Annotated in this window: 89 protein-coding genes and 1 tRNA gene; 47 read left to right on the plus strand and 43 right to left on the minus strand. The window is 62.0% G+C overall.

Annotated elements, in window-relative coordinates; translation table 11 throughout:
* Positions 1-44 precede the first annotated feature (44 nt).
* Both thpR and AB6O04_RS15275 read right to left on the minus strand, forming a co-directional pair.
* On the minus strand, positions 45-650 hold the full coding sequence (gene thpR, locus AB6O04_RS15270) for an RNA 2',3'-cyclic phosphodiesterase (protein WP_368564954.1): 606 nt from the start codon (positions 648-650) through the stop codon (positions 45-47).
* Positions 651-704: 54 nt separating this feature from the next.
* Complete coding sequence (locus AB6O04_RS15275; RefSeq protein ID WP_368564955.1) at positions 705-971, minus strand: DksA/TraR family C4-type zinc finger protein; 267 nt, start codon at positions 969-971, stop codon at positions 705-707.
* A 261-nt stretch (positions 972-1,232) separates the two neighbouring features.
* On the opposite strand from AB6O04_RS15275, the gene AB6O04_RS15280 reads away from it, so the two are divergent.
* Positions 1,233-1,892 carry a glutathione S-transferase family protein gene (locus AB6O04_RS15280; RefSeq protein ID WP_368564956.1) on the plus strand — a complete coding sequence of 220 codons (660 nt, stop codon included), beginning with the start codon at positions 1,233-1,235 and terminating at the stop codon, positions 1,890-1,892.
* A 404-nt stretch (positions 1,893-2,296) separates the two neighbouring features.
* On the opposite strand, the gene AB6O04_RS15285 is transcribed toward AB6O04_RS15280, so the two are convergent.
* The gene (locus AB6O04_RS15285; protein WP_368564957.1) at positions 2,297-3,178 is read right to left on the minus strand and encodes a GNAT family N-acetyltransferase; all 882 of its coding nucleotides are present in this window, start codon (positions 3,176-3,178) and stop codon (positions 2,297-2,299) included.
* Positions 3,179-3,444: 266 nt separating this feature from the next.
* Positions 3,445-4,368, minus strand: coding sequence for a M14 family metallocarboxypeptidase (locus tag AB6O04_RS15290; RefSeq protein WP_368565066.1), 924 nt, complete (start codon positions 4,366-4,368; stop codon positions 3,445-3,447).
* Positions 4,369-4,542: 174 nt separating this feature from the next.
* Between AB6O04_RS15290 and AB6O04_RS15295 the strand changes: the two genes are divergently transcribed.
* From AB6O04_RS15295 to AB6O04_RS15310, 4 genes are all read left to right on the plus strand, one after another.
* Positions 4,543-5,610, plus strand: a complete 1,068-nt coding sequence (locus tag AB6O04_RS15295; RefSeq protein ID WP_368564959.1) for an alpha/beta fold hydrolase — start codon at positions 4,543-4,545, stop codon at positions 5,608-5,610.
* Between the two features lie 231 nt (positions 5,611-5,841).
* Entirely contained in the window at positions 5,842-6,639 is a 798-nt protein-coding gene (mddA, locus tag AB6O04_RS15300) for a methanethiol S-methyltransferase (protein WP_368564961.1), read from the plus strand.
* A gap of 230 nt (positions 6,640-6,869) precedes the next feature.
* Positions 6,870-7,706 (plus strand): SAM-dependent methyltransferase, encoded by an 837-nt coding sequence (locus tag AB6O04_RS15305; protein ID WP_368564962.1) that lies wholly within the window; start codon positions 6,870-6,872, stop codon positions 7,704-7,706.
* 160 nt (positions 7,707-7,866) lie between these two features.
* Positions 7,867-8,472 (plus strand): DUF1579 domain-containing protein, encoded by a 606-nt coding sequence (locus AB6O04_RS15310; protein WP_368564963.1) that lies wholly within the window; start codon positions 7,867-7,869, stop codon positions 8,470-8,472.
* Positions 8,473-8,610: 138 nt separating this feature from the next.
* Here the strand turns inward: AB6O04_RS15310 and AB6O04_RS15315 are convergent, their stop codons facing one another.
* Positions 8,611-9,525, minus strand: a complete 915-nt coding sequence (locus AB6O04_RS15315; RefSeq protein WP_368564964.1) for a VOC family protein — start codon at positions 9,523-9,525, stop codon at positions 8,611-8,613.
* Between the two features lie 306 nt (positions 9,526-9,831).
* On the opposite strand from AB6O04_RS15315, the gene AB6O04_RS15320 reads away from it, so the two are divergent.
* Together AB6O04_RS15320 and AB6O04_RS15325 are read left to right on the plus strand one after the other, a co-directional pair.
* Positions 9,832-10,341, plus strand: a complete 510-nt coding sequence (locus tag AB6O04_RS15320; protein ID WP_368564965.1) for a lipocalin-like domain-containing protein — start codon at positions 9,832-9,834, stop codon at positions 10,339-10,341.
* A gap of 153 nt (positions 10,342-10,494) precedes the next feature.
* Complete coding sequence (locus AB6O04_RS15325) at positions 10,495-11,346, plus strand: alpha/beta fold hydrolase (protein WP_368564966.1); 852 nt, start codon at positions 10,495-10,497, stop codon at positions 11,344-11,346.
* 84 nt (positions 11,347-11,430) lie between these two features.
* On the opposite strand, the gene AB6O04_RS15330 is transcribed toward AB6O04_RS15325, so the two are convergent.
* Positions 11,431-12,486: a DUF5694 domain-containing protein gene (locus tag AB6O04_RS15330; protein ID WP_368564968.1), complete on the minus strand. Its 1,056-nt coding sequence runs from the start codon at positions 12,484-12,486 to the stop codon at positions 11,431-11,433.
* 316 nt (positions 12,487-12,802) lie between these two features.
* On the opposite strand from AB6O04_RS15330, the gene AB6O04_RS15335 reads away from it, so the two are divergent.
* The 3 genes from AB6O04_RS15335 (at position 12,803) to AB6O04_RS15345 (ending at position 14,670) form a co-directional block, all read left to right on the plus strand.
* A complete protein-coding gene (locus AB6O04_RS15335; protein WP_368564970.1) occupies positions 12,803-13,597 on the plus strand; it encodes a DUF1028 domain-containing protein in 795 nt (264 codons plus the stop codon).
* A 120-nt stretch (positions 13,598-13,717) separates the two neighbouring features.
* Complete coding sequence (locus tag AB6O04_RS15340; protein ID WP_368564971.1) at positions 13,718-14,092, plus strand: alpha/beta hydrolase family protein; 375 nt, start codon at positions 13,718-13,720, stop codon at positions 14,090-14,092.
* A 221-nt stretch (positions 14,093-14,313) separates the two neighbouring features.
* Positions 14,314-14,670, plus strand: coding sequence for a hypothetical protein (locus tag AB6O04_RS15345; protein ID WP_368564972.1), 357 nt, complete (start codon positions 14,314-14,316; stop codon positions 14,668-14,670).
* 308 nt (positions 14,671-14,978) lie between these two features.
* Here AB6O04_RS15345 and AB6O04_RS15350 read toward each other — a convergent pair whose 3' ends face one another.
* From AB6O04_RS15350 to AB6O04_RS15365, 4 genes are all read right to left on the minus strand, one after another.
* A complete protein-coding gene (locus AB6O04_RS15350) occupies positions 14,979-15,515 on the minus strand; it encodes a DUF2058 domain-containing protein (RefSeq protein WP_368564974.1) in 537 nt (178 codons plus the stop codon).
* 48 nt (positions 15,516-15,563) lie between these two features.
* Positions 15,564-19,178, minus strand: a complete 3,615-nt coding sequence (locus tag AB6O04_RS15355) for a methylmalonyl-CoA mutase family protein (RefSeq protein ID WP_368564976.1) — start codon at positions 19,176-19,178, stop codon at positions 15,564-15,566.
* Between the two features lie 105 nt (positions 19,179-19,283).
* Positions 19,284-20,159 carry an alpha/beta hydrolase gene (locus AB6O04_RS15360; protein WP_368564977.1) on the minus strand — a complete coding sequence of 292 codons (876 nt, stop codon included), beginning with the start codon at positions 20,157-20,159 and terminating at the stop codon, positions 19,284-19,286.
* A 72-nt stretch (positions 20,160-20,231) separates the two neighbouring features.
* Complete coding sequence (locus AB6O04_RS15365; protein ID WP_368564978.1) at positions 20,232-20,861, minus strand: TetR/AcrR family transcriptional regulator; 630 nt, start codon at positions 20,859-20,861, stop codon at positions 20,232-20,234.
* A gap of 334 nt (positions 20,862-21,195) precedes the next feature.
* Between AB6O04_RS15365 and AB6O04_RS15370 the strand changes: the two genes are divergently transcribed.
* The 3 genes from AB6O04_RS15370 to AB6O04_RS15380 all read left to right on the plus strand — a co-directional run bounded on the left by AB6O04_RS15370 (position 21,196) and on the right by AB6O04_RS15380 (position 24,283).
* Entirely contained in the window at positions 21,196-22,296 is a 1,101-nt protein-coding gene (locus AB6O04_RS15370; RefSeq protein ID WP_368564979.1) for a Glu/Leu/Phe/Val dehydrogenase dimerization domain-containing protein, read from the plus strand.
* Between the two features lie 96 nt (positions 22,297-22,392).
* On the plus strand, positions 22,393-23,124 hold the full coding sequence (locus AB6O04_RS15375; protein WP_368564981.1) for a carbonic anhydrase family protein: 732 nt from the start codon (positions 22,393-22,395) through the stop codon (positions 23,122-23,124).
* Between the two features lies 1 nt (position 23,125).
* Complete coding sequence (locus tag AB6O04_RS15380; protein WP_368564982.1) at positions 23,126-24,283, plus strand: isovaleryl-CoA dehydrogenase; 1,158 nt, start codon at positions 23,126-23,128, stop codon at positions 24,281-24,283.
* Between the two features lie 210 nt (positions 24,284-24,493).
* On the opposite strand, the gene AB6O04_RS15385 is transcribed toward AB6O04_RS15380, so the two are convergent.
* Positions 24,494-27,331, minus strand: a complete 2,838-nt coding sequence (locus tag AB6O04_RS15385) for a S8 family serine peptidase (protein WP_368564983.1) — start codon at positions 27,329-27,331, stop codon at positions 24,494-24,496.
* 182 nt (positions 27,332-27,513) lie between these two features.
* Between AB6O04_RS15385 and AB6O04_RS15390 the strand changes: the two genes are divergently transcribed.
* The 6 genes from AB6O04_RS15390 to AB6O04_RS15415 all read left to right on the plus strand — a co-directional run bounded on the left by AB6O04_RS15390 (position 27,514) and on the right by AB6O04_RS15415 (position 32,505).
* Positions 27,514-28,689 (plus strand): acetyl-CoA C-acyltransferase, encoded by a 1,176-nt coding sequence (locus AB6O04_RS15390; RefSeq protein ID WP_368564984.1) that lies wholly within the window; start codon positions 27,514-27,516, stop codon positions 28,687-28,689.
* Positions 28,690-28,885: 196 nt separating this feature from the next.
* The gene (locus AB6O04_RS15395) at positions 28,886-29,233 is read left to right on the plus strand and encodes a hypothetical protein (protein ID WP_368564985.1); all 348 of its coding nucleotides are present in this window, start codon (positions 28,886-28,888) and stop codon (positions 29,231-29,233) included.
* A gap of 158 nt (positions 29,234-29,391) precedes the next feature.
* Complete coding sequence (locus tag AB6O04_RS15400; RefSeq protein ID WP_368564986.1) at positions 29,392-29,712, plus strand: hypothetical protein; 321 nt, start codon at positions 29,392-29,394, stop codon at positions 29,710-29,712.
* Positions 29,713-29,837: 125 nt separating this feature from the next.
* Positions 29,838-31,445 (plus strand): carboxyl transferase domain-containing protein, encoded by a 1,608-nt coding sequence (locus tag AB6O04_RS15405; protein WP_368565067.1) that lies wholly within the window; start codon positions 29,838-29,840, stop codon positions 31,443-31,445.
* 164 nt (positions 31,446-31,609) lie between these two features.
* The gene (locus tag AB6O04_RS15410; protein ID WP_368564987.1) at positions 31,610-32,140 is read left to right on the plus strand and encodes a polymer-forming cytoskeletal protein; all 531 of its coding nucleotides are present in this window, start codon (positions 31,610-31,612) and stop codon (positions 32,138-32,140) included.
* The gene (locus AB6O04_RS15415) at positions 32,137-32,505 is read left to right on the plus strand and encodes a hypothetical protein (protein WP_368564988.1); all 369 of its coding nucleotides are present in this window, start codon (positions 32,137-32,139) and stop codon (positions 32,503-32,505) included. The genes AB6O04_RS15410 and AB6O04_RS15415 overlap by 4 nt, the downstream gene beginning before the upstream one ends.
* Before the next feature lie 29 nt (positions 32,506-32,534).
* Here AB6O04_RS15415 and AB6O04_RS15420 read toward each other — a convergent pair whose 3' ends face one another.
* Genes AB6O04_RS15420 through AB6O04_RS15430 form a run of 3 tightly spaced genes read right to left on the minus strand, consistent with a single transcriptional unit; the run spans position 32,535 to position 34,909 of the window.
* The gene (locus AB6O04_RS15420; protein WP_368564989.1) at positions 32,535-32,774 is read right to left on the minus strand and encodes a DUF6587 family protein; all 240 of its coding nucleotides are present in this window, start codon (positions 32,772-32,774) and stop codon (positions 32,535-32,537) included.
* Positions 32,775-32,777: 3 nt separating this feature from the next.
* On the minus strand, positions 32,778-34,652 hold the full coding sequence (locus tag AB6O04_RS15425) for a ferrous iron transporter B (RefSeq protein ID WP_368564990.1): 1,875 nt from the start codon (positions 34,650-34,652) through the stop codon (positions 32,778-32,780).
* Positions 34,649-34,909 (minus strand): ferrous iron transport protein A, encoded by a 261-nt coding sequence (locus AB6O04_RS15430; RefSeq protein WP_368564991.1) that lies wholly within the window; start codon positions 34,907-34,909, stop codon positions 34,649-34,651. Before AB6O04_RS15430 ends, AB6O04_RS15425 begins: the two co-directional genes overlap by 4 nt.
* A gap of 109 nt (positions 34,910-35,018) precedes the next feature.
* Here AB6O04_RS15430 and AB6O04_RS15435 point away from each other — a divergent pair, with 109 nt between their 5' ends.
* The 9 genes from AB6O04_RS15435 (at position 35,019) to yeiP (ending at position 44,333) form a co-directional block, all read left to right on the plus strand.
* A complete protein-coding gene (locus AB6O04_RS15435; RefSeq protein WP_368564992.1) occupies positions 35,019-35,819 on the plus strand; it encodes an enoyl-CoA hydratase-related protein in 801 nt (266 codons plus the stop codon).
* A 4-nt stretch (positions 35,820-35,823) separates the two neighbouring features.
* Positions 35,824-36,213, plus strand: a complete 390-nt coding sequence (locus AB6O04_RS15440; RefSeq protein ID WP_368564993.1) for a VOC family protein — start codon at positions 35,824-35,826, stop codon at positions 36,211-36,213.
* 25 nt (positions 36,214-36,238) lie between these two features.
* A complete protein-coding gene (locus AB6O04_RS15445; RefSeq protein WP_368564994.1) occupies positions 36,239-36,673 on the plus strand; it encodes a GxxExxY protein in 435 nt (144 codons plus the stop codon).
* A complete protein-coding gene (locus tag AB6O04_RS15450; RefSeq protein WP_368564995.1) occupies positions 36,666-38,657 on the plus strand; it encodes a biotin carboxylase N-terminal domain-containing protein in 1,992 nt (663 codons plus the stop codon). The genes AB6O04_RS15445 and AB6O04_RS15450 overlap by 8 nt, the downstream gene beginning before the upstream one ends.
* Positions 38,658-38,807: 150 nt before the next feature.
* The gene (locus AB6O04_RS15455; protein ID WP_368564996.1) at positions 38,808-39,701 is read left to right on the plus strand and encodes a hydroxymethylglutaryl-CoA lyase; all 894 of its coding nucleotides are present in this window, start codon (positions 38,808-38,810) and stop codon (positions 39,699-39,701) included.
* On the plus strand, positions 39,698-42,283 hold the full coding sequence (locus tag AB6O04_RS15460) for an EAL domain-containing protein (protein WP_368564997.1): 2,586 nt from the start codon (positions 39,698-39,700) through the stop codon (positions 42,281-42,283). The genes AB6O04_RS15455 and AB6O04_RS15460 overlap by 4 nt, the downstream gene beginning before the upstream one ends.
* Positions 42,284-42,495: 212 nt before the next feature.
* Positions 42,496-43,266, plus strand: coding sequence for an SDR family NAD(P)-dependent oxidoreductase (locus AB6O04_RS15465; RefSeq protein ID WP_368564999.1), 771 nt, complete (start codon positions 42,496-42,498; stop codon positions 43,264-43,266).
* 5 nt (positions 43,267-43,271) lie between these two features.
* The gene (gene arsN2 / locus AB6O04_RS15470) at positions 43,272-43,709 is read left to right on the plus strand and encodes an arsenic resistance N-acetyltransferase ArsN2 (protein WP_368565068.1); all 438 of its coding nucleotides are present in this window, start codon (positions 43,272-43,274) and stop codon (positions 43,707-43,709) included.
* A gap of 57 nt (positions 43,710-43,766) precedes the next feature.
* A complete protein-coding gene (gene yeiP / locus AB6O04_RS15475; RefSeq protein ID WP_368565001.1) occupies positions 43,767-44,333 on the plus strand; it encodes an elongation factor P-like protein YeiP in 567 nt (188 codons plus the stop codon).
* A gap of 324 nt (positions 44,334-44,657) precedes the next feature.
* Here the strand turns inward: yeiP and AB6O04_RS15480 are convergent, their stop codons facing one another.
* The 3 genes from AB6O04_RS15480 to AB6O04_RS15490 all read right to left on the minus strand — a co-directional run bounded on the left by AB6O04_RS15480 (position 44,658) and on the right by AB6O04_RS15490 (position 48,483).
* Positions 44,658-46,391 (minus strand): DUF4105 domain-containing protein, encoded by a 1,734-nt coding sequence (locus tag AB6O04_RS15480; RefSeq protein ID WP_368565069.1) that lies wholly within the window; start codon positions 46,389-46,391, stop codon positions 44,658-44,660.
* Between the two features lie 131 nt (positions 46,392-46,522).
* Positions 46,523-46,822 carry a DUF2388 domain-containing protein gene (locus AB6O04_RS15485; RefSeq protein WP_368565002.1) on the minus strand — a complete coding sequence of 100 codons (300 nt, stop codon included), beginning with the start codon at positions 46,820-46,822 and terminating at the stop codon, positions 46,523-46,525.
* Between the two features lie 275 nt (positions 46,823-47,097).
* The gene (locus AB6O04_RS15490) at positions 47,098-48,483 is read right to left on the minus strand and encodes an FAD-binding oxidoreductase (protein WP_368565003.1); all 1,386 of its coding nucleotides are present in this window, start codon (positions 48,481-48,483) and stop codon (positions 47,098-47,100) included.
* 192 nt (positions 48,484-48,675) lie between these two features.
* On the opposite strand from AB6O04_RS15490, the gene serA reads away from it, so the two are divergent.
* The 4 genes from serA to AB6O04_RS15510 all read left to right on the plus strand — a co-directional run bounded on the left by serA (position 48,676) and on the right by AB6O04_RS15510 (position 53,907).
* Entirely contained in the window at positions 48,676-49,917 is a 1,242-nt protein-coding gene (gene serA, locus AB6O04_RS15495; protein ID WP_368565004.1) for a phosphoglycerate dehydrogenase, read from the plus strand.
* 142 nt (positions 49,918-50,059) lie between these two features.
* Complete coding sequence (locus AB6O04_RS15500; protein WP_368565005.1) at positions 50,060-50,743, plus strand: HAD family hydrolase; 684 nt, start codon at positions 50,060-50,062, stop codon at positions 50,741-50,743.
* Between the two features lie 660 nt (positions 50,744-51,403).
* Positions 51,404-52,375 carry a hypothetical protein gene (locus tag AB6O04_RS15505; protein ID WP_368565006.1) on the plus strand — a complete coding sequence of 324 codons (972 nt, stop codon included), beginning with the start codon at positions 51,404-51,406 and terminating at the stop codon, positions 52,373-52,375.
* A gap of 152 nt (positions 52,376-52,527) precedes the next feature.
* On the plus strand, positions 52,528-53,907 hold the full coding sequence (locus AB6O04_RS15510; protein WP_368565007.1) for a sodium-dependent transporter: 1,380 nt from the start codon (positions 52,528-52,530) through the stop codon (positions 53,905-53,907).
* Between the two features lie 218 nt (positions 53,908-54,125).
* Here AB6O04_RS15510 and AB6O04_RS15515 read toward each other — a convergent pair whose 3' ends face one another.
* Positions 54,126-54,692 carry an NUDIX hydrolase gene (locus AB6O04_RS15515; protein ID WP_368565008.1) on the minus strand — a complete coding sequence of 189 codons (567 nt, stop codon included), beginning with the start codon at positions 54,690-54,692 and terminating at the stop codon, positions 54,126-54,128.
* Between the two features lie 174 nt (positions 54,693-54,866).
* On the opposite strand from AB6O04_RS15515, the gene AB6O04_RS15520 reads away from it, so the two are divergent.
* The 5 genes from AB6O04_RS15520 (at position 54,867) to mtnC (ending at position 59,908) form a co-directional block, all read left to right on the plus strand.
* Positions 54,867-56,354 (plus strand): amino acid permease, encoded by a 1,488-nt coding sequence (locus tag AB6O04_RS15520; protein ID WP_368565009.1) that lies wholly within the window; start codon positions 54,867-54,869, stop codon positions 56,352-56,354.
* 89 nt (positions 56,355-56,443) lie between these two features.
* On the plus strand, positions 56,444-57,877 hold the full coding sequence (locus tag AB6O04_RS15525) for an amino acid permease (protein WP_368565011.1): 1,434 nt from the start codon (positions 56,444-56,446) through the stop codon (positions 57,875-57,877).
* 36 nt (positions 57,878-57,913) lie between these two features.
* Complete coding sequence (locus AB6O04_RS15530; protein WP_368565013.1) at positions 57,914-58,555, plus strand: methylthioribulose 1-phosphate dehydratase; 642 nt, start codon at positions 57,914-57,916, stop codon at positions 58,553-58,555.
* Between the two features lie 88 nt (positions 58,556-58,643).
* Positions 58,644-59,201, plus strand: a complete 558-nt coding sequence (locus tag AB6O04_RS15535) for an acireductone dioxygenase (RefSeq protein ID WP_368565014.1) — start codon at positions 58,644-58,646, stop codon at positions 59,199-59,201.
* Entirely contained in the window at positions 59,201-59,908 is a 708-nt protein-coding gene (gene mtnC / locus AB6O04_RS15540) for an acireductone synthase (RefSeq protein WP_368565015.1), read from the plus strand. The genes AB6O04_RS15535 and mtnC overlap by 1 nt, the downstream gene beginning before the upstream one ends.
* Positions 59,909-60,497: 589 nt before the next feature.
* Here the strand turns inward: mtnC and AB6O04_RS15545 are convergent.
* The 11 genes from AB6O04_RS15545 to AB6O04_RS15595 all read right to left on the minus strand — a co-directional run bounded on the left by AB6O04_RS15545 (position 60,498) and on the right by AB6O04_RS15595 (position 70,932).
* Positions 60,498-61,076 (minus strand): YdeI family protein, encoded by a 579-nt coding sequence (locus AB6O04_RS15545; protein WP_368565016.1) that lies wholly within the window; start codon positions 61,074-61,076, stop codon positions 60,498-60,500.
* 2 nt (positions 61,077-61,078) lie between these two features.
* Positions 61,079-62,662: a calcineurin-like phosphoesterase C-terminal domain-containing protein gene (locus tag AB6O04_RS15550; RefSeq protein ID WP_368565018.1), complete on the minus strand. Its 1,584-nt coding sequence runs from the start codon at positions 62,660-62,662 to the stop codon at positions 61,079-61,081.
* Between the two features lie 186 nt (positions 62,663-62,848).
* Positions 62,849-63,460, minus strand: a complete 612-nt coding sequence (hisIE, locus tag AB6O04_RS15555) for a bifunctional phosphoribosyl-AMP cyclohydrolase/phosphoribosyl-ATP diphosphatase HisIE (protein ID WP_368565070.1) — start codon at positions 63,458-63,460, stop codon at positions 62,849-62,851.
* Positions 63,461-63,485: 25 nt separating this feature from the next.
* Positions 63,486-64,262, minus strand: coding sequence for an imidazole glycerol phosphate synthase subunit HisF (hisF, locus tag AB6O04_RS15560; protein ID WP_368565019.1), 777 nt, complete (start codon positions 64,260-64,262; stop codon positions 63,486-63,488).
* The gene (gene hisA / locus AB6O04_RS15565; protein WP_368565020.1) at positions 64,256-65,038 is read right to left on the minus strand and encodes a 1-(5-phosphoribosyl)-5-[(5-phosphoribosylamino)methylideneamino]imidazole-4-carboxamide isomerase; all 783 of its coding nucleotides are present in this window, start codon (positions 65,036-65,038) and stop codon (positions 64,256-64,258) included. Before hisA ends, hisF begins: the two co-directional genes overlap by 7 nt.
* Positions 65,035-65,637, minus strand: coding sequence for an imidazole glycerol phosphate synthase subunit HisH (gene hisH / locus AB6O04_RS15570; RefSeq protein WP_368565021.1), 603 nt, complete (start codon positions 65,635-65,637; stop codon positions 65,035-65,037). Before hisH ends, hisA begins: the two co-directional genes overlap by 4 nt.
* Positions 65,634-66,707, minus strand: a complete 1,074-nt coding sequence (gene hisB, locus AB6O04_RS15575) for a bifunctional histidinol-phosphatase/imidazoleglycerol-phosphate dehydratase HisB (protein ID WP_368565023.1) — start codon at positions 66,705-66,707, stop codon at positions 65,634-65,636. The genes hisH and hisB overlap by 4 nt, the downstream gene beginning before the upstream one ends.
* A gap of 565 nt (positions 66,708-67,272) precedes the next feature.
* Complete coding sequence (gene hisC / locus AB6O04_RS15580; RefSeq protein ID WP_368565024.1) at positions 67,273-68,370, minus strand: histidinol-phosphate transaminase; 1,098 nt, start codon at positions 68,368-68,370, stop codon at positions 67,273-67,275.
* On the minus strand, positions 68,367-69,668 hold the full coding sequence (gene hisD, locus AB6O04_RS15585) for a histidinol dehydrogenase (RefSeq protein ID WP_368565025.1): 1,302 nt from the start codon (positions 69,666-69,668) through the stop codon (positions 68,367-68,369). The genes hisC and hisD overlap by 4 nt, the downstream gene beginning before the upstream one ends.
* 8 nt (positions 69,669-69,676) lie before the next feature.
* Entirely contained in the window at positions 69,677-70,591 is a 915-nt protein-coding gene (gene hisG / locus AB6O04_RS15590; protein ID WP_368565026.1) for an ATP phosphoribosyltransferase, read from the minus strand.
* Between the two features lie 11 nt (positions 70,592-70,602).
* Positions 70,603-70,932, minus strand: a complete 330-nt coding sequence (locus AB6O04_RS15595) for a YerC/YecD family TrpR-related protein (protein ID WP_368565027.1) — start codon at positions 70,930-70,932, stop codon at positions 70,603-70,605.
* A gap of 167 nt (positions 70,933-71,099) precedes the next feature.
* Here AB6O04_RS15595 and AB6O04_RS15600 point away from each other — a divergent pair, with 167 nt between their 5' ends.
* A complete protein-coding gene (locus tag AB6O04_RS15600; protein ID WP_368565029.1) occupies positions 71,100-72,983 on the plus strand; it encodes a 7TM diverse intracellular signaling domain-containing protein in 1,884 nt (627 codons plus the stop codon).
* 111 nt (positions 72,984-73,094) lie between these two features.
* On the opposite strand, the gene hutH is transcribed toward AB6O04_RS15600, so the two are convergent.
* On the minus strand, positions 73,095-74,987 hold the full coding sequence (gene hutH, locus AB6O04_RS15605) for a histidine ammonia-lyase (protein WP_368565071.1): 1,893 nt from the start codon (positions 74,985-74,987) through the stop codon (positions 73,095-73,097).
* 102 nt (positions 74,988-75,089) lie between these two features.
* Positions 75,090-76,520, minus strand: coding sequence for a histidine--tRNA ligase (gene hisS / locus AB6O04_RS15610; RefSeq protein WP_368565031.1), 1,431 nt, complete (start codon positions 76,518-76,520; stop codon positions 75,090-75,092).
* 117 nt (positions 76,521-76,637) lie between these two features.
* Here hisS and AB6O04_RS15615 point away from each other — a divergent pair.
* The 6 genes from AB6O04_RS15615 (at position 76,638) to AB6O04_RS15640 (ending at position 84,071) form a co-directional block, all read left to right on the plus strand.
* Positions 76,638-76,714: transfer RNA gene (locus AB6O04_RS15615), tRNA-Pro, on the plus strand.
* Positions 76,715-77,014: 300 nt separating this feature from the next.
* The gene (pgaA, locus tag AB6O04_RS15620) at positions 77,015-79,069 is read left to right on the plus strand and encodes a poly-beta-1,6 N-acetyl-D-glucosamine export porin PgaA (protein WP_368565033.1); all 2,055 of its coding nucleotides are present in this window, start codon (positions 77,015-77,017) and stop codon (positions 79,067-79,069) included.
* 2 nt (positions 79,070-79,071) lie between these two features.
* Positions 79,072-80,943: a poly-beta-1,6-N-acetyl-D-glucosamine N-deacetylase PgaB gene (pgaB, locus tag AB6O04_RS15625; protein ID WP_368565035.1), complete on the plus strand. Its 1,872-nt coding sequence runs from the start codon at positions 79,072-79,074 to the stop codon at positions 80,941-80,943.
* Between the two features lie 7 nt (positions 80,944-80,950).
* On the plus strand, positions 80,951-82,213 hold the full coding sequence (gene pgaC, locus AB6O04_RS15630) for a poly-beta-1,6-N-acetyl-D-glucosamine synthase (RefSeq protein ID WP_368565037.1): 1,263 nt from the start codon (positions 80,951-80,953) through the stop codon (positions 82,211-82,213).
* Entirely contained in the window at positions 82,210-82,707 is a 498-nt protein-coding gene (gene pgaD / locus AB6O04_RS15635) for a poly-beta-1,6-N-acetyl-D-glucosamine biosynthesis protein PgaD (protein WP_368565038.1), read from the plus strand. Before pgaC ends, pgaD begins: the two co-directional genes overlap by 4 nt.
* 80 nt (positions 82,708-82,787) lie before the next feature.
* Entirely contained in the window at positions 82,788-84,071 is a 1,284-nt protein-coding gene (locus tag AB6O04_RS15640; protein ID WP_368565040.1) for a CynX/NimT family MFS transporter, read from the plus strand.
* Between the two features lie 328 nt (positions 84,072-84,399).
* On the opposite strand, the gene AB6O04_RS15645 is transcribed toward AB6O04_RS15640, so the two are convergent.
* The 11 genes from AB6O04_RS15645 to AB6O04_RS15695 all read right to left on the minus strand — a co-directional run bounded on the left by AB6O04_RS15645 (position 84,400) and on the right by AB6O04_RS15695 (position 96,064).
* Positions 84,400-85,728: a glutamate-5-semialdehyde dehydrogenase gene (locus AB6O04_RS15645; RefSeq protein WP_368565072.1), complete on the minus strand. Its 1,329-nt coding sequence runs from the start codon at positions 85,726-85,728 to the stop codon at positions 84,400-84,402.
* Positions 85,729-85,774: 46 nt separating this feature from the next.
* A complete protein-coding gene (gene proB / locus AB6O04_RS15650) occupies positions 85,775-86,926 on the minus strand; it encodes a glutamate 5-kinase (protein ID WP_368565042.1) in 1,152 nt (383 codons plus the stop codon).
* Positions 86,927-86,934: 8 nt separating this feature from the next.
* Complete coding sequence (locus tag AB6O04_RS15655) at positions 86,935-87,189, minus strand: YciI family protein (protein WP_368565045.1); 255 nt, start codon at positions 87,187-87,189, stop codon at positions 86,935-86,937.
* 135 nt (positions 87,190-87,324) lie between these two features.
* On the minus strand, positions 87,325-88,623 hold the full coding sequence (gene argH, locus AB6O04_RS15660; RefSeq protein WP_368565047.1) for an argininosuccinate lyase: 1,299 nt from the start codon (positions 88,621-88,623) through the stop codon (positions 87,325-87,327).
* Positions 88,624-88,693: 70 nt separating this feature from the next.
* Complete coding sequence (gene argC / locus AB6O04_RS15665; protein ID WP_368565050.1) at positions 88,694-89,644, minus strand: N-acetyl-gamma-glutamyl-phosphate reductase; 951 nt, start codon at positions 89,642-89,644, stop codon at positions 88,694-88,696.
* The gene (locus tag AB6O04_RS15670; RefSeq protein ID WP_368565051.1) at positions 89,641-90,282 is read right to left on the minus strand and encodes a GNAT family N-acetyltransferase; all 642 of its coding nucleotides are present in this window, start codon (positions 90,280-90,282) and stop codon (positions 89,641-89,643) included. The genes argC and AB6O04_RS15670 overlap by 4 nt, the downstream gene beginning before the upstream one ends.
* Positions 90,283-90,285: 3 nt before the next feature.
* Positions 90,286-91,617 (minus strand): acetylglutamate kinase, encoded by a 1,332-nt coding sequence (locus AB6O04_RS15675; protein WP_368565052.1) that lies wholly within the window; start codon positions 91,615-91,617, stop codon positions 90,286-90,288.
* A 96-nt stretch (positions 91,618-91,713) separates the two neighbouring features.
* On the minus strand, positions 91,714-92,820 hold the full coding sequence (locus AB6O04_RS15680) for an acetylornithine deacetylase (RefSeq protein ID WP_368565053.1): 1,107 nt from the start codon (positions 92,818-92,820) through the stop codon (positions 91,714-91,716).
* A gap of 80 nt (positions 92,821-92,900) precedes the next feature.
* Complete coding sequence (locus AB6O04_RS15685; protein WP_368565055.1) at positions 92,901-94,166, minus strand: argininosuccinate synthase; 1,266 nt, start codon at positions 94,164-94,166, stop codon at positions 92,901-92,903.
* Between the two features lie 121 nt (positions 94,167-94,287).
* A complete protein-coding gene (locus tag AB6O04_RS15690; RefSeq protein ID WP_368565057.1) occupies positions 94,288-95,289 on the minus strand; it encodes an N-acetylornithine carbamoyltransferase in 1,002 nt (333 codons plus the stop codon).
* A gap of 292 nt (positions 95,290-95,581) precedes the next feature.
* On the minus strand, positions 95,582-96,064 hold the full coding sequence (locus AB6O04_RS15695) for a hypothetical protein (protein ID WP_368565058.1): 483 nt from the start codon (positions 96,062-96,064) through the stop codon (positions 95,582-95,584).
* Positions 96,065-96,215: 151 nt separating this feature from the next.
* Here AB6O04_RS15695 and cysS point away from each other — a divergent pair, with 151 nt between their 5' ends.
* The 3 genes from cysS (at position 96,216) to AB6O04_RS15710 (ending at position 99,478) form a co-directional block, all read left to right on the plus strand.
* Complete coding sequence (gene cysS / locus AB6O04_RS15700; RefSeq protein WP_368565061.1) at positions 96,216-97,589, plus strand: cysteine--tRNA ligase; 1,374 nt, start codon at positions 96,216-96,218, stop codon at positions 97,587-97,589.
* A gap of 114 nt (positions 97,590-97,703) precedes the next feature.
* On the plus strand, positions 97,704-98,144 hold the full coding sequence (locus AB6O04_RS15705; protein WP_368565063.1) for a SufE family protein: 441 nt from the start codon (positions 97,704-97,706) through the stop codon (positions 98,142-98,144).
* A 98-nt stretch (positions 98,145-98,242) separates the two neighbouring features.
* The gene (locus AB6O04_RS15710) at positions 98,243-99,478 is read left to right on the plus strand and encodes an MFS transporter (RefSeq protein ID WP_368565075.1); all 1,236 of its coding nucleotides are present in this window, start codon (positions 98,243-98,245) and stop codon (positions 99,476-99,478) included.
* A 222-nt stretch (positions 99,479-99,700) separates the two neighbouring features.
* Here the strand turns inward: AB6O04_RS15710 and dksA are convergent, their stop codons facing one another.
* On the minus strand, positions 99,701-100,771 hold the full coding sequence (dksA, locus tag AB6O04_RS15715) for an RNA polymerase-binding protein DksA (protein WP_368565065.1): 1,071 nt from the start codon (positions 100,769-100,771) through the stop codon (positions 99,701-99,703).
* Positions 100,772-100,929: the final 158 nt, after the last annotated feature.

The raw sequence follows: 100,929 nt of genomic DNA on the forward strand, positions 1-100,929 counted from the left end.
GATGGGGCTTTACCATTAAGGCCCCATCGCGACTCACGCCGCTCCTACATGATTGGCCAGCGGCCGAGAACTTCGTAGTCCGGCTGGCCTTGAATACTGTGGATCAGCCGGAATTCGGTGGGTCGCAAGGTGATGGAGCCGACCTGCCCCAATGCAGGCTCGGGATCCACGTAGGCCAACGTAAGGTGCGGGATGAAAGTGCGACCGATATGGCGGTGGAAGCCGGCGCGGATCAGCCGCTCTTGCAGGGCCTGCCAGAAAGCCTCCATTGCCGGCGAAACGTGCGACGCGGCCAGAGTCAATGCAGGCCGGCGCGGACTGCCCAGGGCACGCAGATGATCCAGCGTGATGGCGAATGGCTCAGCGGCCGGCAGCATTTGTACTGCTTGGATGGCGTCGCGGACCTGGTCATCTCGCCGCTGATCGCTTTCGCCCAGATAGTGCAGCGTCAGATGGTAGCGGTCCGGCCGGATCCAGCGGGCACCGGGGTATGCCGAGTGCAACGCGGTCGCAAGCGACCCGATGCGCTCGCATTCTGCGTCGTCCGGGAACAACGCGAAGAACAGCTTGTGGGTAGCGGCGGGTGCAGGAGCAAACAGGTTTCCCTGTGGGGAGGTCATGACAGGCCGTGTGTGGAAAGAGAAAAACATGATGCCATCGTGGTGACACGTGGCGCGAACCTCCTGCGTGACCGTGCGCTTGCTCTAACGCAACTGGCTGTCTTTGCTGCCCCGCCGGTTGTAGCCACCGGTTTCATGCGCCTCTTGGTCATGGACCTCTTGGCATGCCACACACAAGCGCACGCCCGGAACTGCCTTGCGCCGGGCTTCGGGAATAGACGCATCGCACTCTTCGCAATGAGTGAGTCCCGGCCCCTGCGGCAGTTGCTTGCGCGCACGCTCGATGCCGTCTTTCACGGTCGCGTCGATCTGGTCCTGTACCGCACCATCACCTGCCCAGCCGGTTGCCATGGCCGCCTCCGAAATGCTCTTTGAAGTCCGGGAAAGCTTGCTCCCGTCGGAATGAATTCATGTGAAAGCGCCAACTCCACGCGTCGTACGGCCATCGCGCCAAAGTCGTCATTCAATGTCGATCCGGCTTGCCCTTGTTCGTCGTGTAGAAGGAAGACGAGCTTTCGCCCTATCGCCCTGCACCGCCAAGCCTTCCCAGAACAACGTCCTATGAAACTCATCTCATAGCCCGGAACAAAGCGCACAAGAGAACCACGCCGAATGAATCTGAAGCTTTACGCCCATCCTTTCTCGTCTTACTGCCAAAAAGCGCTGATCGCGCTCTATGAAAACGACACTCCCTTTGAATGGCGCTTGCTGGAGGGTGACGATAGCCCTGTCGTCCGGGAATTCACGGCGCTCTGGCCGCTGAAACGCTTTCCGGTGCTGGTGGATGGCGACCGCACGATCATGGAGGCCAGCATCATTATCGAGTACCTGGACCTGCACCACCCGGGGGCGATGCGGCTGGTTCCGGAAGATCCGCGGGCGGCGGTGGAAGTGCGGATGCTCGATCGGTTCTTCGACAACTACATCTCCACCCCGCAACAGAAGTGCGTATTCGACCGCATCCGCGACGAGCCCGATCGGGACGACTATGGCGTGGTTGAAGCGCGCTCCATGCTGGACACGTCCTATGCTTGGCTGGACAAGACCATGGCAGACCGGCAATGGGCCGCTGGCGATGACTTCACCCTGGCCGACTGTGCTGCCGCGCCCGCGCTGTTCTATGCCGACTGGACGCATCCTATCGGCGACCGGTTCCCGAACGTGCTTGCGTACCGTCAACGCCTGCTGGCCCGTCCTTCGTTCGCGCGTGCGGTGGATGAAGCGCGGCCTTACAGGCCTTATTTCCCGCTGGGCGCACCGGACCGCGATTGAGAGCCGTGGCGCTCTGCGCCATGCCGCTTGGAAACTGATCGCTGCTTCTGTAGGAGCAGCGTCCCGCCGCGAGCTCTTCCGTAGATCGCGATAGAGGCAAACGGGCGATTGAAACCTGCTATTCACCATCGGGACGCGCTGCGGCGCGTTCTTGATCATGCGCACCCAAGGGCTATCGGGGCGCGGAGCGGCGTCCCGCCGCGAGCTCTTCCCATCCAATCGCGATAGAAGCGAGAGCGATTAAACCCTGCTGTCTCACCGTCCGGACGCGCCGCGGCGCGTTCTTGATCACGCGCACCCAGGGGCTACCGGGGCGCGGAGCGGCGTCCCACCGCGAGCTCTTCCCGTCAGAGCACGACGAAAGCAAAAGCTCGCGCCGGGACGGCGCTCCTACAGAAGCAGGATCACAGATGCTTTTCGAACCAATGATCTGCGTAAGGGTTGTCGTTATACGGCGGTATCTCGCGATAGCCGTTGCGTGCGTATAGCGCGCGTGCCTCGGTTAGGCTGCGGTTGGTGTCCAGCCGCAGCGTATGCAGGTCCATTGACACAGCCTGCGCTTCCAACGTATCCAGCAAGCGTTGGGCAATACCCAGTCCGCGCGCAGACGGCGCTACCCACATGCGTTTGATCTCACCCACACCGGCGCCGGTGACTTTCAGTCCGCCGCAGCCCATCGCCTCGCCGTCGAGCCGGGCAATGACGAACGTTCCGCGTGGCGGCACCAGTTCGCCGGGATCAGCTGACACACTGCGCGCGGCATCGAAGCCATCTTCGAAGCGCGTGTTGAGTTCGCTCAGGTAGGCATCGATGCAGGCACGTGCCTCGACCCCACCGGGATCGGCGACGGCGATCTCCACCGCCGACGCCCGCAACAACCGTTCCACTTCGGCCATCGCCGCAATCAGGCGCTCGCGCTGTGCCGCACCCAGCGGCACCAGCAGCGAAGTCGCCAACGTTTGCGAACGCGTATCCAGCGCGTCCACTTCGCGCTGGCCCTTGCGGGTCAGCGTCACCCGCCGCACGCGGGCATCGTCGGCCGAAGGCTGCACCGCTACCAATCCCTGCGCCTCCAGCGCCCGCAGCAGCCGGCTCAGGTAACCCGAATCCAACGACAGCCGCGCACGCAGGTCGCGCACATCTGCACCTTCGTGGCCAATCTCGAACAACAAGCGCGACTCGGCCAACGGCCGCCCGCGGCCCAAATAGTCATCGGTCAGCACGCCGATGCGCCGGGTCACTGCCCGGTTGAATCTGCGGACCTGTTGGATCTGATTTTCGTCCATTCGCTGACTTTAGTCAGATAAATGGGAGGCGTCAATATCGGCAGATGGTCCGCAGAGTCATTGGTGGGTGAGCCACTTGAGGAAGCGACGTGAGTCGCGACGTTGATTTATCCGGTCGCGACTCATTTCAGCTCCCATAGAAATGCATCCGGGCGGTCACCATACCGGTCACTTCGATCGGCAAAAAAATCCACCGAAACACCTAAGAAAACCCGACCCTTCTTGCCATGCGCCGATGGCGGGCTTGAGCCCGCCCTACGCTTGCCCTACCCCTGCGCCCGCACGTAATCGATCGCGGCGCACACCGCCGCCACTTGCGCTGCATTGCACTGCTCAGGCGTGGCTTTCGGGCTGTCGGGATACACTTCGGTGGTGGTGGTGTAGCGGGCATCGGTAACGCCGGCACACAGGCCTAACCGCTTGAGCGGATAGCGGATGATGCCCGGCGCGACCACCGGGGAACCGATGATTTCACCGTTGCGGTCAGCCGGGGCGATGTGGGTGACTTTCTCCACCGCCGCGATCACCGCCTGCTGGAACTCGGGCTGCGGATTCTCGCTGTCGTCGACCAGGTAGAAACCATCCGGGATTTCACCCGGCTCATACGGCTTGCCATCGCGTGCGGCCAGCGCCGGGCGGAACTCGCTTTCGTCGCTGTCGGTGGTTTCGTGCAGGTCGATATGCATCACCACCTGGTCGCGCACCGGCGCCACCAGCCGGATCAATGCCGCTGATTCCTGGGCCGGGCTGTGTTCGCGGAAAGAGCGATTGGGGTCAATGGCGTGCGGATTCCAGCGATGAATACGCTCGTACGCCCATGGGCTGACGCAAGGTGCCACCAGCAGATTGGCCTTGCCGGCGTAGTCGGCCGCACGCTGCTCCAGAAACTGCAACGCGCCATGCACGCCGCTGGTTTCGTAGCCATGCACGCCACCGGTCACCAGCATGACGGGCAGCGCGTCGTCCCAGTCGCGGCTACGCACGGCGAACAGCGGATACGTACCATCTGGCTCGTAATCCAGTTCGCCGTACTGCACCACGTCGAAACGTTCGCGCAGGCGGTCGATCACCGTCAGCACGTCGTTCCCATACCGACGCTGCACCGTCTGCCGCGCGCGCCATTCGGCTTTTTCCGTGTCGCCCCAGGGCTGGCCAGGTGTGCCGATGGGGTAAAAAGCATCCGTCGTCATCTGTTGCTCGCTTTGCAGTGCGGGTGAAAGGCGACGCACTTTAGCATCGAGGCCCACGCCGGACCCAAGCGCCCTCATCTGCCCTGACCGCCTGCACCCCGCTATTGCGTTGACTCAGACACTGGCGATCCGCCAACGCGCTATCCTGTGTTGAGTCCGCTGACCGGACGTGTGATGAAACAGCGCATCCACTACGTTGTCACCGACGACCAGGTCCGCCTTGCGTGGGCCGAGATGGGACGCGGGCTGCCACTGGTCAAAGCCGCGACGTGGCTCACCCACCTGCAATACGATCTTGAGAGCCCGGTCTGGGCGCATTGGCTCCGTTTCTTCGGCGAGCACTTCCACTACCTACGTTATGACGAGCGCGGCTGCGGCATGTCGGATTGGAACGTGGGCGACCTAGCCTTGGCGCGCTGGGTGGAGGATCTGGAGAACGTCGTTGACGATGCCGGCCTCGACCGTCCGTTCGCGCTGCTCGGCATCAGCCAGGGCGCTGCCACGGCGATCCGCTACGCCGTGCGCCACCCGCGGCGCGTATCGCACCTGATTTTGTATGGCGGCTACGCCGTCGGCGGCCATAAGAGCGACAACCCCGAGCGACGTGCGCTGTACAAGGCGGTGATGGAAGTGGTGGGACTGGGATGGGGTAGCGACAATCCGGCCTTTCGTCAGTTGTTCACCTCGCGATTCGCGCCGCAGGGCACACCGGCGCAAATCGATTGGTTCAACGAGCTCTGCCGGCGCACGACCTCGGCCAAGAATGCCTGCGCGCTGTTGCAAGCGCGCGGCGGCATCGACGTGCGCGATGACTTGGCGCGCGTGCGCGTGCCTACGCTGGTGCTGCATTGCAGTCACGATCAAATTGCGCCGTTGTCGCAAGGCAAGCTGCTAGCCAGCCAGATTCCCGGCGCGACGTTCGTGCAATTGGACTCGCCCAATCATGTGCTGCTGGAACAAGAACCGGCCTGGCGCGAGTTCCAGGAGGCGGTGCTGGAGTTCACGGGACAATCGTTCACCGGCGTCGCCGCAGATGCCGCGCTGATGGCCGCACTAACTGCGCGCGAGCGCACCACGCTGGCGCTGTTATGCGAAGGCCGCAGCAATGCGCAGATCGCCTGGCACTTGGGCATTGCCGAAAAGACCGTACGCAACCACATTTCCCATCTTTATCGGAAACTGGGCGTGCGCAGCCGGGCAGAAGCCATCGTGATGGCGTACAAGCATCCGCCGCTGGGCTGAGCGCCCGCATCCGGGACATTTGTCCCGATAGGGAGTCGAAGGCTTGTACAAGCCGGGACAAGGTTCCCATGGTCGCGACCCCGAGCGGCGCTCAAACTCACCGACTAGCCACTCCTGTAGCTCGCCGCACGCCAGCCGCATCCCCCACGTGCATGGTGGCCGCATCAAGACCGTCCCGTCCCTCTGGGCGTAAAGGACAGAGATGGTCCGATACCCTCATGGAGATCCACGATGTCCCGCTTATTTGCCCTGTTGTACGGCACCGCATGCTATGCGGTGTTTCTGGTTACTTTCCTGTATGCCATCCCGTTCGTCGCCGGCTTCGGCGTACCCAAGCACATCGACAACGGCAACCCTACTGCTCTGCCGCTAGCAGTAGGCATCAACCTGGTCCTGTTGACGTTGTTCGCACTGCAGCACAGCGTCATGGCACGGCCCGCGTTCAAGCGCTGGTGGACGCGCTACGTGCCCGCGGTGGTCGAGCGCAGCACCTTCGTATTGGCAACCAGCCTGGTCCTGGCGCTGTTGTTCTGGCAATGGCGGCCCTTGCCGTTGCTTATCTGGAACGTCGAAGGCGAGGCTGCGCGCTGGATCCTGTACGGGTTGTCCGCGGTGGGCTGGTTGCTGGTGCTGGCCAGTACCTTCTTGATCAATCACTTCGACTTGTTCGGCCTGCGCCAGGTGTGGCGTCACGCACGCGGACAAGGCCCGGCTCCCGAAGCCCCCTTCGTTGTTCGCGCGCTCTATCGCATTGTGCGCCATCCGATCATGCTGGGTTTTCTGATCGCATTCTGGGCCACGCCCACGATGAGCCTGGGCCACCTGCTGTTCGCAGCAGTGACCACCGGCTACATCCTGGTCGCTGTGAAATTCCTGGAGGAACGCGATCTGGTTGCGCACTACGGCGAAACCTACCGCGCCTATCAACGTCAGGTACCGATGCTGTTGCCATGGCGCAAGCGCCAGGACGAGGCGAGCGGTCCTGCGGTCTCGTCGACAACGCTCCGGCCAGACCATCGCGCGCCCTGACAGCTGTCCGCTTCTCGTAGAGCCGAGCTTGCTCGGCTGCTCTTTGCGGAGATGGAATCAGATCGAATTGAAGAGCAGCGGAGCAAGCTCCGCTCTACCTAATCCTCACCCGCATCTGGTCCGCGGAAAGCGTTGGGTTGGTGGAGCCAACCCAACCTACAGACGCGTTAGGCGTCAAACTATCCTGGAATCGAAGCCGGCCACCGTCGGCGCCCAGGAGATCGTACGCAATGCCTCACTACTCCGGCCCCCTGCTCACCCGCGACCTAGCCGATGCGCTACAGGCCGCGCGCGTCGGGGGTACATGGACAGGCTCCCTGGACCTGGGGCGCTCCAGCGACGACGCGCTGTTGCAGACAGACAGCTGGCAGTGGCGCGGCGAGCACTATCCGTATCCGGAAAAGCTGAAAGACCGCACGCTGTATTACTGGGACGGGGACGAATTCGCGCCCATATCCCGTTATTCCGGTTCGCTGATCAAGCTGGTGCCGACCGAATGGGGCGCGCCTACGTTCGAGATCGACGGCATCAAGATGCTGCCCACCTCAAAGGAATCGCCGCTGGAGGATGCGCGGCGCAAAGTCGCGCTGGTCGAGCCACGCGGCAAGGTGGTGCTGGATACCTGCGGCGGATTGGGTTACTTCGCCGCGTGTTGCCTGGAGGCCGGCGCGGCGCGCATCCATTCGTTCGAAAAGAATGAGGACGTGTTGTGGTTACGTAAGCTCAATCCATGGTCGCCCGACCCGGAGGCGCCCGAAAACGGTGGCCGGCTGCAGCTCAACCACGCCGACATCTCGCAGGCCATTGCGCAGGTCGCCGACGCTTCGGTGGATGTCCTGCTCCACGACCCGCCGCGCTTCGGCATTGCCGGTGAACTCTACTCGCAAGTGTTCTACGATCAACTGGCGCGCGTGCTGCGCAAAGGCGGCCGCCTGTTCCACTACACCGGCACCCCGAACAAACTCACCAGTGGACGCGACGTGCCACGCGAGGTGGCGAAGCGGCTGGAGAAGGCGGGGTTCAAGGTGCAGCTCGCGCTGGACGGCGTATTGGCGTCGCGGCGTTGAGTCCTGGGCTTTTTTACCTCCCCCTTTTTTGAGGGGGACTGAGGGGGATTTGCTCTTGCCGTTCAAAACGCTCCAAAGCCCCACCTTCACACCGTCTATGCGCAAGCCGGCGCACATAGCTCCTCACGTAACCAACTCACTGCCCTGGGAGGGGTCCACCATGATTCGCAAGCACACCATGTCGATAACGGCCATTACCCTGCTGCTCGCCAGCCCGCTGGCCGCACAGGAAGCCACCACGCCCCAGATGACGCCTGAGATGCAGGCCATGATGGAAGCGTTCCAGAAAGCCGGCACGCCCGGCGCGGAACACCAGAAACTGGCGTCGCTGGCCGGCACCTACGACCTGACGATCAAGGGTTGGCACACACCCGGCGGTGAACCGACCACCGACACCGGCACCGCCACACGCAAGATGGTCCTCGGCAATCGCGTCATGGTGGAGGACGTGACCTCGCAGATGATGGGTCAGCCATTCAATGGCCACGGCATGCACGGGTACGACAACACCACCGGCAAGTACTGGGCGACCTGGAACGACAACATGAGCACCGGTCTGATGGTCAGCGAGGGTACCTGCGACGCCAAGCTCACCTGCACCTACACCGGCAGCCATCACGACCCGGTCACCAAGAAACCGCAGACCACGCGCATGACCACGCGTTGGACCGACGCCAACACCGAACTATTCGAGATGTACGGACCCGGGCCGGATGGCAAGGAAACCAAGATGATGGAGATCACCTACAAGAAGCGTGGGCAATAACGCTTGTATCAAGCGACAACAAATCCGTCGTCATCCCGGCGCAGGCCGGGACCCAGTGCCTTGAACCCGTAAAAGCGAAAGTCGCTGGGTCCCGGCCTGCGCCGGGATGACGAAATCTATCGGTGAACTGAAAGACCTCTACCCACCCCGCCCCGCCTTTTCAATCGCCGCAACATCAAGCTTCTTCATATCCAAGAACGCCTGCGTCACCCGGTCAACAACCGCCTGATCGCCGGACGTCATCAATTCATCCAAAACAATCGGCGATATCTGCCACGACACGCCATAACGATCCTTGCACCAGCCGCACTGTTCGGATTCCGGCACGCTGGATAGCTGCGCCCAATAGCGATCGATTTCCACCTGATCGCGGCAGTGCACCAGGAACGAGACGGCCTCGTTGAAACCGAAGCCATGCTCGCGCGCACTGTCCATGGCGGCGAACCAGGTGTCGTCCAGCCGGAAGTCCGAGTACATCACCGTGCCTGCTTTATCCGGCGCCATGCCTTCGGGATAGCGCACCAACTGTCCGGCCTGGGAACCGTCGAACACCGACCGATAGAACGCTCCGGCTTCCTCGGCCTTGCCGCAAACCTCGCCGGTGAACAACAGCGACGGCACGATCGCCGGCCGCGGCTCACCGGCGGGATCGGCCAGGATCAACTGCCAGGACAAGCCATAGCGGTCCTGTAGCCAGCCATAGCGCTTGCTGAAGGGGTACGCGTCCAGCGGCATCAGTACCTGTCCACCGTCGACCAGCGTCGCCCAGGTCCGCTCCAGACGCGCGGCCGCGTCCGGTTCCCGCGACGGATCGAAGTTGACGATGAAAGATACCGACGGATTGAACTTGAATACCGGCCCCGCGCTGATGGCCATGAACGGCTGCCCATGCAGCGTGAACGACGCGACATCGCAATCCCCCGACGGCGTATCGCGGATCGTGACAATGGAGTCGACCTTGGAATCTGGAAAAACCGAGCAGTAAAACTCGGCGGCCTCCCTGGCCTGGGTGTCGAACCACAGGTGCGGAGTGATGGGCTTGGCGAGCGACATACGGAACTCCTAGGTTGGGATTACCTGACTACGACGAACTGGCGTACCGCAAATCGACAACCTATCGTCTGGAATGGTCATTAACCAGCTGGGAGACCGAAGTCTCGCGCGTCTGGGGCGTAGCCCCGACCTGCCCATCGTAGGTCGGCCCCACGCGGCCGACGGGCTTGAGAAGCAAATTCGGGAAAATCTAGTCCCTATTCCGGCACAGGAAGCAATCACGATATGCAGATTTCCAACGGAACATAGCTCATCAGCACACGTCGTCCTTCACAATCGGACGCTGCCAAACAAATGGAGCCGCATGTGAAAACTGGAATCTTCGTTTCCCTCGTTACAACCTTACTGATCGGTTATTCGGCCATCGCGCCAGCCAACGCCAGCGATGCTGAAACGCTAGCGTCCCGACTTGTGGGTACATGGCAAGTCATGGAAGTAGTGGACACCGATCCCGCTGGCAAAGTCAGCCATCCCTATGGAGAGCATCCCAAGGGATACATCGTGTACGACCCGACAGGCCACCTGCACGTTCAACTCATGCGCACACCTGCCACGCCTCCTTTTGACGCGGGCGACGACGCCAAGGGCACCGAACAGGAAGTCCGCGCCGCCTACGATGGCTACGTCGCTTACTTCGGCACCTACCAGGTCATCGAAGCACAAAGCAAAGTGATCCATCGCGTGGAGGGCAGCCTGATGCCCAGCTACACCGGCACCGACCAACCCAGGCCCATCAAGATCGTCGGGGACGAGTTGATCATCGAGGGCACCGTACCGGAAGGACATTTCCTGCGACGTTTCCGCCGCGTGAAATAACACCCGCGGCGGGCTGTAGGGCGGGTCAAGCCCGCCACGCACGAAGGCCAAGCCAAGCGTTCGCCGCCAAAACCAAGCAATCGCCGGCTTGACGCATCGGTCACAGCAGCAATGCTTCCATCCAGCATCCACGCTCGTCGAAGATGAATGCTGATGTTGTACGCGGAAATTGGCGGCGCAACGATCGCCGCGCGCACAGCCGGCGATAGTTCCAAGCCCGCCCTGGTCTTGCTGCACGGGTGGCCACAATCGAGCCGCGCGTTCGACAACGTCCTGCCTGAACTCGGCAACGATCACTTCGTACTTGCGTTTGATCTGCCCGGCATCGGCGCTTCGCAGGGCGCACCGCCATCAGCCGAAAAGACCGTACTCGCCGGCCTGCTACTGGATGCGGCAGAGAAACTCGGCGCCAGAAACATTCTGTTCGCCGGCTACGACGTAGGCGGCATGATTGCCTACGCGGCCGCGCGCGATCACGCGAACAGGATCTCAGGCGCCATGGTGATGAACACGGTGATTCCCGGCATTCCACCCTGGGCCGAAACCCTCGCCGATCCACGCATCTTCCATTTCGCACTGCACGCACTTCCCGAACTCCCGGAACTGCTGATCACCGGCCACCAACGCCAATATTTCGACTTCTTCTACGACATCATGGCCGGCGACAAGAGCGTCCTGACGGAAGAAGCCCGCAACGAATACGCGCGAGCTTACGAGCGCCCGGAAGCACTTACCGCCGGTTTCGACTGGTACCGCGCCATGGCTAACGACGCCACCCACAATGCACGACACAAACGTATCGACTTGCCTATTCTTTACGTACGCGGCGATGCAGACGGACGGAAGCAGGATGAGTATGTGCCTGGCGTACGAGACAAAGGCGCAACCCACATCGAAGGCCGCGTCATTCCTGGTGGCGAATACGTTGCGGAAGAAGCACCGGAGCAACTGATCGCGGCGATCAGGGAGTTTCGCAGAGCATTGGCCCACCGAAATAAGCACTGAGACTACAAAGCGCCTATTTCCGGAAAATAGGCGTCAGGTCGTAGCGCCGGCTTGAGAGTGTGTCACGCAGGTTTGCAGGGCGAACTACTTCAGCACCTGCTCAGCGTCGACAATCTCCACACCCTGCAACTGCCCCAGCCAGCTGTCGAGCCACGGCTTATGCGAGACACCGACGATCGACAGCACGCGTGCGCTCGGGCGTTCGCGGAAGGTTTCGCGGATGTTGGCGATCATCCGTAGGTTACGGGTTTCCCAACCGCCTACCCACATCTGGGGATAGCCTTCTCTCGACACCCAACGCATGGCGGTGCCCGCGTTGAGGTCGGCGAGCATCGCCAAGTTGGCAGGACGATTGATATCGCGGTATAGCCCTAGCATGTCGTGGTTCTTCGTCATGGCTTCCTGCCGCTTCTCCGCCGCCGCCAATTCCGCTTTGCCCGTGTCCCAAGCCGCCCGCAGCGCCTTGCCGAATGCCGCTTCGTCGGCGACCCGAACGTTGTCGCCGGTGTGGTTGTCGACGGCATGCACCCGCTGCAAGCCGAGGCGCGCAGCCAGTTGCGCACCGATCTGGTAGCTCTCGTTGTTGCGGGTCGCAAGCTTCTGCAGCATCGCCACCAGTTCATCGTTCAATCCGTCGCCGGTACGCCGTTCGGCCGCCGGCAACTGCAGCCATTGCACCAGTGCAGATGCGCGGTCGTTGGCCGCCAGGAATCGCGACGCAAGCAGGCGCCGCTGGTTCGGTGTGGGTTGTGCAGGCCATGTTTCGAGCAAGTTCTTCACAGCTGCGATGGCGGCAGGTACGTCCAGCCCGGTCGCGGCTTTGGCCGCATCGGTGTTTGGGCAGAAATCCAGTCCGTAAACGGCAGGATGGCGGGCGGCCAGATCGCACTCCTCGCCTGACATTGACTCGATGGTGATGATGTCCGGCTTGAACGCCGCCAGCCGGTCGAGCACGGGGTTGAGCGATTCGGCCCTGAAGGTTTCCGGCATACCGCTCAGGTGAACCGAACCCAGCACCAGCACACGGGCGGGCGGCCCGGCCATGTCCTTGTCGAGTACCGTCAGATCCACCTGCGCCTGCGCCACGGCCGGAGCCGCCAGCGCCAACATCCAGCCCCATTTTGCCCACCGCATGCTCATGCGTGATTTCCTGTAATGCGCCAACCGGACGCGCCGATATTCTTGCGGCACGGATCCACATGTACATGTGGCATTCGGCAGGGTGCTATTCGCAATGCATGTACATGAAGAACGCCACCTCGACCAGCGCGTCGCACTATGCAAGCGATTAAGATCCGCCCTGTGGCGTCGGAGCAGCGACTAGTCCTCAGGGCAATGGAGTAATCTCGCCTTCAACCTAACTGCTCCACTCGGCATCCAAACAATAGCGCCTCCCTCCGCATCTTTAGTGCGCATCGTCACCCGGGCGCAATTTCCACCTCAAGCGGGCACGCCAATGAATCGGAATCGTCTTCTCGCTCTTCGCTGCCTCATCGTCATTTTTGTTGCTGCCGCCCACACCGCCCCTGCTCACGCGACCTGGTCCATCGCGACCGTCAATCCACGTACCGGTACCATTGGCGTTGCAGCGGCTTCATGCTCTGGCGGCGTCTACGGCATCCAGACGGTGGTCCCAGGAAAGGGCGTGGTCATCGTCCAGGCCGCCAGCAACAACGACGCCCGCGAGGCTGCAGTCGCCATGTTGCGCAAAGGCGTGCCGCTGGACACGATTCTCGCGAAGATTACCGCCCCCAATTCCGACTACCAGCCGCAGCGCCAACAATACGCACTGCTATCCAGCGGAACGGACCCGCGCCCACGCACCTACACCGGCGCCAAAGTGCCCAGCGCAAAAGCCACCGCCGGCACCGATCACATCAGCGTGCAGGCCAACACCCTGGCATCAGAAGACGCCGTTGCGAAAATCGCCGCAACGCTGGGCAAAGCCGATTGGCCGGACGACCTGGCCATGGCCCGCGCCATCATGCGCGCCATGGACGCAGGCGCCAAAGCCGGCGGCGACCGCCGCTGCGGCAAGGCCAATAGCAATACCGCCTTTATCGGCCTTTACCGCAAGACCGATCCGCAGGACAAACCTTGGGTGGAGTTGGCCATCAATGGACTACCGCCTGGTACTGAAAGCGGTATGACTCATCTTGGCGGTCTGTTTCAACAGTGGTTGGGCACTGGGACAGGCCAAACGAATACGCGAAGATTCGTAGTGCCCACTGTTATGAAGCCGATCAAATGACGCCGCGGGCTCCGTTGGCTCCATCAATTCAGCACTCCGTCGAGATGAGGTGCTTGGCTGAAGGAGCGAATCGAATTCGGCTCTACGGCAGTCCCAACCAGCGGTTGGCCGCTCGACGACGTGCTGCGTCGGGTCGGCCGGCCACTCTTCGACCAATACGAGCTGATCTGGAACTACGACTCGGTAGGTGCCCTGCGCCGGGTAAACGTGCCGCTGTTGTGGGTGCTCGCCGAAGACGACCGCGAGGCACCGATCGAACGCACCCGCGATGCGTTATTGGGACTGATCGACGACGGCCGACCGATCGAGCTGTACATGTTTCCCGATACCGACCACGGCATGTTCGAGTACGAAACCCTGCCCGACGGTTCGCGTCGCGGTACGCGGATCACGGACGGCTACCTGCGCCTGCTTGTGGACTGGATCCGCGGCACGCCTCAGCGCTCTTACGGGCGCGGTGTCCGGCTCGGCGACGAGACGCCGGCATCGCATTAGCGATGCCGCAGGATCCATGGGAATACCGCGCCAGGACCCATGTCGAAGGATCAATCACGTCGCGCCATGGCAGATCATGCGCGGCAGCGTCTCGATACGGTGCCTACGGCTTATCTCGTTCCACGGGGTCCTGTTGCCATCACACGATCTCAACCCTATTCAGACATGGCGCTCACAAGTGACGGCCTAGTCTGAAGCCGGTTTCGAGCGAGGCCACACCCATGCTCCTGCAGACCGCCACGATTCTGTTAGCGATTACCGCCCTGGGTGGATTGCTCATGGCGGGGATTCGCTTTACCGCCAAACATAATCCGCCGGCCTGGCTGGCGATGTTGCATGGGTTGTTGGCGGCATCTGGTTTGACGCTGCTGGCTTATGCGATCTGTACCCAGCCCGTGCCGGCGATGGCCAAATTGGCGTTGCTGCTGTTTCTGTTGGCGGCCGGCGGTGGCGCGGTGATGAGCCTGGCGTACAAGTGGAAGAATCGCCTGTTGCCGGCCTGGTTGGTTGTGGTCCATGCGACCGCTGCGGTTGTTGCATTTGCGTTATTGGCGTTGGCCGCGTTTGGGGCGACGTAGACGATACGTAGGATGTGGTGAGCAACGCGAACCGCATCGGTCGTGCACCTCCAGAACAGAAAACATTCCTGTTGCCATAAAGACGCGAGCGATGCGGTGCGCCTTCGGCTTACCACATCCTACTTGAGCAAGTAGCCCGGGTAAGGCTAAAGGCCGGGCACCCGGAGCACGTGGGGTCGCTGCAGTTGTTCACCATCCGGTCGCGCTGCGGCGCGCTCTGCATTGCGGGCGCTGAGCGGCTATCGGGGCGCGATGCGCTTCGCTTATCCGGGCTACGTGGGTGTCGTAAACCGGGGGCTACGAGAGCATTACCAGATCAAATCGTCCGGCACTTTGAACTGGCTGTAGTAGTCGTCGTCTTCGCCGCTGCTATCTGCGCTGGGTTTGCCATGGTCGAGCACGATCATCGCAGCGTCGCGGGCGTAGACCTTGTCCGCGGCGGCGCGTGGAATCACTGCATAGCCTGGGTCGTGGCGAACGATGACCAGGGCGCCGCTTGCCAATTGCGTGCGTACGGATTCGTTGACCAGCAGGTTCTTGATCTTGCCGTCGTCGGTGAAGCCGTAGGCGATCTCGCCTTCGCGCTTGAGCTGGTTCTGCTCCACGATCTGGCGCGCCTGGGCACGTTGTTCGTGCAGGCGCGCTTGCGCGTTGCGCTCGGCGGCCAGAGCACGGTCGCGTTCTACTTTCTCCAGACGTACGCGTTCGGCTTCAGCTTGCTCGGCGCTTGGCGCCGGAGCCGCCTTGCCGTGGCGCTGCTTGGCTTGCTCGCGCACCACCTCGGCGACCTTGGACTTCTTGACCAGGCCGGCCTTGAGCAGTTGTTCTTGCAGGGGATTACGCATGGAATTGGACCTATCGCCGTTGGAAGCAAATGCCTGTCACTTACCGGCTTACATATTCCGCCGGTACTCTCCACCCACGTCATACAGCGCATGGCTGATCTGGCCCAGGCTGTGGGTCTTCACCGCTTCGATCAGCGCCTCGAACACATTGCAGCGCTCGCGGGCGGTGCGTTGCAGGTAGCCCAGGCCGTGGCCGTCGTGAACCTCGGGAGAGGCGTGTTCTTCCAGCGCGATGCTGTGGGCATGCGACGTTTCGCCGGCTGGGGCCAATGAATTGCGATTGTGCTGCCAGATCTCGACGTTTGCGATCTGCTGGGCTTTTTCTTCTTCGGTCGAACGGATCAGTTCGATCTCGGTGATCACCTCGCCACCATGCTCGCGCGGCAGGAAGGTGTTGACGCCCACCAGCGGCAGACTGCCGTCATGCTTCTTGTGTTCGTAGTAGAGGCTTTCTTCCTGGATCTTGCCGCGCTGGTACATGGTGTCCATGGCGCCCAGCACGCCGCCGCGTTCGCTGATGGCTTCGAATTCCTTGTAGACGGCTTCTTCGACGATGTCGGTCAGTTGATCGACGACGAAGCTGCCCTGCCAGGGGTTCTCGTTGAAGTTGAGGCCCAGCTCCTTGTTGATGATCATCTGGATGGCAACCGCGCGGCGCACGCTTTCTTCGGTGGGCGTGGTGATCGCTTCGTCATAGGCGTTGGTGTGCAGGCTGTTGCAGTTGTCGAACAAGGCGTACAGCGCCTGTAGCGTGGTACGGATGTCGTTGAACTGGATTTCCTGCGCGTGCAGCGAACGGCCGGACGTCTGGATGTGGTACTTCATCATCTGGCTGCGTTCGTTGGCGCCGTAGCGCTCGCGCATGGCGCGCGCCCAGATGCGGCGAGCGACGCGGCCTATGACGGTGTATTCCGGGTCCATGCCGTTGCTGAAGAAGAACGACAGGTTGGGCGCGAAGTCGTCGATCTTCATGCCGCGTGCCAGGTAGTACTCCACGATGGTGAAGCCATTGGACAGCGTGAAGGCCAGCTGCGAAATCGGGTTCGCGCCGGCTTCGGCGATGTGGTAACCGCTGATCGACACCGAGTAAAAATTGCGTACGCCGTTATCGACGAAGAACTGCTGGATGTCGCCCATCATGCGCAGTGCAAACTCGGTGCTGAAGATGCAGGTGTTCTGCGCCTGGTCTTCTTTCAGGATGTCCGCTTGCACGGTGCCGCGCACGGTCTTCAGCGTGTCGGCCTTGATGCGGGCATAGGTTTCCGCATCGACCAGTTGGTCGCCGGTGACACCCAGCAAACCCAGGCCCAGGCCGTCGTTGGTCGGCGGCAACTCGCCGGCGTACTGCGGACGTGCGCGTCCTTCGAACAATGCGTCGATTTTCTTCTGCGCTTCGGCCCAACGCGTGTCGTCGGCTTTCAGGTATTTTTCCACCTGTTGGTCGATGGCGGTATTCATGAACATCGCCAGGATCATCGGCGCCGGACCGTTGATGGTCATCGACACCGATGTGGTGGGCGCGCACAGGTCGAAGCCGGAGTACAGCTTCTTCATGTCATCCAGCGTGGGCACGTTGACACCGGAGTTGCCGATCTTGCCGTAGATATCCGGACGCGGCGCGGGGTCTTCGCCGTACAAGGTGACGCTGTCGAACGCGGTGGACAAGCGTGCGGCAGGCTGACCGACACTCAGATAATGAAAGCGCCGGTTGGTGCGTTCCGGCGTGCCTTCGCCGGCGAACATGCGGATGGGATCCTCGCCGGTGCGGCGATACGGATAGACGCCGCCGGTGTACGGGTAGCTGCCGGGCAGATTTTCTTTCTGCAGGAACACCAGCAGCTCGCCCCAGCCTTTGTACGGCGGCGGCGCGATCTTGGGGATCTTCTGGTGGCTGAGCGAGGTCGTGTAGTTGTCGATGCGGATGGTCTTGCCGCGCACCGCGTATTCGTTGAAGTCGTCGGTGACGGCTTTGAGGCGGGTTGGCCACTCGCGCAAAAGCTTCAGCGCTTCGGAGCTTAGCGATTGGACCGCGTCGTTGTAGCGTTGGCGCAGGGTCAGTAGGGAGCGGTCGACTTGATGTGCCCCTTCCCCCGCAAGCGAGGGAAGGGTTGCTTCCGACGGATACAACTCCAGCGCTGCAGGCAACGCCGGATCGCCCAGATCATGCAATGACTGCCAATAGCTTTGCGCGCGGCTGGCGGTTTCAGCTTCGGTTTCGATGCGGCGATTGATGCCGCGGCCCTGCTCTGCAATCTCGGCCAGGTAGCGCACACGTGCGCCAGGAATCAGTACCGTCGCGCGTGGCTCTTTCAATTCCGTATCAATGTCGGGCTTGAAGTCGCACCGAACGCTGCCGGCCTCCCTCACTCCCTTTTCCCCGTTCCCTGTTCCCAGCTTTTCCCGCAACAGCCGGCACAGATTGGCGAACATCCAACTCACGCCAGGATCGTTGAACTGGCTAGCGATGGTGGGATACACCGGCACTTGTTCGTCCGGCGTCTGGAACGCCACACGATTGCGTTTCCATTGCTTGCGTACATCGCGCAGTGCGTCTTCGGCGCCGCGCCTGTCGTACTTGTTCAATACCACCAGTTCGGCGAAGTCGAGCATGTCGATCTTTTCCAGCTGGCTGGCCGCGCCGTAGTCGCTGGTCATCACGTACATGGGGAAATCGACTAGATCCACGATTTCCGAATCGCTTTGGCCGATGCCGGCGGTTTCCACGATGACCAGATCGAAGCCAAGCGACTTCAAGAATGCAATGCAGTCCTTCAATACTGCATTGGTGGCCACGTGCTGCCGGCGCGTCGCCATGGAACGCATGTAGACGCGCTCGCTGCGCAGCGAGTTCATGCGGATGCGGTCGCCCAGCAATGCACCACCGGTGCGGCGACGCGTGGGGTCGACGGAAATCACCGCCATGCGCATCTGCGGAAAGCTGGCCAAGAAGCGATTCAGCAGTTCATCGGTGACGCTGGATTTGCCCGCGCCGCCGGTACCGGTGATGCCAATGACAGGCGTAGAGCGGGAACGGGGAACGGGGAACGGGGAATGTGGGCCTTGCGACCACTGCCGGCGCAGCTTCTCCAGCTTGGCTTCGTTGAAGCTGCCATCTTCGATAGCGCTCAGCATCTGTCCGATGGCGAACTCGTCCTTGATATCCGGGACGGTAGCGGTCTCCCGTTCCCCGTTCCCCGTTCCCTGCTCCCGCGCTCCTTCAGCACGCGCCACCACATCCTCGATCATCTCCACCAGACCCATCTTCATCCCGTCATTCGGGTGATAGATGCGCTCCACGCCGTAGGCCTGCAGTTCGGCGATTTCTTCCGGGGTGATGGTGCCGCCGCCGCCGCCGAACACGCGGATATGGCCGGCGCCGCGTTCTTTCAGCATGTCGACCATGTACTTGAAGTATTCGACATGGCCGCCCTGATAGCTGGATAACGCAATCGCATCGGCATCTTCTTGCAGTGCAGCACGCACGACATCCTCGACGCTGCGGTTGTGGCCCAGGTGAATCACTTCCGCGCCCTGCCCCTGGATCAGGCGGCGCATGATGTTGATCGCCGCGTCATGCCCGTCGAACAGGCTGGCCGCGGTGACGAAACGCAGCGGCGTGCTATCGGCCTGTGCTGCAGGAATATTTGATGCCGGTGTGCTCATGCGCCCTCACTCGCATTACTGCTAAGAGGGGAATTGTAGCCCGCCGTGCATGCGCGCCCGGTAAAGCCTTATCCGGCGCGACCCTACGCCGCCGTTCGGAGCCGATCAGGCAAAGCCGTAAGGCAGATTGGGCGAAGACACCACGCGGCTGCCGATTGTCTCGCCTTGCAGGAATCTCAACGCGTCTCCGATCACTGCGGGGTCGTTGGCAATGCGGTGATGCCCCAGGCCTTCGGTGGTCAGCAGCCGTGCGTGCGGACAAAAACGCGCATAACGCTCGCCCTCCGCCCATGGCACTTCGTTGTCTTCGATGTCGTGCACCACCAGCAATGGCCGGCCGACGTGCGGCGCATTGACGTGCGCTTGCAGACCGTCCACCGAGATACCGGTCATTGATTCGTATTCTTCGAAAATGCGGCCGGACAGATGCGATGACAGCCCGATGAATTTACCGAACCGCTGCCCGGCCGCCATGGGATCAGCGGCCGGTGCGATCAGCACCACGCGCTGGGTTTGCAGCCCCCGCGCCGAGGCGATCATCGTGGCCGCGCCACCTAGCGAATGCCCGATCACCGCCGCCAGCGGGCCGAAATGCGCACCGACTCGGCTGACGCCATCCGCGAACATCGGCAAGGTCGCACGGTAACCGCTACTCCGGCCGTGCGCAGATTGATCGAAAGCGATCACGGCATAGCCGGCGCGGCGCAGCGCTTCCACCCACGGCAGGAAACGCAATCCGAAACTCGACCATCCGTGCGCCAGCAGTACGGCCGGTTCGGTCTGCGGATCGCCCCAAACGTAGGTGACCATGCGTTCGCGGCCGAACGGCAGTTCGACGATCCGTGCGCCCGCCGTGTCGCATTGGCGCGCCCGTTCGCGGCTGCTTGGCATCGGCGTGCCAAAAAGACGAAACGCCCTTCCTAATGTGGTGTCAGGCATCAACCAGCCACCCACGGCGAAACGCAGGCGCAGCAGCATCATTGAAATTGATTTACGAACGTTCGTTCTATTTTTAGGCGCAGCGATAACGGCCATGGCAGTGCTCCTACCGGGTCAATGGGGTTGTTGTTGAGGGGAGGTTGCTTGCGGGGAATAGGCCTTCAGCACGCGCTCGAACGAGCGGCGCGCCAGCGTCTGCGCCTGCTGAGGATCGTACAGGCGTGCGTGGTGCAGGCCTTCGGTGATGGAGAACAGTTCGAACGACATCAATTCCGGATCGGTGTCGGCGGCCAGCTCCCCGGATTCGACACACATGCGGATAGCCTTGGCCAGCTGCATCCGCCACTCGGACAACCAAGCCACGACGCGGTCGCGAAGTACGCCGGGGCGGCCGTCGTATTCGCCCGCCGCGCCCAGCATGATGCAGCCGTCCGGGTTATCACGCACCCAGTCGAACCAGGCAAACATGATGGCGCGCAGGCGCGGTAACCCCCGGGGCTGGCGCAAGGCAGGCATCACCACGGTTTCGCCGAAGCGTTCCGCGGTCCAGTCGAGAACAGTGAGCTGCAAGTCCTCGCGCGAACCGAAATGGGCGAAGACCCCGCTTTTCGACATGCCGGCGGCCGTGGCCAACTCGCCGATCGACAAGCCTTCCAGCCCGTGGCGACAGGCGATGGCGTAGGCCCGCTCGATAATCATCTCGCGAGTGGCGGCGCCCTTGTGGGTGGCTCTGAGCAAGTTCATGGCGCAATAAATAGAACGATCGTTCGTATTTTTCAAGCGCCATCCGACGAGCGGTCGTCCGCCAGCCGCCAACTTGCGGTTCGTGGAACGGAGCTTGCTACACACCGGGGAGGCCCTATCGCGGACCGGCCAAGACCTATTCATCACCAACATTCGTCCGACATCAGCGCAGGCAATATGGACAGTCACTACTCGCAATTGAATTAAACTAGCCCCGCGCGACGAACCCGCCCGCAACACGGCAACGTCGCTTTTTTCTTTTCTGTCAATTCGTTAGGCACAGTTCCTGGCAACTTGCGTCAAAAGCGACGCGGCGCAAATCGGAGCCATCCCCATGATTTTCGAAACACTCGATACCTCCGGCCACGAACAGGTCGTGTTTTGCCACAACCCCGATGCGGGCCTAAAGGCGATCGTCGCGATCCACAACACCACACTGGGCCCAGCCCTGGGCGGCGTGCGCATGCGCCCCTATGCAAAAAGCGAAGACGCCCTGACCGACGCGCTGCGGCTCAGCCGCACCATGACCTATAAGAATGCGTTGGCCGGCCTCAATGTGGGTGGCGGCAAAGCGGTGATCATCGGCGACAGCACCCAGGACAAGACCGAGGTGCTCTTCCGCGCCTTCGGGCGCTACGTCGACTCGCTGGGCGGTCGCTACATCACCGCCGAAGACGTGGGCACCGACGTCAACGACATGGAAAACGTTTACCGCGAGACCGAGTACGTGGTTGGCGTGCATCAGGTGCACGGCGGCTCCGGTGATCCGGCCCCCTTCACCGCATACGGTGCGCTGCAAGGCTTGATGGCGACCTTGAACAAGAAGTTCGGCAACGAAGAGGTGGGTAAGTACAGCTACGCCGTGCAGGGCCTGGGCCACATCGGCATGGAGTTCGTGAAGCTGTTGAAGGAACGCGGCGCCAAGCTCTTCGTCAGCGACCTCAACGCTACCCTGGTGGAACGCGCGGTGGAAGAATACGGCGCCGAAGCAGTCAAGCCGGACGAAATCTATGATCTGCCGGTGGACGTGTTTTCGCCTTGTGCCATGGAATATGCGATCAATGGCGAAACCCTGCCCCGCCTGAAAGCCAAGGTGATCTGCGGCACGGCCAACAACCAGATGTCGCACGTGAGCGGCACGGAAGCAGCCAAACGCGGCATCCTGTACGCGCCCGACTACGCCGTGAACGCGGGCGGCGTCATCAATGTGTCGCTGGAGATCGACGGCTACAACCGCGAGCGCGCCATGCGCATGATGCGCACCATCTATCACACGGTCAGCAAGATCTTCGAATTGTCCGACCGCGAAAACCTCGCCCCGCAGTATGCAGCCGACCGTCTGGCCGAAGAGCGCATCGCCGCGATCGGCAAGCTCAAGCTGCCGATGGGCCGCACCGCGCCGCGCTTCCAGGACCGCATCCGCGGCAGACATTAACGATCACTACGACGGCGCATTCTTGCGCCGTTTTGCTATTCGCCATTGGCGCTTGCGCCGGGCAGCCCATCCTCCCCCCGAAAAAAGAGAGTCCGCATGCGCATCGCCGCTGCTACTGCAATTGCAATTGCCATTGGCCTGGCCGTGAGCCTGAGTTCCGTCGTCCACGCCAATGAAGAAAAACTCGATTACGACCATCAGGAGAAATGGCAGAGCGCGCTGGACCGGGCGCAGTCGCCGATCGATATCGTTACCGCACAGACGGTGCGCGCCGAGGACAACGAGCCGCTGGGACTGCAGCTGTGGCACACCCAGGCGCCAATCGAAAAGGCGGAAGACAACGGGCACGCCGTACAGGTCAACACCCACGCCACCGAGGCGATGATCCGCGGCCGCCACTTTACCCTGGCCCAGTTCCATTTTCATGCCGAGAGTGAGCACACCCTCGATGCCAAGCACTACCCGCTGGAAGGGCATTTCGTGTTCAAGGCCCAGGATGGACGGCTCGCCGTGATCGGCGTCATGTACCAGGTCGGCGACGGAAATCCGGCCGCACAGGCGGTCATCGACGATCTGGAAGCAAAGGACGGCAAGCTGCCGCAACCCAGCATCGATATCGCTTCCCTGCTGCCGAATCAGCGCGACTACTATCATTACCTGGGTTCGCTGACCACGCCGCCGCTGACCGAAAACGTGGAGTGGTACGTGCTGCCGACGCCGGTGACGATGTCGGAGAAGCAGATGACCACCTTCCTGAGCCACTATCCTCATAACAACCGTAAAATCCAACCGCTCAACGGGCGAGCGGTGGTCCACCATCAAGGCTGATATGCGTAGTTTTTCTCTAGGCGACGACATTGATGCGCTGCGCGAAGCGGTCCGCCGCTTCGCCGACGCCGAGATAGCGCCGCGCGCGGCACAGATCGACCACAACAACGCGTTCCCCCAGGACTTGTGGCTCAAGCTAGGCGAAATGGGCCTGCTGGGCATCACCGTTGCCGAGGAATACGGCGGCAGCGGGATGAGCTACCTGGCGCACCTGGTGGCAATGGAGGAGATCTCCCGCGCGTCCGGTTCGGTTGGTTTGAGCTACGGCGCTCATTCCAACCTGTGCGTCTCCAACCTGTTCCTTAACGGCAACGATGCGCAGCGCGGCAAGTACTTGCCCAAGCTGTGTACCGGCGAATGGAAAGGCGCGCTGGCAATGAGCGAACCGGGTGCCGGTTCGGACGTGGTCGGCTCGATGAGCTGCCGCGCCGAACTGCGCGGTGATGTGTGGGTCGCTAACGGCAACAAGATGTGGATCACCAACGGCCCGGAAGCCGACGTGCTGCTGGTCTATATGCGTACCGCGGGCAAGGATGCCGGCTCCAAATGCATGACCGCTTTCATCGTCGAAAAAGGCATGAAAGGCTTTTCCACCGCGCAGAAACTGGACAAGCTGGGCATGCGCGGCAGCAACACCTGCGAGTTGGTGTTCGAGAATTGCGAGATTCCCGCCGAGAATGTGCTTGGTGAAGTGAACCAGGGCGTACGCGTGTTGATGAGCGGCTTGAACACCGAGCGGCTGGTGCTGACCGGCGGTCCCATCGGACTCATGCAGGCAGCACTGGATGCCGTGCTGCCGTATGTACGCGAACGCCGTCAGTTCGATGCCGCTATTGGCACCTTCAGTCTGATGCAGGGCAAGATCGCCGATATGTATACGGCGCTGCAGTCCAGCCGCGCCTTCGCCTACCAGGTCGCCCGCGACTACGATGCCGGCCGCACCTCACGCGCCGCCGCCGCCGGCTGCCTGCTGCACGCTTCGGAAGCGGCCGTGCAGGTAACCCTGGAAGCGATTCAGGCGCTGGGTGGCAACGGTTACATCAACGAATACCCCACCGGGCGGCTGCTGCGGGATGCGAAACTTTATGCCATCGGCGCCGGCACCAACGAGATACGCCGGATGCTGATCGGACGGGAATTGTTCGACGGTCGGGATTGATCGCTTCTCGTTTCTCGTAGAGCGGAGCTGCGCCTCGCAATAGCACCGAGTCAGTAGCAATAGGGCCGTCGCAACGGCAGGCGACAACGAACAAACGCAATACGCCCCTCGTAGAGCGGAGCTTGCTCCGCTGCTCTACCGCTTTCGTTGGCAATAAAGCAAAAGCAGCGGAGCAAGCTCCGCTCTACGAGAAGCGAGAAGTCAGTGTCGTTAGAACTCGAAGGCGACTTTCGCCGACATCATTCGCGCTTGCTTGCGCGGCCCGAAGCTCTGGTCGTAGCCGAAACTCATCATGACGGCATCGGACACGTGCGCATCGAAGCCGATGCCGAAAACGCCGCCCGACACCTCAGGCGAAGCACCCACCAAGGGCGCCCACGCTTCCACGCCGACGAAGCTGGCCTCTATACCTAACCCTCGCGCGGTCAGAGTCTCCTGCCATTCGGCATAGCCATGCAGAGCGAAGCCCCTGCCGTGGCCGTACTTCCACCCATGCTCCGCACGCAGCCCACCTATCGCCAGCGTGCGTTCGCCCACGCTGGCATCGGTCTTGAGGCCGAAGCCGCTCGCGCCGGTTTCGACGAAACCATCGCGGTCGACGCGCGCGTATTCCGTGCCCACGTACGGCGTTAATGCTGTGGCACTGGAGCCAAATCGGTAGCCTGTCTCCAGGCTCATGGATAGAAAATCACCCGCGTATTCGCTGGCGACACCGTGACTGGCCTGACCCAGCAACAGTTCGCGGCGCAGCTGTCGGTCATAGCGTCCAAATCCCAGCTGTCCAAGCGCGTAAGCGTTGCCGCGTACGCTGCCCATATAAAACTGCCCTTGTGCTTGCCGGTCTTGGCCGCGATCGCGGCTGGAACCAACGCTGGTGTGCGACTGAATTTCACCGAACGCAACGCCGACCACACCGTACTGGCTCAAGCGCAGGTCGCTGCCCAGCATCCAGCCGTCCATCTGGAAATCATTGGCGCCGTAACTGCCACGCCCTGCTTCGCCCAGACGTTGGTACCAGTCGCCACGTTGTGTGGGTTGATCGACCAGTTGATCGAACCGCGACGACAAGGCTCGCCGATTCATGCCAATGGCGTCGAACGTCATCGCATCCGCCGCGGCGTGGAGTTCGCCGGAGAGGCTTGCCAATGATGCCTTGGCCTCCGCCTGCGTCGGACTGCGCTGGAGTTCACCGGCCATCTCGATAAAACCGGCCGCTACCGGTTCGGGACGATTCTCGCCACGTTGTTGCGCGTCGATCTGCAGAAAGGCGTTCTCCACCCGGGAAGCGGACGCCAGCGACGCCGCACTTATGTTTCCGAAGGCAGTCGCGGCCGCGGAAACATCGAGGCGAGTGATATTGAGCAGCACCTGGTTGCTGTTGTACTCAAGACTGCCATCGAGGAACACGCCCGGTCCTTGAGTCAACGCATCGAAACGGCCGGAAACACCGCCCATCGCATTGATCAGCAACTCGCGGTTGGAATACACGTATCCGCTGACGAGTCCGCTGATCTGCAACTGGCCGCCTGAGATGAGAGCAACACCGTCGACATACAGCTTCGACCCAACCTGCATGCTCAATGTCGCACCGGTGGACTGCATGAAGTCGCCGGTAATCCATTGGATCGCGCTCCCCGTAATAGCGACCTCTCCGTGATTTTCCAGATCTTCATGTACACCCGCATTGAACAGGTGCAGTGAGCCCTGGGTGCCGACAAAAGCGCCTGCCGGCAGGTTGAAACGGGTTGCAAGCGTTCCGCCTTCGATACGGGTCTGACCACGGTAGCTCAAAATCCCGGACAACTCCAACCGGCCACTGCCGCGCTTGATCAGCCCGCCATCACCCCTGATCTCATTCGACCAGGCCGAGGTGATGCCATCGAAAGACACGGTCACATCGCCCCAGTCGAACCGCGATGGGCCAGACACAGCCTTGCCGACGTTGAGCAAACCATAACCGAACACCGGATCCACTCCGGGATCGCCATAGTCCGTCGCCGTGCCCAGCAGCGTCTGCCTTACCAGATCGTTGTTGAAATATGGAAACGCTTCCCATACCAGCGCCGCCGCACCGGACACCTGCGGTGCGGCCAAGGAAGTGCCGCTCCAGTTCCAATAACTGGGATTGGTCGGTGAATCGTTGGTACCGGTTACCGTCACCGTCCCCGGTGCCGCCAGGCAGTAGTTCATCGCTACGCCACAGGCATTGGAATAGCTGGCAAGTTGAGTGGGGTTGTCGGTGTCCACTGCCGCCACCGCCAACCAGCCGCGCTCCAGGTCGGCTGCCGGCAAACTGCCGCCGCTACCCAATTGGCTGGGCAACGCCGCCATGCTGCTGGGATTGGGGCGCGACTCATTGCCGGTGGCGAACACCACCAGGCCTCCATTGCCGACGATGAAGGGACGGTATTCGTCTGCAATGGGCGCGGTCGCCGCAGGATTCGTCCAATACAGGCCGCCCCACGAATTGTTCATGATCTTGGCGCCGCGATCGATCAAGTCCTGGTGGATAGGTGCCAAGCCCAATGCGCCGTTGACTTCATTACCCTGCCCCGACCCGTCATCGGTTGGCCGGGTATCGGAAATGATGCGCGCGGAAATGATCGATGCTCCGGGCGCTATGCCTCCAGGCCAGTTGCCGAATGGTTTCCCCGCCATGATCTGCGACACGGCCGTGCCATGGCCCACCACATCGTCCACGGTCAAATTGTTGGGCGGCGATGCAATGTAGGTCAGGTTGTGCAACACCCTGCCCTGCAAGGCGGGATGATTGCGGTTGACGCCGCTATCCACCACCCCGATCCGGATGTTCTGACCAGTGAGCCCAGCCGCGTGCGCCGGGGCCGTGTTCGTCACCACCAAGTGTTTACTGAAGGCAGGATCAGGTGTGCCGACGACCGGTGGCGTAGCTGGCGGGGGACTTGGAGGCGGCGAGGCTGGCGGGGGATCGGCGCGGACCGTACCGCCTCCGCCTCCACCGCCACAGGCTGCCAACGACAAAGACATCGCCAGTAGTGCCGCTTTCGACGCGACACCGGTCTTCCCCATCCATCCTTCCATTGCGACTCCCCAGTCCAATCGTCTTACATCGACATGACGCCCCGGCTCGCAATCTAGCTCACCGGCGCGCTACATGCATCCTCGATGCACGCCCCTGTATCGAATGGCCGATTTGCCGCCCTTCGGCGGCGAGCGGATAATCGCAGGTCTACTCTTCGAAAGGTGCCCCCATGTCCGATATCGTCATCGCCGCCGCCAAGCGCACCGCCATCGGCTCCTTCCTTGGCCAGTTCACTGGCGTTCCCTCGCCCACGCTAGGCGCCGCCGCGATCCGCGCGGCGCTGGAACAGGCCGGCGTGCCCGCCGCGGATGTCTCTGAAGTGATCATGGGCTGCGTGTTGCCGGCCAATCTGGGCCAGGCGCCGGCCCGACAGGCATCGCTTGCTGCCGGCCTTCCCACCAGCGTGGGCTGCACCACCGTCAACAAGGTCTGCGGTTCGGGAATGAAGGCCATCATGTTGGGACACGATTTGATCAAGGCCGGCTCGGCCAGCATCGTGGTCGCCGGCGGCATGGAGTCGATGACCAATGCTCCGCACATGATCCCCAACTCTCGCACCGGTAACCGGTACGGCAACTTCCAGACAATCGACCACATGGCATGGGACGGCCTGACCAATCCTTACGATGGTCAAGCCATGGGTGTATTCGGTGAAGCCACGGCGGAAAAGTTCGGTTTCACCCGTGAGGACCAGGATGCATTCGCCATCGAATCGGTCAGACGCGCGCAGGCCGCGCAGCAGTCCGGCGCTTTCAATGACGAGATCGTTCCAGTGAAAGTAGCGACGCGCAAAGGCGAAGCGGAGTTCGCCACCGATGAACAACCCGGCAAGTCCGACATCGCCAAAGTTCCGACGCTCAAGCCCGCTTTCAAAAAGGACGGCACGGTGACGGCCGCCAGCTCTTCCAGCATCTCTGATGGCGCTGCGGCGACTGTGCTGCTTAGCGCCGAAGAAGCGGCCAAGCGCGGCATCCGACCGTTGGCGAAGATCGTCGGCCACAGCACTTTTTCGCAACAACCGGAGTGGTTCACCACCGCACCGGTAAGCGCCATCGACAAGCTGCTCAAGCAGGTGGGATGGTCGGTGGATGAGGTGGATCTTTTCGAAATCAACGAAGCTTTCGCGGTCGTCGCCATGGCGCCTATCAAGGAGCTGGGTATTCCCCACGCCAAGGTCAACGTCAATGGCGGCGCGTGTGCACTGGGGCATCCGATCGGAGCCTCCGGCGCGCGCTTGGTGGTCACCTTGATCAACGCCTTGCGCACGCGTGGCGGCAAGCGCGGCGTGGCCAGTCTTTGCATTGGCGGCGGCGAAGCAACGGCTATTGCTGTTGAGCTAGTTTGATTCGCTTCAGGAGCGCCGGAAACACCGAAACCGTTCAAGCCATTGTGTTTGCGCGACATTTCGCACCGAAGTGGAAAACCACTTAACAGCTAATTGACAAACGTAACGCTCGACCGCTTGACAGCGGTCACGGGCTTGTCATCATGTTGCAGGCGCGCAATTGCGCGTTGCCTAAACAACGACGAGGAAACCGACCATGACTATTAATAAGGCTCTGATCGCACTGGCTCTGGGTTTGGCCCTGGCTGCGTGCTCGAACCAGGACCAGGCTGCCGACGCTGCCGCCGACGCCAACGCCGCTTCGACCGAAGCCCAGGCTGCTGCTGACGCCGCCGCTGCTTCTGGCGAAACCACTGCCGACGCTGCACAGCAGGCTGCCGATGCCGCCGCCACCGCTGCTGACGCTGCCGGTACCGCTGCCGCCGACGCTGCCGCTGCCGGCACCTCCGAAGCTGCTGACGCTGCTGCCGACGCTGCCTCTTCGGCCGCCGACACTGCCGAAGCCTCCAAGGATGCTGCTCAGGAAGGCGAAGAGAAGAAGTAATCTGCTGCTGTCTAGCGGATTTAGCGTTAAACTTGAAAAAGCCGCCGGTTCACTGGCGGCTTTTTCTGTACCTGGGACCAGTCCCGGCCCCGCCTTCATTGGCTAAGCCGCCTGCCGGTCGCAGTCAACCTCTACTAATAACTAATGCTGGGGATCCCATGAAAATCAAGTTCTACGTCCTGTTGGCCGCCGCTGTCCTGGCCCTGAGCGCCTGCACCAAGCCGGAAGCCGAGCAGGCTGCCGACGCGACTGCCGCCGCCGCTGACGAAGCCGCTGCTGCGACCGAAACCGCCGTTGCTGCTGCCGCCGACGCGACCGAAGCTGCCGCTGATGCGACCGCCGCCGCTACCGACGCTACCGTCGCTGCCGCTGCCGATGCGACCGCCGTTGCTGCCGACGCGACTGCCGACGCTGCCCAGGCTACTGCCGACAAGGCTGCCGAAGTTGCCGACAAGGCCGAAGAAGCTGCCAAGCAGTAATCGACTTACCTTCGGGTAAATCGAACAAGGCCCGCGCAAGCGGGCTTTGTTTTTTGTAGTGGCAAAAAGTTTGGCGCCGGCACGCCTTTGTGTTGTGATGCGCCCTTTCCATGCTTGGCCGCACTATGCCGTCGTTGATTTCGCAGCTGGACCCGCGCTCGCAGGAATTCCTGGATAACGTCGAGTACCACCGCGCACTGGTCGCGGAACTTGACCGCCGGTTGGCCAAAGCCGCCGATGGCGGCGGCGAAAAGGCACGGACCAAACATACCGAGCGCGGCAAACTATTGGCGCGCGACCGTATCACCGCTTTGCTCGACGCGGGATCCCCCTTTCTTGAAATCGCGCCGCTAGCCGCCGAGGACATGTACGACGGTGCGGCACCCGCAGCCGGCATGGTCTGCGGCATAGGCCGTGTCATGGGACAGGAAGTGGTGATCGTCGCGAACGACGCGACGGTCAAGGGCGGCACTTATTTCCCAATGACCGTCAAGAAACACCTGCGTGCGCAGGAAGTCGCGCGCGAAAACCGCTTGCCATGCGTCTATCTGGTCGATTCCGGCGGTGCCTTCCTGCCGCTGCAGGATGAAGTATTCCCCGATAAAGAACACTTCGGTCGCATCTTCTACAACCAAGCGCGGCTAAGCGCTGAGAACATTCCGCAGATCGCGGTCGTCATGGGCAGTTGCACCGCAGGCGGCGCCTACGTGCCGGCAATGTGCGACGAGAGCATCATCGTCAAGGAACAAGGCACCATCTTCCTGGGCGGTCCGCCATTGGTGAAAGCGGCCACGGGCGAAGTAGTCGACGCCGAGGCGTTGGGTGGCGCGGAAGTCCATACCAGCCTCTCCGGCGTGGCTGACCACCTGGCGGAAGACGACCGCCATGCGCTGGATATCGCGCGGAGTTTGGTAGCCAATCTCAACCGCCGAAAGATCCCCCCAGTCACCGTTCGCGAAGTACGCGAACCCTTATACCCGGCCGACGAGCTGTACGGCATCGTGCCGAAAGATACTCGCCGCCCCTTCGATATCCGCGAAGTGATCGCGCGGATCGCCGATGGCTCGGAGTTCGACGAGTTCAAGGCGCGCTATGGCAAGACCCTGGTCACCGGCTTCGCCCACCTTCATGGGTACCCGGTCGGCATCATCGCCAACAACGGCATCCTGTTCTCGGAAAGCGCGCTCAAAGGGGCGCATTTCATCGAACTGTGCAATCAGCGCGGCATCCCACTGGTGTTCTTGCAAAACATCACCGGTTTCATGGTCGGCAAGAAATACGAGAACGCCGGTATCGCCAAGGACGGGGCGAAGATGGTCACCGCCGTGGCCTGCTCTTCCGTGCCCAAGTTCACCGTGGTGATCGGCGGCAGTTTCGGTGCCGGCAATTACGCCATGTGTGGCCGTGCCTACGGCGCCAGATTCCTGTGGATGTGGCCGAATGCGCGAATCAGCGTGATGGGCGGCGAACAGGCGGCCAGTGTGTTGGCGACGGTGCGGCGCGACAGCCTGGAGGCAGGTGGCCGTTCGTGGACAGCCGAGGAAGAAGAAGCCTTCAAGGCGCCCATTCGTGAGCAGTACGAATCCCAAGGCAGCCCTTGGTACGCCACGGCGCGGCTGTGGGACGACGGCATCATCGATCCCGCCGACACCCGGCGCGTACTGGGCCTGGGCATTTCCGCATCGCTCAACGCGCCGATCGAACCGGCGCGGTTTGGGGTTTTTCGGATGTAGCCATCCTCTTCAGTCAGATGAAGAACTCTCCACAACACCGGCTGCAGGGTGAATCGGCCGTCATTGGTTCGGAAGTGGGTAGTGAATTTGGTGTGAGCGGTCACAGCCGTGTCATCGCCCGGCGCCCATAGTGGGGCGTTCTTATTGCCCGGAGTTGTCCCGCTATGTCTATTTGGAAAGATCAAGGCGCTACCAAGAAGGATGCAGCCACGCTGGTACCGGAGCCATCCTCTCCGGTTGAGCGGGAGGCACCAGTAGCCGCGAGCTTTTCGCCCACGGTGACGGCCCCGGCGGCGCGCGCCGCCGCCGAACGCGAGCCCAAGGAGTCGCTGATCGCAGCTGATCTGACCATCGAAGGCAAAATCGAAGGCGTTGGCCACATCCGCATCGCCGGCAAGTTCAAAGGCGACGTTAATGTGCAGGGCGACCTGACCATCGAGACCGGCGCCAAATTGAACGGCGGCGTACGCGCCAACAAAGTCACGATTGCCGGGGAGCTGGAAGGCAACATCGAATCGGCTTCGCGTGTGGAGCTGCTGGCGTCCGGCGTGCTGATCGGAGACGTGAAAGCCGAATCGCTGACCGTCGCTGCCGGGTCTCGGATGCGTGGACAGGCCGAATTCGGCTGGGACGACAGCAAGTCCACGGCCAAGCCCGCCAAGAACAACGGCGCGGAGCCTCTTCCAGGCGCATGAGCAGTCCGCGTCCGGGACAAGCCGGCGCAACCCGCATTTGCCCGCACTGCAAAACCACCATTCTGGAAAGTGCGCTGGTTTGCCCGGCCTGCAGACACCATCTGCGGTTCGAACCGGGTGCGGGTGCCGCAACAGCGCCCATCATCACGCCCTTGCGCGTGGAAGGCAGCATTCGCCACCCCGCCGATGGCGAGGCGTGGGAATACTGCGTTGTGCTATCGATTCGAAACGACCGCGGTGATGAAGTCGCCCGTCAAGTCGTCGGCGTAGGCGCCATGCAACCAAACGAGAAGCGCACTTTTACCCTGGCGGTGGAAGTTACTCCGGCTACTGGCAAGGGCGGAAAGAAAACGACCCGGCATTGAGCACAAGTCGGCCCCACGCGGCCGACGCGCTACTGTGTATCGCAGCCGCTACAACCGCCGCAGCCAACGCCACCCGCGCTTCCCGCGGGAGCGATACGGCGTCCTAGTGCACGCTGCCATGCGGGGCGGCTTTCGTGCAGCAGGCTCAATGCCAAGGCGACCCGCAACTTGCGCATGCTTCCCGGGAACTGTTTCTTCGCCACCACCCACGCGCTGACCAACACCGCCAAGGCGATGATCACGTATTGAAGGGCCAGCGATGCGCTCATGGCTCAGCCCGCTCCCAATCGCACGGCGACCTGATAGGTGATCAGCGACGCTGCATACGCCATGGCGAACAGATAAACCGTCGCGAAGCCCATCTGTTTCCACGAGTTGGTCTCGCGCTTGATCGTGGCCAAGGTGGAAATACACATCGGTGCGTAGATGTACCAGACCAGCAACGACAGTGCGGTGGCCAGCGACCAGCCATCGCTGATGATCGGCGATAGTGCTTGCGCCGCCGCTTCATCGTCGGCGGCGGACAACGCGTACACGGTCGCCAGCGAGGACACCGCCACTTCGCGTGCGGCCATGCCGGGAATCAACGCGATACAGATTTGCCAGTTGAAGCCCAGTGGCGCGAAGAACACTGCCATGGCGTGGCCGATGCGGCCAGCGAAACTGTAGTCGATCGCCGGCCCCACTGCATCCGCGGGAGCCGCAGGAAAGGACAACAGGAACCACAGCAGAATGGTCAACGCCAGGATGATGCCGCCGACGCGCTTGAGGAAGATCATCGCGCGTTCCCACAGGCCGATCAGCAGATCGCGCGGATGCGGCAGGCGATAGGAAGGCAGTTCCAGCAGCAAGGCATGTTCGCCCTTGTCGCTGCGCCAACGCTTCATCATCCAGGACACCAACAGAGCACTGAAAATGCCGGCGGCGTACAGACCGAACAGCACCAAACCCTGCTGATTGAAAATGCCCCACACCTGCTTCTGCGGTACGAACGCACCAATCAGCAACGCGTATACCGGCAACCGCGCGGAACACGTCATCAGCGGCGCCACCAGAATGGTGGCCAGACGATCGCGCGGGTCCTGGATGGAACGCGTCGCCATGATGCCGGGAATGGCACAGGCGAAACTGGACAACAGAGGAATGAAGGAGCGTCCCGACAGACCCGCCGATGCCATCATGCGGTCCAAGAGGAACGCCGCGCGCGGCAGATAGCCCGACTCCTCCAACGCCAGAATGAAAGCGAACAAAATCAGGATCTGCGGCAGGAATACGATCACTCCACCGACGCCGGCAATGATGCCCTTCACCAGCAGGCTATTGAGCGGCCCTTCCGGCAGCGTGGTGCCTACCCATTCACCCATGGCGCCGGTACCGGCTTTGATCAGGTCCATCATGGGCGTGGCCCAGGCATACACGGCCTGGAAGATCAGGAACATCACTACCGCCAACGCCACCAGGCCGAATACCGGGTGCAGCAGCCAACGGTCCAGTGCATCGTCGATCTTCGCCGTGCGCGTCGGCATGCTGACTGCCAGCGACAACAGCCGGCGCGTCTCTTCGTGGTAACGGTCGGCGTGGAGATCGGCTTGCTCGCCCAGCCGCACGTGCGGCGTATGCGGATGCGCCGCCATCCGGTCGATCTGCTCCACCAGCGCTTTGGCACCGTTGCGTTGCACGGCGACGGTTTCCACCACCGGCACGCCGAGTTCTTTTTCCAGCACGGCCAAGTCGATGCTTATTCCCCGGCGGCGAGCGGCGTCGGCCATGTTCACGGCGACGATCATCGGCTTGCCCAGCTCGCGCACTTCGAGCGCAAAGCGCAGATGCAAACGCAGATTGGTGGCGTCGACTACGCAGACCAAAACGTCGGGCGCCGGTTCTCCGGGCAGGAAACCACGGCATAGATCGCGCGTGATGGCCTCATCCAAGCTGGCCGCATGAAGACTGTAGGCGCCTGGCAGATCCAGCACGGCGTAGCTGCGGCCAGACGCGCTATGGAAACGTCCTTCCTTGCGTTCGACCGTCACACCAGCGTAGTTGGCGACTTTTTGCCGGCTGCCGGTGAGCTGATTGAACAGTGCTGTCTTGCCGCAATTGGGATTGCCGACCAGCGCCAGCCGCAGCGGTGCCGCTTGCGCATTCATGCGTGGTCTCCCTGGTCAGCGCCGTTGACGCGCAACCGCACGCGTGCGGCTTCGGCTCGGCGCAACGCGAAGCGAGTGAAGCCTACCTGCACCAGCAGCGGCTCCGCTCCCAATAACCCTTTGGCGACGATCTCCACTTGTTCTCCATTGACGAATCCCAACTCACGCAGGCGGCGGGCGATGTTGTCGTTGGGTCCATGATCTTCCACAGACTCCACGATGGCCGGGGTCCGCCGGGGCAATTCGGATAGCGTCACGTAATTAACTCTTAATGCGAACTATTCTCATTGTAGCATCGCCGCAGCGCACGAAAGGCTTCAGCGGGCTAGGGGCTATCATTCAGCCAATTCGCAAGGAACAGCTCGCATGGGGGAATCGCCTGAAAAACAATCGCTGGTACAGGACCGTCGGGGCAATGTCCTGCATGTCGGTCTGGACCGCCCGGAACTGCACAATGCCTTCGACGCCGATCTGATTCTGACGCTGACCGCCGCGCTGGAAAATGCAGGCACGGATCCGGCTATTCGGATCGTGGTGCTTGAGGGCGCCGGTACGTCTTTTTCGGCGGGTGCCGACATCAACTGGATGCGCGGCATGGCCTCTGCCAGCGAAGCGGAAAACCGCCAGGACGCGCTTGCCCTCGCCCGCCTGATGCGAACGCTCGATGAGCTGCCAAAACCTACGATCGCCCGAGTGCATGGCCCCGCTTTCGGAGGCGGCGTGGGACTGGTGGCTTGCTGCGACATCGCCATCGGCGTGCCGGAGGCGAAATTCGGGTTGACCGAAAGCAAGCTCGGCCTGTTGCCGGCGGTGATCTCGCCGTATGTCATCGCCGCTATCGGTCCCCGCCAGGCACGGCGTTGGTTCGCCAGCGCGGAAATCTTCGATGCGCAAACGGCGCTGCAGATCGGCCTGCTGCATCAGGTGGTGCCGATGGATCAACTGGATGGCGCGGTGAACCGGCAGATCGCCTTGTTGCTGAAAGCCGGACCGCTAGCCACCGCGAGCGCCAAACGGTTGGTGACCCGGGTCGCTGGCGAAAGTGATCGCGGTGTGCTGGACACCGACAACGCCCGCTTGATCGCACAACTGCGCACTTCCCCGGAAGGTCAGGAAGGACTCGCGGCCTTTCTCGAAAAGCGTCTGCCCGCCTGGGTAAAGGGGTAAAGAAATGATCGATCACATTGGTGTTTCTGTTTCCGATTACGCCCGGAGCAAAGCGTTCTACGAAGAAGCCCTGGCTCAGCTGGGCGCCGCACTGACAATGGAAGTAACGCCGGAAATGACTGGCGACGGCAGCAGCCATGCAGGCTTCGGGCGCAATGGCGAGCCAACCTTTTGGATCAGCCCGAGCGCGTCCGTTTCGCACAACCATGTCGCCCTGGTTGCGGAAAGCCGCGAGCAAGTCGACGCATTTCACCGCGTCGCATTGGTCGCCGGCGGCCGCGACAACGGCGCACCTGGTTTGCGGCCGCATTACCACCCCAACTACTACGCAGCGTTCGTGCTGGACCCGGATGGCCACAATATCGAAGCGGTGTGCCACGGCCCTGAAGCGTAAAAGTTTTTGACACGGATTAACAAGGATGTACACGGATAAGAAGCTGTTGATAGAAGAAGGACTGACTGAACGGGTCATTGGTGTGTTTTACGACGTGTACAACGAGCTCGGCGCAGGTTTCTTGGAAAGCGTTTATGAGAATGCATTTGCAATCGCTTTACGAGAAGTTGGCATCGATGTTCAACAACAGGTATCACTCCAAGTGGAATTCCGTGGGCTAAGCGTCGGAGCGTTCAAAGTCGATCTTCTTATCTCAAAGTGCCTGATCGTCGAACTGAAGGCTGTGGCTCAACTAAACCCCGCACATGAGGTACAGCTTGTGAATTATTTAAAGGCATCAGGGGTACAGGTGGAATTGTTGTTCAATTTCGGACCGCGGCCGCAGTTCAAGCGCCGCATATTCGGCCACGCTTCTAATCCGTGTCCATCCGCGTTGATCCGTGTCCAAAAAGATGTTTAGCAAAATCCTCATTGCCAATCGCGGCGAGATCGCCTGTCGGGTCATTCGCACCTGCCGCCGTCTGGGTATCCGCACGGTCGCGGTCTATTCGCAGGCCGATGCCGATGCGCAGCATGTGCGATTGGCCGATAGCGCTTATCCCATTGGCGGGCCGCGTCCGGCGGAGAGTTATCTGCGCGGCGATGCGATTATCGAGGTGGCGAAGAAAACCGGCGCACAAGCCATTCATCCCGGCTACGGCTTTCTTTCTGAAAACGCCGAGTTTGCCGAAGCCGTGGACGCCGCCGGCATCGTCTTCATCGGTCCTCAGGCCGCTTCCATGCGCAAGATGGGCAGCAAGGCCGGCGCCAAGGAACTGATGGCGGCCGCGGGCGTGCCGGTGGTGCCGGGTTATACCGGTGCCGATCAGTCACCGGAGTTACTGCTGCGCGAAGCGGTCGCGGTCGGGTTCCCGCTGATGATCAAGGCCGCACACGGTGGCGGCGGCAAAGGCATGCGCATCGTGCACGGGCCGGAGGAATTTCTGGCCCAGTTGGAAAGCTGCCAGCGCGAAGCCCGCAATGCCTTTGGGCGCGACCGCGTGTTGCTGGAACGCTACGTGCAATCACCCCGCCACATCGAAATCCAGGTGTTTGGCGACCGCCATGGCAACGTCATTCATCTCAACGAACGCGAATGCTCGGCGCAACGCCGCTACCAGAAGGTGCTGGAGGAATCCCCTTCGCCTTTCCTGACACCTGTGTTGCGTGACGCGATGGGAGAAGCGGCGGTCAACGCCGCGCGCGCCATCGACTATTTCAATGCGGGCACGGTGGAGTTCATTGTTGATCCGCAGGGCGCGTTCTACTTCATGGAGATCAACACCCGGTTGCAGGTGGAACACCCGGTGACGGAAATGACCACCGGGCTCGACCTGGTGGAATGGCAGTTGCACATCGCCTCGGGCGAACCGCTGCCGTTGGCGCAGAGCCAGGTGCCGCAATCGGGTCATGCGATCGAAGTACGCCTGTATGCGGAAGATCCTGAAGCTGGTTTCCTGCCGGGCTCCGGACGCCTGGAGACCTTGGCCCTGCCCGCGCCTTCCACGCACGTCCGTATCGATTCTGGCGTTATCGAGGGCGATACCGTCTCCATCTTCTACGACCCGATGATCGCCAAGCTGATCGTCTGGGAGGAGGACCGCCCACGCGCCCTCGCCCGCTTGCGCGAGGCCTTGGCGCATTGCCATATCGTAGGGCCGAAATCCAACATCGGTTTCCTGGAGCGGCTGGTCCGGCACCCGTCCATTGTCGGAGGCAGTATCGATACCGGTTATCTGGACCGGCATCTGGACGAGTTCATGCCGGCCGAAGCGACCGACGAGCACCTATTGCTGGCGGCGGCAGCCGTGGTCCTGTTGACCCAGGAAGCCGGTGCGCTGGCGAAAGCGACCGCTTCCGCCGATCCATATTCCCCCTGGGCTGTCGCCGATGGCTGGCGCCTGGGCCATGGCGGCCACCGGCCGCTCGCGTTTCTACACCGCGGCCAGGACCTGGCTTTGACCGCGCACGGCTCAGCCGGCGATTACCGGATCGAATATGGCGGGGCGAACCATGCTGTCCAAGGCGCACGGTTGACCGGCGGCGCCCTTAGCCTACGTATCAACGATGAGGCCAGGCGTTTCCAGGTGATCCACGACGGAACGCATCTGATCGTGCACGATGGAGAACAACGGCTGGCACTGGAAGCCGTGCCGGTATACCGCCGCATCGACACGGGTGACGCGGCAGGCGACGACCGTATCCGCGCGCCGATGCCGGGGCGTGTGGTCGTAGTGAAAGCCAAACCTGGTGACGTGGTCGGCGCAGGACAGGAGCTGCTGGTGATGGAAGCGATGAAGATGGAGCTGGCGCTAAAAGCACCGCGCGACGGCGTGGTGAAGGAACTGCGCGCCAGTGCTGGCGACTTCGTCGAGGCTGATGCCGTGCTGGCGTTGTTGGAATGAAAAACCTGCTACTGACTCACCGTTGTTGTCTTGGCTTTTGTTCGTACTGGAAGGCTGCCTGATGTCCGAACGTTCCTCATTGCTCGATGTCTTCGCGGCCACGGATAAACCGCTGGGTCTGCGCCGCGTCGCGGCCACCGGGCAGCGGCCATGACGGATTTCGTCCGCATCGTCGAAGTCGGGCCGCGCGATGGCCTGCAGAATGAGAAAGCCATCGTCGCCACTGCGGACAAGATCGAACTAATCGATCGGTTGTCGCAAGCCGGACTGCGCACTATCGAAGCCACCAGCTTCGTCAGCCCCAAATGGGTGCCGCAACTGGCCGATGCGGCGGAAGTGTTCTCCGCCATTGCGCAAAAACCCGGTGTCGCTTATCCGGTGCTGGTGCCCAACGAAAAAGGCTACGAACACGCACGCGAGGTGGGTGTGCGGGAAGTCGCGGTGTTCACTGCCGCGTCCGAAGCGTTCAACCAGAAGAACATCAACGCCAGTATCGACGAATCCATCGAGCGATTCCGTCCGGTGCTGGAACGCGCTCGCGCCGATGGCGTGAAAGTGCGTGGTTACGTTTCCACCGTCCTGGGCTGCCCTTACCAAGGCGCCGTGCCCGTGGCCGATGTCGTACGGGTGGCACTGCAACTGCACCGGCTTGGCTGCTATGAAATCTCGCTTGGCGATACTATCGGCGTCGGCACTCCCCACAAGGCCAGCGCCATGTTGAAAGCTGTCGCCGGCGAAGTTCCACTGTCCGCGCTTGCAGTGCATTTCCACGACACCTACGGGCAGGCGTTGGCCAATATCCTGGCCTGTCTGGAATACGGTGTGCGTGTGGTTGACGCCTCGGTTTCCGGCGCAGGCGGATGCCCGTACGCCAAGGGCGCCAGCGGCAACGTCGCCAGCGAGGACGTGGTGTACCTGCTGCATGGGCTGGGATTCGAAACCGGGGTCGATCTGGCCCGCCTGAGCGAAACCGGGCGCTGGCTGGCTGGCCGCCTGGGCCGGGAAACAGGCAGCAAGGTCGGCAAGGCGTTGGCCGCCGCATGAACCCTCTCGCGCCGTCCGACGAAACGGGTTCCACGTCGGCGGGCAGCGATACCGCGGCGATCCTGCTTGGGCTGGAACGCGCGAGCGCGGACACATCATTGAGCGAAGAAACCCGCGGATTGCTGGCGGCAGCACGAGAGGCATTGCTGTCGGCCAAACAGGACACCGAAACCGCACGCCAGCGCTACCGCAACTTGTTCGACGCGGTGCCGGATCCGGTCAGCATCATTGCCGAGGACGGCACCGTGCTGGACCTCAACCGCGCCGGCGTGCAGGCCTACCGCAGGTCGCGCGAGGAAATCGTCGGCCAGAACATCAGCCTGCTCAATCCCGACCTGCCACGCGATCATCTGGTGCCGGTCTGGGAAACGCTCAACCGCGGCGAAACCTACGTCATCGAAGTCACCAACATGCGTGGCGATGGCACCCGTTTTCCGGTGGAAGTGCATTCGGCCAACATCTCGTTCGACGGCCGCAAGAGCATCGTCGCCGTGGCCCGCGACATCAGCAGCCGCCGCGAAGCGGAAATGCGCTACCGCGAACTGATGGAAACGATCGATAAAGGCATCGTGGTGCAGAACCGCGACCTTGGCATCCAGTACTGCAACGGCGCGGCATTGCGCATCTTCGGCATCCGCGAGGACCAGCGTGTGTCGGATGAGCTGCGGCTGGACCGCTGGCGCATCGTCGATGGCAACGGCCGGGAAATTCCGCCTTCCGATCTGCCCGCGCAGCGCGCCCTGGATTCCGGCCATGTGGTGGAGAGCGTATTGCTGGGCATGTACCACCGGCAAAAAAAACAGCTGATGTGGCTGACCGTCACCGCCGTGCCGCAGTTCGCGCCCGGCGGCAACGAGCCTGCGCAGGTGACCTCCATCTTCAACGACGTCACCGAGCTCAAGCGCGACAGTGCCTTGTTCGACCGCGCCCAATCTCTGGCGCATATCGGCGGTTGGGAATGGGACATCGGCCGCGACCGCATGTACCTGACCGATGAAGCGCTGCGCATTCTGGGTGCGGCGCGTCCGCTGAAGACGCTGGACGCCATGCTGACATGCCTGCGGGAACCGGACCGCAAACGGCTGCGCTGTGCCATCGAGAAGATCGTCGAAGGCGGCAACGGCTTCGATCTGGAACTACAGGGCTCCCAGGCCGACGGCCACACCTTCTGGATCCGCGCGATCGGTGAAGCCGAACCCGGCGACCCGGTCACCTCGCGTATCACTGGCACGATGCAGGACATTTCGCAGGACAAGCAGGCCGAGGAAATGCTGCGCATCCAGGCGCGGACCGATCCGTTGACCGGCCTGATGAATCGCGACGCCGTGTTGAACGAACTCGGCGCCCGCCTGGACGATCCGGAGCTCGCCAAGGTCGCGGTGCTGTACATCGATCTGGACCGCTTCAAGATGGTCAATGATGTGCTGGGTCACAACGCGGGCGACGAACTGCTGGTGCAGGCGGCCAACCGCATCCGCGGCGCAGTGGGCACCGACGGCATGATCGCGCGCTTCGGCGGCGATGAATTCCTGGTGATCTGCGACGCCCGCACCGAACCTGGACAGCCGGAAGCCCTGGCCAATGCGGTCCTGCATGCGTTCGCCGACGCTTTCCGCTTCGGCAAGGATGAGTTCGCCATCACCGCGAGTATTGGCATCGCACGCTCGCCACGCGACGGCGTTCGGCCACAGCAACTGATCCAGAATGCCGATATTGCGATGTACGACAGCAAGCATCGCGCTCGCAATGGCTGGCAGCCCTTCACCCCTGAACTGGCGCAGCGGCAGCAGGACCGGTTGCAGATCGAAACGCAGCTGCGCCGCGCCGTGGATAACGAGGAATTCCGGCTGGTCTACCAACCCCAGGTCGATCTGCGCCTTGGCCGCATCGTCGCTGCGGAAGCGCTGATCCGCTGGCAGAACCATCAATTGGGCGAACTGCGCCCCGACCTTTTCATCAGCCATGCGGAAACCACCGGCGACATCGTGCGCATCGGCAGTTGGGTGCTGCAAGAAGCCTGCCGACAGGTGGCCGACTGGCGCGACCAAGGGCTCGGCATCGTGCGGGTGGCGGTCAACGTGTCGTACCGGCAGTTCGTCGGCGACGACCTGGCCGATAACGTGCGCAGGTTGCTGGCCGAATTCAACCTGCCGGGTGCGGCATTGGAGCTGGAATTCACCGAACGCGTGCTGATCGAGGATGCGCCCGCCACGTTGCGCACCTTCGCCCAGCTGCGCGAGCTGGGTATCGTGCTGACCATCGACGATTTCGGCGAGGGTTACAGTGCGCTGAACTATCTGCGCCGCCTGCCCATTCACGGTTTGAAGCTCAGCCAGCTGTTCACCGAAGGCGTGCCCAACAACCGTTCCGACGTAGCGGTCTGCCAAGCCGTCTCCGCCATTGCCCGCAGCCTGGGCCTGACCCTGGTCGCCGAAGGCGTTGAGTCGGAAGCCCAACGGCAATTCTTGTTGCAGTTGGGCGTGCCGGTAGGCCAAGGCTTCCTGTTCGCACCCGGCCTGTCGCCAGACGAATTCGCCCGCCGGCTTGCCGATATTCCGCTGGAGCGGGTTTCCAACGGCTGAAGCCATCAGATGGGTCGTTGCAGGAGCCCCGCCGCTTTTGTAGGAGCGGCGTCCCGCCGCGAGCCCTTCCCGTCAGATCGCGATAGAGGCGAACAGCTCGCGGCGGGACGCCGCTCCTACAAAAGGGGCACCAACAAAAGGGGCACCAATGGATGGGAACGCCTCCAAGCCATCGCGTAAAATGCCGGAATTCCCGCTAAACGGTTTCCCGCATGCATCTTCCCGATATCCGCGCCGTTGTGACCGGCGGCGTCTCCGGCCTGGGCTTGGCCGTCGCTCAGCATCTGGTTGCCCAGGGCGGCAAAGTGGCCTTATTCGACGTCAATGATGAAAAAGGCGCCGCGGCGGTGGCTGCACTGGGCCAGGACCACGCGCGCTACTACAAGACCGACGTGACCGATGAAGACGGCGTGTCCGCGAACATTGCCCACGCCCGGGAGTTCCTGGGCGGGCTGAATGCCGCCATCAATTGCGCGGGCATCCTCGGCGCCGGCCGCGTGCTGGGCAAGGATGCACCCATGCCGCTATCCACGTTCCGCACCACCGTGCTGGTCAATCTGGTTGGCAGCTTCAACGTGGCCAAGGCCGCCGCCGACGTGATGCAGCACAGTCCGGCCGGCGAAGACGGCGAGCGTGGCGTGATCATCAATACCGCCAGCGTCGCGGCATTCGAAGGACAGATCGGCCAAGCGGCGTACTCGGCTTCCAAGGGCGGCGTGGTCGGCATGACCCTGCCGATGGCGCGTGAGCTGTCGCGATTCGGCATCCGCGTGATGACGATCGCACCCGGCATTTTCTGGACGCCGATGGTCGACGGCATGCCCGAATCGGTGCAGCAATCGCTTAGCGCTTCCATTCCGTTCCCCTCGCGTCTAGGCAAGCCGGAGGAGTTCGCCGAAACCGTCGCTTTCATTCTGCGCAGCCGCTACCTCAACGGTGAAACCATCCGTCTGGATGGCGCCGTGCGCTTGGCGCCGAAGTGAACACCATGATGCAGGTGGCATTCGGCCCGGCGGCGTCAACGGCGGTCTTTGCCGGATTACTTGCCAGCAATGGTTTGCCGGTGAGCGATCTGGCCGACTTGCCGGCGCCTGATTGCCTGGTTGCGACGATCGAAGGGCATGTGGCGGGTGCGGTGGGTCTGCAGATATTCGGCCCATACGCACTGCTGCGTTCGCTGGTGGTCGCTGATGATCAGCGTGGTCATGGACTGGGTGGAGAATTGGTGGAACGCATCGAATCGCGCGCGCGCGAACGCAAAGTCGAACGAATGTTCCTGCTCACCACGACGGCGGAGGCCTTTTTCGCCCGGCTCGGCTATGCCAGCGCCGATCGCCAGTCAGCACCGGAAGCGATCCGAAGTACTCAGGAATTCTCGTCGCTGTGTCCCGCCAGTTCGGCGTTCATGCATAAAGACCTTCACTGACGGCGCGGCTATCCGTTGCTGTCTCCCATCCATTTTCTCCAACTTCCGAATACTTCAATGAAAGCCTACGACATCAAGAAAGGAAACGTCGTCGAACACAACGGCGGCGTGTACCAGGTCCGCGACATCGAACGCAGCTCACCGCAGGGCCGTGGCGGCAATGTGCGCTTCCGCTTCACCATGTACAGCGTGCCCGGCGGCAACAAGCTGGACGCCAGTTTCGATGGTGACGACGATCTGAAAGAAGTCGAACTGTTGCGCCGATTGGCGACTTATTCGTACAAGGATGGCGACGCGTTCGTGTTCCTGGATGACGAGGACTACACGCCGTACACCTTGGATGCCGACGTGGTCGGCGAAGCGGCCGGCTACATTACCGACGGCCTGACCGGCAGCTATGTGCAGGTCATTGACGACATGCCGGTGGCCTTGCAGCTTCCGCAGCACGTCACCTTGGAAGTGGTGGAAACACCGCCGGAGTTGAAGGGCGGCACCGCGACCAAGCGGCCCAAGCCGGCCAAGCTCAACACCGGCATCGAAATCATGGTGCCCGAGTACATCACCACCGGCGAACGTGTGCTGGTCAACACCACCACCGGCGAATTCGGCGGCCGCGCGGATTGATTTCCTCGCCGTTTGCGGCACCCGATTGACCGTAGGAGCGCCGTCCCGGCGCGAGCTTTTGCTTTCATGGCCGCCGAAGAAAGAGCTCGCGGCGGGACGCCGCTCCTACGGAATTCTCTTTCCGCATCACCTTGACTGCGCGCTGTAACCGGCCCGGTAGACGGTGCGCGTCGGGGACGTGGCCCCGATCTACATGCCAAAGCTGAAGGTAGGAGCGTCTCGGCACGAGCTCTTCCTGTCCGATCGCGATAAAGGCGGAAGAGCTCGCGGCGGGACGCCGCTCCTACGGGAACCCTTCCGTCATGGGGTAGGTCTAGCCAGCCATCAACGCAGCTGCATTCCGCCCTGCTCTTTGTGCAGGCGGCGCAAGCGTTCGCCTAACATCCCGATGTTGTTTTCTGTGCCCTCAAGCGCCGCGCTCTGCTCCGGGCTCAGCCAACGTCTTGCGCTTTCACGCAGCGATGCGCGTTGCTGTTTCAATTGCGTCGCATAACGGCCACTTGCCTGCAACAAAGCTTTTCGCTCTTCTGCCTGCGGCAGCCCATAGCCGCCTTCGGGCAGCAAAGTCGCAGGACGACTGAAATAGCCCTCCGTCTGCAAAAGGTCACGCAACGCTGCCACGCCGTCGAAAGCGTCAGTGCCGATCTGTTCACGGCTTCCCAGATAGCGCCGCTTGAGTTCGTCGCGCGCCAGCGATTCCTGTCGCTGCAATGCGGCTTCCTCCAATAGCAGCAATGCGGCGCTGGTGCGCAGACCCTGCCCCGGACTTGATCCGGGGTCAGCACGCTGCAGCCAGGGTGCACGCGTATCGGGCGGTAGCGCCAGCCAATCCTGAACCCGGCTTTGTGGCAGCTCCAGCGCGTTGCGCGCAACATCGAACATGGCCTGAAAATGTGCGCTTAGTGGTTCGAACCGATAACCAAGGCGCACCGCTTCGGTGGGATCGTCCAGCACCGTTTCGTCGGCGATATCTCGCTTCTGCAATTTCCTCAACAAAGCAGTCGGGGTGACGCTCGACAAGCGTTCACCGGCCAGGCGCGGCACGCCATCGTGCAGCAGCTTGAAGGTTTCCACTGCGCAGTTGTTACTGAGAAAGTAATAGCGTCCGTCATAGCTCCAATGAAGTTGCGCAGCGCGTTCCAGCAGGCCCGCGATTTCGGATTCGTCCAACCGCAACGGTATCGAGCGAAGACCACGCAACTCGACCTTGGTGTATTCGTCGATCACCTGCCCTAGCGGCAGCACGAACAATCGTGATGGATAGGAACCAGTCAATCCACGCCAGCTAGAGATTTGCACATCGTCGACGAAGGCGCGGAACGACAGCACGCGATGGTGCACAATATCCAGGCGGCAATCCGGGCCGCGCGGCCGGCCGGGCGCACAGATCACCAAGCGCAACATGCTGTGCCCCCAGCGGCTCATTGGCTGCTCGTTGCCTTCCGCCAACAGATAATCCACGGCATAGACGCGGTCGGCTTCAAGTTGCAGCAATGGTGTTCCGGTTTCGTCCGTACCGGCCTGCAGGAACACGAGCCCAGGCGCGCAAATACTCTTCGGCGGCGACCAGCCAAAATGCCCGGAGAAATAGCGAAACAGTGCCGGCCGCCGACAAGCGTAATCCGGGTCCAGCAGGAAATGCTCCAGATTCACCGCGACGAATTCGGTCGGCTTGGTCAGCTCGTAAAGATCCGGACTGCGGTCGCTGAAAGCGTTGCGCGAGCTGCGCAAGCCCAAGCGCAACGGCGCCACCTGCCAACCGGCTGCATCGAGCAGTCGCGGATCACGCGATAGCTGTCCTTGAGGGGTGCGATCGTAAAAATGGGCCAGCTCATGAATAACCGCCGCCAGCGCCGCGCGCGTGTCGGGATCATCGGCATCGGCGTCGATCGGACGCGCCATCCACGCATCCAGCAGTTTTCGATCCAGCAGTATCCTGGCCGTTTGTGCCCGCCCGTGGACCTGCGCGGGCAGATCATCGCGCCACGCCACGGCGATGCGCCGGTGCAGAGCGGCGACCCACACGGGCGGCAAGCGCTCCGTCGCTGCACCCAGCAACTGGCGCGTCGCATCCGTCTGCTCGGGCGTCAATGTTTCGGTTTCGGGCTGGAGATTCAGCGCGGCCTGCACGTTTGCCGTGCAGGCCAGCAGGCACAGAGCCAGCCACGTTCGCGGCCGGCGGAACGGACTCACAACGCCAGGATGGCCTGCGCGAGTTCCAGATCGCTGGCTTGGCGCGCCGCCTCGTCACGTTCGCGCAGCTGGCGCAGCGCGGCCTCCAGGCGAGCGCCGCGGATCCGGCCTTCGCTGGCGACGAAACTGGCGGCGTCGTCGCGCGCCTGCAGCACTACTTTGTCGTCTTCGGAGGTGCTGCCGGAAGACGCCGAGGAACCGGCCGACGAAGCACCGGCCGAAGTGCCGGCGAAGCTACCCGCCAGCGTGGGAAGAGAAAGCGCCAGCAACGCACCGGCAATCAAGAGTCGCGACATATTGTTTCCATTGTGGGCTATAGCGCCTGGGCTGTGGCGCGGTGTGGCAAGCCTACCGGCAAATGCATCTTCTCGCCTGAATATTCTCACTGTGAGGAAGAGTCAATCGAGGCCGCTTTAGTGCGGCTGCAGTTCCTCGCGACAATGGATTTAGAGGCCAGGGGTCAGGGATCAGGGGTCAGAGGCCAGGGAAAAACCAAGAGCGGATCCCGCTTTTCTTTTGCCTTTCCCCGGCCTCTGACCTCTGACCTCTGCTCCCCGCTCCCCGCTCCCCGCTAATCAAACACCTTGCCCGGGTTCATCAATCCATTCGGATCCAGTACCCGCTTGATGCCGCGCATCACCGCGATTTCCTCGGCGCTGCGGGTGCTTTCCAGATAGCCCTTCTTCACCAGGCCGATGCCGTGTTCAGCGGAAATGCTGCCCTGGTACTTGGCCAGCGACGCCGCCAGCAGCTTGGTGACCTGCTCGCATTGGCCGACGAAATCGGCATCGGACACGTCATCGGGCTTCAGCACGTTGATGTGCAGGTTGCCGTCGCCGATGTGGCCGAACCAGACCACGTCGAATTGCGGATACGCCTGCCCCAATAGTGCCTGGGTCTCTTCCAGGAACATGGGCATGACGGAGATCCGCACCGAGACATCGTTCTTGTAAGGCTTGTAGCGCGCCAGGCTTTCGGTAATACCCTCACGCAAACGCCACAGTTGCGCCGCTTGCGCGTCGCTCTGGCTGATGACTCCATCGCCTACCCAGCCGTTTTCCATGCAGGCCTCAAACGCTGCCATGGCGGCTGCCTCCTGGGCTTCATCGCCAATGGCGAATTCAGTCACCACGTAATACGGATAAACCTGGTCGAACGGCTGCTGCGCGCCATGCGCCAGCACGTGGTGCAGCGCGCGGTCGGTGAAGAACTCGAAAGCCTCCAGTTGCAGCCGCTCACGGAACGCGGCGAACACCTTCATCAGCACGTCGAACGACGGCAGCGCCAGCAACATGACGTTGGTCGGTGGCGGCGGATCGGTCAGGCGCAGCGTCGCTTCCACCACGACGCCCAAGGTGCCTTCCGAAGCGATGACCAGATGGCGCAGATCGTAGCCGCTGGAATTCTTGATCAGGCCGCGGTTGAGCTCCAGCAATTCGCCGGTGCCGGTGACCAACTTCAATCCCGCGATCCACTCGCGAGTATTGCCGTAGCGGATCACCCGGATACCGCCGGCATTGGTGGCGATGTTGCCGCCGATCGAACAGGAACCGCGGGCGGCGAAATCGACCGGATAGAACAAGCCGTGTTCGCGGGCAGCATTCTGCGCTGCTTCCAGCGGGATACCCGGCTGCACGGTCAACGTGCGGTCGATAGCATTGAAATCCAGCACACGGTTCATGCGTTCCAGGCTGAGTACCAGTTCGCCGTTGGCCGCCACGGCGCCGCCCGATAAGCCGGTACGCCCGCCGGATGGCACCAGCGCGATCCCGTGTTCGTTGGCCCAGCGCACCGCGATCTGCACTTCCTCTACCGACCCCGGCAAGGCGATGGCCAGCGGGGCAGGCGTCCAGCGACGGGTCCAGTCGCGCCCGTAGTGCTCGCAGTCGGCCGGGTCGGTCTTCAGGCGGAGGTCTGGGGCGGCTTGCCGCAAGGCCTCCAGGCGTGGGTCGGTCATCGTGGTTGGATCGCAATGGGGACGGCCAGCGTGCCAGCGTCGCCGCGGCCCGTCCAGAAGTCCGCGCAAAGTTGCCATGGAAACCATTTTCATACCGCGGTGAGCCACCTCCGCGCACTGCGGCAGCGCAGCAAAAACACTGGCCTTCTGGCATAGTGCAAGGCCGCCTTCCTTCCCCTCTTCTCCGCGCAAATGTCGACCAAGAAAACCTCCTATCCCAAGCAGGACATCCGTGTGTTGTTGTTGGAAGGAGTCAGCCAGACGGCAGTGGAAACCTTCCGCGCGGCCGGCTATTCGCAGATCGAATACCACGCCAAGTCGCTGCCGGAGGATGAGCTGAAACGGGCCATCGCCGAGGCCCACATCGTCGGCATCCGCTCACGCACGCATCTGACCGAAGACGTGCTTTCGCATGCGCGCCGGGTGATTGCGGTGGGCTGCTTCTGCATCGGCACCAACCAGGTCGATCTGGATACGGCGGAACTGGCCGGCATACCGGTCTTCAATGCGCCCTACTCCAACACCCGCAGCGTCGCCGAGCTTGTGATCGCCGAAGCCATCATGCTGATGCGCGGCATTCCGCAGAAAAGCGCCGAGTGCCACCGTGGCGGCTGGTCCAAGTCGGCCGCCGGTAGCCACGAAGCGCGCGGCAAGACCTTGGGCATCATCGGCTATGGCCATATCGGCACGCAGGTAGGCGTGCTGGCCGAAGGCATCGGCATGAACGTGATCTTCCACGACATCGAAACCAAGCTGTCGCTGGGCAACGCGCGTTCGGCAGCGGGCCTGGACGATCTGCTGGAACGTTCCGATGTGGTCACGTTGCACGTGCCTGAAACGCCAGCGACTCAGAACATGTTCGGTGCTGCGCAGATAGCGAAGATGAAACGCGGCGCGCATCTGATCAACGCCTCGCGTGGCACGGTGGTGGATATCGACGCATTGGCCGCGTCGCTGCAATCCGGCCACATCGGCGGTGCCGCCGTGGACGTTTTCCCGGTGGAGCCCAAGGGGAACGACGACGCTTTCGTCTCGCCGCTGCGCGGCATCGACAACGTCATCCTGACGCCGCACGTAGGCGGCAGCACGTTGGAAGCACAGGACAATATCGGCGTGGAAGTGGCGGCCAAGCTGGTGCGCTACAGCGACAATGGCTCGACGCTGTCGGCGGTGAACTTCCCGGAAGTCACCCTGCCCGGCCACGAAGGCAGTCGCCGCATTCTGCATATCCACCGCAACGTGCCCGGCGTGCTGTCGCAGGTCAACGACATCTTCCGCGCTCAGGGCGTGAACATCGACGGCCAGTTTCTGCGTACGGATGCAAAAGTCGGCTATGTGGTGATCGACGTCACCGCTTCGGAAGAACAGGCTGCCGAACTCAAGGACGCATTGGTGGCGATTCCTGGCACGCTGAGGACGCGAGTGCTGTATTGAGCATGCATTGAGATCGCGTGGGAGTGCGTCTGAATTCAAGCATCACCGGCATCTTCGCACTCGCTTCGCTGCTGATGCCGCACGCTTGCCGCGATAGTTGTTGAATCCAGCCGTGTACATGGCGCATATAAGGGAGACCCGAATGCCTCGCGCTTCCACCGCTTTTCTGTTCGACCTGGACGGTACGCTGGTCGACAGTGTTTATCAGCATGTGCTGGCCTGGAAGGAAGCGCTGGATCGCGAAGGCGTGGAGCTGTCGGTGTGGCGCATCCACCGCAAGATCGGCATGAGTGGCGGATTGTTCGCCAACATTTTGTTGCGCGAAACAGGAATGGATATCACCGAGGAACGGCTGCTACGTCTGCGCGACTGGCACGCCGAAGCGTACAACCGACATGCCTCGCAACGCGGCGTGCGACCGCTGCCCGGGGCGCGGGAACTGCTGGCATTCCTGACCGAGCAAGGCATTCCCTGGGCCATCGCCACCAGTGGGCGTATGGAAACCGCCGCGCATAACCTGGAAGCGCTGGGCGTAGACCCGGCGAAAGTGCCGGTAGTGACGCGCGATCAGGTGCGGCACGCCAAGCCGGATCCGGATCTGTTCCTGGCGGCCGCCGACCGATTGGGCGTGGATATTGAGCACTCGCTGGTGATCGGCGACAGCATCTGGGACATGCTGGCCGCACAGCGCGCCCGCGGATTGGGCGTGGGGTTGCTTTCCGGCGGCTATGGGCAGGAAGAGTTGGAACGCGCCGGCGCCTTTCGCGTCTACGAAGATCCGGCCGATCTGCTTCGCCGTATAGATGAGGTCGCTGCGCGCAGTTAGGCTGGTGCGGTGGTAGGAGCGGCCGTTGCTTCTTTTGTAGGAGCGGCGTCCCGCCGCGAGCTCTTCTCGTCAGATCGCTATAGAAGCGAAGAGCGATTGAAGCCTGCTGTTGGCCATATAGACGCGCTGCGGCGCGTTCTTGATCGTGCTCACTGCGTGGCTATCGGGGCGCGGAGCGGCGTCCCGCCGCGAGCTCTTCCGGCTAGATCACGACGGAAAGCGAAAAGCTCGCGCCGAGACGGCGCTCCTACAGGATCCTGGACGTTGCTTTTGTAGGAGCGGCCGTTGCTTCTTTTGTAGGAGCGGCGTCCCGCCGCGAGCTCTTCCGGCAGGCCGCGATAGAAGCAAAGAGCGACTGAAACCTGCTATTCGCCATCTAGACGTGCGGCGGCGCGTTCTTGCTCATGTTCACTACGTGGCTATCGGGGCGCGGAGCGGCGTCCCGCCGCGAGCTCTTCCTGTCAGATCGATCGTTATAGATGCGAAGAGCTCGCGCCGAGGATGGCGCTCCTACAAGTGACATGCGCCAGCAGGCCTTACCGCCTCCGCCTGCTGAAGCATCTTTCTCGGAAAGTCACGGAATTTTCGTGCTTTCCCGATGGACGGTGCCAAGGCGGCACCGCAGTCTCGGTAGTCCCCCCGACTACAGATGGCCATTGCATGTCGCTTCGATCACATTCTTTGTTCGCATTCAGCATCGCCGCTTTGCTGGCGCCGGCGCTTCCCGCCCTTGCCGATGCCGAAGGCGCCGCACCCGGCGATGATGTCCGCTTCACCGGCAGCTTGATGGCCGTTTCTCCGTCCCTGCCGCGCGGCATACTCAATATCGAACCGTATTTCATCTACAACCGAGCCAACGGCAGCTTCAACGAGCACGGTGACCGCGTCGACACAGCGGGCCGCGACAGTTGGGCGGTCGCGGTACCTATCAACTATGGCCTGACGGAAAAGCTCGAACTGGGCTTGGGTCTGAATGCCAGCAACGGCGGCCAAGGTTGGCAGGTTGGCGACACCAGCGCCCGCATCAAATACCAGATCGCAGGTCACGATGGCGGCCACAGCACACCGGCGGTGACGCTTGCCGCCACCCGTACTTTCACCACCGGACGCCACGATCAGCTCGAAAACGCGGGCAATGGTCGGCTGCATGACGCCAGTGGCAGCGGCGTGAGCAGCAACTCGTTGGCGGTCTACACTCAGAAATATTCGGTGCTCCCCAATGGCCGCACGCTGCGTACCCGCGTCAACCTGCGTTATGACCTGCCCAGCCATGGCAATGGTATCGACGGCGCCAGCGTCTACGGCACGGAAGCCGGCTTCCGCGGACGGGTCGATACCCGCTCCGGCTATGCGGGCCTGCTCGCGCTGGAATACAGCTTCAACTCGCGCTGGGCCGCCGCACTGGATCTCCAGTACAAGCACCAGAAAGGCCACCATCTGTACGGCACCGCCGCCGACCTGTCGCGGGTAGACGAACGCATGGGTTCTTCGTGGCAGTTCGGCGTGGCGCCGGCCGTGGAGTATCACCTCTCCGATCGCGTCGGAATGATCTTTGGCGTCTATCAGCCGCTGTCCGGCCGGAACAGTTCGGCGGGGGTATCGCCCCAGCTGGCAGTCAACATGATTTTCTGACCGCAGCGAGGGCGAAGGGGAGCGCATTCGGCGATCCCCTTCTTCGCATCGACGTTCCTTCGCCGGGTCCCTGCAAATGGCCCGCGAACCGATGTCGTACCACAGCTTGTGGTCCGATCTTTTAACTACCTCTTGAAGAAAATCTAACTCGTATGGACAAGACTTCGATCCACGGCATGTGGTCCTCACGCATGATGTTCGTTCTCGCTGCCGCTGGTTCGGCGGTGGGCCTTGGAAACATTTGGCGCTTCCCTTACTTGGCTTCCGACAACGGCGGCGGCGCGTTCGTGCTGGTGTATCTGGGCTGCATTGCGGTCGTCGGATTGCCGATCCTGATAGCCGAAGTGCTGATCGGCCGTCATGGCCGCATGAGTCCCATCAATACCCTGCGCAAAATCACAAGGGATCAAGGCAGCAGCCGCGGCTGGGTTGGCATCGGCTGGCTGGGTATTGCCGCCGGCATCCTGATCTTGAGCTTCTATAGCGTAGTGGGAGGCTGGACGCTGCATTACGCCTGGCTGTATCTCAAGCAGTTATTGGGTGGTGCGCCTCTGGGCGACCCGGCGCTGGTGTTTCAGTCGCTGCTGTCCAACCCATTGGAGCTGACTTTCTGGCACGCGGTGTTCATGCTGCTGACCACGGCAGTCGTCGCACTGGGTGTGGAGAAAGGCCTTGAGCGCGCTGTGCGCTACCTGATGCCAGCGTTGCTGGTGCTGCTGCTATTGCTGGTCGTCTATGGCTTCACCACCGGCCGCATGGCGGACGCCGCGACGTTCCTGTTTCGCCCGGACTTCTCGCGCATAAACGGCGGAGTATTGCTGAGCGCGATGGGCCAGGCCTTCTTCACCTTGAGCCTTGGCATGGCCACGATGATGACTTACGGGGCGTATCTGCCGCGCGACGGCATTTCCATTCCGCGCGTGGTGACCGTGGTTGCACTCACCGACACTTCGATCGCGTTGCTGGCCGGCTTGGCGATCTTCCCGATCGTCATCGCCTTCGGTCTGGATCCGGCAGGCGGCGGTCCTGGCCTGATCTTCAATTCACTACCGCTGGCATTCAAGGCAATGCCATTCGGCACGGTGTATGGCCTGCTGTTCTTCGGATTGCTGGCGATTGCCGCCTGGACCTCGTCGATTTCGCTGCTGGAGCCGGGAACCGCGTACTTGGCAGAGAAACGGGGGCTACAGCGGCGCAAAGGTTCCGCACTGCTGTTGGCCGGGATATCGTGGGTCATAGGACTGTTGTCGGTGCTGTCGCTCAACGTCTGGTCCGATGTCAAAGTCCCCGCGGGTATCAACGTGCTGGGTGGCAAGAACATCATGGATATTGTCGAGTTTCTTGCCAACGACTTGATGCTACCGCTGGGCGGTCTACTCATCGCTCTGTTCGCAGGCTGGGTGCTGAGTCGCACGGTGTTGCGCGAGCAGCTGTCCGAAATGCCGGAGTGGCTATTCAATACTCTGCGCTGGACATTGAGGATCGTGGCGCCGCTACTGGTGTTGGTGGTGTTGGTGCAGGTAGTGAGTTGAGTCCAGCGTAGCTGCTGTAGGAATGCTGTTGTAGGAGCGCTGTTGTAGGAATGCTGTGGTAGGAATGCTGTGGTAGGAGCGCCGTCCCGGCGCGAGCTCTTCGTGTCAGATCGCGATAGAAGCTAAGAGCTCGCGGCGGGACGCCGCTCCTACCGACGGGCGTACCCTCCTACCGACGGGACGCCGCTCCTACCGACGGGTCGCCGCTCCTACGGCGATCATGGGACGCCTGCACGCATCAACCACTTTCGCGCCATGCGGCTGAGCGATTCATCGGGCTCGTCGGCGATGGCTGCGATCTCGCGCCATGCAAGATCCAGCGATTCCTCGCTGATCACATAGTTCTCGTCTTCGCCGGCCCGCACCACGTAACGCACGTCGTAGTGCCAGTGACCCGGCACGTCGCGGCGTTCGGGAATCCAATGCCGGTCCAGATCGAAGATGACATCGGCCTCCACCGCCAAGCCTGGTAGTCCCGATTCCTCTTCGGCTTCCTTCAACGCGACCTGCCCCATGTCGGTGTCTCCGTCGGCATGGCCGCCCAGCTGCAGCCACCGCCCCAACTTGCGGTGGTGGGTCAACAGCGTCCGACGGCCGTCGGCGCTGACCAGCCAGACACCACCGGTGAAATGGCCTTCCAGCCGTTCCCGCACGAACGGATTGGCCGTATCTTCCAGCAATGCCAGAAAATCGGCCACGATGGCGGATTCCTGGGGCCAGCGCTGCTGATAATCTGATAGTTGTTCCGCCAGTACCTGGGATCTATTCGTCACGCGGGCTCTCATTCCATAGCTCGTTCCAAGCAGGGGATTATCGCCCGCCGATGCTGCAACCGCGCTTGTGCTCCCTGCCGTGCTTTGGCAAGGTACCGCCTTCCGTCAGCCGTCCAGGGCGGGTGACGTGCCTATTTCGATGCACCGGCCACCAGCCGGGCCATAGCCAGTAAGGGGATGTAGCGAATGTTAGAAGGTCTGTTCAGGGTCAAGCCCGTGGAAGCGTCACCGCACGTGGACGCCGGCGAACCAGTGGAAGGGTCCCTGACGGGCGAAGCGGACCTCAAACGGGTCCTGACGGCACGCCATCTTCTGCTGCTGGGCGTGGGCGCCATTATCGGCGCCGGCATTTTCGTGATGACCGGCCAGGCTGCCGCGAACCACGCTGGCCCAGCCATCATGCTGAGTTTTGTACTGGCGGGCGTTGCATGCGCTTTCGCGGGCCTTTGCTACGCTGAGTTTGCCGCGATGATTCCGGTTTCGGGCAGCGCCTATAGCTATACCTATGCCACGTTGGGCGAAGCGGTCGCCTGGTTCGTGGGCTGGAGCCTGGTGCTGGAATACTTGTTTGCCGCGTCCGCAGTAGCGGTCGGCTGGTCGGCCTATACGATCAGCCTGATGGAACATATCGCTCATTACATGGGTAGCGATTGGAAGTTCCCGGCGCTGCTGGCGTCCGCACCAGTGACATACGCCAACGGCAACATCACCGCGACCGGTGCATTGTTCAATCTGCCGGCCGTGCTGATCGTGAGTGCGGTAGGCGTGTTGTGCTACATCGGCATCCGTCAGTCCGCCACCGCCAACGCGGTCATCGTGACGATCAAGGTGGGCGTGATCCTGGCGCTGATCGGCTTCGGTTCCCAGTACGTCAATCCGGACAACTGGACGCCGTTCATCCCGCCCAACGAAGGCGGCGACCGCTTCGGCTGGCCCGGTGTATTCCGGGCCGCCTCCATCGTGTTCTTCGCCTATATCGGCTTCGATGCGGTTTCCACGACGGCGCAGGAAGCCAAGAATCCTCAGCGCGACATGCCGATCGGCATCCTCGGCTCTCTGGCCGTCTGCACCGTTTTGTACATCATCGTCGCCGCCGTACTGACCGGCATGATGCCGTACAACCTGCTGGGCACCGCAAAACCGGTCGCCACGGCGCTCGAGAATTATCCTGCGCTTGCCTGGCTGAAGCTTGCGGTGGAAATCGGCGCCGTGGCGGGCCTGACCTCGGTGATCCTGGTCATGCTGATGGGCCAGCCCCGCGTCTTCTTCGCCATGGCACGCGATGGCCTGATGCCGAAGTTCTTCGGTGCGGCCCATCCCAAATACCACACGCCGCACAAGGCAACCGTGGTCGTCGCCATCGTGGCCGCAATGCTGGCCGCGTTCTTTCCGCTGGGCATCCTGGGCGATTTGGTATCGATGGGTACCCTGTTGGCCTTCGCCACCGTCTGCACCGGTGTGCTGATCCTGCGCCGCACCCGTCCCGATCTGCCGCGGCCTTTCCGCGTTCCCTTCGCCCCGGTCACCTGCGTGCTGGGCACCCTGTCCTGCTTGGCGCTGGTGGGCTTCATGGGCTGGTACAACTGGGCACTGCTGGGTGCCTGGACGTTCGTCGGCTTCTTGATCTATTTCGGATACGGTTACCGTCACAGCAAGTTGCGACAGGCACCGTAACCGACTGAAACTCCAAGGCCGGCGGCAGATTCGCCGGCCTTTTTGTAATTCGACCTGGTGGCACGCGCCGCCTATTTTGGAAGTAGCCGATGTTCGGACAACTCTGGGCCACCAAGCACCCTCACGCCAGCCATACCGATGCGGCAGGCTTGAATCTCATTCGCACCCTGGGGCCCTGGGGCCTGACCGCACTTGGCATTGGCGCGGTGATTGGCGGCGGTATCTTCGTCATCACCGGGCAGGCAGCGGCGGACCACGCCGGGCCGGGCATCATGTTGTCGTTCGTACTGGCGGCCATTTGCTGCACGTTCTGCGCCTTGGCCTATGCCGAGTTCGCCGCAATGGTCCCCGTGTCGGGCAGCGCCTACACGTACACCTATGCCACCTTCGGCGAATTGGCCGCTTGGTTCATCGGCTGGATGCTGGTGCTGGAATACGGCGTGTCCGCTTCTGCCGTTGCGGTCAGCTGGACCGGCTACTTCCTCAGCCTACTGGACCACTTCGACATTCATCTTCCCAAAGCGCTGGTCAGCGCGCCGCTCGATGCCCAGCTCAACCCGACAGGTTCGATCGCCAACCTGCCCGCCGCGGCGATCGTGCTGCTGCTGACCTGGGTGTGCTACATCGGCATCCGCAAATCCTCCGCCATGAACATGGTGATGGTGATACTGAAGACCAGCCTGATCCTGCTGGTGATCTTCGCGGGTTGGAAGTATGTCGACCCCAGCAACTGGCAGCCTTTCATTCCGGAAAACCAGGGCCCGGGGAAATACGGTTTCGAAGGCGTGTTGCGCGGCGCGGCGCTGGTGTTCTTCGCCTATATCGGCTTCGAAGCGGTATCGGTTGCCGCCCAGGAATCGAACAAGCCGCAGCGCGACCTGCCGTTCGGCATGCTGCTATCGCTGGCGATCTGCACGGTGCTGTACATCGCCATGGCCGCGGTGATGACCGGCTTGGTGCCGTACACGCTGCTGGGCACCGACGAACCGGTGGTGACCGCGGTAGCGGCACATCCGCAACTGGGCTGGTTGAGGATTGTCGTGGAAATCGGCGCGTTGATCGGTTTGTCGTCGGTGGTGCTGGTGATGATCATCGGGCAGCCGCGCATTTTCATGATCATGGGCCGCGACGGGTTGCTGCCGCCAGTCTTCACCAAGATCCACCCCACCTACCGCACGCCGCACATCAACACCGTCATCACCGGCATCGGCATCGCGCTATTGGCGGCGCTGTTCCCGCTCGACGTGTTGGGCGAACTAACCTCGATGGGCACGCTGATCGCCTTCGCGGCGGTTTGCATGGGCGTGTTGATCCTGCGCCGCACACAACCCAACCTGGCGCGTCCGTTCCGCATTCCGTTTGCGTGGGGCATTTGCCTGGCGGGCGTTTTCAGTTGCATGGCACTGTTGTCGACCATGACGTTCCACAACTGGATGCTGATGGGCGTCTGGACCGGTGTCGGTTTCCTGATCTACTTCGGCTACGGCTTCCGGCATAGCCGCCTGCGCGGCGTGAAAAGCTGATCCGCCGGAGCTTTCGACGCGCGCTACAATGCGCGCATGAACGCATCCGCCTATGACGCCGGCCGCCTGCGGGACATGGCCGACCTATTGATTTCCAACGTCCGCGAGCTTTCGCAAGCGGGTTGGACACCGGCCACCAGCAGCAATTTTTCGCACCGGCTGGATGATCGTCACGCCGCAATCACCGTGTCCGGACGCGACAAGGGCCGACTGAACGAAGACGACATCATGGTGGTCGATTTCGATGGCCAGGCCGTCGGCAGCGATCATCGTCCTTCGGCGGAAACCCTGCTGCACACCCAGCTCTACCGCCGTTTTCCCGAGATCGGTTGCATACTGCACACCCATTCGCCGGTGCAGACCATCGCCTCGCGCTTGTTCGCCGGCGCGGGCCATATACGGCTGGAAGGCTATGAGTTGCTGAAGGCCTTTCATGGCAACACCACTCACGAATCCGAGATCGATGTGCCGGTGTTCGGCAACACGCAAGACATGCCCACGCTGGCGGCGCAAGTGGACGCGCTGCTGGATCAGCAGCCGCTGTGGGGCTATCTGATCGATGGGCATGGCCTATACGCCTGGGGTCGCGACATGGCCGAGGCGCGCCGCCATCTGGAAGCCTTCGAGTTCCTGTTCCACTGCGAGCTGGAGCTGCGCAAGCTGGGCTGCCGGCGCTGAACCGGACCACAGCGTTCCGGACCGGTCACTGGTCCGTCCTTGATCACCTGCTAACCTTTTCACATCCCCTTATCCGAGGCTTGTCGCCATGAGCCGTCTTCGCATCTTCAATGAGAACGATCCGGCCACACCGGAATTCGCCAGCTACGATCCCGACTTCATCGCCGCCGAGCTGCAGAAGATCGGCGTGACGTTCGAACGCTGGAAAGCCAACAAACCCATCACGCCCGGCGCATCGCCGGAGGAAGTGATGGAAGCCTATCGCGCCGACATCGACCGGCTGATCGCCGAGCGTGGTTTCAAGACCGTCGACGTGGTCAGCATTGCGCCGGACAACCCGCAGCGCGAAGCCATGCGCGCGAAGTTCCTGGACGAGCATTTCCATAAGGAAGACGAAGTGCGTTTCTTCGTCGCCGGATCCGGCCTGTTCACCCTGCACGTCGATGGCAAGGTGTACGAAGTCGAATGCGTGCAGGATGATCTGATCGCCGTGCCGGACAGCACCAAGCATTGGTTCGACATGGGTCCGGAGCCGAGCTTCGTAGCGATCCGTTTCTTCACCGAGCCGGACGGCTGGGTGGGTCATTTCACCGGCACCGAGATCGCGAAGAAATTTCCGCGCTATGAACCGGGCAGCAAGGCGTGATGCAACCCCGCGCCATCCTCACCGACATCGAAGGCACCACCAGCAGCATTTCCTTCGTCAAGGACGTGTTGTTTCCCTACGCGCGCCGCGCCCTGCCCGCTTTCGTGCGTCAGCACGGCAACGACCCGGAAGTGCGCCGCTGGCTGGACGTGGTGGCGACCGAACACGGCAGCATCTGCAGCGACGACGTGATCGTCGAAACATTGCAGGGCTGGATCGACCAGGACCGCAAGCACACAGCATTGAAGGCATTGCAAGGAATGATCTGGGGAGCCGGCTATCGCGAAGCCGACTTCACCGCGCATATCTATCCGGATGCCGCGCCGGCGCTGCAACAGTGGCACCAGCAGGGCTATCCGCTATACGTGTATTCGTCTGGTTCGGTACCCGCGCAGAAGCTTTTTTTCGGGCATAGCGACGCAGGCGACTTGACACCTCTGTTCTCCGGTTGGTTCGACACCGAAGTCGGTGGCAAACGCGAAGCCGACAGCTACCGTCGCATCGCTGACAGCATCGGCATGCCGCCCAAGGACATCCTGTTTCTGTCGGATGTGGTGGAGGAACTGGACGCGGCTCGCGAAGCCGGGATGCAGACGCGTTTGATCGACCGGCTACAGGACTACCAGGAGCCGCGAATTGGCGATGCTGCCAATGGGCATGTCCGGGTTTCTAGCTTTGCTGATATCCAGATTACTGCCAAGGATTGAGGATCGGACTGCGGGAAGCAGGAGCAGGAGCAGGAAGGCTTGCGCTTCTGCCTCCCCCTTGACCAGCCGTTCGGCTGTTAAAAACAAAAAAGGGGGATGACCCGCCATTCGGCGGTTGAAAAGCATTTGAGGGGGATTTGCTCTTGCTCTTAAAGCCAAAGCAACAGCAAATCCCCGTAGCCCCCTTTATAAAGGGGGCAAACGCCAAGTGCCCTTTCGCTTCATTCCGGCAGTTTACAACTGAGACTAATTCTCATTCCGGCAACCCGCGAGACATCCAACTAAACTTCGCGCCACGCAACTCGCCCGCTTTCGCCAGCCAGTTACGCGTTCCGCGCCAGCCAGCCATCGCCCGCCAGCTCGGATCTTGATACGCCTCCTCCGGGAGGCGTTTTCGTTTGTGTGTCGCTGCAAGACGGTCGCAAGTCAGCGATGTTCAATTGTAGGAGTGGTACCGGTATGCCGGTACCGGTGAGTCGCGATGGGCTTTCTCCGAGAAGGCCCATCGCGACTCACGTCGCTTCTATAAGAGCTGCCCCGCGTAATCTTCCATGTTGGCTGAGCAATTTTCGGGCCCACCGCCACACCATCAACCGTGGATCTTCTCGCCCCGCGCCAGCATCTCGACCAGTTTCTTCACTCGGTCGGCGCGTGTCTCCGGCTTCTTCGCAGTTTGTACGCGCCAGCACACCGCGTAGCGGTTGGTCTTGTTCAAGGTTTCGAAGAAGGCAGCGGCTTTTCTATTCTTCGCCAGTGCCGCGACCAACTCTGGCGGCGCTTCCATGGTGCTGAAGCTGTCATAAGCCGCTTGCCAGCGGCCATCTGCCTTGGCGGCCTCCACCTCGCGCAAGCCGGCGGGTTGCATGCGCCCGGCGGCGATCAACCCTTCGACCTTGGCGACGTTGATTTTGGACCACACACTACGCGGACGCCTTGGGGTGAAGCGCTGGGCGAAGCATTGCGCATCGAACGTCTTCTTCTGCCCATCGATCCAGCCATAGCAAAGCGCGACCTCCAGCGCTTCGGGGTAGCTGACGGAGACCATGTCCGAACCCTTTTTTACGATCTGCAGCCAGACGCCGTTGTCTGTCGTATGCGCCGCCAACCACTTCTCCCACGCGGCGGAATTCTTGAAGTGCTTGACCGGTAGATCGAACGTCTGGGGCATGACTACTCCGTCGCTGATTGCAACTTGTATGACGTGGCGGCTCGCAACTCGCCCCGCCAGCGGTCCTGTGCGCGCACCTCCACGCGGTGCTCGCCTGCTTCCAATTGCGTAGGCAACGAGCCCCGCCAGAGATGCGGCGACGGCTTGGCTTCCGGCGAACGGTCGTAGCCACGCAACGTCTCCGCCAGATCGTCGCGCATGTTTTCCACCACCAATGCCGGATCGGCTTGCAGAACCTTCGTCATCGGTTTCCAGTCGCCGTCGTCGATACGGTACTCCACTCGTGTGCTGTCATCACCCATGTAGACATTGGCGTAAACGCCCCAAGCCGGATACGCGCCCTGCCGCAAGACCTTGGGTGCATGCAGGCCAATCGCCGAGTCCGGACTGCGCGCCGGGTGCCATGACAATGCGTACACGCCGCCGTTGCTCACCCGCAGCCGTGCGTAGCCGTTCGGCGTGCCATCGGCCATGGTGGCATCCGGAACGCCCTCTTTGTCCTTCACGCCCGACCAGAAAGCACCGCACGCGGCGCCCACGTTGTACTCGTGCAGCGGACGTTCGCCCTGCCAGCCTGTGGAAGCGTCGTGGTACCAGTGGCGTTGCGTGTGGCTATGCCCACTGAGCACCAGCACATGAGGAAAGTCCCGCAGCACTGCAAACAAACGCTCGCGGTCGGGTCTACGGAAGGTTTCCACACCGCCTGTCGCCTCGAACAATGGGATATGCATGCCCACCACCAATAGGCGATCCTTGGGCACGGTAGGCAGATAGGCTTCGAGGAAGGCGAACTGATCGTCGCGAAACCCACCGATGTAGGCGGGTTTCTGCCCGGGCCGGTAGATCACGTTATCCAGGCCAATTAAGACCGCGCGCGCTTCTTCCCAGGCGAAAGTATCTGGTCCGTAGATGTTGCGGAAGCTCGATAGCGAATCCTCGTCGCGAGGCGCATCGAAATCCAGATCGTGATTGCCCGCGATATGCAGCCACGGTACCTGCAACCGCTTGGTCTGTGCATTCAGGGCCGGATACAGCGACAAATCGTCATCGACGATATCGCCCAAAGTCAGCCCCAGCTGCGCGTTGTGTTTACCGATCAGGGGTTCAATGATGTCGCGCCGGTAATAGCCGACATCGGCGCGATTTTTGGTCTGAGTGTCGGCGAACAGCAACACGTCAAAATCGTCCTGCCCCGAGGCTTCTTGTGGCAGCAAGCCGAAGTTCCTGCACATTGGCGAGGCCGCGGGGATGCCGCCGTACTTCAATGGCGGACCGGGCCGGCTCTGCACCTGGGTCCAGAAATCCGGCAGTCCGTCGCGTCGCTCGGGCAGGTCGTATCCGGCGGGCTTGATCACGAACACCGTGCGGCCATCGATGAGCGGCAATCGGTATTCGCCATTGGCATCGGTAAGGACGACAGCCACGCCGTCGGAAACCTTGATGTTTGGCAATGGCTTTTCGTCTGGGTCTCTCCGCCCATTGCCGTTGGTGTCTTCCCATACCTGTCCGGCGTTGCAGGGCGGCGGAAGGGCAATGGCGGGGCTGGCCAGTGACAACAGCAAAACGACAACGAGAAGACGGCGCACGGGCGACTCCGGGGAATACCGACGCCGATTATCGCCCGGAGCAGCCCTGCCAGCGCAAAGAGCCAGGTAGGAACACCGTCCCCGGTGGTAGGAGCGGCGTCCCGCCGCGAGCTCTTTCCAATAGATCGCGATGGAGCGAAGAGCTCGCGGCGGGACGCCGCTCCTACAAAAGGGCAATCACGTTGCCTACGTCCGATGGCGGTCCTGCAGCACTGCTACCGCATCTTGTAGCGACAAACCGCGAGCCCGTAGCAATACCGTCAGGTGGAACAACAGGTCGGCGCTTTCGCCTAACAGAGCCGCATCATTCTCGGCAACGGCGGCCAAAGCGGTTTCCACCCCCTCTTCGCCGACTTTTTGCGCAATACGGCGCACGCCACCTTCGAACAGGCGGGTGGTGTAGCTATCGGCAGGACGATCGCGCTCGCGCGTTGCTACCAAAGCATCGAGGTCGGACAAGAAATCCGCAGGCGCATCGGCGAAGCAACTGGCACGTTGAAGATGACAGGTAGGGCCTTGCGGATGCGCCTGGATCAACAAGGTGTCGCTATCGCAATCGGTTTCCAACGACACCAGACGCAGCACATGGCTGGAGCTTTCTCCCTTCTTCCATAGGCGCTGCTTGCTGCGGCTGTAGAAAGTGACCTCGCCGCTATCCAGGGTGGCCTCGAGTGCCGCACGATTCATGTAGCCGAGCATCAGCACGCGGTGATTACCGGCATCCTGCACTATGGCCGGCAACAGGCCGTCGCTCTTGTTCCAATCCAATCCGTCGGCGGAGAAATTCGCATTCGAGATCGCGGATGAAAGCAGCGGTATCGCATCAGTTCCCACGGCGCACCTCAATGTTCTGTTCCGCCAGGTCGCGCTTCAGATCGGCGATGGCGATTTTCCCGCTATGAAATACGCTGGCGGCCAACGCGGCGTCCACATCCGCTTCGCGAAAGACTTGTGCAAAGTGTTCCAGCTCGCCCGCGCCTCCGGAAGCGACCAAAGGCACTTGGCAGACCGCACGTACGGCGCTCAGTTGCTCGATATCGTAGCCGCGGCGCACGCCATCATTGTCCATGCAATTCAGCACGATCTCGCCAGCGCCCAGCCGTTGAGCTTCGACCACCCAATCCAGCGTGCGTATCGGCAGCGCACGGGTCTTGGCGGGATCGCCGGTGTATTGCCGCACACGCCACTGTCCATCGGCTTCACGAACGGAATCGACGCCGACCACCACGCACTGCACGCCGAAGGCATGCGCCAATTCGGAAATCAACTCCGGCCGCGCGAGCGCGGGCGTATTGATCGAAATCTTGTCCGCGCCGGCGTACAGCACCGCGCGCGCGGTTTCCACGCTGCGGATGCCACCGGCCACGCAGAAAGGAATATCCAGCAGGCTGGATACCCGTTCCACCCAGCTGTAATCCACCGAGCGCCCTTCCGGGCTGGCGCCAATGTCATAGAACACGAGCTCGTCGGCGCCTTCATCGCGATAGCGCAAGGCCAAGTCGACGATGTCGCCCATATCCACGTGATCGCGAAAACGCACACCCTTGACCACGCGGCCGTCGCGTACGTCCAGGCACGGAACGATGCGGCGACTCAGCATGCCAGCGCCTCCGGCAACGTGAAGCGGCCTTCCAGCAAGGCGCGGCCCAGCACGATGCCGGCACAGCCTACCGCTCTCGCCATTGCTACATCGCCGGCTTCGCGCACGCCACCGGAGGCTTGCACCAACAGACCAGGCGCGATGCGTGCCAGATGGCGATACAGATCGAAATTTGGACCGGAGAGCATGCCGTCGCGCGCGATGTCGGTGCTCAACAAGTGTTTCAAACCGCCTTCCGCAAACCGTTGGGCCAAATCGTCCAGCGTGTCGGCAGCGGTTTCGGTCCAGCCATGCACCGGCAAGCGCCAGACACCCTCTTCATCCTGCCGGGCGTCCAGCGCAACGGTAATGCGTTCGGCACCGAATTCGGCAATCCAATCCAGCACGGTTTGGGTATCACGCACTGCCAGCGACCCGATCACCACCCGCTGCGCGCCCGCTTCCAGGATATCGGCCACGTCCTGGCGCGAACGCACACCTCCACCGGTTTGCACCTTCAGTTCTGTGGTCGCACGGATTTCCCGCAGCAGTGGCGCCAACGTATACCCGCCTGCACGTGCCGCATCCAGGTCGACCAAGTGCAGCCACTGCGCACCTTGTTGCGCGTAGAGCTGCGCGACAGCGAGGGGCTCGCTGTCATAGCGTGTCTCGCGCGCATAGTCACCTTGCGCCAGTCTCACCACGCGTCCGTCACGTACGTCGATGGCAGGGTAAAGCTGAAAGTCCGTCTCCCCCTTCAGGAAGATCTGTGCCGCGTTGGCAACTATTCCGTTCATGCCAGGCCGGTCTCCAGGAAATTCTTCAGCAACGTGGCACCCACCGTCGCCGACCGTTCCGGATGGAATTGCGCACCCGCCACGTTGCGGCGCTGAACAATGGCCGCGAATGGCGATCCGTGCTGCGTCGTCGCCAGGCAGTCTTCCGTCACCGGTGCCGCATAGCTGTGCACGAAGTAGGCGTAGCCATCTTCGTCTATGCCATTCGTCAGCGATGCAGCACGCTGCCGGCGCAATGTATTCCATCCCATGTGCGGAACGCGCACACCCTTACCGGCCGGCAATTTGGCGACGCGGCCGGGAAGCAGTCCCAGGCAAGGCGTGTCGTCTTCCTCGGAATGTTCGAACAGCAACTGCATCCCCACGCAGACGCCCAGCAGAGGCTTGTCCAAACCACGCAGCGTGTCCACCAACCCCAACTCATGCAGCCGGCCCATCACCATGGCGGCGGTGCTGACGCCGGGGAGAATCACGCGGTCGGCACTTTGTATTGTCTGCGGATCGCCCGTTAACGTCGGTTCCACGCCGAGGCGGCGCAAGGCGTAGCGCACAGAGCCGAGATTGGCGCCACCGGCGTCGATCAAAGCCACCTGCATCATAGGGCTCCTTTGGTGGATGGCAGTTCTGCACCCTCGCGGCGGATAGCCTGCCGCAACGCGCGCGCCAGCGATTTGAAGCACGCTTCGACCTTGTGGTGATCGTTGTCGCCGCGCACGCTGAGGTTGAGATTCAAACCCGACGCATCGCAAACCGAACGGAAGAAGTGCGGGACCAGTTCGGTCGGCAGGTCGCCAACGCGTTCGCGCTTGAATTCGCCTTCGAACACGAAGTATGGCCGCCCACTGAAATCCAGCGCAGCGGTTGCCAGCGTTTCGTCCATCGGCAGAGTGAACCCGTAGCGGCCGATCCCGCGCTTGTCGCCCAACGCCTCGCGTAGTGCTTGCCCAAGCGCCAGTCCGGTGTCTTCGACGGTGTGGTGCTCGTCGATGTGCAGATCGCCGTCGGTCTTGATATTCAGCGCGAAACCGCCGTGCTTGCCGATCTGCTCCAGCATGTGGTCGAAAAACGGTAGGCCGGTGTGCACGACGGGATCGGCAATACGATCCAGGTCCACTTCAACACGGATCTTCGTTTCCTTGGTATCGCGTTGGACTACCGCGCGGCGTGGTGCATCGGCCAACTCGTGCGCAATGCCATTCCAGTCCCATTCGCCGCCGAACTGAGGCGTCTTTAATTGGAAAGCGCGGATGCGCAGGTTGTGGGCAAAAGCGATATCGGTTTCACGATCACCGACCATCGCCGAGCGCTTCCAGTCGATGCTGCGGTCCTGCAGATAGTGCAACACCATGCCGATCCCGGGTTTGCGAGTGGGCTTGTTCTCTTCCGGCCAGCTGCCGTCCACCAGCACTTCCCGGAAGCGAATACCCTGGCTTTCGAATATCTGCAACATCAGGTTATTGGGACCGTCGAACGTTGCCTGCGGATATTGGTCAGTGCCCAGGCCATCCTGATTGCTGACGATGACGAACTGGTAGCCCGCATCGCGCAGTTTCAGCAGTGCGGGTATGACGTCTTTGACGAAGCGGATCTTTTCGTACGCATCGATCTGGAAATCGGCTGGCTCTTCAATCAGAGTGCCGTCGCGGTCAATGAACAGGATGGGGGTCATGGGGTGTTTCTGCTGAGCAATGACCCGTCGAAAGCAGAAGCAAAAGCAATTCCCTCCTGCCCCCCTTTTTTGCTTTCAACAGCCGTATGGCTGGTCAAGGGGAGGATAGCTCGGGTGCTGCTAGCGACGACACTTTGCCTCCATCTTTGGGGGCGCTTCTTAGCAGCCGAACGGCTGAAAAAAATGGGGGCTGAGGACAATAGCACTTCCTTAAGCGAGCTTGGCGTCCGTGCTGTTGCTTTCGCTCTTGCTTTTGGTAGTTGGGTCCCCTTTAAGGCGCGGTGGCGCCGGTGGGTACAACCCCTTGGGGCGCCGCGCACGATGCGCGGCGTTTCCGGCAGGCACATGGATGTGCCTTCCGAAAATTCCCACCGGCGCCACGCACCCCGAAGGGGCGCGCCGCCAGGGGCGTGCTTTCTTTGGTTACTTTCTTTGCACGAGCAAAGAAAGTGACGCCCGCTGCAAGCGCGCCAGCCCTCCGTTCCAATAAACCAACCCGCGCTATCACCAAGCTCACTTAAGGAAGCGCCATCGGTGATTGAGTGGGCGGTGCTCTTTGCCCAGCTCATGCCGCCATCTCCAGTGCCCGCAATGCAGCGATCACGCGATCATTCTGTTCCGGCGAGCCAATAGTGATGCGCAATGCGTTGTCTAGTTGCGGCGCGGCGCGCTGATCACGAACCACCACGCCAGCGGTCAACAACGAACGGAAGGCCGCTTCGGCATCGCGGAAGCGCGCCAAAAGATAATTCCCTTGCGAGGGATATACACGCAACACTTCCGGCAAAGCCGCCAGCGCGGCCTGCAGGCGCGACCGTTCCGATCTGATCAGCTCAACGCGTTGGCGCGTTTGCTCCAACGCCGCGTCCGACAAGCCGGCCAGCGCGAGTTCGGCGCACGGCGTCGGCACCGGATATGGCGCCTGACAGCGGCGCAGCACATCGATCAATTCCGCGTCCGCGACAAGGCTACCGATACGTGCGGCGGCCAGTGCATGCGCCTTGGACAAGGTACGCAGGACGGCGATATTGGCATGGGAAGCCAGCAAAGTAGTCGCCGAAACGTTGTCCGAGAACTCGCCATACGCTTCATCCACCACCACCAGCGCCCTGCCCTCCAGCCGTTTGGCCAGCAATGCGATGTCCGCCAATGCGATGACTGAACCCGCGGGGTTGGATGGAGAACACAGAAAGACCAGTTTGGCACGGCCGGCGATGGCCGCTTCGCCAATGGCTTGAAGATCCGCCACGAATCCGGTTTCGCTATCGACCAGCGGTAATTCGGCGATACGCGCATCCTGCAGCCGCGCGCAGACGGCGTACATGCCAAACACCGGTGGCGTAACCACCACGGCGTCGCGTCCGGGAACGCAAAGCGCGCGCACCAGTAAATCGATGGCTTCGTCGCTGCCGCGGCCGATCAGCAGCTGATCCACCGTGCAGCCGTACAACTGCGCCAGCCGTTCGCGCAGCGCCTGCGGCTGCGGATCCGGGTAGCGGCGGCACGAAGCCTGCGCGTCTGCCGGATTGGCCCAGGCGGACTCGTTGGCGTTCAACCAGATATCGCCGCGCAGCGTTTCGCTGCGCGCGGATTTATAGCCGGCGAAACCGCGCAGGTCTTCCCGCACCAGGTCGAGTACCCGGCCATTGAGCATCGTGTTCATGCCGCCACCTTGCGAAGGCGCAGGGACACCGCATTGGCATGCGCATCCAACCCTTCGGCCTTCGCCAGGACCACCGCGCAAGCGCCGATCGCGGCGATGCCGGTACGGTCGGCCGATTGCACGCTGACGAAATTCTGGAAGCTGGTCACGCTGACGCCACTGTAGGCACGCGCCGCGCCGCTGGTGGGCAGTACGTGATTGGTGCCGCTGCAGTAGTCGCCCAGCGCTTCGGGCGTGTAATCGCCCAGGAAAACCGAGCCGGCGGCTTCCACCTTGTCCAACCAGGTCCGCGGTTCGCGCAAGGCGAGGATGAGGTGTTCCGGTGCGTAGGCATTGCTGATGGCGAAAGCGTCTTCCAACGCGTCAACCCGGATCAGCCGCGAAGAGGCCAACGCACCTCGTGCGATATCCGCGCGTGGCAGCTTGGCGAGTTGTGTTTCGATTTCCACCGCCACGTTATCGATGAGCTCGGCGGAGTCGGATATCAACAGCACTTGCGAATCCGGGCCGTGTTCGGCTTGCGAGAGCAGGTCCGCGGCCACGAAAGCCGCGTCGGCGCCGGCATCTGCAATCACCAGCACCTCGGAGGGACCGGCTGGCATGTCGATGGCGGCAGCGCCGCTTTGCGCGACCTGCTGCTTGGCTTCAGTGACGTAGCTATTGCCCGGCCCGAAGATCTTGTCGCACTTAGGTACCGACGCAGTGCCGTAGGCGAGCGCTGCGATGGCCTGTGCACCACCCAGCTTGAATACGCGGGTCACACCGGTCAGCTGCGCCGCGACCAATACCGCCGGGTCGGCGCTGCCATCCTTGCGTGGCGGCGTGCACAGCACCACTTCGCGACAGCCCGCCAGCCGAGCGGGCACGCCCAGCATCAAGGCGGTCGAAGGCAGCGGTGCACTGCCGGCGGGCACATACAGGCCGACGCGGGCAATCGGACGAATGATCCGCTCGCACACCACGCCGGGTGCGGTTTCCACGGCGTAAGGCTGTGCGATGCCGGCACGGTGAAAGGCTTCGATGCGTTGCGCTGCCTGCTCCATCGCCGTCCGCAACTCGGGGCTCACAGCGGCCTCGGCAGCGGCGAATTCTTCCGCGCTCACTTCGAAGCGATCCATCTGCGAACCATCGAAGCGCAGCGTGATATCGCGGAGTGCGGCATCGCCGCGTTCGCGTACATCCGTCAGCAGCAAGGCTACCGATTCCCGCGTCTTTGCCGCTACCGTTTGCACCGGCCGGGTCAACGCCGCCTTGCGGGCGGGTTCGTCCAACGCCGACCAATCCAGCTGATCGCTCATCAACACACTCATGCCAGCGACCTCTCCACCGAAAGCACCATCAAGCTCTGTGCGCCGGCGCGCTCCAACTCTTCCAGACGCTGCCAAGTGACCGCGCCATGGCACATGGTCTGCAACGACAATGGGCCATCGCCCTCCACTGGAAGCAATGTGAGCGGATCGGCATCGGGCAGCAAGCGCGACAGTTCCGCTACGGTGTCGCGGTGGGCGCGGAACATCAGCAGCTTGCTGTCCTTGAGTTTCAGCACACCGTCCAAGCGACGCAACAGCATGGCCGCCAGCCCGGCGCGCGCATCCTCGAATTCGCGAGTGGGCCCCGCCAGCACGGCTTCGCTATCCAGCAACGTTTCCACCGGTTTGAGCTGGTTGGCCGCCAAAGTGGCGCCGCTGGAAACCAGATCGCAGATCAGATCCGCCGTGCCCAGCTTGGGCGCGATTTCCACCGAGCCGGATAGCTCCACGACGCTGGCATCCACGCCTTGTGTTGTCAGCCAGTTGGCGAGAATCGCCGGATAACTGGTGGCGATGCGCATGCCCTGCAGCTGCGCCGGCCCATCCCACTTCCAGTTTTCCGGGATGGCGAGCATCAGCCGGCATGCGCCGAAGCCGAGCGGCCGTAGTTCGCGATATGCCTGCGGCAGGCCGATCCGGGCGCGTGCGCCGGCTTGTTCATCCAGTTCGTTGCGGCCGACCACGCCAAAATCGCATACGCCATCGGCTATCAGGCCGGGAATATCGTCGTCGCGGACCAGCAGCAGGTCGACCGGCAGCGATTCGCCATAGCAGAACAGCTTGTCGCGGCTTTCGCGCCAGCTCAGGCCGCACGCAGACAACAACGCGCGGGCCGGTTCGGCCAAGCGGCCGCTTTTCTGGATGGCGATGCGCAGACGGTCGCGCGTCGCGGGAGCGACTATGGGGCTCATGGTGTGCGGACTCAGTGGGAAGCGGGCAAGGAACGCGACGACTGGCTACGCATCGCCCGCGCGTAACCGCCGGTGCCACGCTCCAACGTGCGCGCGACCCGGCCTATGGTGGTGACGCTGACCTGGGTCAGCTCGTGGATTTCCCGGTACGGCACCCCTTTCAGAAGCAATGGCACCACCCGCCAGCGGTCGGCCATGGCTTCCAGCTCGGCAGGCGTGCATAGATCCTCCAGGAAAGCGCGCACGTCCTCCGGACGAGTGAGCGCCGCCATTGCGCTTGAGAGCGCCTGCAGCGAGGCGGATTCGGCCTTTTCGGCAGCGGCGGAAGTGCGGCGTTTCATGGGGATCGGGACGTTTCGCTGTACTAATGTGCTAGCACGTTAATACATGACCAGGGCTGCCGTCAATCGCCGGATGCCCTGCGCCAGCCGCTGTTTGCGTTGGAAGGTGCGGACCATCCCAAAACAGAAGGTGACTCGATGCATATCAGCGGGCGGGACCTGGAACGATGAGTACACTGCGATGGAAGCAGCCAGGGCAGCCGGACGTGGTCTGCCCTGGCAAACCGCTCGGGGGAAAAAAGCTGGGCATGGGCCATTGGCGCTTCCGCTGGACAGGTCTGCTGGTCTTGCTGATTTGCGGATCGGCGCAGGCGCAGCCGCGACTGGAGATCGCCGCTCAGTCCACGCAAGAATCGCTCGGCCCGCACACCGCGTACTTTCACGACACCGATGGCAGCGCCGACCTCACCGCCGCCCTGGCGCACCTTTCCGAACAGCGCTTCAAGCCCTTGCCGAACGGCGACGCCTCGTTCGGCTTTCAGACCGGCGCATTCTGGTTCCATGCCACGCTGCTGAACCGCAATCCCGCGGAGCAACGTTGGCTGCTAGTGCAGGACTACGCGCTGAGCGATGAGATCGACGTATATGCGCGGTATCCGGATGGACGCCTGGTGCACTACACCGGTGGCGACAGTCATCCGTTCGAACAACGCAGCATTCGCTACCGCCATCCCAATTTCTGGTTGAACCTGCCGGTCGACACACCCGTGCAGTTGTTTGTGCGAGTGGAAAGCCAGAGCTCCATGCAGGTGCCGCTTTCGCTTTACACGCCCACGGCTTTCACCGAGCTGGCGCGTAACAGCGAACTGGGCATCGGCATCTATTACGGCATCCTGCTGGCCCTGTTCTTCTACAACCTGGTGCTATGGCTGGCGCTGCGCGATGCCAGCTACTTCTGGTATCTGTTCCATATCAGCGCCTTTGGCTTGGTGCTATTCACGCTCAACGGATTGGGGTTTGAGTATTTCTGGTCGCATTCGGCGTGGCTTGCCGACAAGTCGGTACCGCTGTCGATATGCCTGGCGCAGATCGGCATGCAACAGTTCGCACGGAAATTCCTGGACCTGCGGCAACGCTGGCCGCGGGGGGATCGTGTCAGTCTTGGCCTGATCGCCTTCTTCGTACTGCTGGGCGTTGCCTCCACCCAGTTGCCCTACCACATCGCCACGCCAGTCGCCTCGGCGGCGGTGCTGCTTAGCATCGCCTGGATCGCCGCCATCACCATCGCAGTGATGCATACGGGATATCGTCCCGCCAAAGTATTCCTGTTGGCCTGGGCAATGTTTCTATTGGGAACGGCAGTGTTCGTGGCGCTGGCGTTCGGCTTGTTGCCCAAGACCTTCATCACCGAATATGGCGTGCAGATCGGTTCTGCACTGGAAATGCTGCTGCTGTCGGTAGCGCTTGGCTACCGTTACGCGGCCTTGCGCAACGAGAACGAACGCATCGTAGGAAATGCGAAGATCCAGTTGGAACAGGAGGTGCAGTTGCGCACCGCCGAACTGCGCAGCGCTTTGGACCAGCTGGAAGAAGCGCATCTGCGCCTGCGTGAATTCAGCCGGCATGATGGGTTGACCGACCTGTACAACCGCACGCATTTTCGTGAGGCGTTCGAGCAGTTGCTGTCGCAGGCGCGCAACACGCGCCAGCCGATATCGCTGCTGATGATCGACCTGGATCACTTCAAGCGCATCAACGACACCTACGGCCACCTGGTCGGCGACGACTGCCTGCGCTGGACCTCCAACACTCTGGCCGAGGCGCTGGAGCCTTATAACGCATTGCTGGCGAGGTTCGGTGGCGAAGAGTTTATCGCCGCACTGCCCAATCTGGGCCCTGTGCAGGCACGCGCCGTGGCCGAGGAACTGCGGCAAAGACTACGTCAGCGCCCTTGCCACAGTGGCGAATTCGATATTTCGATTTCGGCCAGCATCGGCGTGCACAGCGTGGATGTCGAAGCCAAGAACAGCATCGATTCGGCGCTGCAGGTCGCCGACCAGGCGCTGTATGCCGCAAAAGCCGAAGGGCGGGATTGTGTAAGGACCTTGTAGAACACGTTTGCCGTAGGAGCGGCGTCTCGCTGCGAGCTCCTCCTTCAGATCGCGATGGGAGCAAAAAGCTCGCGCCGGGACGGCGCTCCTACCGCAAGGTGTCCCAAACGATTACCCGTTGCGGACGGCTGCCAACAGCTCACCGGATTCAACCAACTGCACCGCAGTGGCGACTTCGCCATCCAGCGCTCGATCGCGTTCCAGGAACGGAATCGATTGGCGGATGACGGCATGCGCCGCAGCCACGGCGGCGCCGGGATGGAACTCTTCGCTAGCGGCCAACTCGGCACGCAGCGCTTCCACTTCGGCAATGAAGGTTTCATGACCGTCTGCCGTCGGCAACGGCCCGCCGAATACTTTGCCTGCCAGCGCTGCAGCGTCCGCTCGCCGCGCCAGACCGCGGGCGGCGTTGATCATGTCGCGACGCAGATCGAGCGCCTGGGCGGCGGTGTACAGCTCCAGCGCCAGCACCTTGGACAAGTCGCGCGTCATCGCCAGCACGTGCCGCGCTTCGTTGGCGCCCATCGAGACGTGGTCTTCTGCATTGGCGCTGGTCGGTATCGAAAATACCGACGCCGGATGCGCGCGGCTGGCCAGGTCGTTGACGATCGCCGCGGCGGTGTACTGCACGATCATATAGCCGGATTCGGTACCGTCTTCATTGCCGATCAGGAACGCCGGCAGACCATCATTCGTCGCGGGATCGACCAGCTTGTTGAGGCGGCGCTCGGAAATCGATGCCAATACCGGAATAGCCGCTTTCACGTAGCTCATCGCCAATGCCAGCGGCATGCCGTGGAAGTGGCCGGCGGAGATGACTTGTTCTTCCACATGGGCCGCGTCGGTCTTGTCCGGGAAAACCAGCGGATTATCGGTGACGGCATTCAATTCCACTTCCAGCACGCGCTTGGCTTGTGCGACTGCGTCGCGCACTGCGCCGTGTACCTGCGGAATGCAGCGCAGCGAATAGCTGTCCTGCGGCTGATGCTTCTTGCCGCCACGGAACGGCCGGAACCGTAGATAGAATTTCTCGCGGCCATGACGCTGATCGGCAGGCACCCAATCCCAGCCGATATCGAAACGCAGTTGTTGCGCTTCCTTGGTATCCCAACTCTGCGGCAACCACGAACGGAACCTGGGCACCAGGTGATAGGGAATATCCGCCAGCGTGGAACCATGCAGCAGTTCGCGCAGGCGCGAAGCCACGTGCACTTGCCCGGGATGCGGACGCAGCGCGTGCACTTCCTCGGCGAACGCCCCCAGCCGGCCGGCAAAAGCATCGATGGTCATCGCAGCTGCCAGATCTGCGGTATCCAGCAGGTTGTCCAGCCGATATAGCGCCAGCACGCCCATCGCCAGCATCTGCGCAGTGCCGTTGTTGAGTGCCAACCCTTCCTTGTACGACAGGCGAATGGGAGCCAAGCTGGCACGGCGCAACGCTTCGCCACCGGTCATGCGCTCGCCGTTGTAAAAGGCTTCGCCGCCACCGAGCAATACGATGGCAAGATGCGACAGCGGCGCCAAATCACCCGAGGCACCCACCGAACCCAGTTCCGGCACCACCGGCACGATGCCGGCATTGAGCATGGCTGCCAGCGCCTGCAGCGTTTCCACGCGTATGCCGGAGTGACCTTTCAGCAATGTGTTGATACGAATACCCAGCATGGCCCGCACCACTTCCTGCGACATGGGCTCGCCCACGCAAACGGCATGGGTGACGATCAGGTTGTGCTGCAGTTCTTCATGCAGCGAACGGCCCGAAGGCACGGCGCCAGGTAACGCGTCGCGCAGCGGATGCGCGCCCAACAGTTTGTCGGCGTTACTGCCGAAACCCGTGGAGACGCCGTAGATGGGTTCTTCGCGGCGCACTTGTTCGGCGAGGAATTCGGCCGCACGCGCGACCGCTTTCAACGCCTCGGTATCCAGCTCCACGCTGGCACCAAAGGCGATTTCCACCAGCTTGTCGCGGGTCAGGGTTTTTCCGTCCAGTCGGATCGGCTTCATCATTCTATTTCCCAAAAAAGGCGGAGCGCTGGCACCAGCGATTTGTCGACGGGCAGGCCATCGATCATGTCGATCGGTAGTGCGGCAATGCGGATCCGCATATCAATGTCCCGCCAGCGTGCGCGCCTGCTCAAGTCGGGCCTGTTCCAGCTCCACCTTCAGGCTGCTGGCAAGCTCATCGCGCGGCACTTCGAACTGCTGCTCACGCTGCAGGTCCTTGACTGTCACCACGCCGCGCGCCAGTTCATCTTCACCGGCGAGCACAACGAAGCGCACGCCAGCACGCGAGGCATATTGGAATTGCTTGGCCAGCTTGCGTGGTTCCATCTGCACTTCGGTATTGATACCGCCAGCACGCAGACGCCGAGCGATGTCCAGCGAATCGGCAAGCTGGGTTTCGTCCATCAACGCCACCATGGCCTGAACGCTGCTTCCTTCGCTACCGGCGATCAATCCCGCTTCGCGCAACTGCCAGAACAACCGGGTCACGCCGATGGAAATACCCACGCCAGGCAGCTTGGATTTTGTGTAATGGCTGGCCAGATCATCGTAACGGCCACCGGAACAGATGGAACCGATTTGCGGGTAGTCGTCCAACTGCGTTTCGTAAACGGTGCCGGTGTAGTAGTCCAGTCCGCGCGCGATGGAGAAATTCAAGCAGTAGTCGCTTTCCGGCACGCCCAAAGCCTTGACCAGCTCCAACACCTCGCGCAGTTCGTTGGCGCCCTCCTGGAGCGACGCGCTTGCGCCGGAGACATGCTGGACTTGGCTCACCACTTTTTCGATCTGCTGCAGCGCGCCGGCGTGCGAACTTGAACGCATCGCGACGAAATCCAGGATTTTCTGGGTGGCGTCGGCGGAAAGACCGAAACCTTCACCCATCAATGTCTCGCGCACGTAATCGGCACCGCGCTTGTCCAGCTTGTCCACTTCGCGCAGCACCAGCGCCTGCTGTTCGCTGTCGGTGATGCCTTGCGCCTCGAAGAAGCCGCGCATGAACTTGCGGTTATTGAGCTGGATGGTGAAGGCGCCGATGCCCAGATCGCTGAAGACCGCGTGTATCACCGCGAGGATCTCGGCATCGAAGCGGATGGACAGCGCATCCTTGCCGATCACGTCGATATCGCACTGGTAGAACTCGCGGAAACGGCCGCGCTGGGCGCGTTCGCCACGGTAGACACGTTGGATCTGATAACGCCGGAACGGAAAGGTCAGTTCGTGCTCGTGTTCGGCCACGTAGCGCGCCAAGGGCACCGTCAGATCGAATCGAAGGGCCAGCTCGGGCGGGCCTTCGGCACCGTTCTCGCCGGATTTGGCCAGAGCGCCGGTGGACTGCACGAAATAAACCTGCCGCTCGGTTTCGCCGCCGGACTTGGTCAGCAGCGTTTCGGAAAGCTCGAATACCGGCGTTTCCACCGGCAGGAAACCGAAGCGCTCGTAATTGCGGCGAATCGTATCCAGCATGCGTTGGAACGCGATTTGCTCGCGAGGCAGCAGTTCCATAATTCCGGGCGGCGTACGCGGCTTGATCAAGCGAAAACTCCTGACGAAAACAATCCGTCATTCTAAGACTGAACGTCTTGCCCGGGGCAGTCGAAGAAATAACTGTTGCTGTCGATAGCGGTCTCTGAATAGAATAGTCGGCTCACACGGGGTGTAGCTCAGTCTGGTAGAGCGCTACGTTCGGGACGTAGAGGTCGCAGGTTCGAATCCTGTCTCCCCGACCAGCCGCGATGCTTTTCATCGCCGGATATGGTCTTCCCCTAACCGCCTGCCGGCGGTTTTTTCTTGTCGAACCAACCCGCACGCGTTGCCGTGCCACAGCCGCAGAGCTGGCTCATGTTCCTTCGAGTTTCGGAAGAAATGTGACGTCTATCACTTTTATTTACGAAACATTAACGCTTGTTCGTGAATTTGTGACCTAGTTCTCATATCTGAATACAATTGGCAGGCTTTGTGCGTCCACGTAACTGTGTTTGATCAAAAGCTCCCCGCAAGGGAGCAAGTCTGTACAGGGGCAGACAGCCTTGAAAAATTCAAAACTATTCGCGGCGCTTGTGTGCGCCCTGGGTGTCGTGTCGCCGTCGATTTCAGCGGCTGCCCCTCCCCGGTCGATGGATTCGCGTCCGTCCTATCAATCCTCCTTGGAGCAGGCCGCTCGCTTGCGCGATGACCGGCGCTGGCTGCCGGCGCTCGCGATCTACGAGCGTCTTCAGGCGGAACGGCCGGATGACACCGAGGTCTATCGCCTGCGGGTGCTGACGCTGGCCGAGGTCGGCAACAGCTATCTGGCCTGGCGCCAACTCCGGGCCCGCCCTGAGCTGTTCGACGCCGGGCAGCGTGAGCGCCTGGAAGCCAACTATCTGGCGCGCCTGATCGTATGGGCGCAGACCTACCCTGAAGATGAGAAAAGCCGGCTTGCGGAAGCGCGGGTAGCGGACGCCGCCATCCAGGAATATCTGCACCAGACCGGTCGCGAAGTCTCGGCGCTGCCGCGGCGCATCCGCGTGGATCGGCTGATCCTGTTGAACGAAATGGGCCGCCACCAGCAGGTGGTGGACGAATACAGGTCATTGACTGACCAACAAGGGCAGTCGTTACCTGGCTACGCCCTGCCTGCGGTCGGCGATTCGCTCATGTCCCTGAAGCGACCTGAAGATGCTGCTCCTGTGTTGGAAGCGGCGCTGAAAGCCGATCCAGATAACCCCGGCGTTCGCACACTGCTGACTTATGCGTATCTGGAAAGCGAGCAGGCGGACATCGCCGTCGCGCAATTGGAAGCCTATCGGGCTGCGCAACCGCCGTGGCGGCGCATGGCGGGTGCCAAGCAGAACGCCCAGAACTGGGGACGCTACGACGCCGATGTCAATCTGGCGATGCTCCACGCCTACACCGAGAATCTGCCTGGCGCAGACACCATGCTGTCGGAGATGCTGGCAATTGCCCCGAACAACGCCGGCCTGCAGTCCTCGTTGGGCACGGTGTACATGATGCGCGGCTGGCCTTCGCGGGCGCTGGAACGCTTTCGTATCGCTTCCACAGTGGATGAACGCAACGTCGAATCGCGTATCGGGCAGGTCGAAGCGCTGACCGTTCTGCGGCGCGACGACCAGGCGATCTCCCTGCATGACCAGCTGCTGCGCGACTATCCCAACCAGCCGAGCGTGCAGCGCATGGATCAGATGTGGCGCAATCATCGCGGTTGGCAATGGCGAACCTACGTGAGCGGCGACCGCAGTGACGGCAACACCGGGAACTCACCGCTCGGCAGCCGCGATGGCCAGTATGGCGTCGAAGTACAGACGCCGATCCTCGGCGACCGCTGGCGTTTGACCGCGGGCGCGGACGATCGTTGGGCCGATTTCCAGCAGCAGCGCGTCCATTACCGTCGCCAAGGCGTCGGCGTGCGCTACGCCTACGACCAGCTGGACACTTCGCTTTCGGCATACCACGCCAATGATCGCGTGGGCGGCACCGGCATCGATTTCGACGCCAATTGGCGTTTCAGCGACACCTGGGAGGGCAGCGTGCAGTTGCGCCGCAACGATGCCGAAGCCTCGCTGCAGGCGCGCGCGTCCGGCATCACCGCCGATAGCGCCGGCGTGGTCCTGGCGTATACGAGGGACGAGCGCAGTGCCTTCCGCTTCGGCGCCACCCAATGGCGCTATGAAGATGGAAATCGCCGCACCGGGGTGAACCTGTCGGCCGATCAACGCCTGCTATCGCGACCGTATTTTCTGCTCAACGGCTTTGCGGGGCTTTACGCCAGCCACGGCAGTCGCGACGACACGCCCTACTTCAATCCGTCACGCGACGCATCGATGGAACTCGGTCTGCGCGCCGACCAACTGGTGTGGCGGGACTACGACTATCACTTCCGCCATCGCCTCACCGTGTCCGCCGGGCCTTACTGGCAGGACGGCTATGGCAGCGCCTGGGTGCCATCGCTGGCTTACCGGCACGAATGGCAGTTGGGGATGGGTCATGTTCTGACGTACGGCGTCAGTTGGTCGCGCCCCGTGTACGACGGGAACCGTGAAGAACGCTTCGGCTTCGATGCCGAACTGCGGTGGGGAGAATGATGATGAGTATTTCGCGCCGACACTGGCGGTTGCTGTTGCTGCTCACGGTGTTCTGTTGGATACCCAGCTTCAGTGCCTTGGCCGCCGAGCCCTTGCTGGTCCTGAGCTATCACGATATTCGTGACGACGTAGCGCTGAAAGGCGACGCCGACGCCTACGCGGTCAGTACGCAGAACTTCGCCGCTCACCTTGATTGGCTTGCCGGCCACGGCTATCACCCGGTTTCGATGTCGCAGGTGGTTGCGGCTTCGAAAGGCGCACCGCTGCCATCGAAGCCCGTGCTGATCACGCTCGACGATGGTCTGCGAAGCCTGTACACCCATGCCTTTCCTCTGTTGCGCGCCTACAACTATCCGGCGGTGGCAGCGGTGGTGACAGATTGGGTGGACTTGCCGGCTGATCGACGCGTCGACTATGGCCCTCGGCTGTTCACTCATGATGACTTCGTTACCTGGGAACAACTGCGCGAGATGCAGGACAGCGGGCTGGTCGAAATCGCCAGTCACTCGCATGCACTGCATCAGGGCGTGCGGTCCAATCCACAGGGCAATTCGACACCTGCCGCGATCACCCGCATCTACGATCCGCTTACCCAGCGCTACGAAACCGAAGCAGAATTCCGCGCGCGCGTACGTGCTGATCTGGCTCGCAGTACCCGCCTGATCAAGCAGCATCTGGGCCATGCACCGCGCCTCATCGTGTGGCCATACGCCGCATACAACAGCGTGACCAATGGCATCGCCGAAGAGCTCGGCATGGCGATCTCGTTCGACCTGGAAGGCCGCAGCACGCCGATGCCGTCGGATCTGCATGGCCTGGCCCGCTTGCTGGTGGCGGACAATCCGACCGTGGCCGATCTTGCCTACAGCCTGCGCCACCCGGTCGAAGAGGCTGGCGTACGCGCATTACAGGTCGATCTGGACTCCGTCTACGATGCCGACCCGCAGCAGCAGGCACGCAACGTGGATACGCTGATCGAGCGGGTGAAGCGTATCGGCCCCACTCACGTCTACCTGCAGGCGTTCGCCGATCCGGACGGAAATGGTGCAGCGGATGCGCTGTACTTCCCCAACCGTTTTCTCCCGGTGCGGGCGGACCTTTTCAACCGTGTGGCTTGGCAGCTGAGTACCCGTGCCGATGTGTCGGTGTACGCCTGGCTGCCCGTACTGGCTTACCAATTGCCGGACGCGCAGCAGAATCGCGCACTGAGCATCGCCAGTGCCGAGGCTGACGGTATTCCGCGCCTGGATTTCACCCAGCCGGAAGTGCTTCGCATCGTATCCGGGATCTATGAAGACATCGCCGCCAATTCGTATCTCAAAGGCCTGCTCTTCCACGATGACGCATACCTGCGCGACAGCGAGTTGACCACGTTGGCCAATGGCCAGACCGCTGCGCGCACGCAGGCGCTGATCGATTTCACCTTGGCCTTGAAGCGCTCCGCCGAACGTTGGCGGCCGAAGCTGAAGACGGTGCGCAACTTGTATGCACGCCCGGTGCTGGAGCCGGCCAGCCAGGCGTGGTACGCACAAAGTTTGGACCTGTTCAACCGCGCCTACGACTACACCGCATTGATGGCGATGCCCTGGATGGAAGGCAGCAAGCACCCGGAAGCTTGGCTGGACGAGCTGGTTGCCGCCGTGCGCCAGCACGATCCGCAATTGACACAGACGATGTTCGAACTGCAAACGGTCGACTGGAATACCCGCAAACCGATACCTGGCGAGCGAATCAATACGTTGGCACGACGTTTGCAAGCACATGGAGTGAGACACCTGGCGTGGTATCCCGACGATTTCATCGGTGATCACCCGCGCTTGCCCCAGGCACGCGCCGGCATGTCGGCCCGCAGCTTCCCGTACGAAGAACGATGAGGTCGCCATGAACCAGACCCTCGACATCCAGCCCCTCACCATCTTGTTCCAATTCGCCTTTCTCTATCCCATCGTGATGTCCTTTTTCTGGATGTCCGGCGGCCTGTACTACTACTTCCGGCGCGAACGCCATGCGCGGCCGCGTACGGACCCGCCGCCAATGGCGGAATTCCCGTTCGCCACATTGCTGATTCCCTGCCATAACGAGGGCGACAACGCCGAGGAAACCATCGAAGCCGCGCTGGCGCAGAACTATCCCAACTTCGAGATCATCGCGATCAACGACGGCAGCCGCGACAACACGGCCGAGGTGCTCAATGCGCTGGCGGCCAAACACGACCGCCTGCGCGTCATCCACCTGGATCGCAACCTGGGCAAGGCCAACGCCTTGCGCATGGGTGCACTGGCGGCGCGCTCGGAATACCTGGTCTGCATCGATGGCGATGCTCTGCTGGACGAATACGCGACACACTGGATGGTCTGGCACCTGACCTCCGGGCCGCGCGTGGGCGCGGTCACCGGCAACCCGCGCATCCGTAACCGCTCGACCCTGCTGGGCCGCCTGCAGGTGGGAGAGTTCTCCTCCATCATCGGCATGATCAAACGCGCACAGCGGGTGTACGGACGCATCTTCACCGTGTCCGGCGTGATCAGTGCTTTCCGCCGCACCGCCCTGCACCGCATCGGCTATTGGTCCGATGACATGGTGACGGAAGATATCGACATCAGCTGGCGCCTGCAGTTGGATCATTGGGACATTCGTTACGAACCCAATGCACTGTGTTTCATCCTGATGCCGGAAACGCTGAAGGGTTTATGGCGTCAGCGCCTGCGCTGGGCCCAGGGCGGCGTGGAAGTACTGCGCCGGCACGGGGCTACGTTCTTCGAATGGCGCAAGCGCCGCATGTGGGGCGTCCTGGCCGAATACCTGTTGAGCGTGCTGTGGGCCTACACGATGCTGTTGATCATCGTGCTGTGGGCACTGGGCAAGTTCATCGAACTTCCGCCTGCTCTGTACATACATACCATCCTGCCTTCCTGGCACGGTGTGATCCTGGCCTTGGTCTGCATGTTGCAATTCGCCAGCAGCTTCGTGATCGATCGCCGCTACGAGACGCAGGTGGGCCGCAATTACTTCTGGATGATCTGGTATCCGATGGCGTTCTGGCTGCTCAGCCTGTTCACCACCGTGGCCGCGGTCCCGAAGACACTGTTTAAAAAGCGCGGCAAGCGCGCTACCTGGGTCAGCCCAGACAGGGGTATCCGATGAAATACGACTCTCGCCTTATCCGCAAACCATATGCGCAAGCTCCCCTGAAGCGCGCCGTCTGGGGTTTTGTCACGGCCGCTTTCTGGGGTTTGTACATCTACATGTGGCTGCCGCTGGTCACCTTGCTGCTTTGGCTGATGGGTGTGCGCACGACATTTTTCGAGCTTTATGCGCGCAATCATCATGTCGATTCCTTCCTGGTGTTCGCCATCCCCATCATCGCCACGGCCTGCGCACTGGTGCTGATCACGTGGGCCGAATACAACCGGTTCCGCTTTTCCTCGCTTGATCGGCGTGCGCCACAACGGGATGTCACGTCCGCAGAAGTTGCCGAAAAGCTGGGCGCCACCGCAGAACTGGCGCAGATGCTGGGACAAGCCAAGGTCACGACGCTGCGCATGAGCGAGCGTGCCGAACCGGAATCGATGCAGCCTGTGATTCCAACGGGCAATCTTCCGCCTGGCAATCTCGGGTTGGCGACGGCCTCCATCTGACCCATCTCCAAGCCGTAGGAACGGTGTGTCCTCAGCGACACACTGTTCCACATCGGATTCGGCAACGTGCGTAGCCGATAATGGCGGGGATGAAATCCCCCAACGCATCCCCCACGTTCCACTCTCACCCCGCCAGCGCCCCCCTTTGGTCCGGGCGCGGCTTGGTGCTGGCCGGCATCATCTTGTCGGCCTTCAACTTGCGCACGGCTGTGACCTCGTTGACGCCGTTGCTCGATCAGCTCGGCGATCTGTTCGGTTTCGGTGCGACCATGACGGGTGTTTTCGGCATGCTGCCCACGGCAGCCTTCGCCGCTTTTGGCGCACTGACACCCGCCATTGCCCATCGCATCGGCCTGGAGCGCACCGCATTGTTGGCGATGCTGCTGGCCCTGCTGGGCCTGTTGCTGCGCAGCTTTGCTGGAGGGACCGTCGCATTGCTGGCCGCGTCGCTCACCGCGCTCGCTGGCATGGGCATTGGCAATATCGTGCTTCCGCCGCTGGTCAAGCGCTACTTCGCGGACCGCGTGGGTACGGTCAGCACGCTCTACATCACGGTCCTGCAAGCCGGCACGATCCTGCCGGCCTTGTTGGCGGTGCCGGTAATGGCCGCCATGGGCTGGCGAATTTCGCTGGGCATGTGGTCGTTGATCGCAGCCGCGGCGGTGCTGCCTTGGTTGGCGGTGCTGTGGCGGGAACGTCGCCATGACAGCGCGTTGGCCCAGCTTCACGACCAGGCGGTCACTCCGGGCGATGAAGCGCCAGAACTGACCGCTCCACCCGGTCGCGGCCGTACTTGGCGTTCTCCTATCGCGTGGGGCATGGCGTTAATGTTCGGCATGACCTCGCTGATCACCTATTCGATGTTCACGTGGTTACCGAAACTGCTGATCGAATCCGGCGGAACCCAGGCGCTGGGCGGTGCCATGGTGGCGTTGTTCTCCACCTTTGGTTTGATTTCATCCTTGACCATGCCTGCGCTGGCCGTGCGGATGCGCAATCCATATCGTGTGGTGGTGGTGTGTGCCGGCTTTTATCTGGCGGCGTTCGCGGGCCTGCTTTGGGCGCCGACGACGCTGCCGGCGCTGTGGGTGGCTTTGCTCGGCCTGGGCCCCAGCACTTTTCCCCTTGCGTTGACCATGATCAATCTACGCACGCGCACGCCAGCCGGCTCGGCATCGCTGTCGGGCTTCATGCAGGGCGTGGGTTATTCGCTGTCCTGCGTCGGCCCGGTAGCTTTCGGACTGTTGCACGAGCACTCGCATGGTTGGTACTGGCCGTTCGCGTTCCTGTGCTTGTGCATCGTGGTGCTGTTGATTGGCGGCTATCTCGCCTGCAAGCCGCGTTATCTGGAAGACACCTGGTAAATTGCGCAGAAGCCGCTCACGATCTCGCGCTTGCACTGTGACGGCAGGAGATAGCAAATAGCCGCTGAGGGCGGCTCTCGTAGACCGGAACAACGTCGGCTCTACGTTCGCGCCGAAGCAAGAGCAGCCGAGCAAGCTCGGCTCTACGAAAGCGCCAGGCTCGGGGAAGTTCCCCAGGGCTGTCATGTAGAGCGGAGCTTGCTCCGCTGCTCTTGTCAGACGGCACATTGGCCGAACGCGGATCGGAGAGCAGCCGAGCAAGCTCGGCTCTACGAAAAGCGGCATACCTGGCTATTCGCCATGCCTCCCGAAATAGTAGACAGGCCTTTTACAGAAGGTCTGGGTGACGAACCTGCCCTTCCCCACGCACGACAAAGCGCTCGACGGTCAATGATTCCGCACCCATGGGGCCGTAGGCGTGCAGGCGTGTCGTCGAAATGCCGATCTCCGCACCCAGGCCCAATTCGCCGCCATCGGAAAACCGCGACGATGCGTTGACCATCACCACCGCCGAACGCAACGAGTGGATGAAGCGATCGGCGATGGCTTGGTCTTGCGTGACAATCACTTCGGTATGGTCGGAGCCAAAGCGACGAATGTGCGCGATGGCATCATCGAAACTATCGACCACGCGAACGGCCAGGATCAGGTCCAGGAATTCGGCGGCATAGTCCTCTTCGGTTGCCGCCTTGGCGTCAGTCAACAGGTCGCGTGAATGCGAGTCCCCGCGCAACTCCACTCCGCGCGCACGCAGCGCTTCACCGGCCTTGGGCAGGAACGCCGCGGCGACATCGGCGTGCACCAGCAACGTCTCCAATGCATTGCAAACGCCTGGACGAGAGGCCTTGCCATCCAACAACAAGCGCAGCGTCAGTTCCAGATCGGCGCTCCGGTCCACGTAGAGATGGCACACGCCCTTGTAGTGCTTGATCACCGGCACGCGGGCGTGTTCGGCAACGAATCGGATCAGGCCTTCGCCGCCGCGGGGAATCGCCAGATCGATGATGTCGGTAAGTTGCAGCAGTTCCACCATGGTGTCGCGGCGCAGGTCTTCCACCAGGGTCACGGCCGCGTCCGGCAGCCCAGCGTCGCGCAGCGCACGCTTCAGTGATGCCGCGATGGCGGTGTTGGAATGAATGGCTTCGGAGCCCCCACGCAGGATCACGCCGTTGCCGGCCTTCAAGCACAACGCAGCGGCATCGGCGGTAACGTTGGGGCGGGCTTCGTAGATCATCGTCACCACACCCAATGGCACCCGCACGCGTTCGATCGCGATGCCGTTGGGCCGTACTTCGTGCCGGGTCACCTGCCCCACCGGGTCGGGCAGTTCGGCCACTTCGCGTACTGCATTGGCGATACTGGCTAGACGCCCGGCATCGAGGCGCAGCCGATCCAGCATGGCGCCAGTCACGCCCTTGGCGCTGGCGGCATCCATGTCCCGGCCGTTGGCTGCCAGAATCGTATCGGCATCGGCGTCCAGCGCTGCCGCCATGGCTCGCAACAAATCGTTCTTGGCAGCGGTGGATAGCTGCGCGATGTCCATCGCGGCATCGCGACATTGAAGAGCTTGTTGCTTGATGTCGGTCATTGTTGCGTTCCAGACAAAGCCTAAGGTTCCTTGTGGGAGCGACGTGAGTCGCGACCGTGAAGCACACAGCACGAAAAGCGTCGCGACTCACGTCGCTCCCACAAGGTAAAAATTTCTACAGAAGCGCCAGATCATCGCGGTGGATGATGTTCTCGCCATAGCTGTAGCCGAGTATGCCTTCGATATCGCGCGAGTGTCGCTGCGCGATTCTGCGAATGTCGACAGCCGAGTACTGAACGATCCCCCGAGCGATGCGGCGGTCACCATCGCCGTCGCGCAGCGACACTTCCACCATGTCGCCGCGACGGAAATCGCCCTCTGCCGTAATTACGCCTCCAGGCAGCAGCGAAGCGCCCTTCTGCACCAGCGCCTGCGCCGCGCCAGGATCGATCAGGACTTTCCCGCCAGCTTCAGCCGGTGCATTGCGCAGCCAATACTTGCGCGCGGCCAACCGATTCTGTGCCGGCCGGAAGCGGGTCCCTCGCAGCTGGCCTTGCGCCAATAGCCGCACCGCTTCGGCGCTGGTGCCGTCGAACAAATAGGTTTCGATGCCAACGGCCGCCGCCTTGGCTGCGGCTTCCAGCTTGGTGCGCATGCCGCCGGTACCCACACCGCTGCCGGGATCGCCTGCCATGGCGAAAAATTCCGGCGTCAGCGCTTCGACTTCGTCGATGGGCCTTGCATCAGGGTCGACGCGTGGATTGGCGGAATAGAAGCCGGCGATATCGGTAGCGATGAACAACGCATCGGCATCGATCAGTGCCGCCACCATGGCCGCCAGGTTGTCGTTGTCGCCCAGCTTCAATTCGTCCACCGAGACGGTGTCGTTTTCGTTGACGACAGGAAGCGTGTGCAGCGCCAGCAGTTCACGCAACGTAGCGCGCGCGTTGAGATAGCGGCGGCGGTTGCGTAAATCGTCATGAGTCAGCAGCACCTGCGCGACGGGCCGCTCGAAGAAACGTTGCCATAGCCCGATCAGCTGCGCTTGTCCAAGTGCGGCCAACGCCTGGCGTTCGGCCATCGCCGCGCCGGATTGCGGCTTGCGGTGCAGGATGGCGCGACCGGCAGCCACCGCGCCGGAGGACACGATCACCACTTCGCGTCCAGCCGCCAAGCTGGCGGAAACGAATTGCGCCAGGCCTAGTGCGTGACGCGGGCTGAGACCCTCACCGTCGGCCGCCAGCAGGCTGCTGCCGACCTTGAGCACCGCCCGGCGCCAATTAGGTAGCGACTGTTCAATAAAACGGGGCACGATAGGCGGGGTCATGGGCTGGCTCAGCGAGTGTTCCATTCGTATATGGTGAGCGTCGAAGATCCGTAAGTAGTTAGCGGATCGCGATGAACGATAGCTTGTGCTTCTTCCTGGCTGTCCGCCTTCAGCACATAGGCGCCGCCGCTCTTGTCGCTGAAGCCACCGGTCATTTCCAGTTGGCCCGCAGCTCTGAGTTCATCCAAGAAAGCCAGATGCGGCGCGATGACTTCATCGCTGAAGTTTGGTTTGCGCATAGCCATGACCAGGTATCGTTTCATTTCGTCTCGTCGGTTTCTCTGTTCAACGCTGCGGAAGTCATGGCAAGAGAGCCTACCTTGTGGGAGCGACGTGAGTCGCGACCGGAAACATCAACGTCGCGACTCACGTCGCTCCCACAAGGAGGGCTTACGAAATCAGCTGTCCAAGTCAGCTAGCCGCGCGCGCAATTCATCCAAACGCAAATCTGCAGCCGCACCTGGTGAAACACGCGCGGCCAGACTCGATTCCGGCGTACGCCCTTCGCCCGCACTTCCGGCGGACGCCGCGGCCGCTTTGTAAGCTTCGCGAAACGGCACGCCAGCCACGGCAGCATCCACCGCCACATCGGTCGCATACATGCCTGAATCGATCGCCGCACGCAGCTTGTCTTCGCGCCATTCCAGATTGGCTAGCAAAGCAGGCAGCAGTTCCAGCGCGGGCAAGCCGCGGCTGAAACCGTGGAAGATGGCGCCCTTGCTGGCTTGCAGGTCGCGGTGATAACCGGAAGGCAGCGACAGCAGCTGTTCGATTTCAGTGCGTGCCGCCGCCACGCTGGCGTGAGTGGCGCGCATCAATTCGATCACGTCCGGATTGCGCTTGTTGGGCATGATCGAACTGCCAGTGGTGTACTGCGCCGGCAGTGCCACAAAACCGTATTCCGCGCTGGTGAACAGCGACAGATCCCACGCAATGCGGCGCAGGTCCAACGTGGCGCTACCCAATGCTTCGAGCGCGGCCATCTCGAACTTGCCGCGCGACAGCTGCGCATAGATGGGGCTGATCTGCATCCGGGCGAAACCCAGTGCCTCGGTGGTGTGCTCGCGGTCGAGCTTGAGATTGACGCCGTAGCCGGCAGCGGTGCCCAACGGATTGGCATCCACCAGCTTCAAGGTATCGCCCGCCCGGATGGCGTTGTCGATGAACGCTTCCGCCCAGCCCGCCCACCACATGCCGGCCGACGACACTACCGCGCGCTGGATATGCGTGTAGCCGGGAACCGGCAGACTGCGTTCGGCCTCTGCGCGGTCCAGCGCGACCTTGGCGATGCTGCGGGAAAGATCGGCTACACGCGCCAGCTTCTCCTTCAGCCACAAGCGCGTGGCGACCAGAATCTGGTCGTTGCGACTGCGGCCGGTATGGATCTTGCGGCCGGCATCGCCCAGCCGCTCGGTCAGACGCGCTTCGATGGCGGAGTGGCAGTCTTCGTAGCGTTCATCCAGCACGAAGCGGCCGGCACGGAAATCTTCCGCCAGCACCGCGAGCTCACGCCTCAGGCCTTCCAGCTCATCGGCCGACAGTATGCCAATGCGCTGCAATCCTTCTGCATGCGCAGTGCTGGCCTGGATGTCGTGCAGGAAGAATTCGCGATCCAGCACGACATCGTCGCCGGCCAGAAAGCGCTGGATTTCCGCATCGACAGTGACGCCAGGTTTTTGCCACAACAAATCAGACATCGATCAACTCCGCGTAGGGTGGGCCCAGACCCACCGTATGGTGCATGGTGGGCCGGGGCCCACCCTATGTTTATTCCGTCGGAATCGAGGTCAGTTCCTCGAACCCGAACGCCAGATTGAGGTTCTGCATCGCCTGCGTCGCCGCGCCTTTCAGCAAATTGTCCAGCGTCGCCACCACCACCAGCCGCTTGCTGCCTGGCGCCACCGTGAACCCGCCGATTTCCACCCCGTGCCTGCCGGCGATGCGGCTGACCCAAGGTGCTTCTTCGAGAATGTGGATCAACGACTCGCCGGCGTAACGCTGCTGGTACAGGTCGCGAATGGCTTCCACCTTCACCGGCTGCTGCAACCACAGGTTGACCGTCATGGTGATGCCGCGGAAATGCGGCGCCACATGCGGCATGAACTCCACCGGCACGCCTAGACGACGCGACACTTCGCGTTCGTGCATGTGATCGGTCAGTGCGTACGGCATCAGGTTATCGCGCAACAGTTCCGGATTGTTCTTGTCCGAAGGTGTCGTGCCGGCACCGGAATATCCCGACACCCCAAAGCACTGCGGCGGGCCCGCCAACTGATCGAGCAACGGGGCAATGGCCAACTGCATCGCCGTGGCGTAGCAACCAGGATTGCTGATGCGCTTCTGCCCTTCATAACGGCTGCGGGTCAGTTCCGGCAAGCCGTAGTACCAGTCTTCGTTGAAGCGATAGTCCGCCGACAAATCCACGACGACCGTATCGGGCGCCTGTGCGTCAATGGCAGCCACCAGTTCGGCGGCCTTGCCGTTGGGTAGCGCCAGGATCACCGCATCCATGCCGCTGCTGCCAACCTGTTCGTGGCTGAGGCTTTCGTAGCGCATATCGCCCGAGAACTCGGCGATATGGTCGCTGACCTTCTGCCCGGCCAACTCGCGTGAAGAAACGAAACCCAGCTCCAACTGCGGGTGGCGGGCAATCAGTCTGATCAATTCGGCGCCGGTGTGGCCGCGCGCGCCGACAATGCCGACGGTCTTCTTGTTCATAAGCCGGCTCCTGCCGTTTCAGCACGCTCAGCGTGTTGTTCCAGCTTGAATAGCAGGTTGCGTTTCACGCCCGGCCATTCGCTGTCGATGATGGAAAAGATGACGGTGTCGCGCGGTGTGCCGTCGGGGTGGCGGCGATGATTGCGCAACACGCCATCCTGCTTGGCGCCCAGCCGTGCGATGGCCGCCCGCGAGCGGTGATTGAACCAACTGGTCTCGAACACCACGCTGATGCAGCCCAGCGTCTCGAAAGCATGCGTCAGCAACAGCAGCTTGGTTTCGGTATTGACGCCAGTGCGCTGCACCTTGGGTGCGTACCAGGTGTAGCCGATGGTCAGTTTCGGTACCGCCGGCTCGAGATCGTAGAAGCGGGTACTGCCAACGATTTCATCCTGCGCATTGCGGATGACGAAAGGCAGCCAGCGGCCTGCAGCCTCGCCTTCCACCACCACATCGATATAAGCGCTCACGTCGGCAGCCTTCGGCACCTGTGTATACCAGAGGCGAGACAAAGCATCACCGGCCAACGCAGCGCGCAGGCCGTCAATATGATCGCGTTCCAAGTGCTCCACCGACGCATGCTGGCCTTTCAAGCGCGACACAGTCCGCCATGTTTCGGGGACGAGTTCGGTCGTCATTGCTCAATCCACCAACGTAGCCGGCAACCTGCGGCAATGCACAACACAGCGCTCGATATCGCGGAAATCTTCGATGCCATACCAGAACACCTTCCAATTCTCTTGCTTATAGCAGCCATCGGATTCGGCGTAGTAGAAGATGTTGACTTGGTTGTTGTGCCGCGAACGCCAGAACAACCGTGGATTTTCCTCACGCATCACATGCCATACGGCACGTCCAAGCCCCTCGCCCTGCGCATCGTCCAGTACGGCGAACTTGTCCAGGTAGGTGGCCATGCCATCGTTGAGCAATTGCTCCTGGGTCAGGATCAGCGCGGTGCGATAGTTCTCGCTGACATAGACGCGATGCGGCTGTGTGCGCTCGAAGTAATCGGGCAACAGCTTGCGGCCGAAACTGGATTCGATCAGGCCACGCAGCCGGTCCAGATCGATGCCCTCCCAACTATCGAAACGCAAAACCCGCTCGCCCCGCCGCACCAGCGTGCCGGAGCCGCGGTGAGTGAACAGCTCCTTGGCCAGTTCGGCCGGCTTGGTGATCGATACCGATGACGTCAGCGGCAGCTTGTCCAAGAGCGCCTTGATCTGTTCGATCTTGACCCGCATGCCGCCGTTGATCCACGGCTGCGCCATCAGTTCGTCGTACTCGGTAGACAGGTTGATCGAGTCGAGCACCTTGCCATCCGCGCCCAGCAGACCGCCGGTACCGGTGAGAAAGATGATCTTGTACGGCTGCAGCACCTGTACCAATTCGTTGGCGGCGAAATCGGCGTTGATGTTGAGTATCTGGCCGCCCGCCGTTTCGCCCAGGCTAGCGATCACCGGAATGGAACCGGCATGCAGGCTGGCCTCGATAGGCGCCAGGTTGATGCGATTCACCTCGCCCACCAAACCATAAGTGTCCTTATCGAGATACTCGGCCTCGAACACGCCGGATACGATGGAAGTCGCGCGCGCGCCGGCTTGCTGCAGCGCTTCCACCAGCGCCAAATTTTGCTGCAGGAACACCTTGCGCACGATGGCCAGCACTTCCGGCGTGGTCACTCGCAGACCGTTGACGGTCTGCTTCTCGATGCCGGCCGCGGTCATTTCCTCATCCAACTGCGGGCCGGCGCCATGCACGACGATGGGCGTCAGCCCGACTTCCTGCAGGAAGGCCAACGAGGAAGTCAGCGCCTCCAGATCGTCGCGCAGTACCGCCCCGCCCACTTTGACCACGGCGAAGCGCTTGGCGTCCAGCTGAGAAAAGCGCTTGACGTACTGCGATATCTCTTTCGCGCTGGCCATGCTGGACAGCAAGCGGATGATGGTCTGACGGGTTTGTTTGTGCGATTCCATGTCGGTTGGTTTCTTTCGTCTTGTTGCGTAGGGTGGGTCCCGGCCCACCATTGCCGATCCGCGGAAGGTGGGCCAGGGCCCACTCTATGAATCGGATCAATTCTTGTTTGCCAGTATCCGCACCACGCTATCGGCGTAGCTTTGCAGTTGTTCGAGCGACACCCACTCATCCGCGGTATGCGCCTGCGCGATATCGCCCGGGCCATACACCAGCGCGGTCAGGCCCGCTTGCGAGAACAACGAAGCCTCCGTCCAGAAATCCACCGCGTTGCCGATCGGCAGGCCTAGCTCGTCGGCCAGGTCACGCGCAGCCAGTCGCCGTTCTTCAGCCCGCGCCACGTCGCCGGAAGGCAGCGACGGACCTCGGAAGGTTTCTTCGTACTCGGCCAGCGCATCGGCATTGGCGAAGCCGCGGAACTGCGCGTGCAACGCGTCCATGTCCTGCGAGGGCAACGGACGGAAACCGAACCGCACCTCGGCACTGGGCGCGATCATATTCGCCTTGATGCCGCCTTCGACCCGTCCGATGTTGAAGCGCAAGCCAGTGAGTCCGCCGAATCGCAGATGATGCTGCGCTTGCACGAAATCCAGTGCAGTCGTGCCCCAGCGCATGGCGTTATGCAGCGCACTCAGCGACAACGCGTTCTCGGCTGACGCATGCCCTGCCTGCCCCTTGAAGGCCATACGCACCGCGCTGATGCCGCGGTGCGCCAACACGGCCTGGCCCTGGGTGGGCTCGGCAATGATCGCTTCCTGGAATCCGTGGTCGCGTGCCAGCGCATTCCGGTTCAAAAACGCGGCAATGCAACGCGGATCATTGGCTTCTTCGTCGCTGCTGAACAAGAACGCGGCGTCGCCTTGCGTCACGTGTGCGGCCGCGATCAGGCACGCTGCCGCGCCCTTGATATCGCACGCACCCAACCCGATCGCGCGATCCTGTGTTACTCGCAGTGTCAACGGATCGGCCGTCCAGGCCGGCGACGACGGCACGGTATCAAGATGCACGTTGAACACCCGCTTCGGCTGGCCGCGCACGGCAAACAGCGACACCGCCCCAGCACCATGATCGATCACCTCGACCGCGAAATCCGGTAACTGCGCACGGATGTATTCGAAGATGCCGCCGGTGGTGATCGCCCGCGGCGGATTGCGGGTATCGAAGGACACCAGAGCTTGGAGATGGGGAAGGATTTGATTGAGCATGGCTTGGTTGTTTTCAAAAAAGCGGGAATGGGGAAGCGGGAATGAAACTTGGCGGCGAGCCACAGCAGAATGGGTCGGCTTCAGGTCTTGGAATCTTCCATTCCCCGTTCCCTATTCCCTGTTCCCGCTCTTAGCTCTTTACCCCCCCCGCTTCTGTTCACTTCAGCCCACAACGTCGAACTCATTCCAAACAGCTTGATGAAGCCTTCCGCCTCTTCCACGCCCCAGTCGGCCGATTGCGCGTAAACCGCGCCTTTGGCGTGCAGCAGGTGCGGCGACTTGATGGCGACGGCATCGACGCGGCCACCACGGGTTTCCAGCACCACTTCGCCGTTGACGGTCGCCTGGGAGGATTTCAAGAACGCCTCCAGGTCCGTCTTGATGGGGTCGTGGTAGAAGCCCTCATAGACCACTTCCACCCACTTGCGCGCCACGTCTGGCTTGAAGCGATTCTGCTGCTTGGTCAGCACGGCCTCTTCCAGTGCACGATGCGCGGCGAGCAGTGAGATCAGGCCAGGCGCCTCGTACACGATGCGGCCTTTCAAACCGATGGTGGTGTCGCCGGTGTACATGCCACGGCCAACGCCGTACGGCGCGAACAGGCTGTTCAACTTGGCCAGCAGCTTGGCGCCTTCCATCGGCTGGCCGTCCAGCGATACCGCTTCGCCATTCTTGAAACCGAGCGTGACCTGCAACGCCTGCTCTGGCCATTCGCTGCGCGGCGCGCACCAGCCGCGGGAGCCTTCGCCAGGCGCTTCCCAACGATCGATCTCGCCACCGGACAGCGTCACGCCCAGCAGATTCTCATTGATGGTGTAGCTCTTCTGCTTGGCGCGCACGCCGAAGCCGCGTTCTTCGAGGTATTGCTGTTCGTAGGCGCGGGTCTGCGTGTGTTCTTTCTGGATTTCGCGGATCGGCGCGACGATCTGATAGTCGCCGGAGGCCTTCACCGCCAGGTCGAAACGCACCTGATCGTTGCCCATGCCGGTGCAGCCATGCGCGATGGCCTTTGTTCCCAACTCAGCCGCACGCTTCAACGCCGCGTCGACGATCAAATAGCGATCCGATACCAGCAGCGGATATTGGCCTTGGTAACCCTCGCCCGCCCATACGAACGGCTTGACGAAGCCGTCCCAGATAGCAGGGCCGCCGTCGACCGTGACGTGGCTGGCAGCGCCCAGCTCCGCCGCACGCTGTTCGATGTACGCCCGCTCCTCCGCGTCCACGCCGCCGGTATCGGCGAACACGGTATGCACGGCCCAACCGCGCTCCTGCAGATAGGGAATGCAGAAACTGGTGTCGAGGCCGCCGGAGAAGGCGAGGACGATGTCTTTCTTGGGAGTCATGTGGGGGCTCTCATAGGGTGGGCCCAGGCCCACCATTGGAAGAATGAAACGTGGAGATAGGAAGCGAAGCGATAGAACTAAAACGGTATCGGCGAGATGGCAACGGCGGGCCGGGGCCGCCCTATTTGATCAAGGCCGCCATGATCGCCTTCTGCACATGCAGGCGGTTTTCCGCCTCATTGATAGCAATGCACTGCGGCGAATCCATGACGGCGTCGGTGGCCTTGACGTTGCGGCGCAGCGGCAGGCAGTGGCTGAAGACACCGTTATTGGTCAGCGCCATCTTGGCTTCATCAACGATGAAGTGTTTGTACTGGTCGCGGATGGGTTTTTCCGGCTCCCAGTTGCCGAAGAACGGCAAAGCGCCCCAGCTTTTGGCGTAAACAACATCGGCACCGGCATAGGCGCTATCGATGTCATGGCTAACCGTAAGCGAGCCGCCACTTTCCGCGACGTTCTGCTCAGCCCAGCCCATGTAGCGCTCATCCAGGATGTAGTCCGGCGTGGGGCACAGCAGCGTTACGTCCATGCCCATGCGGGTCGCTATGGTCAGCGCGGAATTGGCCACCGCGGTGTTCAGCGGCTTGGGGTGATAGGTCCACGTCAGCACGTACTTCTTGCCGCGCAAATCCGACGTGCCAAAGTGCTCCTGCAGGGCAAGCGCATGCGCCAGCTCCTGGCAGGGATGGGTGATGGTTTCCATGTTGATCACCGGCACCGGCGAATACTGGGCGAAGCTCTTCAGCACGATGTCTTCGCGATCGACGGCCCAATCGATGAACTTCGGAAACGCGCGCACGCCGATCAGGTCCACGTAGCGGCCCAGCACCCGCGCCACTTCCGCGATGTGCTCCTCGGTATCGCCATCCATGACCGTGCCCAGGTTGAACTCGATGGGCCAAGCGTCCTTGCCCGGCTGCAGCACCACCGCATGGCCGCCCAGCTGGAAGGCGCCCAACTCGAAACTGGTGCGGGTACGCATGGAGGGATTAAAGAACACCAACGCGATCGATTTACCCTTGAGCGCGTCGCCCAGCTTGTGCTGCTTGTACAGCGTAGCCTGCGTCAGCAAGGCATCGAGGTCGGAGCGGCTCCAGTCCTGCGTGTTCAAGAAGTGCTTCATGACGTAATGATTCCAAGGCCTTTTGGGGGAGCCTGGTCGTGGATGACCGGACTCTTGCGGAGGGAAATGCGTGCTTCAGAAATACATGTTTCAGAAACGAAAAAACCCAGCCTCAGGCTGGGTTCCGGTGTGACAGGTGAAAACGTCCGGGCGACCCAGCTAGGAGCAGGATTCCGGTCGACGGGCACGCGACGTCATGCTCGAGGCCATCCGGGCGGCGCTGTCAGCATGCATGTGCACGTTCATCTTCATGGGGCCGAATGCTCGCACGTGCTGCGCTGCGGCGCAAGGCTCACGGCGTGACGGCAGCCTGGACCGGCGGCACGTAAGGCGCGACCGACACGCGGATGCGCAGCCGGTTGCCCGGATCTTCAGCCAAACGGGAGCGGTACTTGGTGCCCTTATAGATGTAGTCCACGTCGTAGGCGATGGGACGGCGGAATTCCCGCTCCACCGGTACGACACGGCAATTGGCTTGGATGGGCTCCGACTTCGGCTCCGGCTCCGAACTGTCATCGGAAAACATGCCCCGAATCGAATCCATCATGCGGTTCCAGCGCCCCTCTCCCTCTTTGGCACTTGGGTCGATCTTGGGCGGCGGCGGCAAATCGTCGCACTGCTGTTCGGTGCGGCTGGCCCGCAAGGTCTGGTAAACCGGCTCCACGCTCAATACCTGCGCGTAGTCCAAGCGCACGTTCTCGGCCAGAACCACCCGTTCCTGGGCGGCGGCCTGCGTGGTCAACAGCAGTGCGAGCAGTGCGGAGTAACGAAACAAAGGCGACGGCCGGAGCAAAGGTGGAAGTCCTAGGGCCACAGTTTAGGGCGCGAGGCTTGAGTGGGGCTGAACACCCACCCTGCTCCGCGAGCCGCTGCCGCGCCAAAGCGCCAGCCTGTAGAATCGCGGGGCTTCCCCTCGCCCCAAATCCATGACCCTGCGCCTGCATAACAATCTGACGCGCCGGGTCGAGCCCTTCGCGCCGCTCGACCCCGCCTGCCCCACGATGTATCTCTGCGGGCCGACCGTCTATAACTACGTGCATATCGGCAACGCCCGCGGCCCTGTGGTATTCGGCGTGTTGTCCGCGCTGCTGCGCCGGCGCTACGGAGCGCTGCGATACGCCCGCAACATCACGGACGTGGACGACAAGATCAACGCCGCGGCCAAAGAACAGGGCGTGCCGATTTCGGTCATTACCGACCGCTACGCCGAGGCCTATCGTCAGGACATGGCCGGATTGGGTGTCAGCGGCCGGTTCTCTCCGGATATCGAGCCGGAAGCCACGGCCCATATTCCGCACATCATCGGGATGATCGAACGGCTGATAGAGAATGGCCATGCTTACGCGGCCGAAGGACACGTGCTGTTCGCGGTCGCCACGTTCCCGGATTACGGCAAGCTCTCGCGCCGGGATCCGGATGAAATGCTGGCCGGCGCGCGCGTGGAAGTGGCGCCGTACAAGCGAGATGCCGGCGACTTTGTGCTGTGGAAACCGTCCACCGACGATCTGCCCGGCTGGGATTCGCCTTGGGGCCGCGGCCGGCCTGGCTGGCACATCGAATGCTCGGCGATGATCAGCGCTCATTTCGGTGAAACCATCGATATCCACGCGGGCGGCGTGGACCTGCAATTCCCGCACCACGAAAACGAGATAGCGCAAAGCGAATGCGCGCACGGGGGCAAGATATTCGCGCGCTTCTGGATGCATAACGGCATGCTGAATTTCGGCGGTGCCAAGATGTCCAAGTCGGTGGGCAACATCGAACGCGTGCACGATCTGCTGCAACAGCATCCGCCGGAAGCCCTGCGTTACGCCCTGCTTTCTGCTCATTACCGGCAGCCGCTGGACTGGTCGGACACCTTGATCGAGCAATCCGTGCGTACGTTGGACCGCTTGTACGGCACGTTGCGCGATCTGGCGGATTTGACGGCCGAAGCCACCATTCCGCAAGTTATCGAAGATGCCCTGGACGACGATCTGAACACGCCACAGGCCTTGGCCGAAGTGGCGCGCATCGCAGGCGAAGCCCGCAAGGCTTCCGCCAGCGATAGGCTGCGGCTGAAATCAGAGCTATTGGGTGCGGGTGTGGCACTGGGCTTGCTGCAACAAGATCCCGCGGCCTGGTTCGCCAGAGGTGCGTCAAGCGACGACGATTCCCGCATTCAGGCACTGATCGATGAACGCGCGGTCGCGAAGAAAAGCCGCGACTTCGCCCGCTCCGATGCCATACGGGATCAACTGGCCGCCGAAGGTGTTCTGCTGGAGGACACGCCTCAGGGCGTACGCTGGAAGCGTGGGTAACAGCCCACAAAAGCCAGTTTGTAAGAGGGTGTCGTGGTGAACGCACCAACCACTCAACCTCTCCCCAACCCTCCCCTGCCTTCGCTGGGGAGGGAGCCGAACCAAGAGCACAACGTGACTGAGAATATTTTCCCCCTGGAACCCACCGCTGCTGAAGCACAGCAAGCCATCAAGGAAGAATTCGCTTTCTTCGGCGACTGGTCCGAGCGTTACCAGTATTTGATCGATCTGGGCCGCAAGCTGCCGGCGTTTCCCGAGCAATGGAAGAAGGAAGAGCACCGACTGCTGGGCTGCCAGTCGCTGGTGTGGATCGTCCCGCAAGGTGATGCGCAGCGGCTGGATTTCCATGCCATCAGCGATTCGGCCATCGTCTCCGGCCTGATCTTCCTCGCGCTGCGCGTATATTCCGGCCGCTCCGCCGCTGAGATTCTGGCGACCGATCCAGATTTCATCGCCGATATCGGTTTGGCCAAACATCTCTCGCCGACCCGCAGCAACGGTCTGACCGCCTTGCTGGCCTTCATCCGCGATACCGCGCAAAGCCAGCGTGACTGAAGGCGTTGCCGGCGAGAACACGCTTCTGAAGAGCACGCTTCTGAAGAACACGCTTCCGAAGAACACTCCCTGGAAAGCACGCTCTGGAAAGCACGCCTCTGAATAGCCCACCTCCGGAGAGCTCGCCGCTGCTGCGCACGCAGTTCGCGACGCTGCTGACCTACCGCATCCTGTCCATCCTGTCGTACCAGATAACCTCGGTCACGGTGGGCTGGCACGTTTATGAGCTGACCCGCAATCCGCTGTCGCTGGGCCTGATCGGATTGGCGGAAGTGATTCCGTACTTCTGCTTTGCGCTGTTCGCCGGCTACGCGGTCGACCATTTGCCGCGGCGCAAATTAGGCTTGGCGGCCTGCGTCTGCCTCAGCATCACCGGACTGTTGCTGACCGCAATCTCCGCGGGCTGGCTGCCCAGTCAAAACGTGTGGATGATCTACGCAGCGATCGCCGTTACCGGTGTGGCGCGCGCGTTTCTGACGCCCATCTACAACGCGTTGTTCGCACGCGTGTTGCTGCGCGAACAATTCGCCCGTGGCGCCAGCTTCGGCAGCGTGGCTTTCCAAGCGTCCCTGGTTACCGGTCCGGCTATTGGCGGCGTGTTGGTGGGCTGGGCCGGCAAAACCGCTGCATACTCGACCGCAGCGGCATTGGCGCTGCTGGCCGGCATGGTACTGCTGCGGTTGCGCGTAGCCGAACCGGTCGCCGAGGGCACACGCTCGCCGATATTCACCAGCATCGGCGAAGGTTTGCGCTTCGTCTTCGGCAATCAGATCATCCGGGGTGCACTGGCGCTGGACATGTTCGCCGTGCTGTTCGGTGGCGCGGTGGCGGTACTGCCGGCCTTCATCCAGGAAATCCTGCATTACGGACCGGAAGGCCTGGGCATTCTGCGCGGCGCACCCGCGCTGGGCGCGGTCGCAATGGGTTTGTGGCTGACCCGGCATCCGCCCGGGCAACGGGCCGGCCGCTGGCTGCTGATGGCGGTGGCGGGATTCGGCTTGTGCATCATCGGATTCGGCCTGTCCACGCATTTCTGGCTGTCGGCCACGCTGCTGCTGATGTCGGGCGTGTTCGACAGCGTATCGATGGTGTTGCGCTCGACCATCCTGCAGCTGGCGACGCCGGACCATATGCGTGGCCGCGTGTCGTCGATCAACGGCATCTTCATCGGCTCATCGAACGAGTTGGGCGCGTTCTATTGCGGATCGATGGCGCGGCTGCTCGGCCTGGTGCCGGCGGTGGTGCTGGGCGGCTTCATGACGTTGGGTGTTGTTGGCGTCACCACGTGGAAGGCACCGGCGCTGCGCAGGTTGAATATCAAGGACTTGCATTGACCGACCTTGTAGAGCGGAGCTGCGCCCCGCGATAGCATCGAGTCAATAGCAATAATGCCGTCGCAACGGCGAGCGATAACGAATAGCTCGTAGATCGCAAGTCGGCTCGCGCGCGATCAGCGGAGCAAGCTCTACGAAAAACACACCGCATCCCTCAGGATACGAGCACCTAAAAAAACCCCGCACTCGGCGGGGTTTTTCGAACACAAGCAAAGCGGCCGTTTAGTCGCCCTGCTGCTTCTGCATGTGTTCCCAGCGCTCCTGCGCATCGATGGTGCGTTCGGCGGTCAGGCGCGCTTCCAGGCGCTCCAGGCCGATCTCTTCACCGGTATCTACGCAATACCCATAGTCGCCCGCATCCAGGCGCTTGAGCGTGCTGTCGATCTTGCCGATCAGCTTGCGATAGCGATCGCGGGTGCGCAGTTCGAGCGAATTTTCGGTTTCGCGGGTAGCGCGCTCGGCTTCATCGCCGATGTCGCGCACTTCGTCTTTCAGGTTTTCGATGGTCTGCTTGGATTCTTCCACCAGATCGGCGCGCCAATCGAGCAACCGCTTGCGGAAGTACTCCAGCTGTAGCGGGCTCATGTACTCCTCTTCCACCGAAGGCTTGTAACCCGGAGGAATGATGGGGCGGCCGGTGGTTTCATCTGTCTTGTACGGCACTTCCTTGACCTTGCCGCGCACCACCGGCGCGCTGGGTCTTGCGGCGACCGCGACGGCGACTTTGCCGACGGGACGCGGAATGGGGGCTTGCTTGGCAATCACGGGAGTGGCAGCAGGAGCGTTTTTAGCGGATTTCGTGGGGGTTTTCGAGACGGGCACTGGCTTCTGTGGGGACGGAGCCTTGGCAACGGGCTCTGGTGCCGCCTTCGCTGCAGCTTTAGGGGCTACAGGCGCTTGGACATGAGAGGACGCTGCCTTGGGGGGAGCAGATTTGGCCGGAGCCGGCTTGACGGCCGGTTTCGGTACGGGTTTTGCGGCCGGCTTGGCAGCAGCCTTCGGCGCAGCCTTTGTAGATGGCTGGGTTGCCGGTTTGCTGGCTGGCTTCTTCGCCACCGGCTTGGCAGCGGGCTTCTGGGCCGCGGCCTTGCTCACAGCAGGTTTCTTGGCGACAACCGCTTTGCCTGCTGCGGGCTTCTTGGCGGCGACCGGTTTGGCCGTCGTCTTCTTGGCAGCCGGTTTTGCGACCGGCTTTTTGGCAGCAGCCTTCTTCACGACAGGCTTCTTGGCGGAGGTCTGGGCGGGTTTCTTGGCGGCCTTGACGGCCTTCTTCGCAGGTTTTTTTGCAGCCACGAACAGCGCTTCCTTGTTCTTCCCGATAACCGGGAAAGCGCGACTTTATAGCCTACCCAGCGAGCAGCGGCAAGCTAGTGCTTGTTTATCGTCACTGGGTTGAGTCACGTTGGTTCCCGCTTGCCCGGGAGTTTGGCCAGGTATTAGCGGCGTCCCCC

The sequence above is a fragment of the Pseudoxanthomonas sp. UTMC 1351 genome (assembly GCF_040948865.1).
GTDB lineage: Bacteria > Pseudomonadota > Gammaproteobacteria > Xanthomonadales > Xanthomonadaceae > Pseudoxanthomonas_A.

What these genes read in the sequence shown, in the direction of transcription:
- thpR (WP_368564954.1), bottom strand. Translation starts at nt 650, where the DNA reads ATGTTTTTCTCTTTCCACACACGGCCTGTCATGACCTCCCCACAGGGA.
- AB6O04_RS15275 (WP_368564955.1), bottom strand. Translation starts at nt 971, where the DNA reads ATGGCAACCGGCTGGGCAGGTGATGGTGCGGTACAGGACCAGATCGAC.
- AB6O04_RS15280 (WP_368564956.1), top strand. Translation starts at nt 1,233, where the DNA reads ATGAATCTGAAGCTTTACGCCCATCCTTTCTCGTCTTACTGCCAAAAA.
- AB6O04_RS15285 (WP_368564957.1), bottom strand. Translation starts at nt 3,178, where the DNA reads ATGGACGAAAATCAGATCCAACAGGTCCGCAGATTCAACCGGGCAGTG.
- AB6O04_RS15290 (WP_368565066.1), bottom strand. Translation starts at nt 4,368, where the DNA reads ATGACGACGGATGCTTTTTACCCCATCGGCACACCTGGCCAGCCCTGG.
- AB6O04_RS15295 (WP_368564959.1), top strand. Translation starts at nt 4,543, where the DNA reads ATGAAACAGCGCATCCACTACGTTGTCACCGACGACCAGGTCCGCCTT.
- mddA (WP_368564961.1), top strand. Translation starts at nt 5,842, where the DNA reads ATGTCCCGCTTATTTGCCCTGTTGTACGGCACCGCATGCTATGCGGTG.
- AB6O04_RS15305 (WP_368564962.1), top strand. Translation starts at nt 6,870, where the DNA reads ATGCCTCACTACTCCGGCCCCCTGCTCACCCGCGACCTAGCCGATGCG.
- AB6O04_RS15310 (WP_368564963.1), top strand. Translation starts at nt 7,867, where the DNA reads ATGATTCGCAAGCACACCATGTCGATAACGGCCATTACCCTGCTGCTC.
- AB6O04_RS15315 (WP_368564964.1), bottom strand. Translation starts at nt 9,525, where the DNA reads ATGTCGCTCGCCAAGCCCATCACTCCGCACCTGTGGTTCGACACCCAG.
- AB6O04_RS15325 (WP_368564966.1), top strand. Translation starts at nt 10,495, where the DNA reads ATGTTGTACGCGGAAATTGGCGGCGCAACGATCGCCGCGCGCACAGCC.
- AB6O04_RS15330 (WP_368564968.1), bottom strand. Translation starts at nt 12,486, where the DNA reads ATGAGCATGCGGTGGGCAAAATGGGGCTGGATGTTGGCGCTGGCGGCT.
- AB6O04_RS15335 (WP_368564970.1), top strand. Translation starts at nt 12,803, where the DNA reads ATGAATCGGAATCGTCTTCTCGCTCTTCGCTGCCTCATCGTCATTTTT.
- AB6O04_RS15345 (WP_368564972.1), top strand. Translation starts at nt 14,314, where the DNA reads ATGCTCCTGCAGACCGCCACGATTCTGTTAGCGATTACCGCCCTGGGT.
- AB6O04_RS15350 (WP_368564974.1), bottom strand. Translation starts at nt 15,515, where the DNA reads ATGCGTAATCCCCTGCAAGAACAACTGCTCAAGGCCGGCCTGGTCAAG.
- AB6O04_RS15355 (WP_368564976.1), bottom strand. Translation starts at nt 19,178, where the DNA reads ATGAGCACACCGGCATCAAATATTCCTGCAGCACAGGCCGATAGCACG.
- AB6O04_RS15360 (WP_368564977.1), bottom strand. Translation starts at nt 20,159, where the DNA reads ATGATGCTGCTGCGCCTGCGTTTCGCCGTGGGTGGCTGGTTGATGCCT.
- AB6O04_RS15365 (WP_368564978.1), bottom strand. Translation starts at nt 20,861, where the DNA reads ATGAACTTGCTCAGAGCCACCCACAAGGGCGCCGCCACTCGCGAGATG.
- AB6O04_RS15370 (WP_368564979.1), top strand. Translation starts at nt 21,196, where the DNA reads ATGATTTTCGAAACACTCGATACCTCCGGCCACGAACAGGTCGTGTTT.
- AB6O04_RS15375 (WP_368564981.1), top strand. Translation starts at nt 22,393, where the DNA reads ATGCGCATCGCCGCTGCTACTGCAATTGCAATTGCCATTGGCCTGGCC.
- AB6O04_RS15380 (WP_368564982.1), top strand. Translation starts at nt 23,126, where the DNA reads ATGCGTAGTTTTTCTCTAGGCGACGACATTGATGCGCTGCGCGAAGCG.
- AB6O04_RS15385 (WP_368564983.1), bottom strand. Translation starts at nt 27,331, where the DNA reads ATGGGGAAGACCGGTGTCGCGTCGAAAGCGGCACTACTGGCGATGTCT.
- AB6O04_RS15390 (WP_368564984.1), top strand. Translation starts at nt 27,514, where the DNA reads ATGTCCGATATCGTCATCGCCGCCGCCAAGCGCACCGCCATCGGCTCC.
- AB6O04_RS15395 (WP_368564985.1), top strand. Translation starts at nt 28,886, where the DNA reads ATGACTATTAATAAGGCTCTGATCGCACTGGCTCTGGGTTTGGCCCTG.
- AB6O04_RS15400 (WP_368564986.1), top strand. Translation starts at nt 29,392, where the DNA reads ATGAAAATCAAGTTCTACGTCCTGTTGGCCGCCGCTGTCCTGGCCCTG.
- AB6O04_RS15405 (WP_368565067.1), top strand. Translation starts at nt 29,838, where the DNA reads ATGCCGTCGTTGATTTCGCAGCTGGACCCGCGCTCGCAGGAATTCCTG.
- AB6O04_RS15410 (WP_368564987.1), top strand. Translation starts at nt 31,610, where the DNA reads ATGTCTATTTGGAAAGATCAAGGCGCTACCAAGAAGGATGCAGCCACG.
- AB6O04_RS15415 (WP_368564988.1), top strand. Translation starts at nt 32,137, where the DNA reads ATGAGCAGTCCGCGTCCGGGACAAGCCGGCGCAACCCGCATTTGCCCG.
- AB6O04_RS15420 (WP_368564989.1), bottom strand. Translation starts at nt 32,774, where the DNA reads ATGAGCGCATCGCTGGCCCTTCAATACGTGATCATCGCCTTGGCGGTG.
- AB6O04_RS15425 (WP_368564990.1), bottom strand. Translation starts at nt 34,652, where the DNA reads ATGAATGCGCAAGCGGCACCGCTGCGGCTGGCGCTGGTCGGCAATCCC.
- AB6O04_RS15435 (WP_368564992.1), top strand. Translation starts at nt 35,019, where the DNA reads ATGGGGGAATCGCCTGAAAAACAATCGCTGGTACAGGACCGTCGGGGC.
- AB6O04_RS15440 (WP_368564993.1), top strand. Translation starts at nt 35,824, where the DNA reads ATGATCGATCACATTGGTGTTTCTGTTTCCGATTACGCCCGGAGCAAA.
- AB6O04_RS15445 (WP_368564994.1), top strand. Translation starts at nt 36,239, where the DNA reads ATGTACACGGATAAGAAGCTGTTGATAGAAGAAGGACTGACTGAACGG.
- AB6O04_RS15450 (WP_368564995.1), top strand. Translation starts at nt 36,666, where the DNA reads ATGTTTAGCAAAATCCTCATTGCCAATCGCGGCGAGATCGCCTGTCGG.
- AB6O04_RS15455 (WP_368564996.1), top strand. Translation starts at nt 38,808, where the DNA reads ATGACGGATTTCGTCCGCATCGTCGAAGTCGGGCCGCGCGATGGCCTG.
- AB6O04_RS15460 (WP_368564997.1), top strand. Translation starts at nt 39,698, where the DNA reads ATGAACCCTCTCGCGCCGTCCGACGAAACGGGTTCCACGTCGGCGGGC.
- AB6O04_RS15465 (WP_368564999.1), top strand. Translation starts at nt 42,496, where the DNA reads ATGCATCTTCCCGATATCCGCGCCGTTGTGACCGGCGGCGTCTCCGGC.
- arsN2 (WP_368565068.1), top strand. Translation starts at nt 43,272, where the DNA reads ATGATGCAGGTGGCATTCGGCCCGGCGGCGTCAACGGCGGTCTTTGCC.
- yeiP (WP_368565001.1), top strand. Translation starts at nt 43,767, where the DNA reads ATGAAAGCCTACGACATCAAGAAAGGAAACGTCGTCGAACACAACGGC.
- AB6O04_RS15485 (WP_368565002.1), bottom strand. Translation starts at nt 46,822, where the DNA reads ATGTCGCGACTCTTGATTGCCGGTGCGTTGCTGGCGCTTTCTCTTCCC.
- AB6O04_RS15490 (WP_368565003.1), bottom strand. Translation starts at nt 48,483, where the DNA reads ATGACCGACCCACGCCTGGAGGCCTTGCGGCAAGCCGCCCCAGACCTC.
- serA (WP_368565004.1), top strand. Translation starts at nt 48,676, where the DNA reads ATGTCGACCAAGAAAACCTCCTATCCCAAGCAGGACATCCGTGTGTTG.
- AB6O04_RS15500 (WP_368565005.1), top strand. Translation starts at nt 50,060, where the DNA reads ATGCCTCGCGCTTCCACCGCTTTTCTGTTCGACCTGGACGGTACGCTG.
- AB6O04_RS15505 (WP_368565006.1), top strand. Translation starts at nt 51,404, where the DNA reads ATGTCGCTTCGATCACATTCTTTGTTCGCATTCAGCATCGCCGCTTTG.
- AB6O04_RS15510 (WP_368565007.1), top strand. Translation starts at nt 52,528, where the DNA reads ATGGACAAGACTTCGATCCACGGCATGTGGTCCTCACGCATGATGTTC.
- AB6O04_RS15515 (WP_368565008.1), bottom strand. Translation starts at nt 54,692, where the DNA reads ATGAGAGCCCGCGTGACGAATAGATCCCAGGTACTGGCGGAACAACTA.
- AB6O04_RS15520 (WP_368565009.1), top strand. Translation starts at nt 54,867, where the DNA reads ATGTTAGAAGGTCTGTTCAGGGTCAAGCCCGTGGAAGCGTCACCGCAC.
- AB6O04_RS15525 (WP_368565011.1), top strand. Translation starts at nt 56,444, where the DNA reads ATGTTCGGACAACTCTGGGCCACCAAGCACCCTCACGCCAGCCATACC.
- AB6O04_RS15530 (WP_368565013.1), top strand. Translation starts at nt 57,914, where the DNA reads ATGAACGCATCCGCCTATGACGCCGGCCGCCTGCGGGACATGGCCGAC.
- AB6O04_RS15535 (WP_368565014.1), top strand. Translation starts at nt 58,644, where the DNA reads ATGAGCCGTCTTCGCATCTTCAATGAGAACGATCCGGCCACACCGGAA.
- mtnC (WP_368565015.1), top strand. Translation starts at nt 59,201, where the DNA reads ATGCAACCCCGCGCCATCCTCACCGACATCGAAGGCACCACCAGCAGC.
- AB6O04_RS15545 (WP_368565016.1), bottom strand. Translation starts at nt 61,076, where the DNA reads ATGCCCCAGACGTTCGATCTACCGGTCAAGCACTTCAAGAATTCCGCC.
- hisF (WP_368565019.1), bottom strand. Translation starts at nt 64,262, where the DNA reads ATGCTGAGTCGCCGCATCGTTCCGTGCCTGGACGTACGCGACGGCCGC.
- hisA (WP_368565020.1), bottom strand. Translation starts at nt 65,038, where the DNA reads ATGAACGGAATAGTTGCCAACGCGGCACAGATCTTCCTGAAGGGGGAG.
- hisH (WP_368565021.1), bottom strand. Translation starts at nt 65,637, where the DNA reads ATGATGCAGGTGGCTTTGATCGACGCCGGTGGCGCCAATCTCGGCTCT.
- hisB (WP_368565023.1), bottom strand. Translation starts at nt 66,707, where the DNA reads ATGACCCCCATCCTGTTCATTGACCGCGACGGCACTCTGATTGAAGAG.
- hisC (WP_368565024.1), bottom strand. Translation starts at nt 68,370, where the DNA reads ATGAACACGATGCTCAATGGCCGGGTACTCGACCTGGTGCGGGAAGAC.
- hisD (WP_368565025.1), bottom strand. Translation starts at nt 69,668, where the DNA reads ATGAGCGATCAGCTGGATTGGTCGGCGTTGGACGAACCCGCCCGCAAG.
- hisG (WP_368565026.1), bottom strand. Translation starts at nt 70,591, where the DNA reads ATGAGCCCCATAGTCGCTCCCGCGACGCGCGACCGTCTGCGCATCGCC.
- AB6O04_RS15595 (WP_368565027.1), bottom strand. Translation starts at nt 70,932, where the DNA reads ATGAAACGCCGCACTTCCGCCGCTGCCGAAAAGGCCGAATCCGCCTCG.
- AB6O04_RS15600 (WP_368565029.1), top strand. Translation starts at nt 71,100, where the DNA reads ATGAGTACACTGCGATGGAAGCAGCCAGGGCAGCCGGACGTGGTCTGC.
- hutH (WP_368565071.1), bottom strand. Translation starts at nt 74,987, where the DNA reads ATGAAGCCGATCCGACTGGACGGAAAAACCCTGACCCGCGACAAGCTG.
- pgaB (WP_368565035.1), top strand. Translation starts at nt 79,072, where the DNA reads ATGAGTATTTCGCGCCGACACTGGCGGTTGCTGTTGCTGCTCACGGTG.
- pgaC (WP_368565037.1), top strand. Translation starts at nt 80,951, where the DNA reads ATGAACCAGACCCTCGACATCCAGCCCCTCACCATCTTGTTCCAATTC.
- pgaD (WP_368565038.1), top strand. Translation starts at nt 82,210, where the DNA reads ATGAAATACGACTCTCGCCTTATCCGCAAACCATATGCGCAAGCTCCC.
- AB6O04_RS15640 (WP_368565040.1), top strand. Translation starts at nt 82,788, where the DNA reads ATGGCGGGGATGAAATCCCCCAACGCATCCCCCACGTTCCACTCTCAC.
- proB (WP_368565042.1), bottom strand. Translation starts at nt 86,926, where the DNA reads ATGACCCCGCCTATCGTGCCCCGTTTTATTGAACAGTCGCTACCTAAT.
- AB6O04_RS15655 (WP_368565045.1), bottom strand. Translation starts at nt 87,189, where the DNA reads ATGAAACGATACCTGGTCATGGCTATGCGCAAACCAAACTTCAGCGAT.
- argH (WP_368565047.1), bottom strand. Translation starts at nt 88,623, where the DNA reads ATGTCTGATTTGTTGTGGCAAAAACCTGGCGTCACTGTCGATGCGGAA.
- argC (WP_368565050.1), bottom strand. Translation starts at nt 89,644, where the DNA reads ATGAACAAGAAGACCGTCGGCATTGTCGGCGCGCGCGGCCACACCGGC.
- AB6O04_RS15670 (WP_368565051.1), bottom strand. Translation starts at nt 90,282, where the DNA reads ATGACGACCGAACTCGTCCCCGAAACATGGCGGACTGTGTCGCGCTTG.
- AB6O04_RS15675 (WP_368565052.1), bottom strand. Translation starts at nt 91,617, where the DNA reads ATGGAATCGCACAAACAAACCCGTCAGACCATCATCCGCTTGCTGTCC.
- AB6O04_RS15680 (WP_368565053.1), bottom strand. Translation starts at nt 92,820, where the DNA reads ATGCTCAATCAAATCCTTCCCCATCTCCAAGCTCTGGTGTCCTTCGAT.
- AB6O04_RS15685 (WP_368565055.1), bottom strand. Translation starts at nt 94,166, where the DNA reads ATGACTCCCAAGAAAGACATCGTCCTCGCCTTCTCCGGCGGCCTCGAC.
- AB6O04_RS15690 (WP_368565057.1), bottom strand. Translation starts at nt 95,289, where the DNA reads ATGAAGCACTTCTTGAACACGCAGGACTGGAGCCGCTCCGACCTCGAT.
- cysS (WP_368565061.1), top strand. Translation starts at nt 96,216, where the DNA reads ATGACCCTGCGCCTGCATAACAATCTGACGCGCCGGGTCGAGCCCTTC.